Raw genomic sequence first — 93,473 nt, 5'->3', positions numbered from 1 at the left:
TCAGGCCGTCATCCGCTGGAACCCGCGGGCCGTCGAGGAAGCCGGCAAGTCCCCGATCTGCCCGGTCGTGGCGCTCGAGGCCACCGCCGACTCCCTCGGCGGCGTGAACGAGGACGGCGACGTCAAGGCCGGGGACGTTCTCTTCAGCTGGCAGTGAGCGTCCGCCCCATACGGGCGGGTCGGACATCCACCGCGGCGGCTGGGCCCGCCGCTCAATCGGAGACGGGTGAAATGGAGACAACGCTGCGAGGCGTCGGCGTGAGCCACGGGGTGGCGATCGGCGAGGTGCGGCACATGGGCACGGCGGTTCTCGAGCCGCCGGCCAAGCAGATCACCGCGGACGAGGCGGAGCGCGAACAGGGGCGCGCCCGCAAAGCCGTGGAGGCTGTATCCGCCGACCTGATCGCGCGCGGCCAGCTGGCCGGTGGCGAGGCTCAGCACGTGCTCGAGGCCCAGGCGATGATCGCCACGGACCCCGAGCTGATGGCGGACGTGGACCGGCGCATCGCTGTCGGCAGCACGGCGGAGCGCGGGGTGTACGACGCGTTCGCCTCGTACCGCGACCTGCTCGCGGGGGCCGGGGAGTACATGGCAGGCCGGGTGGCCGACCTGGACGACGTGCGGAACCGGATCGTGGCGCGGCTGCTCGGCGTGCCGATGCCGGGTGTGCCGGACAGTGACGAGCCGTACGTGCTGATCGCGCGGGACCTGGCTCCCGCCGACACCGCACTGCTCGACCCGGCGCTCGTCCTCGGCTTCGTGACCGAGGAAGGCGGCCCGACCAGCCACAGCGCGATCCTCGCGCGGGCGCTGGGCGTGCCGGCGATCGTGGCGCTGCCGGGTGCCGGTGAGATCGCCGAGGGCACGGTCATCGCCGTCGACGGCAGCACCGGTGACCTGTTCGTCGAGCCGACCGCCGAGAAGCGGGCCGAACTGGAGGCCGCGGCCGCCGAGCGCAAGGCCGCTCTCGCGGCCTCGTCCGGTCCGGGTGCGACCTCCGACGGTCACAAGGTGCCGCTGCTGGCCAACGTCGGCGGTCCGGCGGACGTGCCGGCGGCCGTGGAGGCCGGGGCCGAGGGTGTGGGCCTGTTCCGTACCGAGTTCCTGTTCCTGGACGACAGCAAGAGGGCGCCGTCCGAGGAGAAGCAGATCGAGTCGTACCGCAAGGTGCTCGAGGCCTTCCCCGAGGGTCGTGTCGTCGTACGCGTCCTGGACGCCGGTGCCGACAAGCCGCTGGAGTTCCTGACGCCGGCCGACGAGCCGAACCCGGCGCTGGGCGTGCGCGGTCTGCGGTCGCTGCTGGACCACCCGGACGTGCTGCGCACGCAGCTCACCGCGCTGGCCAAGGCGGCCGAGGGGCTGCCGGTCTACCTCGAGGTCATGGCCCCGATGGTGGCGGACCGGACCGACGCGAAGGCGTTCGCGGACGCGTGCCGCGAGGCCGGGCTGAAGGCGAAGTTCGGCGCGATGGTGGAGATCCCCTCCGCCGCGCTGCGGGCGCGCTCGATCCTTCAGGAGGTCGAGTTCCTGTCGCTGGGCACCAACGACCTGGCCCAGTACGCGTTCGCCGCCGACCGTCAGGTCGGTGCGGTGTCGCGGCTGCAGGACCCGTGGCAGCCGGCGCTGCTCGACCTGATCGCCATGTCGGCCGAGGCCGCCAGGGCGGAGGGCAAGAGCTGCGGCGTCTGTGGTGAGGCTGCTTCCGATCCGCTGCTGGCCTGTGTGCTGACCGGTCTGGGTGTCACCTCTCTGTCGATGGGTGCCGCTTCGATTCCCTACGTGCGGGCGACGCTCGCCAAGTACACGATGGCCCAGTGCGAGCGTGCCGCTGCCGCGGCGCGTGCGGCGGACAGCGCCGAGGAGGCCCGCGTGGCCGCTCAGGCGGTGCTGTCCGGCGAGTAGCCGGGCAGGGTGTTGTCGATCGAGGGGCCTTCGCCGGTGGCGGGGGCCCCTCGGTCGTCTGCGGATCGGCCTAGTGGTGCGGGGTGGGGCCGTCCACCTCGTAGCCCGGGCAGTATTCGACGCCGGACTCGGGGGCCACGGGGTCCCCGGTGTCGGCGTCGGTGCAGTAGGCGTTGAACACTGCCGCCGCGGAGAGCGGGACCAGGCGCCCGCGGTCGAGGCGCCAGCCGTGGACCCGGTCGCGGAAGCCCTCGGTGGTGCTGCGCAGCACCAGTCCCCCGGGGCCGCCGAGGGCGAGGCCGGCGGCGAGGACCGTCACGAAGTCGAGGCCTTCCCGGCCCTCGATGCGCGCAGGGCCGTCCGGGTTCTCGGTGACTTCGGCGTGCAGGACGGCGAGGAGCTGTTCGTCCTGGGTCGGGACGCTGCACACGAGGTGGTGCTGGCCGGGTCCGGCGCCGTCGACGAGGCGGGTGAGCGTCTCTGCGGCCCGGGTGAAGGAGGCCTGGCCGATGTCCTCGCCGCAGTCGGCGCAGTTTCCGACGCCGGCGAGCAGGGAGGTGGCGTACTCCCAGGTGGCCTGCCGGACGGCCTCGTCTACGAGGAGTGGGACGAGTTCGTCGATGGGCTGGCCGGTGTAGGGCAGTAAGGCGCCGGCGCCGGCCAGTTCCGCGGTGAAGCGGGTGCGGGCTGCGGCGGTGTCCGGGTCGATGCCGTGTTGCGTGCAGAACTCGGCGTACTCGTCGGGGTCGAAGAGGGCGACGGTGGTGTGGATGCCTTGGGCCGCGAGGGACCGGAGCAGGCTCTCGACGTGGCGGAGGTAGTCGCTGTAGTCGTCGTGGTGGTCGAAGGTGAAGCTGCGGTAGCCGCGCATGGCCGCGAAGTCCCCTGCGTCGGCCAGGAGGCCGACGGTGCTGGGGACTTCGCGGCGCAGCATGCGGCGCCGGGCGGTGCGGCCGGCCGTACGACCGGTGGTGGGACCGGTCGGGTCGCTGGTCGGGTCGCTGGTGGTGCGGCCGTTGTGGTGGCGCGTCCGTGGCATGGCTTCCCCCTGAGTGGCGCATTCAATTGCTCACTCACAGTAACTAGAGCCACTGACAGTGACCTCAGCTGCGGGTGCGGGTGCGGCCCAGCTCCTCGTAGAAGGGCAGGAGGTCGATCTGGTCGACCGAGCCGGGGTTGACCGCCTTCGCCATGGGCGTGCCCTGGAGGAGGCGCTTGACCGGGACCTCGATGCGCTTGCCCGTGAGGGTGTGCGGGATGCCCGGGACCTCGATGATCTCGTCGGGGACGTGGCGCGGGGAGAGCTCCGCGCGGATCGTCGCCTTGATGCGGCCGCGGAGGTCGTCGTCGAGAGTGGCGCCGGGTGCGAGATGGACGAACAGCGGCATCCAGTAGCCCCCGTCCGGCTCCTCCAGGCCGATCACGAGGGACTCCTTGATCTCAGGGAGCCGTTCGACGGCCTCGTAGATGTCGGCGGAGCCCATCCGGACGCCCTGCCGGTTGAGGGTGGAGTCGGAGCGGCCGTGGATGATCACCGAGCCGTGGTCGGTGATCGTGATCCAGTCCCCGTGGCGCCAGATGCCCGGGAACATCTCGAAGTAGCTGTCGCGGTAGCGGCCGCCGTCCGGGTCGTTCCAGAAGTGGATCGGCATGGAGGGCATGGGGTTGGTGACGACCAGCTCGCCGACCTCCCCGGTCAGCGGCTTGCCGGACGGGTCCCAGGACTGCAGGTCGGTGCCGAGGCAGGCGGCCTGGAGCTCGCCGATGTGGACGGGGAGGGTGGGGACGGCGCCGGCGAAGCAGCTGCAGACGTCGGTGCCGCCGCTGACGGAGGCGATCCAGAGGTCTTCCGCCACCTCGTCGTGGAGCCAGCGGAAGCCGTCGGGCGGCAGCGGCGAACCCGTGGTCGCCACGCACTTCACGGCGGAGAGGTCGAAGTCGCGCGCGGGGTGCACGTCCGCCTTGCGGCAGGCCATGACGTACGCGGCGGAGGTCCCGTACAGGGTGGCCTTGGTCCGCTCCGCGATCCGCCACTGGGCCCCGGTGTCGGGGTAGCCCGGGCTGCCGTCGTACAGGACGACCGTCGTACCGGTCAGCAGGCCGGAGACGAGGAAGTTCCACATCATCCAGCCGGTGGAGGTGTACCAGAAGAACCGGTCCTCGGGGCCGAGGTCGCAGTGCAGGCCGAGCTGCTTCAGGTGCTCCAGGAGGATGCCGCCCTGGGACTGCACGATCGCCTTGGGCAGGCCCGTCGTACCGGAGGAGTACAGCACCCAGAGCGGGTGGTCGAAGGGGACGGCCTCGAAGACCGGCTCGACGGCGGCGGAGGTCAGGTCCGACCAGGCGAGGGCGCCCTCGGGGGCCGCCGTACCGAGCAGCGGGATGTGGACGACCGCGCGCAGCGAGGGGAGCTCGGCGCGCAGTTCGGCGACGGTGTCGCGGCGGTCGTGCTCCTTGCCGCCGTAGCGGTAGCCGTCGACGGTGAACAGGACCACGGGCTCGACCTGCTGGAAGCGGTCGAGGACGCTGCGGGCGCCGAAGTCGGGGGCGCAGGAGGTCCACACGGCGCCGACGGCGGCGGTGGCCAGGAGCGCGGTGACGGCCTCGGGGATGTTGGGGAGGTAGCCGCTCACCCGGTCGCCGGGGCGTACGCCGAGGGCGCGCAGCTCTGCGGCGAGTGCGCCGACCTGGCGGCGGAGCTCGGCCCAGGTCACGGGGGTGGCTTCGTGGGTCTCGTCGACGTACAGCAGGGCGGCGTCGTCCGCGCGCGCCGGGTCCTCGGCGGCGCGCAGGGCGTGCTCGGCGTAGTTGAGCTCGGCACCGGTGAACCAGCGCGCGCCCGGCATGGAGCGGTCCGCGAGGACGGATTCGTACGGGGTGGTGAACCTGACCTCGAACCACTCGGCGACGGCCTGCCAGAAGGTGTCGAGCTCATCGACGGACCAGCTGTGCAGCGCGGGGTAGCCGCCGTCCGCGGGGGCGCCGAACCGCTCCGCGGCCCAGGCCTGGAACGCGGTGATGCGGGCCGCGGCGATGCGGTCCGGGCCCGGGGACCAGAGGGGTTCCGGCGGGGTGGCTGAGGTCATGGGTCGGCTCCCGGTCAAGTCTGCGGCTCGCGCGTGGTGTGCGTACGGTGCCATCGCGCGGTGGGTGTGCGCGCGGCGGCTCACAGGGACCATGCCATGCGATCTAGATCCGCACCAGAGGGGTCATGGACGAGTGAACGGAAGTTGAACGCAGCCCGCTCGCCCGGCGGCCGGTGGCAGGGTGAGCAGCATGAACGGTCGCGATCTGGTGCGTGCGGTGAAAGAGATCGGTACGGAGCGCGGACGGCGCGCGTGGCGCTCGGCCTGGCGCCACCGGCGCGCGGACGCGGTGGGGCTCCCGCGCCGGGGCGCGGAGCGGGCCCGCGTGCCGGGTCTGCTGACCGGTACGCAGCCGCGGCCGGGCGGCGGGGTGCTGAGGTTCGCCCGGTCGGAGCTGCTCGTACGGGTCACGGCGGGCGGCGCGGTGTTCTGGGGCTGGGACGGGGCCGGGCCGACGCCCTCGTACGCGCTGGTCGGCGGCGGCCCAGAGCCCGATCCGCGGGCCGTGCTGGAACCGGACACCGGTGGCGGCTGGCGGGTGGTGTCGGAGCGGGTGACGGTGGCGGTGTCACGACACGGGGCGGTCGAGGTGCGCACGCCGGGCGGGACGGTGCTGCGCCGGGAGCTGCCGCCGCGCTGGTGGGAGCCGGCGGAGCCGGTCGCCGGGGAGCCGGTCGAGTCGCGGTGGCTGCAGCGGGCCGAGGTGCCGGCGGACGCCCGGTTCTTCGGGCTGGGCGGACGGGCCGGCGGGCCGCGGCTGCGGGACGGGGTGTACCGGCTGTGGAACACGGACCCCAAGGGCGGCTTCGGGCCGGGAGACGATCCGCTGTACATCACGATGCCGGTGCAGATGGTGGTCGCGGACGCGGGGACCCACCTGGTGTTCCACGACAACTCCTGGGACGGCCGGGTGGCGCTGCGCGAGGGCGAGGAGGGTGCCGGCTCGGGGGCGGACCGGCCGGGGTCGAGCGAGCTGCGCATGGAGGGCGGGCCGCTCAGGTGCTGGGTGCTGGTGGGGACGCCGGCGCGGGTGCTGCAGGGCTGGTCGGGGCTGACGGGCGGGGCCGCCGTACCGCCCGAATGGGCGCTCGGGTACCAGCACGCGCGGTGGGGGTTCGGGAGCGCGCAGGAGGTGCGGCGGGTGGTGTCGGGCTACACCGCGCGCGGGCTCCCGCTGTCGGCCGTGCACCTGGACATCGACCACTACGACGAGCACCGTGTGTTCACGGTCGACAAGGAACGGTTCCCCGATCTGCCGGGGCTGGCGCGGGAGCTGGCGGAGCAGGGCGTACGGCTCGTCTCGATCGTCGACCCGGCGGTGAAGGCGGGCGACGCCGTCCACGCGTCGGGCCGCGCGGTGGGGGCGGGCGGGGCCTTCGTACGGGATGCGCAGGGGCGGGAGGTGCGGGGCGAGGTCTGGCCCGGTGAGTGCGCGTACCCGGACTTCACGGATCCGGCGGTGCGCTCGTGGTGGGGCGGGCTGTACGCGGAGCGGCTGGCGCAGGGCTTCTCCGGGGTGTGGCACGACATGAACGAACCGGTGTCCTTCGCGCCGTTCGGGGACATGACGCTGCCCCGTTCGGCGCGGCACGCGATGGACGGCGCGGGCGGGGACCACCGGGCCGCGCACAACGTGTACGCGCTCGGGATGGCGCGGGCGGGCTGGGAGGGGCTGGTGCGGCTGCGGCCCGACGAGCGGCCGTTCCTGTTCTCCCGGTCGGGGTGGGCGGGGATGCAGAGGTACGGGGGCACCTGGTCCGGGGACGTGGAGACCGGCTGGGAGGGGCTGCGGGCCTCGCTCGCGCTGGTGCTGGGGCTCGGCCTGTGCGGGGTGCCGTACTCGGGCCCGGACGTCGGCGGTTTCGGGGGCTCGCCCTCGCCGGAGCTGTATCTGCGGTGGCTCCAGCTGGGGTCGTACCTGCCGCTGTTCCGGACCCACTCGGCGATCTGGGCCGGGCGGCGCGAGCCGTGGGAGTTCGGGGCGGAGGTGGAGGAGCAGGCGCGGGCCGTACTGGCGGAGCGGGAGCGGCTGAGGCCGTACTTCCTGACGCTGGCCCAGCTGGCGCGGCGGACGGGGGCCCCGTACGTACGGCCGCTGTGGTGGGGGGCGCCGGAGGACCGGGCGCTGCGGGACTGCGAGGACGCCTTCCTGCTCGGCGACGCGCTGCTGGTGGCGCCGGTGCTGGAGTGCGGGGCGGACCGGCGGGCGGTCCGGCTGCCCCGGGGGCGGTGGTACGACACCGCGACCGGTGCGGCGTACGAGGGCCCCGGGCAGATCCTGCTGGACGCCCCGCCGGGCCGGATCCCGGTGCTGGCCCGGGCGGGGGCGGTACTGCCGGTCCGCCGGCCCGGTGAGGGCGGGGCGGCCCTGGAGGTCTGGGCTCCGGCGCGGGGGCGCACGGGTGGCGGGGTGGTGATCCGGGACCCGGGGCCGGGCTTCGGGCCGGGCGAGGTCGAGCGGTACACGGTGCGGTGGCTGGCGGACGCGGTGGTGGTGGAGAACGAGGCCGGGGAGCCCGTGGAGGGGGTGGAGGTACGGGGACTCGACCGCGAGGGGGCGACCGGGGCGGGATCCGGGACGGCTTCCGGGGCGGGTCCCGGCTCGGCATCCGGCTCGGCATCCGGCTCGGCTGCCGCATCAGGTTCCGGGGCCGCTTCCGGGGCGCATTCCAGCGCGGATGCAGGTCCCCTCTAGGCCGCCGGGGGATCCTGCCCTGTGCGGCGGCGGCCGACCTTGCTGCCGTCGGAGCCGTTCGTTCAGGGGGTTTGTGATGGTCTTGGCGAGCCCGGCCGACCCGACGAGGTCTGCGCGGGCCTACGCGCCCGAGCTGCCGGCGCTGCGCAGACCGCGCCGGTGGGACATCGCGCCGGGAGCAGAGGTCGTGGGCGCATGCCAGCTGCTCCTGGCGTGGGGGCTGGTCGTCGCCACGCAGGAGGCGTCCCCGGTCGGATCCCTGGTGATGCTCGGGGTCGGATCGGTCGCTGCGGTGGCGGTGGGATTCCTGCACGGGCTGCTGCTCGTCAAGCCGCTGGCGCTCCTCGGGCGCCTGACCGCCCGTCTGACGGCATGGCCTGAGCCGGTCGCGGTCCTGGTCCTGCTGGTACCGGTCTCGGGGCCGCCGGCGCTGCTGGCGCACGGGTGGCTGCGCGACCACGTCGCGTCGGCTCCCGGGTCCGGAGCGGTCTGGGCGTGCACGGTGGCGAGCGCGGTGCTCCCGATGGTCGCGGGGGCGTGCTTCCGGGCCCGGCCGGTGCCGTTGAAGGCGCTGTGGGGGCGGGGTCTGACGGTGACGGCGGCGGCCGTCTCGGTGGTGACGATGGCGGGCTTCGTGATGGACCTGGGGGTATGAGCGGCGGCCGCCCGGCCGGCATCCCGCCGGGCCCGGCCTGTACCCCCTGTACCCCTCGCCCGCCGTCAATCGCCGTAGCGTCCCGCGAACCACGCCGCCGCAGCCTGGGTGTGCAGCGGGAACGCCAGCTGCGTCGGGGTGCGCAGGACGTGCCAGCCCGTGGTCTCGTCCGTCGGGGCCGACGGTGGCAGGGATGCCGTCGGGCGCAGCGGCAGCAGGCCGAAGAGCAGCAGGTGGCCCGCGGGGGAGCTCATCGCGTCGGCCAGGACGACCTCCGAGGCCGGAGCGCGGATGCCCGTCTCCTCGCGCAGCTCGCGGACGACCGCGTCGCGCCAGTCCTCGCCGAAGTCCATGAAGCCGCCCGGCAGGGCGACGCCGCCGAGGGCCGGCTCGATGGTGCGGGTGATCACCACGAGACCGGTGCCCGCCTCGTCCTCGACCGGGAGCAGCGTGACGGCCACCGGGAGCGGGTTGCGGTACGTGACGGCGCCGCACGAGGCGCACGTACGGGGCCAGGCGGTCGTGTCGAACAGCGAACCGCAGGTGGAGCAGTGCGAGTCCCTCGGCTGTACCTGCATGCCGTGATGATATGCCAAGGGGTATGAGGATGACTGCAGTTGCGGGAGTCATGGGCTGTGCGGCGATGCTCGCCGGCGGCGGCACCGGGCACTGGGCGCCGCCCGGGTTCGTGGCGCTGGCCGAGGTCGATCCCACCATCGGCCAGGACATCAGGTACGCCACCGCGGACAATTTCACCGGCGCGGTCGTGGACGGGTACGAGGAGCCCGTCTGCCTGCTCGCCCGCCCCGCCGCCGAGGCGTTGCGCCGGGCCCAGCGGGAGCTGTTGCCGCGCGGGTACTCGCTGACGGTCTACGACTGCTACCGGCCGCAGCGCGCGGTGGACCGCTTCGTACGGTGGGCGGCGGATCCGCTGGACCAGTCCACGAAGGCGGAGTTCTATCCTGACGTCGACAAGGAGCGGCTGATTCCCGACGGGTACATCGCCGAGAAGTCCGGGCACAGCCGCGGGAGTACCGTCGATGTGACGCTGGTGCGGCTGCCGCTGCGGCGGCCCGTCGACATGGGGACCCCGTTCGACCGCTTCGATCCGCTCTCGCACACCGACAACCCCAGGATCACGGGCGCCGCCCGCGCCAACCGGAAGCTGCTGGGGCAGACGCTCGCCGCGCAGGGCTTCGTGAACCTGCCCGAGGAATGGTGGCATTTCACGTTCAAGCCCGAGGCCTTTCCCGATTCCTCCTTCGACTTCCCGGTCTCTGTCGCCTCGGTCCGGCCGTGAGTACCGTGCCCGCATGACTTTCCCTTCTCCCCCGGCTACCGCTGGGAGGTGCCCCCAGAGGAGTTCTGGCCCTACTACGTCGCCATGCACTCCCGCGCCGCCACCCGCTGGGTCCACCTCACCGGCACCCTGACCGGGCTCGCCCCCACCGCGTACGGCCTGGCGCGCGGCCGCAAGCGCCATCTCGCCGCGCTCCCCCTCATCGGGTACGGGACCGCCTGGCCCGCGCACTTCCTGATCGAGAAGAACAACCCGGCCACGTTCGGACATCCGGCGTGGTCGCTGCGCGGGGACGCGCAGATGATCCGGATGATGCTGGCCGGGCGGGACGCGGAGCCGGCCGAGATCGCGCAGAAGTGGCTTGCCGAGAACCCGTGCCAGGGCTGCCCGCCCGTGACAGACTCCTGACGATCCGTCAGATTGCTGTGACTGGCTAGGGAGGGGTTCCCTTGGGACGCGCACGCACCCCCGTCGTGAGCGGGTGGTTCACCGAGGACGGACCGGACGGCGGCGGCTTCCGGCTGCTCGGCACCCGGTGTTCCGCCTGTACCGCGGTGTTCTTCCCGCGCGAGGACGCGTACTGCCGCAATCCGCACTGCCCCGGCGGCGGCGAGCTCGCCGAGGTGCCGCTCTCCCCCCGCGGGCGGGTGTGGTCCTTCACCGACGGGCGGTACCGGCCGCCCGCGCCGTACGTCTCCGACCCGGACGCGCCCTGGGTGCCGTACACCCTGGTCGCGGTGGAGCTGGAGGCCGAGGGGATGGTCGTGCTCGGGCAGGCGGTTCCCGGGGTCACCGTCGCCGATCTGGCGGTCGGGATGGAGGTCGAGGTGGTCGGCGGCGTGCTGAACGAGGACGCGGACACCGGGACCGTGTGGACCACCTGGCAGTTCAGGCCGACGGGAGGCACCGCGTGAGCGCCGACATCGCCGTACTCGGGGCCGGGATGCACCCCTGGGGCAAGTGGGGCCGCAGCTTCGTCGAGTACGGGCGGGCCGCGGCCCGGACCGCGCTCGCCGACGCCGGGCTGGAGTGGGCCGACGTCCGGTCGATCGTCGGCGCCGACACCGTGCGCTCCGGCTATCCCGGCTATGTGGCCGGCGCTACCTTCGCGCAGGCCCTGGGCTGGCAGGGCGCGCGGGTGACCAGCGTGTACGCGGCCTGCGCCTCCGGGGCGCAGGCCATCGGGGCGGCGCGGGCGCAGATCCTGGCCGGGCTGGCCGACGTCGTCCTGGTGGTCGGCGCGGACGCGGCGCCCAAGGGGTTCTTCGCCCCGGCGGGCGGGGACCGGCCGGACGATCCGGACTGGCTGCGGTTCCGCGTGCTGGGCGCCACGAACCCGGCGTACTTCGCCCTGTACGCGCGCCGCCGGATGGCCGTGTACGGGGACACGCTCGAGGACTTCGCGCAGGTGAAGGTCAAGAACGCCGCGGCCGGCACCCTCAACCCGCACGCCCGCTACCGCAAGCCGGTCACGGCCGACGAGGTCGCGCAGTCGGCGGTCGTCGCCGATCCGCTGCGGCTGCTCGACATCTGCGCCACCTCGGACGGGGGCGCGGCGCTGGTCCTGAGCAGCATGGACTTCGCGCGCTCGCGCGGGGTCGCCGATCCGGTGCGGATCCGGGCGGTGTCGACGGTGACGCCTACGTATCCCCGTACCGTCCTCGACCTCCCGGACATCGCCACCGACTCGGTGACCGCCGTACGGCCGGCACCGGGCTCGTTCCGGGCATCGATCGCCCGTGCCGCGTACGAGGAGGCCGGGCTCGGGCCCGGGGACCTCTCGCTCGCCGAGGTGTACGACCTCTCCACCGCCCTGGAGCTGGAGTGGTACGAGGACATCGGCCTGTGCGCCGAGGGCGAGGGGGCCAAGCTCGTACGGGAGGGCGCGACGGCGCTCGGCGGGCGGGTGCCGGTGAACGCCAGCGGCGGGCTGGCCTCCTTCGGGGAGGCGGTGCCGGCGCAGGCGATCGCCCAGGTGTGCGAGCTCACCTGGCAGTTGCGCGGTACGGCCGGGGACCGGCAGGTGCCGGGGGCCCGGGCGGGGATCACCGCGAACCAGGGGCTGTTCGGGCACGGATCGGCCGTCGTCGCGGTGCGGTGAGGATGCCGGCGGAGGTGGCGCCGACGGCTACGCCGGGGTGACGGCGGCGGCCGGGCGCGGACCCTGAACAGGGGCTGTTGTCCGAACGCTTGACGGCCCCCGGCGGCAGGTTCACACTCGCTCCACAGTCCCGCGCCGCGTACGACGCCGCGACCGGGGCCCTCCGTCCCCCCATGAGAGCTGCGGCCCGTACCCCAGTCGGCGGGGGTGCGGGCCGCCTCCTGTGCGCCCGGCCCCCGGGGCCCGCAGACCGCTGCTCAGCTCCCGGCGGTCAGGCTCCGGCGCCGGGCCCGCGCCAGCGACATCGCGTGTTCCACGACCCCGACCAGCACGTCCTTCACGGACTCCCGGTCCCGGGCGTCGCACAGCAGCACCGGCACCTCGTGATCGAGGTCGAGCGCCTCCCGTACGGTCACCACCGGATGGCGATCGGCCCCGTCGAAGCAGTTGACGGCCACGACGAACGGGATCCCCCGCCGCTCGAAGTAGTCGACGGCGGCGAAGCAGTCGGCGAGGCGGCGGGTGTCGGCGAGGACCACGGCGCCGAGCGAGCCCTGGGCCAGTTCGTCCCACAGGAACCAGAAGCGGTCCTGTCCGGGCGTGCCGAACAGGTACAGGACGAGGTCCTCGCGCAGGGTGATGCGCCCGAAGTCCATCGCCACGGTGGTGGTGGACTTGCCCTCGACTCCCCCGGTGTCGTCGATGCCGACGCCCGGCTCGGACAGCAGTTCCTCCGTCCGCAGCGGTCTGATCTCGCTCACCGCACTGACCAGGGTGGTCTTGCCCACCCCGAAGCCGCCCGCGACCAGGATCTTCAGGGTCAGCGGCTCGACCGGCGACACGGCATGCATGGCACCGGTGCGGCTAGAGCGCCCGAAGGCCATCGATCACCTCACGCAGAATGGATTCATCGGGCAGTTCGGCCGGCGGTACCGGCCGGGTCACATGGACCAGTTCGTCGTCGACCAGGTCCCCGATCAGGACCCGTACGACCCCGACCGCGAGGTCGAGTTCGGCCGCGAGCTCGGCGACCGACTGCGGGCGCTCCCGGCACAGCCCGAGGATGTGGGCGTGTTCCGGGGACAGGGTCATGTCCCAGACCGGATCGTCGGCCGCCGGTTCGGCGACGACGAGCGCGATCAGGTCGAGCCGGTGCTGGCCGGCGTGGCTGGTCCGGCCGCGGGTCATGGCGTACGGGCGGACGACGGGGCCCGCTTCGTCGTCGAACCAGTGCGGGTGGGCGGGTTCCTGCGGTGCCCCGTTCGTGCCGGGGGCGCCCGCGGGGTGGTCCGGGCGGTGGTCCGGGCGGTGCCGGCCTGGATCGCTCATACGGTCCGCCTCACCCTCCGGATGGCTGCCCGGAGCGGGGAGCGGTCGCCAGGTGGTCGCCTACCCGCTTGACCATGAGGGTCATCTCGTACGCGACCTGCCCGACGTCGGAGTCGGCGTCGGAGAGCACGGCCAGGCAGCTGCCGTCACCGGCGGCCATGACGAAGAGGAAGGCCTCGTCCAGCTCGACGACGGTCTGGCGGACGCTGCCGGACTCGAAGTGCCGGCCGACGCCCTTGGCCAGGCTGTGGAAGCCGGAGGCCACGGCGGCCAGGTGCTCGCTGTCCTCGCGGGTCAGGTCCTTGGAGCTGCCGGTGGGCAGGCCGTCGCCGGAGAGGACCACCGCCTTGCGGATGCTGCCGACCCGGTCGACGAGCTCGTCGAGGAGCCAGTTGAGCGGACCGGAGCCGCGGCCCCGGGTGTCGTTGCCGGTCTGCGGTGCGGTCATCGGCCGTCCCCCTCGTTCTCGGATCCGGGACCGGTGGTGGCGGAAGTGCCTGTCCCGGTCCCGGACTGCTGCTGTGCCTGCTGCTTGCGGCCCGCCGTCCAGCCGCGCTGGAGTGCGGTCATGCGCGTACGTACGTCTTCCGCGTCGCGGTGGACCACGGGGTCCGCGGCGGCTTCGGCGGGTGCGGGGGCCGGGGTGTTCCTCAGCTGGGGCGCCAGGCTGGCCTGGCGGACGCGCTTGGGCAGCCCGCCGGGGCCCTTGGCGGGGGCGCCGCCGGGCTGGGCCGCACCGGGCGCAGCCGGGCCGGGGCGGGCGCCCGGATCCGGGTCCGGCGCGGGCTGCGGGACCGCGGACACCGGGCGGGGCTCGACGCGGCGGCCGTGCTCGGCGACCAGCGTCGGGGTGGGCCTGCGGCGCGGGAGCGGTACGGCGCCCGGGGACCGGGGCCCGTCCGGGCGGGCGCTGCGGATCGCCTCGGGGCGGTGGCTGTCGAGGCGGACCGGGCCGGTGGGGGCCTGCGGCTCCCGGTCGCGGTCCCGGCCGCCCTTCCGGTCGGTGTGCGGCCGGTCCGCCGGGCGGAGCCCCAGCAGGGCGCTGCGCGGGGTGCCGTTCGGCGGGGTCTCGTCGTCGAGCGTGGCCATGGCGGGGCGGCCGCCGACGCCGGTGAGCCCGGTGAGCCCGGTGGTGACCTCGTCCAAGGCGGCCGGGTCGTCGAGGCCGTCCAGCCCGAGCACGCCGAGCGGGGCCTCCAGTTCGACGGGGCCGCGCAGTTCGGGGGCCGGCAGCTGCCGGCCGGCCGGGGCGCGCTCCACGGCGACCGGGGCGGGCCGGGCGGGGCCCTGGCCGTTCGGCCGGCCTCCCTTGCCGTCGCCGAGGCGCAGGCCGGTGCCGTTGGTCTCGGGGGCTTCGGTGAGCAGGGCCGCCGGGAGGAACACCACGGCGGTGGTGCCGCCGTACGGGCTGGGCTGGAGGACGACCTTGACGCCGTGGCGCTGCGCGAGGCGGCTGACGACGAACAGGCCGAGGCGGTCGGTGTCGGAGAGCTCGAACTCGGGGGTCTCGGCGAGCCGGAGGTTCGCGTCGAGCAGTGCCTCGGGGTTCATGCCGAGGCCGCGGTCGTGGATCTCGAGGGTGAAGCCGTTGGCGACGCGCTCGCCGTGCACCTGGACGGCGGTGTGCGGCGGGGAGAACACGGTGGCGTTCTCGAGGAGTTCGGCGACGAGGTGGGTGACGTCGGCCACGGCGGGGCCTGCGATGCCGAGCCGCGGCAGCCTGCGTACCTCGATGCGCTCGTAGTCCTCGACCTCGGCGACGGCGGCCCGTACGACGTCCATGAGCTGGACGGGCTTGCGCCACTGGCGGGAGGGGGCGGCGCCGGAGAGGATCACGAGGCCCTCGGCGTGGCGGCGCATGCGGGTGGTCATGTGGTCGAGGCGGAAGAGGTCGGCGAGCTCCTCGGCGTCCTCGGTGCGCCGCTCCATGGTGTCGAGCAGGGTCAGCTGGCGGTGCAGCAGGACCTGGTTGCGGCGGGCCAGGTTGACGAATACTTCGGAAACACCGCGACGCAGCTCCGCCTGTTTGACGGCGGCCTCGACGGCGGCGCGCTGGAGGGTGTTGAGGGCCTGGCCGACCTGGCCGACCTCGTCCTTCTCGTACTCCAGGCGCGGGGCCTCGGTCTCGACGTCCACGTGTTCGCCGGCGGCGAGGCGGCGCATCACGGCGGGCAGCCGGACGCCGGAGACCTCGTGGGCCTCCTTGCGGAGCCGGGACAGGTCGCGGACGAGGTCGCGGCCGATGCGCACGGAGAGGACGACGGAGACGACGAGGGCGATGAAGCCGAGGACGCCGGCGATGGCCGCCTGGACCAGGACGTCCATGGCGACGGGTTCGACGCGCTTCTGGTAGCGGTCGCCGGCTGCCGTGCCCATGGTGGCGAGGTCGTCGAGGACCTTGTTCGCGGCCTCGTCCCACTGGGCGGCGGTGATGCGCGGGTTCTTGCCGGCGCCGCCGGAGAGGAACCGCTCCTCGGCGTCGCGCAGCGGCTTGGTCTCGGGGTTGCTCCAGTACTGCTCGAACAGCTCGCGGTCGTCGGCCGGGAGGATCGCGAGGTTGAACTCGTAGAGCAGGGTGCGGTTGGCGGCGAAGTCGGAGACGTGCCGGATGTCCGCGGCGCTGACGTTGCGGGCGGCGAGGGCGGCGGCGATGACGGCGTCCTCGCGGGAGAGCGTCTCGCGGGCGCGGGTGATGCCGACGAGGGCGCGGCCCTGCTTGTCCATCTCCACGTTCTCGAGAGCGTGGAGGTTCATGAGGAACTCGTAGCAGGGGTCGACGAGCCGGCTGTAGAGCTCCAGCGCCTGGCTGGGGTCGAGGGTGTTCTGGTCGACGGAGCGGCGCAGTGCGCCGATGCCGTGGAAAGCGTCGAGGATGGAGTCGAGGCGCTGGGCGGCCGCCGGGGCCAGCTCGTCGGCGACCTCGGGGTCCTTGGCGTTCCGGCCGATCCGGTCGACGATCTCGTCGGTGGCGGCGCGGCGCTTGGCGAGTTCGGCGGTCGCGGTGGAGGCGCGGGGGTCGCCGAGGACGACGAGGGTCTGGCGGCGTTCCTTCTGGATGACGCGGACGACGTCCTCGACGGGGTAGCCGACCTTGTCGATGACGTAGGCGACGTCGAGGAGCTGGACGGCCTGGCGGCCGGTGATCACGGTCGCGAAGCCCCAGAGGGCGGTGAGGGAGATGAGCGGCACAAGGAGCAACGCCACGATCTTCCGGCGGATGGACTTCCCGCGAAAGCGCATGGCCTCCCCAGCCTCCCCCAGCTCAACCCCGTTGTCGGGGGTCGGTGTTCCGTCATTTAAACGGCGTGAGCCTACTACTGCCGGGGAGCGGGTTCGAAGGCGTGTCCGGACATTTTCGGCCGGACGCCCGGGCGTAGATCACGAGTTGTCCGACACATCCGGTCAAGAGCGGCCCGTTATGTGGCAGATGACACTTGGTGGGGTGTGAGTTCCCGCAACCCGATGGATGGCTGGAATTCTTCGTTCCGGGATGGGCAGGTGCTGGGGAGGAGTCCGGGATACGGGAATCTCTCGGCGACGTCGAACGTCTACCTGTTCGAGGGGATTCGTCGGGGCGGGAGCGTGCGATGGGGATCTACGAGGACACCGGCGCGGCGGTGGGCGCGCCGGGGCGGTCGCTGTGGGAGGAAGAGCCGGCCCGGCGGCGCAGGATGCCGGACCCGGTGCGGGACTCGGCGGTGCGGGCGGTGCTGATCGTGGCCGTCACGCTGACCGAGGCGACGGTCACCTTCTTCCTCATGCTCACCGGCTCATGGCTGGCCCTGCCGATGGGGATCGGCGCGATAGCCGGGACGGTCGTGGCCACCTGGGGCGTGCTGGACGTGCTGATCACCCGGCAGATGTGGAACCAGCGGTACGGGGTGGTGTCGGAGCCGAGCAGCACGGCGCGGGACCGCCGGCGCGAGCGGCGCCGGGCCCGCCGGGAGGCGCGCGCCGAGGCGGCCGGCGGGACGGATCGAATACGTCTGCGGGGCGGCGCGGGCGCGGGCACCCGGCCGGCTGTGTGGCCGCCTCCGGGCGCGGACAGGCGCTACCAGGCGAGCTCGGGCCGGGGCTGACCCGTACGGGGGCTGCGGTCAGGAACCGACCGTGGAGCGGCGGAACATGCGGGTCGCCGTGATCTCGCCGTGAATGGTCTCCTCCTCCGCGAACTGCTGGGGCAGGCCCGGGCGCAGGTGCTCCTCGACGCTGATGTACTTCAGGCCCGCCCGCAGGTCCGCGTCGTTGCGAAGCCGGATGACCAGCGGGAACTCGGCGAGGGCCGTGGTGTCGAACAGGCCCGTCGTGTAGAGCAGCTGGACGCCGAGCGCGTCGGACACGGCCCGCTGGAGTTCCAGCAGGTACGTGGCGTTCGCGCGCCCGATCGGGTTGTCGAGGAACAGCGTGCCCGCGTGGCGGTGCTTGTCGCGGCCGCGGTCGTTGCTGCGCAGCGCCGCCATCGTGCAGTACAGGGCGATCGCGGCGGTCAGCAGCTGGCCGCCGGAGAAGACATCGCCCATCTGGCCGACCGGTACGCGCTCGGCGCGCAGCACCGCGTCCGGCTTGAGGATCTCGACCGAGATGCCCTTGGGCTCCAGGGCCGCCTGGACTCCGCGCAGCAGCAGCGACATGCCGTCGCGGCGGCCCTCGCCGAAGGACGCGCTGCTGTTCTTCTTCACGGCCGCGCGGGTCGCCTCGTCGATGACCTCGCCGAGGCGCTCCGTGAGGGTGGCCTGGTCCGGCTCCTCGAAGCGGATGCGCACGAACTCCTGGCCCGACCACTCCCCCAGCCCCTCGGGGAGCTGGGAGAGCCGCTGGGCGGAGCGCAGGGTGGCCAGGGCGGACTCCACCAGTCCGCGCAGCCGGTCGACGATGCTGTCGCGGTTGCGCTCGAGCTGGGCCAGCTCGTCGGTGAGGACGCGCAGCCGGGGTGCGAATGCCGCGGCCCAGGCCGCGGCGTGCTCGGGCAGGGCGGAGGCGGGCAGTTCGCGGATCTGCTGGCGCGCGGGGGTGCGTACCTGCTCGTAGCGGTTGGCGTTGGCGTGGCGGACCAGGATGTCGCTCGCCTCGCGGACCGCCGACTCGGCGGCCGAGAGATCGGCCGCGCAGCCGCGCAGGGAGCGGCGGGCCTCGGCGGCGGACTGCCGGGCCTCCTCCAGCGTGCCCGGGTGGGCCGCCGGCTCCTGCTCGTCGTCCTGGTGGGCGTGGTCGCGCAGCAGGTCCCGCAGCATCGCCGCGGTCTCGTCGAAGCCTCCGGCGCCGTCCTCGGCGGCGCGGTGGGCGCGCAGCAGGTCGGCGTGGGCGGCCCGGGCGGTCTCCACGGCCGCGGTGAGCGCGGCGAGCTGGGCGGTGGCGGTGCGCAGGAAGGCCTGGGCCTGTTCGACGTCGCCGGGGATCAGCTCCTCGGGCAGGTCGGTGTGCGCCTCGCCCTCGGTGGGGGCGTGCCGTTCGGCCTCGCCGCGCAGCCGGCCGAGCTGCTCGCTGGCGACCTGCGCGCGGGTCTCCAGCATCTGCACGAGGGACTCGGCGCGGGCTGCGGCCGCCTGGCGGGAGGGCCCGTCGGCGCCGTCGGTGCCCTCGAGGAGCTGGGCGGCGCGGGTGCGGACCTTGTTGGTGAGCCGGTCGAGCTCGGCGAGGGCGGCGCTCTCGGCGCTCTCGGCGCGGGCCTGCTCGGCGCGCAGGTCAGCGCCGACGCCGACCTTCTCGTACAGCTGGGAGGCGGCCCGGTAGGCCTCGCGGAGGTCGGGCAGCGGCGCCTTGGCCGCGCCGTCGTCCTCGGGCAGCGCCTCGGGGGCGCCGGCGATCTCGGCACGCTCGGCGCGCAGCGCGCGGGCGGTACGGCGGGCGTCGTCGGCGGCGCGCTGGGCTGCGCGGCGGTCCTCGTCGGCGGCGCGGGCCCGGTCCAGGCAGACCTCGGCGCGGGCCTCGGACTCGGCCGCCTCGTCGGCGAGTTCGCGGACCTTGGCCTGCCAGCCGGCGCGCTCGCGCAGGCGGAAGGCGAGCCCGGCGAGGGCGTCGGCGGCGCGGCGCGCCCGCTGGGCGGTCTCCTGGCGCTCGTCGCGGACGCGGGCGGCGTCGGCGGCGGCCTCGTCGGCTTCGGCGCGTACGGTACGGGCCTCCGCCAGCTCGGCGTCGGCCTCCTCGGCGAACGCACGGGCGGCCTCGGCCTGGTGCGCCAGCTCGGCGAGGCGGCCGGGCGGGCAGCCGGTACGCCAGGAGGCGAGGCGGGCCGCGAGCTCGCGGTCCCCGGCGAGGCGGGTGGCCAGGTCGCGGATCTCGGTGTCGCGGGCGGTGGCGCGGGTGCGCAGCGCCTGGCGCTCCTCGTCGGCGGCGTGCTCGTCGTGCATGGCCGGGTTCGGCGGTACGAGGAAGACCCCGGTGTCGCTCTCCGCCGCGGGCGGTACGGGCGCCAGCAGGGCGGCTGCCGTACCGACGGCGACGGTGGAGCGGGGCAGCAGGGCGGCGCCGGAGAGGACCTCGCGGGCCCGGGAGTGGGTGTCGGGGTCGGTGATGACGACGCCGTCGACGAGCTCGGGGCGGGCGGCGAGGACTGCGGCGTGGTCGGCGGGGTCCACGGACTGGGCAAGGTAGCGCCAGCCGGGCAGGGCCGGGATGCCGTGTTCGCCGAGGTACTCGACGGTGGCGAGGACGTCGGGGCCGGGCGGCAGCAGTCCGCCGTCGCCGAGCGCGCCGAGGATGCGGGCGTCGTCGGCGGCGGCGGTGCGCAGCTCGAACAACTGGCGCTCGGCCGAGGCGACTCCGCGGGTGAGCAGTTCGCGCAGGTCGTCGGCGTTCCGGTCGAGGTCGTCCACGGTCAGCCCGCCGGGGGCGTCGGTGCCCGCGCCTGCGGTCGGGGCCGGTTCGTCTCCGCCGGAGCCGTGCGCGGCGCCGGGGGTGCCCGTACGGGGGTGGGGGAGGAAGGTTTCGGGGACCGGCGGGAGGCCCAGGAGCTCCGCCAGGCGGGGGGAGGCGGCGAGGGAGGAGGCCGCCCGGTACTCGGCGTCGTGCGCGGCCTCGGCCGCGTCGGCGGCGTCCGCGGCCCGGGCCGCGGTGAGTTCGGCGCGGGACTCCGCGGCGGCCGCCTCGCGGGCGGCGTCGGCGGTGGTGCGGGCGGCGTCGCGGGACGCGTCCCAGGCGGCCACGGCGGTCTTCTCCGCGTCGGACGCGGCCAGGGCCGCCCGCGCCGGGTCCGCGTCGGGCGCCGAGTCGTCGAGCCAGCCGGCCCGGACGGCCTCGGCGGTCTCCTGCTGGACCTCGGCGAGCCGGGCCCGCAGGTGTTCGGCCTCGCTGCGGGCGCGCTGGGCTGCCGTGGCTGCGGCGGTGGCATCGCGGTGGGCGGCCTCGCCCGCCTCCTGGAGGCCGGCGGACCGCTCCTCCTCCTCGTTGGCGACCCGCTCCCCGTTCTCGGCGGCGGTGTGCAGGGCCCGTACGAGCGCGGCGGCGGCCGTGGCGCGCGCGGCCAGCGCCGGGGCGGCGTCGCGCTCGGCCTCCAGGATCGCGGCGGCGACCCGGGCGGAGCGGTCGGCGGCGGCGCGGTGGCGCAGCACGATCTCGGCGGCCTGCCACGCGGAGTGCAGGGTGCGGGCTTCGAGGAGCTCGCGGCGCTGGGCCGCGGCGGCCTTGTCCGCGACGGTCAGCGCCAGCGAGGCGTGCCGGTAGGCGAGTTCGGCGGAGACGGCGGCGCTGCGGGAGCGCGCGGACTCGGCGGAGGTGACCCCGTGGGCGGCGCCGGTGACCCGCTGGGCCAGGTCGGCCGCGCGGCCGCGCTCCTCGGCGGCGCGGGCGGACAGCCGCCGGGCGAGGGTCCGCGTACGGCGTTCCGCGCCCGCGTGGACGTCGCGGAGCCGGGAGCGGGTCTCGGCGGCCTCGACGATCTTGGTGAGCAGGTCCACCGAGCCGGCGGTGAAGTCCCGTTCGGCCATCAGCTCGGCGCGGCGGCCGAGCTTGTTGCCGAAGCCGTGGACGAGGTCGGCGAGGCCGTCGGTGTCGCGGGTGTCGGTGACGGCGCGCAGCAGGAGGTCGGTGAAGTCGGAGTCCTTCTTGACCGCGAAGAGGCCGGCGGCCTCGCCCTCGTCGGCGTTCATCTCGCGCTGGTAGCGGAAGAGTTCGGGGTCGAGGCCGAGTTCGGTGAGGTGCTCGTTCCAGCGGTCGTGGATCTCCTCGAAGTACACCTCGAGGTGCGGGTACGCCTTGCCGGCCTCGGTGAGGGCGTCGCGGAAGCCCTTCATCGTGCGCCGCCGGCCCTGGGCGCCGGAGGCGCCTTCGACGGGCGGCCGGACGGCGGTGGCCTCGGCGACGGGGAGGTTGTCCAGGCTCAGGCCGGGGCCCGGACGGAAGGAGTACCAGGCCTCGGCGAACTTGCGCGGGTCGTTGGAGACCTGGCGCCCGCGCCACTCGCTGACCTTGCCGACGACCACGCACTCGCCGGTCTGGGTGTGCTGCCACTCCAGGGCCACGTGCCCGCAGTCGTCGGCGAGCAGGAACTTGCGCAGGACGCCGGAGCTGGCGCCGCCGAGGGTGTTGCGGTGGCCGGGCAGCATCACCGAGAAGATCAGCTTGAGCAGGACGGACTTGCCGCCGCCGTTCTCCAGGAAGAGCACGCCGGCGGGCGTGGGGCGACGCGGCGGGCCGGTGGGCTCGTCCTCGAAGAACTCCGCCTGGGCGGGCGCCGGGTGGGGCACCGGCTCGCCGACTCCGCGCAGGTCGAGCACGGTGTCGGCGTAGCGCGCACCGGCGGGCCCGATGGAGTAGAGGCGGATCCGGGACAGCTCGTACATGGCGGCGGACTCTCGTTGTTTCTCGGTGTGTCTCGGTACGTAGGGCAGGTCGGGCGGCGGTGCTCGGCGGCGGGACTCAGGCGTGGAAGGGCAGGCCTGCGTCGGCGGCGAGCTCCAGGTCGTCGCCCTCGGGCGGCGGGAGGAGGCTGGCGGAGCCGTCGCTGACGGGGACCACGCCGAGTTCCAGGAGCTCGGCCATGGCCGCGCTGCCCGCCATGTCGCGGACCTGGAGCTGGTAGCGGGGGGTGGTGCGGTAGGTACCGCCGGCGTCGTCGCCGGTGCGCTGGAGGAACCCGGAGTCGGTGAGGAAGGCGGCGGCCTTGCCGACGATGCCGGTGGTGGAGCCGGCGAGGCGGCGCGCGTCCTTGGTGGCGCCGGTCGCACTGCGGCGGGCGTAGACGCGCCAGGCGGCTTCGAGGCCGGGGGCGTCGGTGGCCGGGTCGGTGTTCTCGCCGAGCTCCGCGGCGCGCTCCTCGAGGCAGCGGCAGGTCTGCCGGACGAACGCGTCGACGCCGTTGACGGTGACGCGGCCGATGTAGCCGTCGTCGGCGAGGTCCTCGGGGCGGGGGAAGGCGAGGGCGGCGACGGCGAGATGGGCGAGGCCGTGCAGGAAGCGGTCGGCGGAGTCGGCGGTGGTGCGGCGGGCGTAGTCGCCCATCCGGACGGCGAAGACGGAGTCCTCGCCGGCGGCGACGGCCATGCCGGCGCGCGGGGACACCTCCAGGACGACGAGGCCGAGGCCGGTGGCGACGGCGTCGGCGAGGCGGCCGAAGGCCGGCTCCTCGCGGTAGCGGCGCAGCAGTTCGGCGTACTCGGCGTCCCGGGCGGGAAGCAGCTTTGGCTGCAGCCCGAAGGCGACCAGCCGGGCCGCGTCCGCGGCGTCGGCGGGGGTGACGGACCCTGCGGGGGCGGGCGCGACGGGAGCCGACGGCGCGTCGGGCTCGCTCCACGCGGGGTTCTCGGCGTGGTGGTCGCTCACGGGTACTGCCTCTCGTGGTGTGCGGTGGTTTCGGCGGCGTGCGGGTTCTCTCCCCGGCCCCGCCCCTTCCCGCTGTGCTGGATCATGCGGCCCTGCCGCACGGCGGCGGGGGCGGGCCCCCGTGCCCCCGGGCGGTGGCCTGGCCGGGTGGTGGTCATGCCGCCTCCGTGCGGTCCGCCGTCATCGCGGCCGCGTCCAGGAGGGCCGTGCCGACGATCAGGTCGGCGCCGCCGAACTCGGGGTCGTCGAGCTCCGTGCCGTCGTCCACCGCGAAGAGCAGCCGCTCCTCGCCCTGGCGGTAGGCCGTGCCGACCGCCGGGCTCGCCGCGTGGACGGCCAGCAGGGCCACCAGGTACGGCAGGTCCGGGTCGCTGCGCCGGGCCTCGGCGAGCAGGCCCGACAGGCGGCGCGGGGCGTCGTGCGGCAGGTCCAGGAGCTCCATCGCGGCGGCGAGCTGCTCCTCGCTGAAGCGGCTGTCGTCCGGGGTCGCGATGAGGTCCGGCTCCGGCATCTCGGCGCCGAGGTGCTCGCGCTCCACCGGCGGCGTCAGCAGTATCTCGACGAGGTCGGCGACGCGCACGGAGACGGGCGTGCGCAGGCCCGCCCCCGCGGCGAAGAAGGCGTCGGTGACGCGCCCGGCCTGCGCGACCGGCAGCGGCAGGATCGGGGCGACGAGCTGCCCGTACAGGTCGATACCGGAACGCGGCGCCGGGGCCGCGAAGGCCTGCCGGTCCTGCTCGGCACGGAACAGCGGGCCCGCGTCCAGCAGCCGCGACTGGAGCTGGGTGTGGCGGCGGATGCAGTCCTTGACGATGTCGACGAGCTCGGCGGCGCGCCGCTTGTTCTCCGGCTCTTCTGCCTCGTCCCGCGCCCGGCGGATGTTCGTCAGGATCGCGTTCTCGTGCCGGTAGCGGTCGGCGACGTGGTCGAGGGCCTCCTCGATCATGTCGGGCACGGACTGGAGCCAGTCCACCGCCCGGACGTTGCGCCGGGTCGCGTCCAGCGTGCGGCGCAGGGTCTCGGCGTACTGGACCGTGCGGTACCGGGCCTGCTCGGCGGCGAGCTGGGCGTCGGCCAGCCTGCCCCGGCTGATCAGGACCTCGAGCTTCACCTCGGCGGCGATCTGCGCGCTGGTGACGTCCGTGTCGAGGGCGCCGACCAGCACGTTGACGGCCTCGTCCGTCGTACGGAGGTAGACCGCGCCGCCGTAGCCGGGTACCTCCTCGATCAGCTTGAAGTCGTAGTCCCGCCGGACGTACACCCCGTCCGGGCCGAACGTGCCGTAGATCGCACGGAAGCCCCGGTCGACGCTGCCCACGTTGATCAGGTTCTCGAGCACCCAGCGGGCCACCCGCTCGTGCTCGGCGGCCGGGCGGTGCGGTGCCTGCGCGGCGATGCGCGGCAGCAGCCGGGCCACTATCTGCTCGTGGTCGGCGCCGGTGTCGAAGTCCATGTTGAGCGTGACCAGGTCGATCGCGGCGAGCGCGACCTCCGCCATCGCGTAGATCCCGTACTCGCCGGCGAGATTGGCCTTGCGTACGTCGAGATCGTGCAGCGGGGCGGTGCAGGCGAGCGCGCGCAGCCGCCGGGCCAGGCCCTCGTCGGCAGCCGGGCCCGGCGCCGGGGACGGAAGGGTCTTCGCCGGGGCAGGGAGAGTCACGGACAAAGACTAGGCGCTGATACTGACAACATCCCAAACGGCATGGTTCGGCCGGATCGGTCCCGGGCGCCTGCAGGCCGCCGCCGGACGTGCCGCCGAACGCGCGGCCCAACCCGTCACCGCCGTGCGGGCGCTGTTCTACGCTCACCGCATGGCTGCCATGATCACACCTCTGATCGATCTCAACGCCGACCTCGGCGAGGGCTTCGGGCGCTGGACGCTGACCGACGACGAGGCGCTGCTGTCCGTCGTCACCAGTGCCAACGTGGCCTGCGGTTTCCACGCCGGGGACCCGTCCATCATGCGCCGGGTCTGCGAGCTGGCCGCGGAGCGGGGCGTACGGATCGGCGCGCAGGTCGCGTACCGCGATCTTGCGGGCTTCGGGCGGCGCTCCATGGACGTGCCCGCGGGCGAGCTGGCCGACGAGGTGGCGTACCAGATCGGGGCGCTGGAGGTCTTCGCGCGGGCAGCGGGCTCCCGGGTGTCGTATGTGAAACCGCACGGTGCGCTGTACAACCGCACGGTCCACGACGCCGACCAGGCGGGCGCCGTCGTCGCCGGGGTGCGGACGGCGGCCGGGGCCGACGACCTGCCGGTGCTCGGCCTGCCGGGCTCGCTGCTGCTGACCGCCGCCGAAGCGGCGGGCCTCACGGCCGTACCGGAGGCGTTCGCCGACCGGGCGTACACGCCGGCCGGGACGCTGGTGCCGCGCAGCGAGCCGGGGGCGGTGCTGCACGACCCGGACGCCGTGGTCGCCCGTGCGGTCGGGATGGCGACCGAGGGCGCGGTGACGGCCGCCGACGGCTCCTGGGTGGTGCTGGAGGCGCGCTCGCTGTGCCTGCACGGGGACACCCCGGGGGCGGCGCAGCTCGCCCTGCGCGTGCGCGAGGCGCTGGGCGCGGCGGGCGTCCGGGTGGAGGCCTTCGCGTGAGGCCGCTGGTGGTGGGCGGTGAGGCGCTGCTGATCGAGCTGGACTCGGCGGCGGAGGTGGCCGCGCTCCACGCGGAGCTGCTGCGGCAGCGGGACGCGGGCGAGCTGGGAGCCGTACGGGACGTCGTGCCGGCCGCGCGGACCGTGCTGCTGGACGGCGTGCGCGAGCCGCGCGCGCTGGCGGAGCGGATCGCGCGCTGGGAGGTGCCGCCGCTCGCGGAGACCGAGGGGCCGCTGGTCACCGTCCCGGTGCGGTACGACGGGCCGGACCTGGCGGAGGCGGCCCGGCTGTGGGGGGTCGGGGAGCGGGAGGTGGCGGGCATCGTCGGGGGGACGCTGTTCCGGGTGGCCTTCTGCGGGTTCGCCCCGGGCTTCGGGTACCTGACGGGGCTGCCGGAGCGCTACCACCTGCCGCGGCGGGCCACGCCCCGCACGGCCGTCCCGGCGGGCTCGCTGGCGCTGGCCGGCGAGTACGCGGGGGTGTACCCGCGCTCCTCCCCCGGCGGCTGGCAGCTGATCGGGACGACGGACGCGGTGCTGTGGGATCCGGAGCGGCAGCCGGCGGCGCTGTTCGCGCCGGGGGTACGGGTGCGGTTCGAGGAGGTGGCGGGGTGAGGGGTGCTGCGCTGGAGGTGCTCCGGGCGGGGGCGCTGACCACGGTCCAGGACCTGGGCCGGCCCGGACACGCGCACCTGGGCGTGCCCAGGTCGGGCGCGCTGGACACGGGGGCGCACGCGCTGGCCAACCGGCTGCTGGGCAACCCGCCGGAGGCGGCCGCGCTGGAGACCACCCTGGACGGGGTCGGCCTGCGGGCGCTGGCTCCCGTGACCGTGGCGGTCACGGGAGCTCCTTGTGCGGTACGGGTGTCCGGCCGGGCGGTGGCCTGGGGAGCGCCGGTGCGGCTCCGGGCCGGGGCGGAGCTCGAGGTGGGCCGGGCGGAGTCGGGGGTGCGCAGCTACGTCGCGGTGCGGGGAGGGTTCGCCGTACCGCCGGTCCTGGGCAGTCGCTCGACGGACCTGCTGTCGGGGCTGGGGCCGCCCGTCCTGTCGGCCGGGACATCGCTGCCGGTGGGCCCGGCCGGGCCGGATCCGGTCTGCGGGGCGGATGCGCTGGGGGCACCGGGGGCGCCGACCGAGCTGGTACTGCCGTTGCGGCTGGGGCCGCGGGCGGACTGGTTCGAGCCGGCTTCGATCGCGGCCCTGTGGCGCGCGGAGTTCCGGGTCTCGCCGGAGTCGAACCGCATCGGACTCCGCACCGAGGCCGGGGCCCGGCTGATCCGCAGCCGCGGCGGCGAACTCCCGAGCGAGGGCATGGTGCTGGGTGCCGTCCAGGTCCCCCCGGACGGCCTGCCGGTGGTGTTCCTGGCCGACCATCCGGTGACGGGCGGCTACCCGGTCGTAGGCGTGGTCCCCCCGGGCCCACCCCTGAACGCAGCGGCCCAGGCCAGACCGGGGGTCCCGGTGCGGTTCGTGCGGGGGTAGGGGGCGGGGGGGTGGGGGGTGGGGCGGGCCGGGGGCTTCGGGGGCGGGGTCTGCGCACCCGGCGCCGGGAGTGCCGGTCGGGACGTCGGCGGCGGGGCCCACGCACTCGGCGCCGGGAGTGCCGATCGGGACGTGCGGGCGGGGTCTGTGTGTCGGGGACGGAAGAGGTCGGTCGGGATGCCGGGGGCGGGGTCTGTCGACTCGGTGTCGGTGTGTGTCCGGGGGCGTCCCGTCAGTCCACTGTCCTTCCGTGTCGTGCCGGTCCCTCAAGGGCGCTCCTCCTTCGTCGTCGCGTCGCTACGCGATGGCCTACGGCCACCCTTGACCGACCGACCCGCCCCGGAAAGACAACAGACTGCCGGGAAGCCCCCGAAGGATGGCCGGGGGGTTCAGGGTTCCGATCAGCCCAGATCAGAGATGCCGCCCGGCGGCCCCTGTCCATCCGGACCCAGCCCACCAGGAGCACCGATCCGGGCCGGTGATGGGGCCGCGGGGAGGGGGAGGCCCCCTGAAGGGCCCAGATGAAGCCTTTCCGGTTCCGGGAAGGGTCAACCTGCACCAGACAGCGGCCAGATGCCCATGCCGGTAGGGGCGGGCCCGCGGACGCCCCAGATCGCTACGCGCTTCTCTCTGTTTGGCGTCCGACGGCCGTCTGGGGCCGGACATAGGCCGCCCAGACGCCCCCCATGGGCGGCCTTTCGGGCGTCTGCACGCCGTTTGGGGCGAAAAGAGGGCGAGAAGGAGCCTGATGCCGGATTTCTCAACCCCTCACTACGGCAGGCACCCATTCAGCTCCCAACTGGGCGCCAAAACGGGACAAACGACCCACAGTCGCATGCTTAGGCCAGCCTGCGCCGGTCGTGGGCGGCCTATGTCCAGCCACAGGCGGGCCGAGGACGCCAAGCAGGGAGGAGCGCGTAGCGATTCGATGCGTCCACCGCGCAACCGGCACCGCACCGTCATCTCATCGCTGTCGGGTGCCGGTTGACCCTGCCCGGGTCCGGAAAGGGCGCCCATGGGCCCTCGAGGGAGCCGTCCCCTCCCCGCGCGCCCATCACCGCCCCGGCTCGGTGGTCCTGGTGAACGGACTCCGGATGGACAGGGGCCGCCGGGCGGGATCTCTGATGGGCCCTCATCGGAACATGAACCCCCCGGCCATCCTTCGGGGGCTTCCCGGCAGTCTGTTGTCTTTCCGGGGCGGGCCGGTCGGTCAAGGGTGGCCGAAGGCCATCGCGAAGCGACGCGACGAAAGAGCGCCCTTGAGGGACCGGCACGACACGGAAGGACAGTGGACTGACGGGACGCCCCCGGACACACACCGACACCGAGTCCACAGACCCCGCCCCCCGGCCTCCCGATCCACTCTCCGACGCCGCGCACACGGAGCCCGGCCCGGAGGCTCCGGCTGGCCTCTCCGACGCCGCGCACACGGACCCGGAGCCTCCGGCTGACCTCTCGACGCCGCGCACACGGACCCCGCCCGGGAGCCTCCGGCCGACCTCTCCGTCCCCGAGCACACGGACCCCGCCCCCGAAGTTCCGATCCGCCCACCTCACGCCGAATGCCCGGACCCCGCCCCCCGAAGTCCCGACCGGCTCCCCCGGCGCCGCCTGCGCGGAGCCCCGGCGTCCCGAGTCCCGGCCGGCCTCCTGCACCGGATCGACGGACCCCAGCGGCCGCCGACCCACCCGACGCGGGGCGGCCGGGCCCGGGCCCCGCCGCCCCCGCCGACCCACCCGACGCGGGGGGCGGGAGCCGGGCCCGCCGACCCGCCCGCCGGCATCCTGGATCGGCCCTTCCGGCGCGGAGTGCGTGTCCCCCGCCCTACACCGCCGACTCCGGCGCGATCCTGCTGCGGACCGCCGACTGGACGTCCTCTTCCTCCGCCGGGTCCGATGCCAGTCTGCGGAGCCTCGGCGCCACGCGGGCGTCCGCCGTTTCCGCGTGGTGGGCCGCCACCTCGCGGGTGGTCTCCTCGCAGTCCCAGAGGCATTCCACGGCGAAGCCGGCCGCGAAGGACGGGTCCGTGCTGGCCAGGGCGCGCGCCGCGCGACCGCGCAGGTGGGACGAGGCCGTCTCGCGGTAGACGTGGCGCAGCACCGGTGCCGCGCAGCCGATGGAGAGCCGGCCTGCCCCGTCGACCAGGGCGAACAGAGGCTGGGCGTCCGGGCCGGAGCCGCGGACCGTGGAGCGGAGGGCGCCCAGGACGAGTCCGGTGTCCTCGGCTCCGCCCCGGGCGGCCAGGAGGGCGGCTGCGGCCGCGCCCAGCGCGTCGGGGCGGTGGACCCACTGCCGGGCCCGGTCTACGGCCGCGGGGCCGCACATGCGCTCGTAGGCGGCCACGGCGGGCTCGTCCCCGGCGGCTTCGATGAGGTCCAGTACGGCCGGGTTCTCCGGCTCGGCGAGGACCAGGTGGTGCAGGGCGGTGGCCCGGGCGGCCTCGCCTGCGGCGCCGGCGGCGGCAGCGAGGATCGTGGAGCGGTCCTCGGGTGCGGCGACGGCGGCGAGACAGCGGGCGGCAGGCACGTGCAGCGGGGTGCCGCGGTTCAGCCCGTCGGCGGCCCAGTCGAAGACGGCCTGCACGCCCCATCCGGGACGGGGCCCGTTCGGGGTGAGCTGGCGCTGCCAGCGGTCGAAGGAGCCCTGCCGGCGGGCTGCTCGCAGGCGGTCGCCGTACTCGGGTGACTCTTCCCACAGGCACCAGGGCCGGGGCTCGTACGCGTCGCGGACGGCGGCGGCCAGCCGCGCCTCGCCCTCGGCCGAGGCCGGGAATCTGGCGAGGACGGGCGTGGCGAGGCTGCGCAGCCCCTCGTCGTCGTCGCGCAGGGCGAGCTCGTCGAGGGCCCAGGCCCAGTTGGCGCCGGAGGCGGCGTAGCGGCGCAGCAGCATGAGCGCGTCGTCGCGGCCGTACGAGGCCAGGTGGCCCAGGACGGACAGGGCGAGGCCGGTCCGGTGGTCCGTGTCGTCGACGAGGTCGTCGGCGCTGAAGAGGTGGCTCTCGATCTCGCCGAGGGGGCCGTCGAGATCCAGGTACAGGCGGGCGTAGTACAGCGAGCGGTTCTCGACCTGCCAGTCCTGGCGCGGATCGCTGACCACGCACCGGTTGAGGGCTGCGAGGGCCTCGGTGCGCGGCGCCGCGAGGGCGTGCAGCGTGCCGTCGCCGCGGCCCCGCTGGAGGAGCCCGAGCAGGGTGCCGCTTGGCGCTATGACTGGTTCGAACATGGGAATGGCCTCAAATCAAGCTGGGGACGCAACCGGGAATCGGGATTCACAGGGCCGCGTAACAGCATGTGAGGACGTTCGCCGTCATGTTCCGCTCGATGTAGACCATTGCCTTCTCACTCTCGTCGGTGCTTCGCGACCGGGGCGGCCGGTCTGCGCAGGGGGTGGGCCCGGACACCCGTCGTGTCCTGCCCGCTCCTGCCCGTCCGCCGTGTTCGCAAATCGAATCCGACGCCATGATGACCCAGCCGGTTTGTGCGCCGCGACCACATTTACGGCCGCCGTGATCAACCCGTGAGGTAGCGGACCGGTCGGACCGTGCCAGGTCACGGGCAAAAACGGACTACTTGGCTCCGAAGAGTTCCAGCAGGTCCGTCTTGGCGAACATGCGGGCGGTGTCCACGGCGGAGGGGGTTCCGGCCGTCGGGTCGGCGCCTCCGGCGAGCAGGGCGCGGATGACGGCCTCCTCCCCCTTGAAGACGGCGCCGGCGAGCGGGGTCTGGCCGCGGTCGTTGGCGCGGTCGGCCTCGGCTCCGCGGGCCAGCAGGGCCGTGACGGTGGCGGCGTGCCCGTGGTACGCGGCCAGCATGACGAGGGTGTCGCCGCGGTCGTTGGTGAGGTTGGCCGGGACTCCGGCGTCGAGGTACGCGGTGAGCGTCTCGGTCTCGCCCTGGCGGGCGAGGTCGAAGATCTTGGTGGCCAGCTCGATGACGTCCTCGTCGGGAGCGCCCTGGGAGCCGCCCTCAGTGGGCTTGTGCTCGCTCATCTGTCGTACCGCCTTTCACTCGCTGTCGGCATGAGGTTCCCCAGGCCGGCGGGCAGGGGGGCGTACGGCGCTGCGGCCGTACGGGTGAATCGCCAGAGTAGCGCCCGGACCTGCACATACGGGGGTCGGACCGAGGCAAGGATCCCCGTTGGCGCTGGTTGGCGCCGGGCTGGTCCGGTTGGCCCTGCTTCGCGCCGGACGCGCCAGCCGGGCTGCGCCGGTCAAGTGAAAAAAGCCTGCATTCACCCGTATGCACCTTTTATCGCACTGATACTTCCTGTGAGCCTGGAACAACTGATGGTGACTGTCCCCACCCACCAGGAGAACCTCTCATGATCCTGTCCATCTCAGGCGTCGTCCTGCTCGGCATCATCGCCTTCCTCTTCTTCAAGAAGGACGGGATGAAGCTGTCCCACGCTTTCGTCTGTGCCCTGTTCGGCTTCTTCCTCGCCGGCTCCGCCATCGCGCCGAGCATCACGGCGAGCACCGCGAGCCTCGCCAGCCTGCTCGGCGGGATCAAGTTGTAGCGCCCCGACCGCACGCACCGTCCCGCACCACGACAACTCCAGGAGACGCCCGTGGCCCGGCGCCCACTCCCCCGCATCCTCAGCAGCGGCTCCACGTCGCTGTCCCGGGGCCGCGACCTTGCTCGCACGGCCGCCGACAGCGCCACGGACGTCCTCCATCCGCTCCTCGTCATCGGGCGCGGCCTGCGCATCCTGGCTTCGGCCGGGCGGCGCAAGTGGATGCAGACCCCCAAGGACAAGCGTGGTCCCGCGCTGTTCCTGGGAGCCGCCTGCGTCCTCGTGGTCGCGCTCGCACCGTACGGACCCCTCCTCGCCCTGATCACCCTGATGGGGGCGGCGGCCTGGCGGGGACGCGACCGGATCCCGGTGAAGACCGGGCCCAGCGAGGGCGAGACCGAACGGCTCGGGTCCCTCTACGAGGCCCTCGTGCCGTACTTCTCCACCCCCGAGGACCCGAGCCCGCTCTTCGCCCACGGCGGGGAGTGGGACAAGGCGTTCAGCGACTACGCCTTCGACGAAGCGGGCCGCATCACCCGGCTCCGGATCCGCTACCCCGCCTACTTCACCGACGGCGAGGCCGCCTCGCGGGCCAGGATCGAGGCCCTGCTGCACGCCAAGTCCGGGCGCGGCCGGGAGTACCTCTTCGACTGGGACGAGGAGGGCAACCAGCTCGACCTGACGGTGCTCACGGCGCTGCCGACGGGAATCGCCGCCCAGCCGTTCGTCACCTCGCCCGGCGAGACCGTGCTCGGCTTCACCGACGCCGGCAGTGTGCAGCGCACCCTTCCGGTCCTGGAGGACGACGAGTCGCGCGACGTGCCGCCGGTGATCTGGCGCACCGGCCCCCGCTCCACCGAGCCGCACCTGCTCGCCGTCGGCCAGCCCGGCAGCGGCACCTCGACCCTGCTGCGCTCGATCGCCCTGCAGGCCCTGCAGCACGGGGGCGAGGTACTGATCGTCGAGGGCGGCGGCAGCGGGGAGTTCTCCTGCCTGTCCGGGCGTACGGGCGTGCTGGCCGTGGAGTGCGGTCCGGCCGGGGCACTGGCCACCCTGGAGTGGGCGGCGCGCGAGACCGAGCGGCGGCTGATCGCCACGCACCGGGCCCGCGAGGCCGGCCGGCCCGCGCCCGAGGACACCCGGCGGCCGCTGTGGATCCTGCTGGACCGGCCCAGCGTGCTCGCGCACCTCGCGGTCGCCGACGGGGGCCCCGACCCCCTCGCCCAGCTCCAGGTGCCGCTGCGGCACGGGCGCACCGCGCACATCACGGTCGTGGTGGCCGAGCAGTTCGACCATCTGGAGCTGCTGAACGACGCGGTCTGGCAGCACACCCGGGCCCGGGTCGTACTCGGGCCCGCCGCGATCCAGCAGATCACCGACGTACTGGGGGTGCCGCCGCACACCACCCCGACGGCCCAGGTGCCGCCGGGGCGCGGGTACGCCCGGCTCGGTGCGGGTCCCGTGCACCGGTTGCAGGTGCCCGCCACGCCGGACCCGTACGACGACGCCGCGCATCCGGCGCAGCGGCAGGCGGTGCAGGAGCTGCTGCCCGGGCGGCAGCTGCCGGCCCCGGGCGGGCCGGGCCGCGTGACGCTGTCGAAGCCCCTGCACATCGTCCAGCCGCCGGCCCGGTCGCAGGACCCGTCGATCGACGCCGAGGAGATCGAGGAGGTTCCGGCGGAGACCCCACCGGCCCGCGGCCCCTGGCCGGTCGGCCCCTGAGCTGCTGAACCGCCGCCCCCGCGGTCCCCTGTGCCCTACGCCCTACGCGACGAACGTGCGCGGGGGTTCCGCGCCGCTGCCGCCTGCGCCCGTGCCGACCAGGCGGGCGGCCGCCGCGAGGCGGACCGCGGCCTCCTCGGCCACCGGGCCGCCGACGGTGAACGGCAGCCGGACATAGCCCTCGAAGGCCCCGTCGACGCCGAACCGCGGCCCCGAGGGGACCCGTACGCCGACCCGCTCCCCCACTTCGGCCAGCCGGGAGCCGGACAGCCCGCCCGCGCGGGCCCACAGGGTCAGCCCGCCCCGCGGCACCTCGAACTCCCAGTCGGGCAGCTCCCGGCGCACCGCGGCGACCAGCGCGTCCCGGTTCTCGCGGGCCTGGTCGCGGCGGATCTCCACGGCCTCCGCCCAGCCGCCGGTCCGCATCAGCCAGTTGACCGCGAGCTGCTCCAGCACCGGCGTGCCGAGGTCGGCGTACGCGCGCGCGGCGACCAGGCTCCGGATCACGTCGGGCGCCGCGCGGACCCAGCCGATCCGCATGCCGGCCCAGAAGGCCTTGCTGGCGGAGCCGACGGTGATCACGGTGGAGCCGGCCGGGTCGAAGGAGCAGACGGCGCGGGGCATCTCCAGCGCCGGGTCCAGCTGGAGCTCGGCCATGGTCTCGTCGACGACGAGCACGGTGCCGGCCGAGCGGGCCGCCTCCACCATGGCGCGGCGCTGCTCGTCCGAGGCCAGGGCGCCGGTGGGGTTGTGGAAGTCGGCGACGACGTAGGCGAGGCGGGGCGCGGCGTCGCGCAGTACCTGCCGCCACACGGTCATGTCCCAGCCGCCCAGGCCGTCGGCCATCGCGACGGGCACGAGCCGGACGCCGGCGGCGCGCATGAGCTGGAGGATGTTGGCGTAGGACGGGGATTCGACGGCGATCCGCTCCCCGCGGCCGGCGAAGAGGCTGCAGATGGCGTCGATGGCGCCCATCGCGCCGGTGGTGACCATGATCTGCTCGGGCATCGTGGGGATGCCCCGCTCGGTGTAGCGGTCGGCGAGCATCCGCCGCAGGGCGGGGAGCCCGGCGGGGTAGTCCCCGTGGGTGTGCGCGTACGGCGGGAGCTCTTCGAGGGCGCCCTGTACGGCCTTGGTGAGCCAGGGCTCGGGTGCCGGGAGCGCGGCGCAGCCGAGGTCGATCATCGAGCCGAGCGATTCGGGCGGCAGCGGTTCCAGCCCCCGGGCGGGCAGCGGGTTCCCGGCCGGGACGGAGGTCCAGCTGCCGGCGCCGCGCCGGGACTCCAGGAAGCCCTCCCCGCGCAGCGCCTCGTACGCGGCGGCGACAGTGGTGCGGGAGAGGGAGAGGGAGACGGCGAGCTCCCGTTCGGCGGGCAGCCGGGCGGCGACGGGGACGCGGCCTTCGAGGACGAGCAGCCGGATGCCGTCGGCGAGGGTCCGATACGCGGGCAGCTTCCGCGCCCCGGGGAGGCCGGGCCGCTCCTGCTGGGAGGTGATGAGACGGGCGAGCTGTGCGGCACCCACCGCCGAGGTCCACTCTGCCATGCTGTCCGGTCCACCTTCATCGAATTGGCCCCGCCCGCACTCGGGCGCGGCCCGTATTGGATTGCTTCCGCCCCCACAGCCTGTCACGCCGCGGTCCACCCGGACCAGGGGGCGGCGCGGCGTTCACCACGCAGCCATCCGGCCGCTCCCTCCCCACCGGTGACACCGTGCATACTGCGGCGGGTGACGCACGTACGCCTTCGCCATCCGTATCTGGACCACCCGGCTCCGATCCCCTTCGCGCACCGGGGAGGTGCCGCGGACGGATTGGAGAACACCGCTGCGGCCTTCCGGCGGGCCGCCGATGCGGGCTACCGGTACTTCGAGACCGATGTGCACGCCACGGCCGACGGGAAGCTCGTCGCCTTCCACGACTCCACGCTCGACCGGGTCACCGACGGGCAGGGCCGGATCGCCGAGCTGACCTGGAGCAAGGTCCGCGAGGCCCGGGTGGCGGGCTCCGAGCCGCTGCCGTTGTTCGAGGAGCTCCTCGAGGAGTTCCCCGACGCCCGCTGGAACATCGACATCAAGGCCGAGTCGGCCCTGCACCCGCTGGTCAATCTGATCGCCCGGGCGGGCGTGTGGGACCGGGTGTGCGTGGGCTCGTTCTCGGAGAGCCGGGTGGCCCGCGCCCAGAAGATCGCCGGGCCCCGGCTGGCGACCTCGTACGGGGTGCGCGGCGTACTCGGGCTGCGGCTGCGCTCGTTCGCGATCCCGGCGGCGCTGCGGGTCGGGGCGATTGCGGCTCAGGTTCCGGAGACGCAGGCGGGCATCCGCGTGGTCGACCGGCGGTTCGTGCGCACGGCGCACGAGCGGGGCCTCCAGGTGCACGTCTGGACCGTGAACGAACCGGAACGTATGGAGGCTCTCCTGGACCTGGGAGTCGATGGCATCATGACCGACCGGATCGACATCTTGCGCACGGTGCTGGACCGGCGCGGGGCCTGGGCCTGACAAGCCCGTACGGCCGCCGCTCGGCTCCGGTGGCCCGTGCGGTACGGGGACCAGCGAGGGGGCACCCATGAGTGCGCAGACCATGGACGAAACGGAACCGGGGGCCGAGGACGGCAGAGCCGGCGCGGCCGCGCGCAAGCGCGAGCAGCGGGGCTGGTACTTCTACGACTTCGCCGTCTCGGTGTACTCGGCGAGCGTTCTGACCGTGTTCCTCGGGCCCTACCTGACCTCGGTGGCCGAGGCCGCCGCGAAGGCCCAGGGGACCCCCGGGTTCGTGCACCCGTTGGGCATCCCGGTGCGGGTCGGGTCCTTCTTCGCCTACTCGGTCTCGGCGTCGGTGATCCTCGCCCTGCTGCTCATGCCGCTGGTGGGGGCCGTCGCCGACCGGACCGGCCGGAAGAAGCCACTGCTCGCCGTGGCGGCGTACACGGGCGCGGCGGCCACCGCCGGGATGTTCTTCCTGGGCGGCGAGCGCTACCTGCTGGGCGGGCTGCTGCTGATCGTGGCGAATGCCGCGCTCTCGGTCTCGATGGTGCTCTACAACGCCTACCTGCCACAGATCTCCACGCCGGACGAGCGGGACGCGGTGTCCTCGCGGGGCTGGGCCTTCGGCTACACGGCAGGCTCCGTGATGCTGGTGGTCAACCTGGTGCTCTACCTGGGCCACGACTCCTTCGGGCTCAGCGAGGGCGAAGCGGTACGGATCTGCCTGGCCTCGGCGGGCCTGTGGTGGGGGGCCTTCGCGATCGTCCCGCTGCGCCGGCTGCGGGACCGCGCCGTGGTGCGGGAGCCCGGCGCGGCGCCTGCCGTCAGTGGCTGGAAGCAGCTCGTCGCGACACTGAAGGACATGCGGCGCTATCCGCTGACGCTGTCGTTCCTGCTGGCGTACCTGATCTACAACGACGGCGTGCAGACGGTGATCTCGCAGGCCTCGATCTACGGCAAGCAGGAGCTGGAGCTCGAGCAGTCCACTCTGATCGTGGCGGTACTGCTGGTGCAGGTCCTGGCCGTGGCGGGCGCCCTGGGCATGGGCCGGCTGGCCGTGATGTACGGCGCGAAGCGGACGATCCTCGGTTCGCTGGCGGCGTGGGCGCTGACGCTGGCGGCGGGATACTTCCTGCCGGCCCGCACGCCGGTGTGGTTCTTCGCCCTCGCCTCGATGATCGGACTGGTGCTGGGCGGCAGCCAGGCACTGTCGCGCTCGCTGTTCTCGCACCTGGTGCCGGCGGGGAAGGAGGCCGAGTACTTCTCCGCGTACGAGATGAGCGACCGCGGGCTGAGCTGGATCGGACCGCTGGTGTTCGGCCTGACGTACCAGGTCACGGGCAGCTACCGGGACGCGATCATCTCGTTGGTGGTGTTCTTCGCACTGGGTTTCGTGCTGCTGGCACGGGTGCCGGTGCGGCGCGCGGTGGAGGCGGCGGGGAATCCTGTTCCCGAGCGGATCTGAGCGGATCCGCCCGGCGCTCCGGCAGCGGATCCGACCCGGATCTTCATACGAATTCCGAACGGATTTCGACGTTGAAGCGAAGGGCCGGTAGTGTACGCCTTTGGCCTGCCAGGCGGACCGTTACTGCGCGCTAAAGAAGTGAAGACGTTGGGTGACATCTGCTGCCAGATGTGACAAAACGGGCATTGGTGGGTACAACAAGGGGCGGCACGACGGGCGACGCATCACCCGGAGCGGGAATCTATACCGCCGACCGGACGTTGACCGGATGACGACGACAGCGACACCTGTCCTGTGGGCGACAAGCCCGGGAGGCACGATTCATGAGTGAGCGAGCTCTCCGCGGTACGCGGCTCGTGGTTACCAGCTACGAGACGGACCGCGGCATCGATCTGGCCCCGCGCCAGGCGGTGGAGTACGCATGCCAGAACGGACATCGATTTGAGATGCCGTTCTCGGTTGAGGCAGAGATTCCGCCGGAGTGGGAGTGCAAGGCGTGCGGCGCCATGGCACTCCTGGTTGACGGGGACGGGCCCGAAGAGAAGAAGGGCAAGCCTGCGCGAACGCACTGGGACATGCTCATGGAGCGGCGCACCCGCGAGGAACTGGAGGAAGTGCTGGCCGAGAGGCTGGCGGTCCTGCGTTCCGGCGCCATGAACATTGCCGTGCATCCGCGGGACAGCCGCAAGTCCGCCTGACAGCCGGACGCGGAATAACGAAACCGAGGGCCCCTGCCACGAACTGTGGCAGGGGCCCTCGGCTTGTCTGCTTGCCCCGTACGGGCCTCAGGGCGCCAGCGGCGGCCGGTACCCGGCGTCCGGGCCCGGCTTCTGCGGCTCGTCCTCGCGGATGACCTCGCCCTGGACGACCTTGCCGTCGGGGTAGTGGATGCGGGCCTGCTGGAAGGCGTCGCCGAAGCTCCCGGCCGGAGCCGTGGCCATCTTGCGCTCCAGGGAGCCGGCGACCCGGCGGCCGATCCACGCCCGGACGGGCGGGAGCAGGCAGAGCAGGCCGGCCACGTCTGAGATCAGGCCCGGCAGGATCAGGAGCAGGCCGGCCAGCATGGTGAGGCCGTTGCCGCTGCCCGGCTGCTGTTTCGTCGCCTGGGGCGGGGGCTGCTGCCCCTGCTGAGCCTGCTGGAAGGTGTTCGTCAGGTTCTTGAAGGCACGGCGCCCGGCCCGCTTGATGACCACGACGCCGAGCACGACTCCGCCCGCGAGCAGCGCGGCGACGGTCAGCCCGCCGGCCGCGCCGGCGACCAGGCTGAGCAGCCAGATCTCCAGGATCAGCCAGGCGGCGACCGCCAGAGGGAGGAACGTGCGGGCACGCGAGCGCCGCCGGGGGGCCGTCGGAAGGGGAACGCCGGTCGTCATGACATCCAGTGTGCCTGGGGCGGCGTAAAAGCGACCTCAGCCGGAGGTACCGGACATCCCCTAGGGGGGCGGGGACCCGTCAGGCGCGGTTCCCGCCCTTGTCCGAGCCACTGTCCGAGCCCTTGTCCGAGCCCTTGTCCGCACCCTTGGGCTTGTCCTGGCCGGTCAGCTTCGCCGCGTGGGCCTTGAGCCCCCACTGGGTGACCCGCCAGAGGGCCTCCACCACGATGTCCCTGCTCATCTTGCTGTCGCCGAACTCGCGCTCGACGAAGGTGATGGGCACCTCGACGACGCGGAAGCCCTGGCGCACGGCCCGGCGGGCGAGGTCGACCTGGAAGCAGTAGCCCGCGGAGGCCACCTCCTCCAGGCCCAGCCCCTCCAGGGTCTCGCGGCGGAAGGCGCGGTAGCCGCCCGTCACGTCGCGGATCGGGACGTCCAGCATCAGCCGGGAGTACGTCGAACCGCCGCGGGAGAGGAACTCACGGCTCTTGGGCCAGTTGACCACCCGGCCCCCCGGCACCCAGCGTGAGCCCAGGACCAGGTCGGCCCCGGCCAGCGCGGTGAGCAGCCGCGGCAGCTCCTCCGGCTGGTGGGAGCCGTCGGCGTCCATCTCGACGAGCACGCCGTAGTCGCGCTCCAGGCCCCAGGCGAAGCCCGCGAGGTAGGCGGCGCCGAGGCCCTCCTTGCCCCTGCGGTGCAGGACGTGCACGTGGTCGTCGCCGGCTGCCAGCTCGTCGGCGAGCTTGCCGGTGCCGTCGGGGCTGTTGTCGTCCGCGACGAGGATGTGCGCCTCGGGCACCGCCGCGCGCACGCGGGCGACGATCGGCCCGATGTTCTCCGCCTCGTTGAAGGTCGGAATGATCACCAAGGCCGTGCCGAGCGGTCCGTGGCCTCGCTGTCCGCCGTCGCTCACTGAGTCCGCCTTCGTGTTCTTGTACGTCCTGTCACAGAGGATGACTTTAGAACAGTGGTCGGGGCCCGCGGTCCTTCGGGCCGGTCAGGCTCCCGCTGGCTGCGGGTCGCCGTGACCGTTGTCTACTGGACCGCAGGGCCCCGACACGGGGCCACCCTCCCCCGAGCTCCTTCGGAGCAGGGGGGACCCCCATCCCGGCGAAACCTTCCCTCGCCCCCGAGGCGCGGGCGCGCTGAGCAGACGGATCCGCCCGGTACGGACGTCCGGTGGTGGACCCGGCCGAACTTATCCGGGTCCGAGCGCCCGTACCGAACCGAGGCCGACCGGATCACCCCTGTGGCCGTACGAATACCTCCCGCCCGCCGACGACCGTGGCGAGGCACACCGGCAGTTCGCCGCCGGGGGTCAGGTCGGGCAGTCCGGGGGTCCCTGAACGGGGGTCCGTGGACCAGCGGGCGACCCGGTCGTCGGGGGCCTGGACGACCAGTTCGGCGGTCTCCCAGAGCGCGTAGTCGGCGGGGGCGCCGGGCACCAGCACGCCCGCGCCGTCGCGGCCCAGGGCCCGCCAGCCGCCCCGGGTGTGGGCCGTGAAGGCGGCCCGTACGGAGATCCGGTGCTCGGGGGTGCGGTGGAAGGCGGCCGCCCGGACGGTGCCCCAGGGGTCGAACGGCGTGACGGGGGCGTCGGAGCCGAAGGCGAGGGGCACGCCGGCCTTGAGCAGGGCGGCGAAGGGGTTCAGGGTACGGGCGCGCTCGGCGCCGAGCCGGTCGGCGTACATGCCCTCCTCGCCGCCCCAGGCCGCGTCGAAGGCGGGCTGCACGGAAGCGGTGAGGCCGAGGTCCGCGAAGGCGGCGATGGTGGCGGGGGTCATCATCTCGGCGTGCTCGACGCGGTGCCGGGCGGCGCGGATGCGGGCGAGGCCGACCTTCTCGGCGGCGGCGCGCACGCCCTCGACGACGGCGGTCAGGGCGGCGTCGCCGATGGCGTGGAAACCGGCCTGGAGGCCCGCCTCGGTGCAGGCGGCGACGTGCTCGGCCACCTCGGCGGCGTCGAGGTAGCCGGTGCCGGTGTGGCCCGCATCGGTGTACGGCGCGTGCAGGCAGGCGGTGTGGGAGCCGAGGGCGCCGTCCACGAAGAGGTCGCCGGCGGCGCCGATGGCGCCGAGCGCCTTGGCCTGTTCGAGGTCCCGGTCCGCCCAGTACCCGAAGACGCGCGGTCCGGGCCGTTCGCGGGCGAGGTTGAGGAGGTCCGCGAAGTCCTCGGCGGAGGAGATGTCGGGGCCGCCGCACTCGTGGACGGAGCCGATGCCGAGGGAGGCGGCCCGGTCGAGGGCGGCCCGCTGGGCCTCGGCGCGCTGGGCGGGGGTGACGGCGGCGAGCGCGGCCCTGCGGACGACGTGGTGGTCGTCGCGGGTCAGCGGCTCGTCGCCGCGGACGGAGACGGCCGGTACGAGGTCCAGCAGGGCGGTGGTGACCACGGCGGAGTGCACGTCGATGCGGCTGAGGTAGAGCGGTCGGCCGGCGGCGGCCTCGTCGAGCTCCTCGCGGCGGGGCGCGCGGCGCTCGGGCCAGCGGGAGGCGTCCCAGCCGTGGCCGAGGAGCACCCGGTCGGCGGGGCGGCGTTCGGCGTACGCGCGGACGAGGCCGAGGGCGTCGGCGAGGGAGGCGGCGCCGGTGAGGTCGAGTCCGGTGAGGGCGAGGCCGGCGGAGGTGGTGTGGACGTGTGCGTCGGTGAAGGCGGGTGTGACGAGCGCCCCGCCGAGGTCGACGACCTCGTCGACGCCCTGTGCGAAGGCGTCGGCGGCGCCTTCGGAGCCGACCCAGGCGATGTGTCCCCGCTCGACGACCATCGCGGTGGCGAAGGGGTCGGCGGGGCTGTGTACTTCGCCCCCGCGGAGGAGGACGGTCCGTTCGGATGCGGGGGCGCCGGCGGCGTCGACGGAGCTGGCGGTGCGGTCAGTCATGCGCCTAGTTTCGCGGGTCCCCGGCCCCTCCTCGACCGCGCCCCGGCCGCGCGGAGGAGGCGGACCCGGGCAAAGGCATCACACGCGGGGCGGGCGGGCCTCGTACGGGGTGGAGAGGACCACCGTGGTGCGGGTCGAGACGTGGGCCAGGGCACGCAGGCGGCCGAGGAGGTCCTCCAGCTCCAGCGGGGTCGCGACCCGGACCTTCAGGATGTAGTTCTCGTCGCCCGCCACGCTGTGGCACGCCTCGATCTCCGGTACGCCGGCCAGCCGGTCCGCGATGTCGTCCGGCGCGCTCGGGTCGAAGGGCTTCACCGAGATGAAGGCCGTCAGGGGCAGGCCGACGGCCTCGGGATCGACGACGGCCGCGTATCCGCGGATCACCCCGCGCTGTTCCAGACGGCGTACTCGCTGATGGACCGCCGACGTGGACAGTCCCGTGGCCTTGCCCAGATCCGTGTAGCTCATCCGCCCGTCCCGCACGAGCAGATCCACGATCTGGCGGTCCAGCTCCTCCATTGCGCTCATAGCCGCTCAACCTAAGGCCCAAGGGCGCTCCAGGCACAGTGCTGTCCGCCTGCAAGTGGCACCTGCGGCGGGCATGTGACCAAGGCCACAAGGGTATGCAGGCGTACGCCGGGATGTTGTGGTTACTCGTGCCGCGCGGCGGGAAGTGCTTCGTGTGGCCGAGGCCGCAGAACCTGCCCGCCCGGCCCACCCAAGGGGGAGTACAACCATGCTGAACACCAAGCGCGCCGGTCGCACCGAACCGGAGCCCGTGGAATTGAACGAAACCGAGTACGCGGACGACGGGGAGTACCTCGGAGACGTCGACGGGTTCGAGATCCACCACGCGATCTGCCCCGACTGCGGCCAGCCGATCGCCCTCGTCGCTGACGAGGAGTACCTGCCGGAGCACGCGCTCTGCCTGACCCCGTGGAACCCCTTCGGGCTCACGGTCTGCGCGGGCACGGGCCGCCCGGCGTCCGAGGCGCTGCCGACCGTGGGCATGGGCCTCGAGGAGCCCCAGGAGCTCGAGGTCGTGCTGCTGGACCTGCCGCAGGGTCTGGACTGGCGGACGCAGCCCTTCTCGCACGTCGGCGGCCCCGGTTCGCGTCCCGTGCGGATGCCGGCGCCGACGCTGCTGCCGCAGATGCGGCAGCACGCGCAGGCGGCCTGAGGACTTTCCCGGCCGGATCCACCGGATCGGGATCTGCCGGGCATCCCGGGTGTGCCGGATCGGCCGGGTGTGCCGGATCGGCCGGACCTACCAGTACGTGCCCTGCACCATCGCCGCGAGGCTGGCGTGGTGCAGGATCAGGCCGTCCGGATCCGCCGGGACCTCGACCTCCCCGAAGTGCGCCTGCCGGTAGGCGATCCGCAGCATCACGATCCCGTGCCGCAGGGCGGCGTACAGCGTGTGGAACTCCATGTCCCGCGGGGTGTGCCCGGTGAGTTCGGCGTACCGGCGCTCCAGGTCGGCGCGGCGCAGGAAGTCCGGCAGGCCGCTCTGGCCGAAGCCGACGGTCAGGTCCTGGAAGAAGCGGTGCAGGTAGACGGTCCAGCCGAGGTCGACCTCGCGCGGGGCGTACGCGGCCATCTCCCAGTCCAGGACGGCCACCGGCCGGAACCCGTCGGCCTCGTAGACGACGTTGCCGATGCGGGCGTCGCCCCAGTTGAGGACGGCGGGGCCCTCGTCCGCGGGCCAGAGCTCCTCCAGCCGGCCGAAGGCCCGCTCCAGCAGCGGGGACGGCGCGAGTCCGTCGACCACCCAGGCGTAGTAGGCGCGTTGGGCGTCGACGTGGCGGCGCAGCGGGCTGCCCGTGCCCTCGGGGAGGAGGAACTCGGCCTCCTTGGCGGGGAACTGGTCGTGCAGCCGGGCCAGCAGCGAGATGCTCGCCTCCTGGAGTACGGCGCGTTCGGAATCGCTCGCGGCGTGCAGCCAGTTTCCCTCGTACGTGTAGGGCATGACGTCGGGCGGGACCCGGCCCTCGGCGCGGGCCATGACGAAGAAGGGCGCTCCGAGCGGCCCGGGGTCCTGCTCCAGCCACAGCACGCGGGGGACGGGCAGGTCGGTGTGGGCGGCGACCAGGCTCATCACGCGGTGCTGGCGGGGCATGTCGTACGTGGGGAACACGGTGTAGGCGGCCGGGTCGGCGGCGAGGCGCAGGGCGCAGGCGCGGACCGGGGTGTCGGGGTGCTCTATGTCGAAGAGCAGGGTCTCGCTGGACATGCCGTTGGATCCGGGGACGGATACGCCTGTGATCTTCGCGCCGGGGAGCTCGGCGTCGAGCCAGGCGGCGAGGCGCCGGCCGAGTTCCTCGGGTTCGCGGGTGGAGGTGCGCGGGCGTGGTGCCGGTGCTGCCATGACTTCCCCTCTCTTCTGCTGGCTCTGGTACGGGCGCTGCTACGGGGCCACTGAGCTGTAGTCGGTGAAGCCGCTCGGGTCGTGACGGCCGAAGCTGCCGTGCTCGAAGATGCCGAAGCCGGTCCGGCCGTCGAGGGTGAAGCGGGCGGAGTGGTCGGTGACGCCGAAGGCGGCCATGGGGTGGGCGGCGGGGTCGGAGAGGTCGTAGACGCGGCGGTCGGTCCAGCCGCGGCCCTGCCAGGTGCCGTGCTGCCAGTCGGCGGCGGGCGGGTAGCCGGCGCCGACGGCGAGCGGGGAGGAGCCCAGGATCTCGACGCCGAGTTCGAGGGGTTTGCGGGCCGGGTCGGCGAGGTGGACGACGGCGCTCTCGGGGTGGCGGGTGCCGGGGCGGTAGCGGATCTCGGTCTGGGGCCAGCCGAGCTGCACGTCGTGGCGGCCGCTGCCCTCGGGGAAGACCTGGACGGCCTCGTTCAGCGTGCGGTGCCCGTCGGCGTCCTCCTGGGCGATGACCATGACGAAGCGGTCCTCGAAGCGGACCGGGATCCAGAGCCAGTGGAAGCCCTCGGGCCGGTACTCCTCGGCAGCCCGGCCGCCGTCCTCGCCGGGTATCGGGCGCACGCCCCAGCTGCGGTCGCGGGTGCCGGTCCACTCGGCGGCGGTGAGGGTGTGCTCCTCGCCCTTGGCGCGGATGGTGCCGGTGACGTGCCCGGCCTGGACGAAGCGGCGGCCTTCGAGCATGAGGCGGTCGCCGCGCCGCTGGACATGGTGGGGTTCCCAGACGGCGGGGAATTCGGCGGTCCAGGTGATGTCGTAGGAGAGCCCTGCGGGGTCGGCGGGGTCGGCGTCGCACTGGAGGGTGATCCGCTTCAGGGGTTCGTCGACGATGATCCGCAGCGGGCCGACGGAGAGGTTCATGCGGTCGTCGGTGAGGGCGTCGGAGGCGCGGACGGCGAGGAGTTCGTCGCCGGTGCGCAGGGTGGCGTAGGCGTCGATGACCCCGGCGTTGGGGTACACGCCGAGGCCGAGGATGAGGACGGCCCGGCCGGCGTGGTCGAAGACGTGGAAGATGCAGCGGTCGTAGGCGTTCCGGTCACCGCTGACGAGGTGCTTCATCGACAACGGGGCCTGGTGGACGGGGTATTCGTCGAGGGGTACGGGTCGGTCCGCGGGCATGGCAAACCTCCTGGGCGGGGCGGTGGCGCGGGGCGCGGGGCCGCGGGGAGCGGCATCGGCTCGAGCAGATATGACGGTACGTCAGAAACTGGGCCCGGGGCCAGACTTCTGTCACTCCCTGACATCCCGGCACGTCTGGCCACTTCGGGGAGGGTGCGGCGGGGACACCTCGAACGGATACCCGCAGGGCAGGGGCGGTTACCCGTGGCTCGGGTGGCGCGTTGGCGCTGTATGACCACGCTCGAAGCCCCTGGGGCAAGAACGGGACGGCGGCGGCGGCCGACGCCGTCCGGCTACGAAGAATCGGTTCCGCAGCGGCAGCCCGATCCGCCGATCTACGGTGCGCTGCTGGCCCGTTGGGCCGACGACGGCCGCACCCTGCCGGGCCGGCGCGATCCGGAATGGTCCCGCGTCGTCTCCTCCCCGATCTGGCCGAGCGGCCAGCTCTTCGGCGACGGCGGCTGAACCGGCGCGCCGTGCAGCCGGTTCGTCGACTTTCGTGTCGCGGTGGGCGATTACGTCACGGGGTGTCCGGGGCCTGGCGGGACTTGAGCCGGGCCCGATAGGCGCGGGAGCGGCAGGGCGCCGAGCAGTAGCGGGGCGGTCGGCCCTGCCGCTGGGCGGCGACGACCGGGAGCGGGCGGTCGCAGCCGGGGCAGCGCGGCGGGCTCCCGGCCCCGGCTCGGGTCCCGGCTGCGGTTCCGGCCCCGGCTCCGACTTCGGTCCCGGCACCGGTCCCCGCACCGGTTCCGGTCCCGGCACCGGTTCCGCTCTTGGCCCCGGGCTCCTGAAGGTTCGGCCCTGGGGCCGGTGCGGCGGCAGCCGGGGCTTCCCGGACGGGGGCTTCCTGCGCGGGCACCGCCGGGGCGGCGACCGGGTGGCCGGTCAGGCCGTTTCGTTCCGCGATCACGCCCGCCTGGAAGCGGCTGTGCGCCCCGAGGCCGTCCAGGAGCTCGGAGACGTGGCGGCGGCAGGTCCGCAGGGAGACTCCCAGCCGCCGGGCGATGGACTCGTCCTTGAGCCCCTTGGCGAGCAGTACCAGGATGCTCCGTTTCATGGCCTCCGATACGCCGTGGGCCGCCTGCGGGCCGGTCGCGAAGGGCGTGGCATTCGCCCAGTCCCGCTGGAAGACGTCCAGCAGATAACCGATCAGGTCGGGCTCGCGGATGACCAGCGCGCCACCGGACCGGGCGGGCAGCAGGGCGAGCTGGCCGTCGACCAGGATCATCTGCGGGAGCACCTCGGGCAGCGTGCGGATCTCCGCACCGGCACCGATGAGCTGTTCGGCGTGCACCCGGGTCGCCTGGTCGAAGCGGGTGGCGTGCTGGTAGAGGCTGTGCATCCGGACCCCGCGGGCGAGCAGGGCCAGGTCCCGGGGCAGCGCCTCGCGCAGCGCGGCCGGCGGGAAGGAGCCGCCGTGCTTGGAGACCAGGACCTCACTGCGGCAGGTGTCGATGACCTCGGTGAGCAGCGCGCGGACCGCGAACTGGTCCGGGAGGTGGTCGATGGTCCCCTCGGGGAAGGTGTCCCGGCGGGCCTGGAGGTAGACGGGAACGAGGGCGCTGAAGCCGTCGCGCTGGCGCTGGAGTTGTTCCCGCTGCTCCCGTAAGGCCGCCTCGTGGACCCGTAATTCGGTCTCCTTCTCGGCGAGGACCTGCGCGCCGGCCGACTGTGGGCTCACAGCCCGCCAGCCCGCGCCGGCGTCCCCTTCTCCCCCGTTGTCTCCGGGCAACGGCTGGAACAGGTACACCTCGGCGAGTTGCTCGATCGCCCCTCTGCAGGCCTGCTCGCTCAGGCCGGTCTCCGCCGCGGCGCGTGGCAGCGTCTCGGGTGTGAGCCGGCCGTGGACGAGGGCCCACCGGTACAGCAGCGTCGCCGGTTCATCGAGTCGGGGTACGCCTGTTCCTGCATCCGCGCCCATTTCCACCGCTTGCCTCCTAAACGTGCATGGCACCCACATGATCCCTTCCAGGCCTGCCGGGTGCCAGCGGGCCCTGGCAGAGTCGTCCTCGTAACCGGCGTAACCGGCGGAACCAGCGAAACCGGCGAAACCGGCGTCTGATTCCGTGTCCCCATGCCCTTGCCTGACAGAGGAGTTGCCGTGATCGTCAAAACCCTGCGACTGACCGCGGGACTGGCCGTCGTGGCCTGCCTGTGGGGCGGCGCCGCCGTCTCCGGCCACGGCACCGACACGGCCGGCGGCCCGGCCGGCTCCGGCACCCGGGTCACCGCGGGCTCCGCACTCACCGGCGCAGCCGACGACGGACGCGGCAACGGACACGGAGGCGGCGGACACCACGGCGACAAGCCCTGCCCCGTGACCACGGCGTGGGGCAGCTCCGTGTGCCCCGGCAAGCCGCTGAACTGAACCATCCGGGAGACCGGGTGCGGGGGCGGCGGACACCATCCGCCGCCGGTTGGGCGGATGTGGGCCCGACCCAGTCTCCTTCTCTTCTTCTCCCCCTGCTTCCTCCTCGATGAGCCCGGCGCCGCCGCGGCGTGATGAGGCATGCCCGAAAGGAATCCCCATGAGATCAGGCACCGCAGCCACGACCCGGCGCCGCTCGCTCGCCGTCGCCCTCTGCGCGGGCACGGCCTTGCTGCTCGGCGTCGGCGGCGCCGCGACCGCCCAGGCGGCCACGGCCGGTTACCGGGAGCCGGGCGGGACGTACCCGTCCTTCTCGCAGTGCATCCAGGCCGGCTCGCTGAGCGTCGCGCTCGGCCTGTACAGCCGCTACGAGTGCAACCCCACCTGGAACAACCAGTACCAGCTGTTCTACGTCGACTGATCCGCCCCTCCGCCCCCCACTCACGACTCGAAGGGATACACACCCATGCAGCTGACCCGTTCCCGGGCCCGGTGGGCCACCGCGCTCTCCGCCGTCGCCGCGCTGGCGGCGGGTGCCACCGCGCTCGCCCCCGCAGCCCAGGCCGCGCCGGTCGCCGGCCCGTCGCCCGTCGCAGCGTCCTCGGCCCGCAGTACGGACGTCGTTTTCAGCAACAGCACCAGCCAGCAGCTGACCCGGGTCAGCTCCTCCCTGCCGCACGGGTGCTGGAACAACGACGCCTTGCCGCCGGACTACATCGCCAAGGGCATCACCACCTCCTGGGGCAGCCGCTCGTGCGGCATGCTCACCGGGACGGAGGGCTACACCACCTACCGGGTCACGGCGACCGGGCAGGAGATCAAGATCCACTGGAACAACCCGTACGCCGGCTCGAACAGTTACAGCTGTGAGGCGCCGACCGGCTACGCCTGTTCCCGGACCGGTGGGGGCGGCGACAACGCCACCGTCAACTTCACGCTGACCGGCGGACCCGCGGCGTTCTCGGCCCGGGCCGCCTCGACGGAGATGACGGCCCAGGCCGCCCGCAGCACCGTCGTCCGCGTGATCAACAACAGCGGCACGCTGCTCGCCAGGACCGGGGCCGGGCTGTCCCACGGCATCTGGACCGGCAACAACCTTCCGCCGTCGCTGATCAACCCCGGCGCCAACGCCTCCTGGGAGAGCGAGTCGGAGGGCGTCATGACCGGAACCGAGGGCTACGCGAACTACACGATGGCGGGCGGCGGCACGGTCGCCATCCGCTGGGACAACCCCTTCTCCGGCAGCAACAAGTACCAGTGCCAGGTCCCCGCGCCGCACCGCTGCACCACCTCGGGCGGAGGCGGCGACAACGCGTCTGTCACCTTCTCGGTGAACTGATGCCGGCATCCGTTCCGGCCGCAACCGACGCCCGCCCTCTCGTACGAAGGAATCCGATGCGCAAGACCCTTCCCGCGGCTCTCCTCGGCCTCGCCCTGCTCGGCGCGGCAGCTCCCGCCTCCCAGGCCGCCACCGAAGCACCGTCCGCCCTGCCCGCCGCCCAGCCCGCGTCGATCCGGCAGTTTCAGCTCGGCTGGGACCTGAGCGGCAACCAGCGCGACGCGGCTGCCGAGTACACCCGCTTCATCCGCTCGCTCCACGAGAGGGCCGGCACCATCCTGCGGGGCCACGGCGACAACACCGTGTGGCAGACCAACGCCGGCAACGAGGTCATCGAGGTCATCGTCGCGCTGCCCGAGGGCCGCCGGCTCAGCCTCTACCTGACCACGCAGAACCTGTACCTGCGCGGTTTCGCGACCGCCGGCGGCGGCGGTCCCGTCTTCCAGTTCACCGACCCGGAATACAACCTCGGTCAAATACTCGGCCGCAACGCGGTCAATCTCGGCTACAGCGGAAGCTACGGCAGCAGCAACGGCAATCGGGGCCTGGAGGTGGGCGACGCCAACAACAGGCAGTTGCAGATCAGCCTGGTCGGCCTCCAGGGCCACTTCCAGACGCTGTGGCGGCACGCGGCCAACGGCGACCAGGACCGGGACGCCGTGCGGCGCGCCCTGGTCCACGCGATCGCCGCGGTCGGCGAGGGGACCCGATTCCGCAATATCGAGAGGACCGTGCGCAGCGGGATCGCCTCGTCCTCGTCCATCACCTCTCAGGAGGCCCAGGAAGAGAACCAGTGGGGACCCGGCTCCACGTACATGCTCAATGAAACGGCCCATCCGGGCGCGGGCGGCTCGTTCAACCTCGGCGGTGCCACCCGCCGCGGTTTCAGCGAGATGTCCGATTACATCTCGATGGTCAAGCGACCCGGGTGACGACGTGACGCGGGGCTGCGCCGGCCCGGAGCCGGCGCAGCCGTCGCCGTCAGCGCGACTCGGGTCCTGCCAGGTGGCGGGCGATGACCATGCGCTGGATCTGGTTCGTGCCCTCGACGATCTGGAGGACCTTCGCCTCGCGCATCAGCCGCTCCACCGGGAAGTCCGCGGTGTAGCCGTAGCCGCCGAGGACCTGGACCGCGTCCGTGGTAACGGCCATGGCTGCGTCCGTGCAGAACAGCTTGGCCATCGCCGCCTGGCGGGAGAACGGCTTGCCCGCGTCGCGCAGTCGCGCCGCCGCCAGGTACAGCGCCCGACCGGCCTCGATCTTGGTCGCCATGTCGGCGAGCATGAAGCGCAGGCCCTGGAAGTCCGCGATGGGGTGCCCGAACTGCTTGCGGTCCAGGGCGTACGCCAGGGCCTCGTCCAGGGCGGCCTGCGCGACGCCGATGGCGCAGGCGGCGATGCCCAGACGGCCCGCGTCCAGCGCGGCCAGCGCGATGGTGAAGCCCTGGCCCTCCTCGCCGATGCGGCGCGTGTCCGGGACGCGGACCCCGTCGAAGTGCAGCTGGGCGGTGGGCGAGCCCTTCATGCCCATCTTCTTCTCGGGGACCGCGGCCGTCAGGCCCTCCGCGTCGCCCGGCACCAGGAAGGCGGTGATGCCCTTGGGGCCCTCGCCGCCGGTGCGCGCGAGGACGGTGTAGAAGTCGGCGACCCCGCCGTGGGTGATCCAGGCCTTGGTGCCGGTGATGATCCAGTCTTCGCCGTCGCGTACGGCCTTGGTGGTCAGCGAGGCGGCATCGGAGCCCGAGGCGGGCTCGGACAGGCAGTACGCGCCGAGCAGGCCGCCGCCGAGCATGGCCGGCAGGTGGGCCTTCTGCTGCTCCTCGGAGCCGTATCCGGCCAGGCCGTGGCAGGACAGCGAGTGCACGCTGACGCCGAGCCCGACGGTCAGGCGGGCCGCTGCGAGTTCCTCCAGGACCTGGAGGTAGACCTCGTACGGCTGCTCGCCGCCGCCGTACTCGCCTGCGTACGGGAGACCGAGCAGGCCGGCTTCCGACAGCAGGGTGAAGATCGCACGCGGGAACTGCCCGGCGTCCTCCTCGTCGGCGGCCACGGGACGGATCTCCCGCTGGGCGATCTCTCGCACGAGCGCGAGGAGGTCCCGGGACTCCTCGGTGGGCAGCTGTCGGTCCACCGGCTGCGGGGCGCGGTCAGTCATGGCGGCGCTCTCCTCCCTCGTCGGGCACGGCGGCGACGCGTGAGGTGTGGGACGCGCCGCCGGGTCTCGGTGCTCTCACAGCCGATACTGCCCTCCCGGATCACGGAAGGGGCAGTTCAGTGGCTGCGGCGGCTTGAGTATGCCCGATCAGGAGCGTCCCGTCACCGGGGCAAGATCATCGGCTTTCTCGAACGCCTCTTCGGGAAGGGGTGGCGGGGGACACTCCGGGACGAACTCCCCGATCACCGTCAGCGTCGCGCGCAGCTGGCGCACGAGCAGGGCGCCGAGCCGGGCCCGGTCGGGCTGCCGCGACGCGGCCTCGGCGTCGGCGTCGGGTTCCGCGTCCGGTTCCGCGTCGGCCTCGGCGCCGGGGTCCACCTCGGCATTCGCACCCGCACCCGCATCGGAGGTGACAGCGTTGTCGGAGGCTTCCGCAGGGGCGGCCAGGCCGCCGATCCACTCCAGGGTGGTCCCCTCGACCGCGGACAGCCAGCCCACGAGCGCGAGCCGGGCGATCGGCGGGATGGTGCGGCGCCCGTACGCGCCTTCGGCGATGGTGGCCACCAGCTCCTCGCGGACCGTGTCGCGGATCGCGAGCACCTCGGCGTCGGAGCCGACTCCCCCGGTGACGATGGTCCGGTAGGCCGCCTGGTGGTGTTCGGCGTAGTACAGATAGCCGTCGATGGTGCGGCGCACCCGCTCGGCGTTGGGCAGGTCCGGCTCCCCGGCGGCGCGGGCGACGAGTTCGGCGACCGAGTCCTCGACGATGGCGAGGTAGTAGCCGCGCTTGCTCTTGAAGTAGTAGTAGATCAACCCCTTGGCGACGCCCGCCTGTTTGGCGATGTCGTCCATGGAGAGCACGTCGTACGAGGTATCGGCGAACAACTTGCGTCCGGTTGCTATGAGTTCGGCCCTGCGGACCTGCGAACGCCCGGTCGCACCACGCTGTTGACTATTATTCAAATTCGGCCCTAGCCTCGAACTGCCACAGGATGCCCGCAGTATGGCAGACCTGCCTCATGCACTTCCCTGCGCACCGGACGACGTGCGGGAGGCACTTCCATGAGCACGAACAGGGGCACGAGCAGGGGCAAGATCAGGGGCACGGACCCGGCCACGGACAAGGCCACGGACCACGGCACGACCGGCAGACGCGAAGGCCGGGTCGACTGGGGGAAGCCGGCCGCCGTCGCGCTTCCCGCGGTGGTCGCGGTCGGGGCGATGGCCGTGGTCGTGGCGCAGGGCGCGCTCGCCGCGTCGTTCGCCGTCTCGGGGACCGGCTTCCAGGTCTCCTCCTCCAAGTTGAGCAGCAAGGGCCTGGCCTCGTACGTACAGACGGACCGCTCCGTCGACGGCAAGGGCCATCCGGTCGCGCTGCTGGGCATCGGGGAGGCCACCCTCACCGACATCTGCCAGTCCGCCGAGGTGGACACCCCGGTGGGCAAGGTGGTCTTCAAGCTCACCGCCGGCGGCCCGGCCGGGGAGGTCACGGCCGGCAACCTGGTCATCGACGGCGAGGACCTCGACGGCGACGCCACCTTCGCCACCGCGCAGATCGGCCGGGACGCCTCGACCCTCGACCGGGTGGACGGGGTCAAGGGGGAGCCCGGGAAGTTCGGCCTGCAGGCCGGGAACATCGAGGTCGTCGGCGTGAAATCGCACGCCTGGTCCGCGACCGGCGGGAACTTCCGTCTCAAGGGCATGCGGGTGAGCGTCGGCCTGGACGGCAAGAAGTGCTTCTGAGCCCTCGGCCGCGGCTGCCACTGGCCCGGCAGCGGCGCCGGCTTCGCGCCTGGCGCCGGACCCGGCCGTTCTGGGGCGGGCTGCTGGTGCTCCTGGGCGGGGCCGAGCTGGTGCTGGTCCCGCTCTCCCCGCTGACCGTGCTGGTGAGCCTGGGTCTCGGCGGGATCGCGGCGGTCGGGATCGGCGTCGCGCTGATCGTGGCGGGCCTGTTCCTGTGGTTCCTGCCGCAGGCCCGGGCGTATGTCTCGGTGCACGCCCTGCTGCTGTCGGCGCTGTCCTTCGTGGCGACCAACCTGGGCGGGTTCCTCGTCGGCATGCTGCTCGGGATCGCCGGGAGCGCGCTGGCCTTCGGGTGGACGCCGCTGCCCGACAAGGCGGCGGGCGAGGAGGGTTCGTACGAGGAGCCCCCGTACGCACAGAGGCCGCGCGGCACCGGTCCGCGCACCCTGGCCGCCGTACTGCCGGTGCTGCTGGCGGCCGCGTTGGTGACGGGAGCCCCGCCGGCCAGGGCGGCGGCCTCGCCCCAGGGGCCGCCGACGGTCACCCGGACTCCCCCGACGGTCACCACCTCGCTCTTCGCCCCGCAGGGCTTCGCCTTCGCGGGCGTCACCGAGGTCGCGACCGCCGACGGGCCGCTGAAGGTGCTCGTGCTGAGGATGCACGTCGCATCACTCACCGACTACCGGCTGCGCACCCGCGACGGCCGCGAGGAGTACGGGCTGGCCGCCACGTCCCTGGACCTGCGGGGCAATGTGACCTTGTACCTGACGAAGTTCAGCGGCTGCACGAAGGGCTGCTGTGCGTCACGTTCAGCCCGGACGGGCTGCCCGCTCCCCCGGTGATCCCGCCGTTCGTCTTCATGACCCGGGTCAGCGCGGAGCAGGCGCTGGTCACCTCGGACGTGATCGTCACCGACGGGCTGCGGCTGGACGCCTCGCGACCAGAGGGCCTCGGGTCACTACGGAGCCTCGGGTCACCAGGGAGCCTCGGGTCGGAGCCAGCCGACCTGGGTGACGAACATGGCGACGACGACCACCAGCGTCCAGCCGAGCACGTGCTCCAGCCACTTGGAGTGATCCTTGGGGCCGCCGGTGCGGACGAGGTTCCGGGCGCGGGAGGCGAGGGCGGAGCTGTATGCGGTCATGCCGTCCAATGTGACAGCGTTTGCGGCTTTCGCGGTAGAGACGCTCGCCATTCGTGGCGCGCATCACGTCCCCGCACGCCACCGGGCCCCGGCCGGCTTGCGGTCGGGGCCCGGCGCGTACGGAGGTCAGCCGGAGGCGGTGCGGTTGCGGCCCGCCATGCCCGCCATGGCAAGGGCGAGGCACAGGGCGACGCCGCCGGTGATCACGTTGCTGACCACGCTGCGGGTCGTGCTGACATCGCCGGCGATGACCCACGGGGCCACGATCGTCCAGGCTCCGATGGCGACTGCCGTCCACGCCATCGCGTGGGTGCGTTCATAAGCGGAGCCGAGTCCGCTCATGCACAGGCAGTACGCCAGGCCGGCGATCACGTTGTTGATCGCCAGCGAGCTGAGGCCGCTGAAGCCGGCGATCCACGGCGAGGCCGCCAGGTAGAGGCCCGTGACGAGGGCGAGTGCCTCCACGGCCTGCGCGGTGGGGGTACTGGTGACCCGCTCGAACCTCGAGCGCATCTCGGCGAGGTCGGGGTGGTGTTCGATGCTGTGGGTGGTCATGGCGGGCCGCCTCCTGTAGAAGCCTTTATGTGCCCTTTACGACCTTATGTTGCGCTTATCTGCGCCCCGGGTCAACGGGCAGTTCCGACACTCGGATCACAGCACTCCCACCGCCCGCAGGGCCGCGATCTGGGCGAGGCTCGGGCGGGCCGGGGCGTACAGGTAGCAGATGCCTCCGGAGCCGGTGACGGTCTTGCCGGCGGCGTTGTGGCGCTTGGTCCGCAGCCACGCGTTCTCCCACTCGCGCCGCTGGTAGACCCGCCGGACGGCCGTGTTGTCGCGAGAGTTCGGGTCGTTGGCGATCACGTCCCCGGCCGCGGTGAAGCCGATGACGGTCATCAGGTGGCCGGCGGTGCCGTAGCCCGCGCCCGTGAGCTCCTCGGTGCGGAAGGACTGCGAGGTGATCGCCGGGATGCCCGAGCGGACCAGGGCCTCCAGGTCCGCGAGGGAGCGCAGCCGGGTGACGACCCCCGCGAGCCCGCTGTAGGTGGCGGCGTACGCGGCGTTGAAGGACCAGTTGCCGCACCCCTTGTAGGCGCTGTCGTAGGTGGAGCGGGCCGCGTGGCAGACCTGCGGGTCGGCGTAGCGGGAATCGACCCAGGCCAGGTCCTCGGCCGCGGGCTTGCGGCCCCAGTACTCGACGACCATCTGGGAGGAGGTGGGGCTGCACCAGGCCTCACCACCGTTGTCGTACTGGGGGTACTGGCCGGTATGGGTCTCCTGCGAGTAGCGCGGGACCTTCAGCTCGTGGGCCGTGCCCGAGGGGGCGGAGGCGGGGACGGTGAACCGGTCCGGGACGTCGGAGACCATGGCCCCGGCCAGCCACACCGTCGGGCCCTGGGCGGTGCCCGGCTTGCGATGGAGGGTCAGGCGCAGCTGCCAGTCCGTGATCCGTACGCCGTTCGCCCGCGCGGGGGCGTCGACGGCCAGGGTGTCGGTCCACACGGTGGAGGTGCCGTCGGTCTGGCCGTCCACGGAGGTGCGCCGGATGTCGCCGTCGCCGGAGGCCCAGCGGCCCAGTACGTACCAGGGGGTGGTGGCGCCGGTGCCGTAGGTGGCGCGCAGTTCGACCTGGATCCAGGTGCCGGCCGGGGTGTGGGCGTTCCAGGACGCGATGGTCTCGGTGCCGGGCACGGCGGAGCGGTGCACGGGGGAGGTCCAGGCTGCGTACTCCCAGGTGCTCTTCTTCCCGGTGTGCGGGTCGGTGTACTCGGTGCGGCCGGCCGGGGCCGCGATCACCAGGCCGGGGCGGTCGCCGGCGAGGGCGGCGGTGCCCAGGTGCGTGCCGGCCAGCCAGTGCGCGTACGCGTACCAGAACCGGTTGTCGACCGTCCCGCCGGCGGCTTCAGCGGGCGCCGCTTCGGCCGGCCCACCGTCGGCGGCTCCCGTCCCGGCCTGCGGGCCGCCGCCTCCGTGCGCTCCGGCCGCCGAAGCCCTGCCGACGGGGACGGCCGCTGCGGTGGCCGCGGCGAGGGCTAGGGCCAGCAGGGCCCTGCGTGGTGTGGGTGCGGTCATCGGCGTGGCCCCCAGGGGTCGGTGCGGTGGATCGGCTCCTCCACCCTTCCAGTTCCCGCCCACCCGGCGGCGAAGCCGGGCCCCGTGTCGGGGGTGACGCGGGGCGCCGGGCCGGGGCCCGGGCCGGGGGGCTGCCGGGCCCGGCGGGGGTTGCCCGCTCCCCGGGGCCATACGCTGGCCGGGTGGAGCCTCAGCAGTCACTTCAGTCACTCGCGCGCGAACTCGCCGCCCTGCCGCCCTCCCTCGGCCCGGTCCGGCTGATCGGGATCGACGGGCACGCCGGGTCCGGGAAGAGCACGTTCGCCGGGCGGCTCGCCGAGGCGCTGGGCGGGGTTCCGGTGCTGCACCTGGACGACGTGGCCACCCACGAGGAGCTGTTCGGCTGGCCGGAGCGGCTGCGCGCGCAGGTGCTGGAGCCGCTGGCCGCCGGGCGGGCGGCCCGCTGGGCCCCGTACGACTGGGTGGAGCGCCGGTTCGGCCCGGAGCAGGTGCTGGAGCCGGTGCCGGTGCTGCTCATCGAGGGCGTCGGCGCGGGGCGGCGGGCGCTGCGCCCGCATCTGGCGCGGCTGCTGTGGATGGAGACACCGCGCGCGCAGTCCTGGGGGCGCGGGCGAAATCGGGACGGGCGTGAACTTTCCGACTTCTGGGACGGATGGGAGCGCGCGGAGCGCGCGCACTTCTCGGACGATCCTTCGCGCCCCTTCGCCGACACTTTGGTACGCCAGAGCGGTACGGGATACGAGTGGACTTCCGGGACGGATGCGACGGCCGGAAGGGCCGCTTCCGTCACCGAAGGTGACGGACTCCCCCGGGCCTGAGCCGCTCCGGAAAACCGCTTGCGCGGGCCTGGACCGACTTGCTTGACCTGGGCCCCGCACCGGCCTTACGTTCTGAATGCGCGGTCTTTCCAGGCCGCAGCGGACGCGAAGCCCCCGATTGTTCCCCCGTGATCGGGGGCTTCGTTCCGCCCCCGCCCGGCTCGGAGCCGGCGCCGCAGGGGCCCGACCTCCCCGAAACCTTCACCCTGAGTCACCTTGCGCGCCCCCGGAGCCCGGCCGACCGGTGCCCGCCGCACCCTACGTATGGTGCGTAGCCGCAGGTACGATGCATCCCTGATTTCATCGGCGCAGTGGACAACTCGCGGGCGCGACGCGGGGGTTGCTGTGCACCACGGGGGCAGGCTTGTGGGGGATGTGATGGATTTCGGCACGCCGGGCACGCACGCCCCGGCCGAACTCGCCTGGCTGCGCGGGGTGGACGCCTGCACGATGGGCGCCTATCCGCAGGCCGAGGAGGAGTTCCGGGCGGCCGTACGACTGGATCCCTCGATGGCCGACGCATGGCTGGGCCTGCACGCGCTCCGGGTGGACACCACGAACGCCTTATTGCGCATGTACGCCCACCGCGACCGCTTCGGCGAACAGCGGGCCCGCCACCGGCGGACGCTGAACTCCTGGTACTGGCTCGGCTGGTGGGTGCAGCCCGTCCTGGAGAGCCGGCGCGACCTCCTGCTGGCCCACGCCTCGCACTGGCTGGACGGCCGGCACGTCCCCGAACTGGACCAGGCACTGGCCGCGCTGCCGCCGGTGGACACCGATGCGCAGGTGCGTTTCCTGCACGCCTGCCGGTCCTACCTGGTCAAGGACTGGGAGCAGCTGGTGCGGCACACCGAGCCGCTGGTGGACGATCCGCTGCTGGGGATCGAGGCCGGCCTGTTCGGCGGGATGGCCCGGGTCCGCCTCGAGATGTACGGGCAGGCCGAGCCGATGCTGTCGGCGGCGCTGATGCGCTGCCGCAGCGAGCAGCCGCAGCGCAAGGAGCTGCGGTACTGGCTGGCGCGGGCGCACGAGGGGACCGGGCGCAGCGCGGCGGCGCTGCCGCTGTACCGGGCGGTCCACCGGGTGGACCCGGCGTTCATGGACACGGCGGCCCGGCTGACGGCGATCGAGGACAGCGACTACGTCGACGGGGCCGACGGATACGCCGGGTACGCCGCGTCCGGCTACGAGGGGTACGCCGGGCACGATCTCTCGCCGGTCGGCGGGGATTTCGCGGCGGTGGCCCTCGGCGGCGGCCCCGTCCAGGACATCGCGGCGGACGGGCAGGTGGAGCCGGACCCGCTGATCGCGCCGGAGCCGGATCCGCGGTTCGGGGCTCCGGGTACGGGCACGGGCCGGGCCGAGGGCGCACGCCGCAAGGTGGCGGTTCCGCCGCAGACCGCGCCCGGGGGGCTGCCGGCCGGGCCGGCCGATCCGGCGCTGCTCGCCCAAGCGCTCGCGGAGCTGGAGCGGATGGTGGGCCTGGAGCCGGTGAAGCGGCAGGTGAAGGCGCTCTCCGCGCAGCTGCACATGGCCCGGCTGCGGGCCGGGCAGGGCCTGCCGGTGCAGCCCCCGAAGCGGCACTTCGTGTTCTCCGGACCCTCGGGCACGGGCAAGACGACCGTGGCGAGGATCCTGGGCCGGGTCTTCTACGCGCTGGGGCTGCTGGGCGGGGACCATCTGGTGGAGGCCCAACGGGCGGACCTGGTCGGCGAGTTCCTCGGGCAGACCGCCGTGAAGGCGAACGAGCTGATCGACTCCGCCATCGGCGGGGTGCTGTTCGTGGACGAGGCGTACAGCCTCTCCAACACCGGCTACAGCAAGGGCGACGCGTACGGGGACGAGGCGCTGCAGGTGCTGTTGAAGCGGGCCGAGGACAACCGGGACCACCTGGTGGTGATCCTGGCCGGCTATCCGGCGGGGATGGACCGGCTGCTGGCCGCCAATCCGGGGCTGTCCTCGCGGTTCACCACCCGGGTGGACTTCCCCAGCTACCGGCCGCTGGAACTGACCGCGATCGGCGGGGTGCTGGCGGACGCGAACGGGGACTGCTGGGACGAGGAGGCCCTCGAGGAGCTGCGCAGCATCAGCGGGCACGTGGTGGAGCAGGGCTGGATCGACGAGCTGGGCAACGGCCGGTTCCTGCGCACCCTGTACGAAAAGAGCTGCGCGTACCGGGATCTACGGCTGGCGGGGTTCCCGGGCGAGCCCTCCCGGGACGACCTGTCGACGCTGCGGCTGCCCGATCTGATGCAGGCGTACGGGGAGGTCCTGTCGGGCCGGGGCCCGCAGGACCGCGACCGCCCGGAGCCGCCGCCGCTCTAGGCCCCGTCGGGGGTGCCGGGGCCGGAGCCCCGGCACCCCCACGGCTCAGACGCCGGCGGGGCTGGTGGCGATGGGGCCGGGCCGGCGGGCCGGGATGCGGTGCGCGGGGTCGCGTACCTCGCCCACGAGCATCTCCAGTACGTCCTCCAGGGCGACCAGGCCGAGCACCCGCCCGGCCGGATCGGCGACCTGGGCCAGATGGGTGGCGTCCCGGCGCATGACGCTGAGCGCGTCGTCCAGCGGGAGGGTGGCGGACAGCGTGGGCATACGGCGCCAGACCCGCTGGGGCACGGCCCGCTCCCGGTCCTCGAGGTCCAGCACGTCCTTGACGTGCAGGTAGCCCATGAAGGCGCCGTTCTCGGAGCGGACGGGGAAGCGGGAGTACCCGGTGCGGACCGTCAGCTGCTCGATCTGCCGCGGGGTCGCCGAGGGGCCGACCGTGACGAGCCGCTCCCGGGAGAGCAGGACGTCGGTGACCGGGCGGCTGCCCAGTTCCAGGGCGTCCTCCAGGCGCTCCTGCTCGCCCGGCTCCAGGAGCCCGGCCTGCCGGGAGTCCTCGACGAGCCGGCCGAGCTGGGCGCTGGTGTAGACGGCCTCGACCTCGTCCTTGGGCTCCACCTTGAAGAGGCGGAGCACCAGGTGCGCGCAGGAGCCCAGCGCGCTGGTGACGGGGCCGCACAGCCGGGCGAAGGCCACCAGGCCCGGGCTGAACCAGAGGGCGGTCTTCTCGGGCGCGGCCATGGCGAGGTTCTTGGGCACCATCTCGCCGATCACCAGGTGCAGGAAGACGACGGCGGCGAGCGCCACCGCGTAGCCGAGCGGGTGGATCATGCCCTGCGGGATGTGCGCCGCGTGGAAGAGCGGCTCCAGCAGGCGGGCCATCGTCGGCTCGGCGACCGCACCGAGGGTCAGGGAGCAGACGGTGATGCCGAACTGGGCCGCCGCCATCATCCGCGGCAGGTTCTCCAGGCCGTACAGCACCTGGCGGGCCCGCTTGGACTCCTTGGCCAGCGGCTCGATCTGGCTGCGCCGTACGGAGACGAGCGCGAACTCGGCGCCGACGAAGAAACCATTGGCCAGGACCAGGAGCAGGGCGAAGAGCAGTTGGAGGGCGTTCATCGGCCGGCGCCTTCCAGCTGGGCCGGCTGCGGCGACCGCGCGTCCGGGGAGGCCTGCCGGCCGGGCCCGGTGCGTACGGAGTCGTCCGCGTCGATCCGGACGGTGGCGCGGGCAGCCTCGGGTCCGGTCCCGTGGGCGGCGGGGACGGTACCCAGCCGGACCAGCCGGACGCGTTCGGCGCGGTTGCGGCCGACCTGGCGGACGGACAGCCTCCAGCCGGGCAGTTCGGCGCGGTCCCCGGGGGCGGGGATCCGGCCGAGCAGGTCGGCGACGAGACCGGCGACGGTCTCATACGGGCCTTCGGGGACCTCCAGGCCTATCCGGCGCAGGGTCTGCACGCGGCAGCTGCCGTCGGCCTCCCAGGAGGGGCGGCCGTCCTCGGCGGGAACGGCGGCCAGTTCGGGGCCTTCGTCCTCGGCGAGGTCGTGCTCGTCGCGGACCTCGCCGACGAGCTCCTCCACGATGTCCTCCAGGGTGACGACCCCGGCGGTGCCGCCGTACTCGTCGACGACCACGGCCATCGGCTGCTCGCTGCGCAGCCGCTCCAGCAGCGGCTGCACCGGCAGCGAGCCGGGCACCAGCAGCGGGGCGACGCAGATCCGGCTCACGGTGGTGCGGGCGCGCTCGGACTCGGGCACGGCGAGGGCGTCCTTGAGGTGGACGACACCGGTGACCTCGTCGATGCGCTCCCGGTAGACCGGGAACCGGGACAGCCCGGTGGCGCGGGTCAGGTTGAGCACGTCGGCCGCGGTGGCCGTGTGCTGGAGGGCGCTGACCTTCACCCGGGGGGTCATGACGTGCTGGGCCGTGAGCTCGCCCAGCGAGAGGGTCCGTACGAAGAGGTCGGCGGTGTCCTGTTCCAGGGCGCCGGCCTGGGCCGAATGGCGGACCAGGGAGACCAGCTCGCCGGGGGTGCGGGCGGAGGCCATCTCCTCGGCCGGTTCCACGCCGAGCGCCCGCACGAGGCGGTTGGCGACGGCGTTGAGGCCGGCGATGACCGGCCGGAAGGCGCGCGAGAAGACCTGCTGCGGGCCGGCGACGAACCGGGCCACCTGCAGCGGCCGGGAGACCGCCCAGTTCTTCGGGACGAGCTCGCCGACGACCATCTGGACGGCGGAGGCGAGCAGCATGCCTATGAAGACGGCGACGCCGGAGACGGCTCCCGCGGGCAGGCCGGTGGCCGCGAGCGGCCCGGTCAGCAGTCCGGCGAGGGCCGGTTCGGCGAGCATGCCGACCACGAGGGAGGTGATGGTGATGCCGAGCTGGGTGCCGGAGAGCTGGAAGGACAGCTCCCGCAGGGCCTCGACCACCGTGCGGGCACGGCGGTCGCCGTCGGCTGCGGCGCGTTCGGCCTCGGGCCGTTCCACGGTGACGAGGCCGAACTCGGCCGCCACGAAGAAGCCGTTGGCGAGGATCAGGGCGAATGCCGCCACGAGCAGGAGTAGCGGGATGGTCATGCCGCCGCCTCCGTGGGGAGGGCGGCGCGGGTACTACCGGACGATCCGTCCATTGCTGGAGGGAGTCACTCCTCAAGTCGCAGGTGCCCCCGGACCTCGGGGTCCCGGGGCCGGTGGGAGGGCGCACAGGTGCGCCCCGCCACCAGGGTAGTCACTGAGATCGCCGCCGCAATGGGACGCAGCGGTCGGCTGCGGCTCCGGTGCTTCGTACGGGAGGCGCTCAAGGCCCGTTCAGGGGCCGTTCGATGGATGTTCGACATCCGTTCCAGGTCCGCGCGACGGCGGCTCAGTGTTCGTGCGGCCCGGTTCCCCGGGCCTCGGCGAGCGCGCGCAGGGCGCGGGCGTCGCCGATCGCCTGCTGCTTGGCCACTCCTGGCTGGATGCCGAGGGCGGGCAGGCTCGTGCCGTCGCTGAGGTCCAGGAACACCCACGGGTCGCCCGGGCGGAGGTTCACGCGCAGGATCTGCGCCCACTCCAGGCGGCGGGTGCTGGTCAGGTTGACGACGGTGACGCCCGCCTCGTCCGCGACCACCTTGGGGCGGCTGAGCAGGACGAGCACGGAGGTCAGCAGGACGGCGGTGAAGATGAAGCTCATCCGCTCCCCCGGCCCGAGGTTCTCGAGCAGGAGGGCGATCGCCGTGATGGTGGCGAACATGGCGAGCCCGACGCCCAGCAGGACGGCCCGGGTGCGGGTCGGCCGGAAGGTGACCGGCAGGGCGGGCAGTGCGGGCTGGGCGGCGGACTCGGCCATGATGCTGGTGATGCCTTCTGCAGGGGGCGTACGGATCGGAAGGACGTACGGGTCAGAGGCGGCAGGCGTGGATCGAGGTGGTGAGGATCGCACGCGCACCGAGCTCGTACAGGTCGTCCATGATCCGCTGCGCCTCCTTGGCCGGGACCATCGCACGGACGGCGACCCATCCCTCGTTGTGCAGCGGGGAGATGGTCGGCGACTCCAGGCCCGGGGTGAGGGCGACGGCGCGCTCGAGGTGCTCGGCGCGGCAGTCGTAGTCCATCATCACGTAGCTGCGGGCCACCAGGACGCCCTGGAGGCGGCGCAGGAACTGCTGGGCCTGCGCGTTGTCGGCGTCGGCGCCGTTGCCGCGGATGACCACGGCCTCGGAGGTGAGGATCGGCTCGCCGATGACCTCGAGGCCGGCGTTGCGCAGGCTGGTGCCGGTCTCGACGACGTCCGCGATGACCTGGGCGACGCCGAGCTGGATGGCGGTCTCGACCGCGCCGTCGAGATGCACGACGGAGGCGTCGATGCCCTGCTCGGCGAGGTGCTTGGCGACGATTCCCTCGTACGAGGTCGCGATCGTCATCCCGGTGAAGTCCTCGGGGCCCTTCGCGGTGCCGGGCTTGGTGGCGTAGCGGAAGGTGGAGCGGCCGAAGTTCAGCGGGAGGATCTCCTCGGCGCTGGCGCCGGAGTCGAGCAGCAGGTCACGGCCGGTGATGCCGATGTCGAGCTTGCCCGAGGCGACGTAGATCGCGATGTCCTTGGGGCGCAGGTAGAAGAACTCCACACCGTTCTCGGGGTCGAGGACCACGAGCTCCTTGGACTCCTTGCGCTGGCGGTAGCCGGCCTCATGGAGCATCGCCGACGCCGCTCCGGAGAGTGAACCCTTGTTGGGGACGGCGATGCGCAGCATGGGGCTTCCTTCAGTGCGTGGAGTGCGAACGGTGTGGGTGAGCGGCGGGCGGGGGACCCGCGGGACGGGCTCCGGCCTAGAGGTGCGCGTAGACGTCGTCGAGGGAGATCCCGCGCGCGACCATCATCACCTGGACGTGGTACAGCAGCTGGGAGATCTCCTCGGCGGCGGCTTCCTTGCCCTCGTGCTCGGCGGCCATCCAGACCTCGGCGGCCTCCTCGACGATCTTCTTGCCGATGGCATGGACGCCCTTGCCGACGAGCTCGGCGGTCCGGGAGGTGCTGGGGTCGCCGTTGGCGGCCTTGAGCTGAAGCTCGGTGAAGAGCTCTTCGAAACTCTTGGAGGGTGTGTTCGCCATGATGGTCCTCAGAATACGGGGTCCCCCGCCGCCACTCAGCGCCAGGGTTCGCTGACGGACCGCAGGGTCGCAGCAGTCGAGACGGCGGCGATGACCGCTTCGTGTCCCTTGTCCTCGTTCGACCCCTCGAGCCCGGCGCGGTCCAGCGCCTGCTCGTCGTTGTCGCACGTCAGAACGCCGAAGCCGATGGGGACTCCGGTGTCGATCGACACCTGTACCAGGCCTTGGGTGACGCCCTGGCAGACGTAGTCGAAGTGCGGGGTGCCGCCGCGGATGACGACTCCGAGGGCGACGATGGCATCGTAACCGCGACCGGCGAGTACCTTCGCCACGACCGGGAGCTCGAAGCTGCCGGGGACGCGGAGCACGGTGGGCTCGTCGATGCCCAGCTCGTGCAGGGCGCGCAGGGCGCCGTCGACGAGGCCGTCCATGACCTTCTCGTGCCACTGGGCCGCGATGACGGCGACCCGGAGGTCTCCGCAGTTCCTGACACTCAGTTCGGGTGCGCCCTTGCCGCTCACAGCTGTGCTCCTCGGTTCTTCGTGGTTCGTGGTTCGTGGTGTGTGCTGGTGGTGGTTCGTACGTGCTTACTGGTTGCCGCAGGTGGAGGTGGTCACGGCCCGGTCCAGCCAGGGCAGGTCGTGGCCCATGCGGTCCCGCTTCGTGCGCAGGTACCGCAGATTGTGCTCCCCGGTCTCCGTGGGCATGGCCACCCGGTCGTTGACCGCGATGCCGTGCCGTACGAGGGCGGCGGACTTGTCGGGGTTGTTGGTCAGCAGCCGGACGCTCTGGACGCCGAGGTCGGCGAGGATCTGCGCGCCGGCGGCGTAGTCGCGGGCGTCGGCGGGCAGGCCGAGTTCCAGGTTGGCGTCCAGGGTGTCGCGGCCGCGCTCCTGGAGCTCGTACGCGCGCAGCTTGGACACCAGTCCGATGCCGCGGCCCTCGTGGCCGCGCAGGTAGACGACCACGCCGCGGCCCGCCTCCTTGATGCGGGCCATGGAGGCGTGCAGCTGGGGGCCGCAGTCGCAGCGCAGCGAGTGGAAGATGTCGCCGGTCAGGCACTCGGAGTGGACCCGGACCACGACGTCCTCGCCGTCGCCGATCTCGCCGTGGACGAGGGCGACGTGCTCGACGCCGTCGACGGTGGAGCGGTAGCCGTACGCCGTGAAGTCGCCGTGGGCGGTCGGCAGGGTGACCTCGGCCTCGCGGCGCACGGTCGGCTCGGCGGAGCGGCGGTAGGCGATCAGGTCCTCGATGGAGATGATCGTCAGGCCGTGCTTGCGGGCGAACGGGATCAGCTCGGGCAGGCGCAGCATGACGCCGTCCTCGCCGGCGATCTCCACGATCGCGCCGACGGGGCGCAGGCCCGCGAGGCGGGCGAGGTCGACGGCGGCCTCGGTGTGGCCGTTGCGGACCAGGACGCCGCCGGGCTTGGCGCGCAGCGGGAAGACGTGGCCGGGGCGCACGAAGTCGGAGGGCCCGGACACGCCGTCGGCGAGCATCCGCAGGGTGGTGGAGCGGTCGGCGGCCGAGATGCCGGTGGTGACGCCGTGGGCGGCACTGGCGTCGACCGAGACGGTGAAGGCGGTCTTCATCGACTCGGTGTTGTTCTGGACCATCTGGGGCAGCTCGAGCCGCTCCAGCTCGGGGCCTTCCATGGGGGCGCAGATCAGGCCGCGGCACTCGCTCATCATGAAGGCGACGATCTCGGGGGTGGCCTTCTCGGCGGCGATGACGAGGTCGCCCTCGTTCTCGCGGTCCTCGTCGTCGACGACGACGACCGGGCGGCCGGCCGCGATGTCGCGGATGGCCTGCTCGACGGGGTCGAGCCGGAAGACGGCTTCGAGGACGGCGTCGATGTCGGGCACGGGCTTGAGGGAGGTCATGCCGTTGCTCCTTCCAGGGCCGGGGCGGGGGTGGTGCGCGAACGCTGGTACCAGTCGTGGGCGCCCCAGAGGACGAGCGCGAAGTAGACGACGTAGACGAGGCCGGAGAAGGCCAGTCCGTTGGTGAAGGCGAGCGGGACGCCGACCAGGTCGACGAGGAGCCAGGCGAACCAGAACTCGACCAGGCCGCGGGCCTGGGCGACCATCGCGACGATTGTGCCGACGAAGATGTAGGCGTCGGCCCACGGGCTCCAGGAGAGGTCCGGGAAGAGCGTGAACAGGCCGCCGACGGCGAGGGTGCCGAGGGCCGCCCCGGCGAGGAGCAGTCCGCGCTCGGTCCAGGTCGCGGTGCGCACGGCGAGGGTGCCGTCCTGGGCCTGCTTCCTGCCGAGCTGCCAGGCGCGCCAGCCCCATGCGGCCACGCCGATGACGAGGAGCTGCTTGCCGACGCCGCCGGCGAGGTGGGCGGAGGCATAGGCGGCGATGAGGATCAGGCCGGACAGGAGCTGGGCGGGCCAGGTCCATAGGGAGCGGCGCCAGCCGAGGGCGAGGGCCGCCAGGCCCATCAGGTTGCCGATCATGTCGGACCAGATGACCTTCTGGCCGAAGACCGTGAAGGCCTCCGCGTTGAGCCAGGTCAGGGCGCTCACCGGTCGGCCTCCTCGTCTTCGCCGGAGGTCGCGGTCAGGGGGTTCACACCGGCGGCCAGCAGGCGTTCGACGTACTTCGCCAGGACGTCGACCTCGAGGTTGACCGGGTCGCCGGGCTGCTTGATGCCGAGCGTGGTCAGCGCGAGGGTGGTGGGGATGAGGCTGATGGTGAAGTAGTCGGCGGCGGCTTCGACCACGGTGAGGCTGACGCCGTCGACCGTGATGGAGCCCTTCTCGACGACGTACCGGGACAGGTGCGCGGGGAGCGCGACCTTGACGATCTCCCAGTGCTCGGAGGGCGTCCGGGAGAGGATCTCGCCGGTGCCGTCCACGTGCCCCTGGACCAGGTGTCCGCCGAGCCGTCCGCCGAGGGCCATCGGGCGCTCCAGGTTGACCCGGGAGCCCTTCTGGAGGGCGCCGAGGCTGGAGCGGTTCAGGGTCTCCTGCATGACGTCGGCGGTGAACTCGCCGTCGGCGGTCTCCACGACGGTCAGGCAGACGCCGTTGACGGCGATGGAGTCGCCGTGCTTGGCGCCGTCGGTGACGACGGGGCCGCGCAGGCGGAAGCGGGACGCCTCGGCGAGCTGCTCGACGGCGGTGACCTCGCCCAGTTCTTCGACGATTCCGGTGAACACTCAGTGCTCCTTGGGGGCGGTGGTGGGGGCGGCTTCGGGTACTGCGGTGATGCGGAGATCGGTGCCGACGCGGACGGCCTCGGTGATGTCGAGGCGTACCGCGTGGGCGATGTTCGTGATGCCGGCGTCGGCGAGGGCGGCGGGGCCGGAGCCGAGGAGGGCCGGGGCGAGGTAGCCGATGACGCGGTCGACGGCTCCGGCCTCCAGGAAGGCTCCGGCCAGGGTGGGGCCGCCTTCGAGGAGGACGGAGCGCACGCCGCGGGTGTACAGCCGGGCGAGCAGGTCGTGGACGGCGATGCGGCCGCCGTGCAGGGGCAGCCGGAGCAGCTCGACGCCCGGCAGGTGCCGGGTGTCGGCGTTCTCGCCGGTGACGAGCAGCGTGGGTGCGGCGTCGTCGAGGATGCGGGCGGTCGCCGGCAGGCCGGCGCGGGTGTCGAGGGCGACGCGCAGCGGCTGGGTGGCTCCCGCGATGCCGCGTACGGCCAGGTGCGGGTCGTCCTCGCGCAGGGTGCCGCCGCCCACGAGCACGGCGTCGGCCTCGGCGCGCAACCGGTGGACGTCGGCGCGGGACTCCGGGCCGGTGATCCAGCGGCTGCTTCCGTCCGCGGCGGCGCTGCGGCCGTCGAGGGTGGCCGCGTACTTCCAGGTCACGTGCGGGCGGCCGAAGCGTACGGACGTGAGCCAGGCGGCGTTGCCGGCCGCGGCCTCGGCCTCCAGGAGTCCGCCCTCGGCCTTGATCCCGGCGGCGCGCAGGGTGTCGGAACCGCCGCTGGCCTGCGGGTTCGGGTCTGCGACGGCGTAGAGCACGCGGGTGACGCCGGCCTCGACGAGCGCCTGGGCGCAGGGCCCCGTACGACCGGTGTGGTTGCAGGGTTCGAGGGTGACGTAGGCGGTACCGCCGCGGGCTGCTGCGCCTGCCGCGTGCAGGGCGTGGACCTCGGCGTGCGGGCCGCCGGCCCGCTCGTGCCAGCCCTCGCCGACGACGGTGCCCGCGGCGTCCGTGATGACGCAGCCGACGACCGGGTTGGGGCTGGTGGAGCCGAGGCCGCGGGCGGCGAGCTCGATGGCGCGGCGCATGGCCTGCGCGTCGGCATCGGCAGCGCCGACGACGTCGTGCGGTGCGTTCTCGGCGTGGTTCGCCACCGGGTCCTCCTGCCTCGATCGGGCACGGACTCCGGGGCCTGTCGGGATACGACAGATGAAGCGGTTCAGCACACACGGGGACGCCGAGGCCGAAAAAACGGTCCGCCCGGAGTATCCGCAGGGGATACGCCGATGAACCGCCGACGGCGGCGTACCGGTGACTGGCCCGCCGCGCACTGCCTCCCATCCGGACTTTCACCGTCGGTCCAGGAATTTCACCTGATCAACCGGCCGCTGGCTGCGGACGGGTCGCGGACTATACCGCCGGTTCGGAATTACACCGACCCCGGAGTGCGCTGCTTACTGGTACTGCTGCCAGTTTGCCACGGGTGATCCGAGGCCATGCGAGCGAGGGGCTGTGGCCTGGGTCACAGAGAGGGTGTTCCGCGGGAGTCTGTCAAGTACGCCTGCGATTGGTACAGACCTATTGACGAGGTGGTCTAGTCCTCTTAACGTTCCCTTCACCCTCCCCGGGAGACAGCCCGTCAGATGTGCGCACGTCACGGGCCAACACGCACCACTTTTCCGCCTGTTGTGCCCTTTCGTGTCCTGCCGTCCCTCCCCTCCCCAGGAGGCACCATGCCGTCCCCCACACGTACGAGAGCGATGCTCCTGGCATCCGGCGCCGCAATCGCCGGACTGCTGCTACCGGCACTGTCGACGACCTTCTCGCACGCCGCCTGGGGGTCCCCCCAGACGGAGTCCGGGGGAGAGGGCTGTCGCCCGGACGGGCTATACAAGACGGCCGGTGCCGACGTCCCGTACTGCTCGGTCTACGACTCCGAAGGCCGCGAGAAGATGGGCGCCGACCACCAGCGTCGCGTCATCGGCTATTTCACGGGGTGGCGTACCGGCAAGGACGGCACCCCCGCCTACCTCGCCAACAACGTCCCGTGGTCCAAGGTCACCCATCTGAATTACGCCTTCGCCCATGTGGGCGCCGACAACAAGATCTCGGTCGGCGCGGACAACGCGAACAACGCCGCCACCGGGATGACCTGGCCGGGTGTCGCGGGTGCCGAGATGGACCCGGCCCTGCCGTACAAGGGCCACTTCAACCTGCTGAACAAATTCAAGAAGCAGTACCCGAACGTGAAGACGCTGATCTCGGTCGGCGGCTGGGCCGAGACCGGCGGCTACTTCGGCGACGACGGCAACCGCGTCGCCTCCGGCGGCTTCTACTCGATGGCCACCAACGCCGACGGCTCGGTCAACCAGGCCGGCATCGACACGTTCGCGGACTCCTCGGTCGAGTTCGTCCGGAAGTACGGGTTCAACGGCGTCGACATCGACTACGAGTACCCGACCACCATGAAGGACGCGGGCAACCCGCTGGACTGGCAGCTCTCCAACGCCCGCCGGGCCGGGCTCGTCCAGGGCTACGCCGCGCTGATGAAGTCGCTGCGCGAGAAGCTCGACCGCGCGGGCGCCGCCGACGGCAAGCACTACCTGCTCTCCGTCGCCGCCCCCTCCTCCGGCTACCTGCTGCGGGGCATGGAGACGTTCCAGATGCAGAAGTACCTGGACTACGTCAACATCATGTCCTACGACCTGCACGGCGCCTGGAACGAGTACGTCGGCCCGAACGCCTCGCTCTTCGACGACGGCAAGGACGGCGAACTGGCCGCCGCCGGCGTCTACTCCACGTCCCAGTACGGCGGCATCGGCTACCTGAACTCCGACTGGGCCTACCACTACTTCCGCGGCTCGATGCCGGCGGGCCGCATCAACATGGGCCTGCCGTACTACACCCGCGGCTTCAAGAACGTGCAGGGCGGCACGGACGGCCTGTGGGGCAAGGCTCCGGCGACCACCTGCCCGGCCGGCGCGGGTCTGACCAAGTGCGGTGACGGCGCGGTCGGCATCGACAACCTGTGGCACGACCTGGACACCAACGGGGCCGAGTCCCCGGCGGGCTCCAACCCGATGTGGCACGCCAAGAACCTGGAGAAGGGGGTCGTCGGCGACTACGCCACCAAGTACGGCTTCCCGGCGAACACCACGCTGACCGGCACCTACGCCCGCAAGTACGACTCCACCCTGGTGGCGCCGTGGCTGTGGAACGCCCAGAAGAAGGTCTTCCTGTCGACGGAGGACGAGCAGTCCGTCGCGGCCAAGGCCGACTACGTGGTGAACAAGGGCATCGGCGGCACGATGGTCTGGGAGCTGGCGGGCGACTACGGCTACAACTCCGCCAAGGGCCAGTACGAGATGGGCGACACGCTCACCTCCCTGATGTACGACAAGTTCAAGGCGGCCGCGCCGTACGGCGCGAAGACGGCGGGCAGCGCGCTGCCGGCCCAGGCCGTGGACATCAAGACGGAGTTCACCGAGTTCAAGCTGGGCGACTCCAACTACCCGATCACCCCCAAGCTGAAGATCACCAACAACACGAAGACCACGCTGCCCGGCGGCACCGAGTTCCAGTTCGACTACGGGACCTCGGCCCCGGCCAACGCCTCGGACCAGTCCGGCTTCGGCACCAAGGTGATCAGCACCGGCCACAGCGGCAGCAACGTCGGCGGCCTGAAAGGCGACTTCCAGCGGGTCTCGCTGAAGCTCCCGGCGTGGCAGACGCTGGCTCCCGGCGCCTCGGTGGACCTCGCGTTCAACTACTACCTGCCGGTGTCCACGCCCTCCAACTGGACGGTGAACATCTCCGGCACCACCTACTCCCTCGCCGGCGACCTGGCACGCGGCACGACGGTGACGGAGCCGGGCACCACCCAGCCGCCGACCACCCCGCCCACCACCCCGCCGACCACTCCCCCGACGACGCCGCCGACCACGCCCCCGACCACGCCGCCGGGCGGGACCTGCACGAACCCGGCGTACGTCGCGGGCACGGTCTACAACGGCGGGACCGTCGTCTCACACAAGGGCCACAACTGGAAGGCGCAGTGGTGGACCCAGAACGAGGAGCCCGGCACCACCGGTGAGTGGGGCGTCTGGAAGGACCAGGGCGCCTGCTGACCCCGCGTCGGTGCCCGTAGGTGAACGAACGTGAGGACCCGGTGGCCCGGCGGCCACCGGGTCCTCGCACGTGCCGCCGCGGCCTCCTCGTAGGCTGCTGCGGTGATCACACAGGACGCCGCGCCCGGCGCGGACTTCGAGGACCACCGGCCCCGGATGTTCGCCGTCGCCTACCGCATGCTCGGCTCCGCCGCCGAGGCCGAGGACACCGTCCAGGACGCCTGGCTGCGCTGGAGCTCCGCCGACCGCGGGGACATCGAGCACCCCGGGGCCTGGCTCGCCAAGGTCGTCACCCGCCTGTGCCTGACCCGCCTCACCTCGGCGCGGGTCCGGCGCGAGGAGTACGTCGGCCCCTGGCTCCCGGAGCCGGTCCTCACCGGGGGCGGGGTGCTCGGCCCGCTGGAGTCGGCGGAGCAGCGGGACAGCGTCTCCATGGCCCTGCTGTTGCTGCTGGAGCAGCTGACGCCGGTGGAGCGGGCGGTGTACGTGCTGCGCGAGGCGTTCGCGTACGGCCACCGGGAGATCGCGGGGCTCCTGGACCTGACCGAGGCCAACTGCCGGCAGCTCTACCGGCGGGCCGCGGGCCGGGTGGCCGCGGGCCGGGTGGCCGCGGGCCGTGCGGCCGGGCCGCGCCCCCGTTTCCGGCCGGATCCGGCGCAGTGGCAGAGCCTGGTGGAGGCCTTCCTGACCGCGGCGCACGACGGCGACCTGGCCCGGCTCGAGGGCATGCTGACCGCCGACGTGCAGTACGTGGCGGACGGCGGCGGGATCGTGGGCGCCGCCCGGCGGCCGATCCTGGGTCCGGACAAGGTGGCGCGCTTCCTGGTGGGCGCGCTGCGCAAGTACGCGGCCGGCCTGCCGGTCTCGTTCGCGGAGGTCAACGGGGAGCCCGCGCTGATCGTGGGCGGGACGGTCCTGCAGGTGGAGATCGAGGACGGGCTGGTCCGCGGGCTGCGGAGCGTGGTGAATCCGGAGAAGCTGGAATTTCTTCAGCGGCAGCTGTCACATTCCTGAGGGCTGTCCGGTCTCGGCTGGTGAACGCACCCTTCAGGGAAGGAAACGGACACCATGAGCACGATCCTCGTCACCGGAGGCACCGGAAACCTCGGCGCGCTGGTCGTCACCCGGCTGCGGGCGGCGGGCCACGACGTACGGGGCCTGAGCCGGCGCGCGAAGGACTACCCGGTCGATCTGCGGGACGGCAGCGGGCTGGACGCGGCGATGGCGGGCGCGGAGGTGGTCGTGCACTGCGCGAGCACCCCGCGGGGCGGCGACGACGTGGCCGCCGGGCACCTGATCGAGGCGGCCCGGCGGGCCGGGACGGTCACGAACATCGTCTACATCTCGATCGTCGGGGTGGATGTGGTCCCGTTCGGCTACTACAAGGTGAAGTACAAGGTCGAGCGGATGCTGGAGGCGTCAGGGCTGGGCGTGACGATCCTGCGGACCACGCAGTTCCACGACCTGGTGGCGATGGCGGTGGACGCGCTGGCGAAGGTGCCCCTGGTGCCGCTGCCGCTGCCGAAGGGGGTCAGGGTGCAGCCGGTCGCCGTGGAGGAGGTCGCCGACCGGATGGCGGAACTCGCCGTCCCCGGCCCGGCGGGCCGGGTCACGGACATGGGCGGTCCGGAGATCCACACGCTGCTGGAGCTGGGCCGGTCGTACCTGGCGGCGACGGGGCGGCGGCGCAAGATGTTCCCGCTGCCCCTGGCGGGGAAGGCGTACGCGGCCTTCTGCCGCGGCGGCAACCTGACCCCGTCCCACGCAGTCGGCAAGGGCACCTTCGCCGAGTTCCTGGCGGCCCGGGCCGCCAGGGCCGCGGAGGCCAGGGGCTGAGCCGGGGCCGGGGCCGGCGGCAGGGCGGGGATCGCGGCCGCCATGTGGAGTCATCGGTGCGCTTGTCCGGACCCCGTGGGGAACAATGCGATAGATATCGTCACAAATGACCCACGGCATGATCCACGGTGAGGGGCGATGATCGTTTCGGTGGTGTCCATGCCGGAGGGCGTCGCGCGGCGCACCCCGGTGTCGGAGGCCCGTGAGCGTCTCGCGGCAGCCCGTTTCCTGTTCGTGGACGCGGAGCTGCCCGAGGAGGACACCCCCGGCGAACAGCCGGTCGCCCACCTGCTCGGCCTGGAGGCCCAGGACCTGGAGTGGCTCGGCCGGGAGAGGGAGTCCACCCGCGCCGAGTTCCTCGGCGACAGGGCCGCGTTCGTCGTCCCCGCGGTCGAGGCGGGTCAGGTCATCCACCTGCACGTCGTGGCCACCGAGCGGTATCTGGTCACGGTGCACCGGGGACCCGCGGGGGTGGTGGAGAGCCTCATTTCCCGCTTCCCCCACGAACGGCCCCCCGACTCCGTGGCCACGCTGTTCCTGCTGCTGGGCGAGGCCCTGGAGACGTATCGGCACGCTGCCGTCCAGGCCCTCCTGGAGGTGGAGGACCTGGAGGACGAGATGTTCCGGCAGCGGGAGCCCGAGCAGCTCTACCGCCTGGCGCGGCTGCGCCGGACCGCGGCCCTCCTGCACCACACGCTCCTCCCCTACCACCAGGCGGCGGACGAGACCATCACGCGCAGGGTGCTGAACCCCAATTTCCCGCAGGAGCGCCAGCGGCTCGCCCGTGAGTACCAGCGCACCTCGAGGCTGGTGCTCACGGAGATCGAGGCGCTCCAGGAAGCCGCCCGGCGGGGCTTCGCCACCTACTCCTCGCTGGTGTCCGGCGAGCAGAACGGCGTGATCAACCGTCTGGCGATCGTGTCGACGATCTTTCTGCCGCTGAGCTTCCTCACGGGGTTCTTCGGCATGAACTTCGCTTACCTGACGGACGAGTTGGAGAGCGGGGCCGTCTTCTGGCTGCTCGCCGTGGGCCTGCAGGTGGCCTTCCTGGTCGTCGCGCTCTACGTGCTGCACCGCACCCGCATCTGGCGGAGGCTGCACGACGACGAAAAGATCGACGACGAGTAGGCCGTCGGTCCGGTGCGGCTCAGGGGGCGAAGAGTTCGGACTGTGCGGCTTCGCGGGCCGCCAAACGGGCGCCCGCGAGGACGGCCGGGTCGCCGAGGGCGGTGGCACGGACCTCCATCGGCACCGGCGTCAGCGTGGCCAGCCGGCGGCCGACCGCGGCCGCCAGGCCGGCGCCGCCCGCGTGGCCGAGTTCGCCCGCCAGGACCAGGCACCCCGGGTCCAGGACCGCCGCGACGGCCGCCGCGCCCAGGGCGAGCCGCTGCGCCAGGGCCTCGAGGAAGGCCTCGCCCGCGGCGCCCGCCACCGCCTCCTGCACCGGCCCGGCCCAGCCGTGCTCCGCCGCGAGCGTGGCCACAGCCCCCCGGCCGACCAGCGCGTGGAACCCGCCCTCGCAGTCCGTGGCGGAGGGCAGCGGGCCCGGGCCCGGCACAGGCAGGAAGCCGATCTCCCCCGCCCCGCCCGACGCGCCCCGCCGCAGCCGGCCGTCCAGGACCACCGCCGCGCCGACGCCCGCACCGAGCCACAGCAGCACGAAGGAGTCCAGGTCCTGCGCGGCGCCGACCCGCTGTTCGGCGAGGGCCGCGAGGTTGGTCTCGTTCTCCACGACCACCGTGGCCGGCAGCCGCCGCCGGAGGGCCGCCACCAGGTCCTGGTGCCAGGACGGCAGGCCCACGGTGCTGCGCAGCACCCCGTCCGACGGGGCCACCAGGCCCGGGGCTCCGACCACCACGGTGTGCAGCCGGTCCGCGCCGGCCTCCCGCGCGAGCGCCTCGAGCAGGTCCACGGCCTCGTCGACCGCGTCCACCGGGAGCGCGGCCTGGGCGAGCGGGCGGCCGAGCAGGTCCGCCACCACCGCGGTCGCGCTGTCCGTCCGTACGTCCAGGGCCGCCAGGTACGCGCGGCGGGCGACGATCCCGTACACCCGGGCATTGGGGCCGCGGCGCTGTTCGCCCGACTCCCCGACGACCTCGATCAGCCCGGCCCCGGTCAGCCGCTCGACGAGATCGGCGACCGAGGGGCGGGAGAGGCCGGTCATCGTCTTGAGCTGAGTGGCGGTCAGCGGCCCTTCCTCCTGGAGGAGTCGCAGGGCGAGACGGTCGTTGATGGCCCGGGCCGTGCTCGGCGACGCGGGCGACGGAGCGGCGGGGGCCAGGGCTTCGGCAGGAGTCACGGCGCCCATCCTAGGTAGCTCCACCCAACTAACTATCAGGCAGGTTCCCTGATAGTTTAATGCCATGACAGGGGAACCAGACCTCGGCCCGGCGCGCCTGCGCCGTGCCCGCTTCGCCATCGCCGCCGTCTTCTGCGCCCACGGGGCCGTCACCGGCTCCTTCGCCACCCGCATCCCCTGGATCCAGGACCATGCACAGCTCAGCGCGGGCACCCTGGGCCTCGCCCTGGCCTTCCCCGCCCTGGGCGCGGCGCTCGCGATGCCGCTGGCCGGCCGGATCAACCACCACTTCGGGGCCCGCGCCGCGCTGCGCGGGTTGCTGGCGCTGTGGACCCTGTCCCTGATCCTGCCGAGCCTCGCGCCGAACCTGCCCACGCTGTGCTGCGCCCTCTTCGTCTACGGCGCCACCTCCGGGATGTCGGACGTGGCGATGAACGCGCTGGGCGTGGAGACCGAGAACCGGCTCGGCCGCTCGATCATGTCCTCGCTGCACGGCATGTGGAGCGTGGGCGCGCTGCTCGGCTCGGCGGCGGGCACGGTCGCCGCCCACGCCGGGGCGGACGCCCGGCTGCACCACCTCGTCGCCGCACTCGCCCTGACCGCGGCCGGGCTGGTCGCCGCAGGAGGGGTGCTGGATCTGCGCAGCGCCGCGGATGCCCAGGCGCCGCCGCACTTCGCGCTGCCCCCGCGGTCGGCGCTGCTGATCGGCGCGATCGGGTTCTGCGCGGTCTTCGCGGAGGGCGCGAGCCTGGACTGGTCCGCGGTCTACCTGCGGGACGTCCTGGACACGGACGCCGGTCTCGCGGCCGCCTCCACCACCGCGTTCGCGCTCACCATGGCCGTCGCCCGGCTCGCCGGGGACCGGGTGGTGGACCGGTTCGGGCCGGTGCGCACGGTCCGGGCGGGCGGGGTACTGGCCACCGCGGGCGGGCTGCTCGTGGTGACGGTCCGCCACTCGGGCGCGGCCCTGGCGGGCTTCGCCCTGATCGGACTCGGCATCGCAGTGGTGGTCCCGCTGGCGTTCGCGGCGGCCGCGCGCAGCGGGCCGGCTCCGGCGCAGGCCATCGCGGGCGTCGCGACGATCACGTACACCTCGGGGCTGATCGCGCCGTCGGCGATCGGCGCGGTGGCGGACGCGACCTCGCTCGTGGTGTCCTTCGGGCTGGTCACCCTGCTCGCGTTCGCGCTGGTCGTGGGGGCCGCCGTACTGCGGCGGAAGCCGTTGGCCGCGGACTCCGCATCCGCAGACCGGGACGAACCAGCAGGTATCCGGCCGTAATATTGCGCAGGCGCTGCTCTGCGGCCCGGATGCTTGATCGATCGGTTCGACGGAAGTGGTGGAACATGGGCCTCGGCGTGCGCTGGACCCTGCACGGAGACGGGCGGACCCCCGCCCCCGGCGCGGTGGTGCGGCCGGACGAGCGGCTGTCGTGGCCGCGTACCGCCGGGCTCGGGGCCCAGCACGTCGTGGCGATGTTCGGGGCGAGCTTCGTCGCTCCGGTCCTGATGGGCCTGGATCCGAACCTGGCCATCATGATGTCGGGTGTCGCGACGGCGATCTTCCTGCTCGCCACGCGCGGGCGGGTCCCCTCGTACCTGGGCTGCTCGCTCTCCTTCGTCGGTGTCGCGGCGGCGATCCGGGCGGGCGGCGGGGACAGTGCGGTCGTCACGGGCTCCGTGTTCGTGGTCGGCGCGGCGCTGTTCCTGGCCGGGCTCGCCGTGCGGCACTTCGGGGCGCGGATCATCCACGCGGCGATGCCGCCGGTGGTGACGGGCGCGGTGGTGATGCTGATCGGCTTCAACCTGGCGCCGGTGACGGCCTCGACGTACTGGCCGCAGGACCAGTGGACGGCGCTGCTGACCATGCTGTTCACGGGGCTGGCCGTGGTCTGCCTGCGCGGTTTCTGGTCCCGGATCGCGATCTTCCTCGGGCTGCTCTTCGGCTACGGCATCTCCTGGGTCTTCGACCTGCTCTTCGGCAAGATCCACTCGACGGTGGGCGGGGCCGAGGCCGTCGACCACTGGCGGCTCGACCTCTCCGGGGTCGGCAAGGCCGACTGGATCGGGCTGCCGTCCTTCCACGCGCCGCAGTTCGAGTGGTGGGCGATCCTGATCGCGCTGCCGGTGGTGATCGCCCTGATCGCGGAGAACACCGGGCACATCAAGGCGGTCGGCGAGATGACCGGCGATCCGCTCGACGACGAGCTCGGCACCGCGATCGCCGCCGACGGCGCCGCGTCCATGCTGTCCACCGGGGTCGGCGGCCCGCCGAACACCACGTACTCCGAGAACATCGGCGTCATGGCGGCCACCCGCGTCTACTCGACGGCGGCCTACTGGGCGGCGGCGGGCTTCGCGCTGCTCTTCGGCCTGTGCCCGAAGTTCGGGGCGGTCGTGGCCGCCATCCCCGGCGGGGTGCTGGGCGGCATCACCGTGATCCTGTACGGGATGATCGGCCTGCTCGGCGCCCAGATCTGGATCAACGGCGGGGTGGACCTGCGCAATCCGCTGAACCTGGTGCCGGCCGCGGCGGGCATCATCATCGGCATCGGCGGGGTGAAGCTGCAGCTGACGGACAGCTTCGAGCTGGGCGGCATCGCGCTCGGCACGATCGTGGTGATCACCGGGTACCACACGCTGCGGTACTTCGCGCCCGCGCACCTGAAGACGCAGGAGCCGCTGCTCGACTCGGGCACCTCGGCGTACGACGCGGGCGATGCGGGCGACGCGGGCGAGGGCGGTGCGGGCGGGGATCCGGCCGCGCGGGACACGCGTTCCTGAGCCGGGTTCGCCCGAACCGGGGAAGCACACGGCCAAGTTCCCCGGATCCGCGCCGCCGGCTGGGAACCTGCCTCCCATGGAAGCGGTGCTCGCGCGGATGCGCGCCCTGGACGAGCGGCTCCCCGCGCAGGACGGTGTCGCCGTCTTCAACCGGGTGTACCTGACGGTGACGGAGACGCTGCACGCGCGCATCTCCCACGGCGAGTTCCCGGCGCCGCGGCGGGCGGAGGCGCTCAGCGTGCGGTTCGCGGAGCGGTACCTGACGGCGGTGGAGGCCGACCGGGCCCCGGCGTGCTGGCGGCCGCTGCTACAGTACCGCCGCCACCCCGGGATCCGCCCGCTGCAGCACGCGCTGGCCGGGATCAACGCGCACATCGGGCACGACCTCGCGCTGGCGGTGGTGGCCACCTGCCGGGCGCTGGACTGCGAACCGCGGGCCCTGGAGGCGGACTTCGACCGCGTCGGCGACACCCTGGTCTCCCTGGAGGAGCACATCCGGGAGGACCTGATGCCGGGCCCGGACGTGCTGGAGGTCGCCGACCCGCTGACGCACCTGCTCGGTTCGTGGAGCCTGGACCGGGCCCGGGGCGCTGCCTGGTCGGCGGCCCGCCTGTTGTGGACCCTGCGCCGCTCCCCCGATCTGGCGGAGGAGTTCACGGACTCGCTGGACGCAGGCGTCGGCCTGGTCGGCCGCTGCCTCCTCACCCCGACGTCCTGAAGCCCCGACGTCCTGAAGCCCCGGCGCCCTGAGCACGCGTACGCCGCACTGCGCTGCGCAGTGCGGCGGGCATGAAAACGGGCCGCCGCCGCGCTGTGTGCGCGGGGGCGGCCCGTGGTCACGGGGCCGGAGGGGCCGGGTGGGTCAGTCCTCCGGGAGTTCGACCGGGGCGATCTCGTCGTAGACGTCGCCCGGGCCGGGGTTGGTGGTGTCCGTGGAGCCGCCGAGGTGGTGCATGACGCCCCAGACCGCGTTCAGCGCCGTCTGGACCGCGCCCTCGGCCCAGCCCGCCGTCCAGGAGATGTCGTCGCCCGCGAGGAAGATGCCGCGCTTGTCCTCGGGGAGGCGGTCCTGCATGAAGTGGGTGAACAGGCGCCGCTGGTAGCGGTAGTGGCCCGGCAGGTTGGCCTTGAACGCGCCCATGAAGTAGGGCTCGTTCTCCCACGACACGGTCACCGGGTTGCCGATGATGTGGCGGCGGATGTCGACCTTGGGGTAGATCTCGCCGAGGGACTTCAGCATGACCTCCATCCGCTCGTTCGCGGACAGCGGCAGCCACTTCAGGCTGTCGTCGCACCAGGTGTACGAGAGGCAGATGACGGCCGGCTGGTCCGGGCCGTTGTCCAAGAGGTACGTACCGCGGGTCATGCGGTCCGTGAGGGTCATCGACATGACGTCGCGGCCGGTCGGGTTCCCTGCGTCGTCGACGGCCTTGTCCAGCCAGAACGGCCGGTCCACCGGGATGAAGAGCTTCGAGCTCTCCATGTAGTGGGTGCGCTCGATCGCCGTCCAGTGGTCGATCGGGAAGAGCGTGTCGTCGCACGCGATCTTCGACAGCAGCATCCAGGACTGGGCCGTGAAGATCGCGGCGCGGTACGTACGGATGTCGCCGTCGGCGTCGGTCACCGTGATGCGGTTGCCGGCCGTGCGGTGCAGGCGGGTCACCGCCGGGCGCGGGGTGCCCTCGTGCAGGGAGGACAGCGAGGTGCCCTGGGCCCAGTGGACGATCTTCTCGGGCTCGCGCTCCCACAGGCGCACCGGCAGCTGCTGCGAGCCGCCAACGATGCCGCGGTGGTGGTCGTCCGCCTCGGTGTAGACGACGCGGAGGATCTCCAGGATGGAGTTCGGGAAGTCGGTGTCCCAGCCGCCCGTGCCGAAGCCGACCTGGCCGAAGATCTCGCGCTTGCGGAAGGACTTGAAGGCCTCGGACTTGCAGAGGAAGCCGTAGAAGGTCTCGTCGTCGAGCTTCTCGACGAGCTTGGCCCAGATCTCGCGGATGCGCGGGACGTCCCGCTCGCGCATCGCGGTGTTCATGTCGGAGAAGTCGGCGCCCTCGTCGAGGCAGGCGTTCCACGCGGCGGACACGTCGCGGTAGATCTGCGGGAGGTCGGCGATCGTCTCGGCGTAGTGGGTCTCGCCCTTGAGGTCCACGACCGTCGAGGGGGTGGCCTCGGCGAGCGGGTTCGGGAAGGGCTCGGTGACCAGGCCGACGAGGTCGATGTAGTGCTGGAGCGCGGTGGAGGACGGCGGGAAGCGCATGGCGCCCATCTCCGCGGTCAGACCCTCCGTGCCGGCGCCCTCGAAGCCGACGGTGCGCAGCCGGCCGCCGATCTGGTCGGCCTCGTAGACGACGGGCTTGAGGCCCATCTTCATCAGCTCGTACGCGGAGATGATGCCGGACAGGCCGCCGCCGATGACCGCGACCTCGGTGCCGTGCTCCGTCGCCGGTATCTGGCCCAGGCCCGCCGGGTGGGCCAGGAAGTCGTCGTACGCGTACGGGAAGTCCGGGCCGAACATGGTGATCGGCGGCTGTCCGTCGCTGTGCGGGACGGCGGTGGTGGGCACCGTGGACGTCATGGGGTACGGCTCCTTGCGGGGGTGGGGCAGGGGGGAGGGCGCTGGGGGGACTCAGACGAGGGAGGCGTAGAGCCCGGGGCGGCGGTCGCGCAGGTACGGGTTGTTCTCGCGCGAGGCGGCCAGCAGCTCGGGGTCGGCCTCGCCGATCACCAGCTCCTCGCCGCGGCCGGCCCGGGTCCGGGTGACCCCGTCGGGGCTCGCCAGGCAGCTGAGTCCGACGAACTCGAACTCGCCTTCCGGACCGGTCCGGTTGACGTACGCGATGTACATCTGGTTCTCGAAGGCCCTTACGGGCACCAGCTGTTCGGCGACGAACTGGAACGGGTGCATCTGCGCGGTCGGCACCAGGAGGAGGTCGGTGCCGGCCAGTGCGTGGGACCGGACGTTCTCCGGGAACTCCACGTCGTAGCAGATCATGATGCCGATGCGGAGGCCGTTCAGCTCCGCCTGGACGACGGGGGTGTCGCCGGGCGTGAAGGCGTCCTGCTCGAAGCAGCCGAACAGGTGGGTCTTGCGGTAGTTCGCCAGCCGGACCCCGTCCGGGCCGACGAGCTGGGCCGCGTTGTACACGGTGTCGCCCTCGCGCTCCGGGTAGCCGTACAGGACGGCGACCCCGTGGCGGCGGGCGATCTCGCCGATGGCGCGGGCCGACATGCCGTCGGCGGCCTCGGCGAGGGCGGCGACCTCCTGGACCTCCAGCGCGTAGCCGGTCAGGAACATCTCCGAGGTCACGAGGAGTCCGGCACCCGCCTGTGCGGCGCGCTCCACGGCCTCGTCGAGCGCCTTGAGGTTCTCGGCGGTGTCGCCGAGCCGTCCGGAGCTCTGGAGGAGGGCGGTGCGCAGCGGGGGCATGGGCGTACCTCTGTGGCAGGAGGGGTGGGGGTCCTATTGAAGGTACGTTCACCCGTTCGACGCCGACAAGCCATGACCGTTGCGCTCCGCGCATCGATTCGTTGCGTGTTTTGCGGCGGGGGCGGAGATTCGTTGCGCGGGCCCGTGCAGGGCCGCCGGTGGCCGCTGCCAGGCAGCCGGGGCATAAACCCGCCCACGGTGGACGCTGACCCTCATGACCGTCGTCACCAGGAGTCTCGTGGTGGTGCGCGGGGCCGTCAAGCACGTGGTGGACGGGCCCTGCGGCCGCTGCCGAGGGAAGGAGTCCGCCACCCCATGTCGCCCGACACCGACACGGCCACACCCGTCCATGTACTCGACAATCCGGTCTGGGCCGCGCTGACCGGCCCGAGCCGTGCCTTCGCCGAGACCGGGCCCGCCGGCCTCGCGGCCCGGTACGTCGCGGAGGCCTCGCCGTTCGCCGCGCTCGCGGACCCGGACGACCCGCGGGCCTGGGCCGATCTGGCCGCGCTGGCCGGGCCAGGGGCCCCGGTCTGGGTCACCGGGCTGCCGATCCCGCCCGCGGGATGGACGACGGCGGCCTCGATACCGGGCGTGCAGCTGGACGGCGGGGCGGTACGGGCCGAGGCCGCGCCCGAAGCGGTCCTGCTGGGGCCTGCCGACGTACCGGAGATGCGGGAGCTGGTCGACCTCACGAAGCCGGGGCCGTTCCTGTCGCGCACCGTCGAGCTGGGCACGTACCTCGGGATCCGGCACGAGGGCCGGCTCGTCGCGATGGCGGGGGAACGGATGCGGCCGCCGGGCTGGTCGGAGATCAGCGCGGTGTGTACGCACCCGGACCACCGGGGCAAGGGGCTCGCGGGCCGGCTGATCCGGGCGGTGGCCGCCGGGATCCGGGAGCGCGGCGAGCGTCCGTTCCTGCACGCGGCGGCGGACAACACCGGGGCGATCGCGCTCTACGAGTCGATGGGGTTCACGCTGCGGCGGCGGCCGCTCTTCATCGGGCTGCGGACCCCGGACGCCGGGGTCTGACGGAGGGCGGCGCCGTACGGCCGGGACGAAGCGGCAGGTTTCACGGGGCGCGGAGCGGTCACACGCGAGGACATGCCGAGGACAGCGAAAGGAACTGCCATGACCGACGTCTCCCGCCTTCCCGGCGCCGCGCACCATCACTGGCAGTGGCAGCTACGGGCCGCCTGCCGGGATCTGGGCACCGGCCGGTTCTTCCACCCGGCGGGTGAGCGGGGCGAGGAGCGGGAGGACCGCGACGAGGCCGCGAAGCGGGTCTGTGCGGTCTGCCCGGTCCGCGCCGCGTGCCTGGAGCACGCGCTGACGACCCGCGAGCCGTTCGGGGTGTGGGGCGGGCTGACCGAAGAGGAACGCCGGGCCCTGTGGGGCCCGGCGCACACCGCCGAGGCCGGCACGACGGTGTAGGCCGTGCGCCCCGGTCGGGCCTTAGGCCGGGGCTCCCGAGGTGAAGCGGCGCAGCAGCGGGGAGAGGACGAGCACCGACTTGGTGCGCTCCACGAAGGGCTCGCCCGCGATGCGCTCGAGCACCCGCTCGAAGTGCCTCATGTCTGAGGCGAAGATCTGGACGAGGGCGTCCGCGTCGCCGGTGACGGTCGACGCGGACACCACCTCGGGGTACCGCTCCAACCCCCGCCGGATGTCGTCCGGCGAGGTGTTGTGGCGACAGTAGATCTCGATGAAGCCCTCGGTCTCCCAGCCCATCGCGGCGGGGTCGACGCGGACGGTGAAGCCGGTGATGGCTCCCTCGGCCCGCAGCCGGTCCACGCGTCGCTTCACGGCGGGGGCCGAGAGCCCGACCTCGGAGCCGATGTCCGCGTAGGAGCGGCGGGCATCCTCGGCGAGGGCGTGCACGATGCGTTCGTCGAGATCGTTCAGTCGCACTGCGGGTGGATCACTTTTCTGGTGTGGCCACTTCTGCCGTGGCCAGTCGGGAGCGGCGGATGCCGTACAGGAAGTAGACCACGAGGCCGACGGCCATCCAGCCACCGAAAGCGACCCACGTGGCGACCGGCAGGCTGTACATCATCCAGCCGCAGGCGAGGAAGCCGAGGATCGGCGTGACCGGGAAGAGCGCCACCTTGAAGGTGCGCGGCATGTCGGGCTTGGTGCGGCGCAGGATCACGACCGCGACGTTGACGAGGGCGAAGGCGAAGAGGGTGCCGATGCTGGTCGCGTCGGCCAGGTCGCCCAGGGGGACGAACGCCGCGAGCGCGCCGCAGAAGAGGGACACGATCACCACGTTGGCGCGGGGGGCGCCGGTCTTCTCGTCGACTTTGGCGAAGATCTTGGGAACGAGGCCGTCGCGGGACATCGCGAAGAGGATGCGGGTCTGGCCGTAGAGGACGGCGAAGACGACGGAGGCGATGGCGACCACGGCGCCGGCGGCAAGGACGACACCCCAGAAGCTGTGGCCGGTGACGTCGGTCATGATCTGGGCGAGCGCGGCCTCGGTGCCCTCGAAGTCCTGCCACGGCATGGCGCCGACGGCGACGAAGGCGACGAGGACGTAGAGGACGGTGACGATGCCGAGCGACAGCATGATCGCGCGGGGCAGGTCCTTCTTCGGGTTCTTGGCTTCCTCACCGGCGGTGGAGGCGGCGTCGAAGCCGATGTACGAGAAGAACAGCGTGGAGGCGGCAGCGCTGATGCCGGTGATGCCGAGCGGGGCCAGCGGGGCGTAGTTGCCGGACTTGATGCCCATGACGCCGATGCCGATGAACAGCACCAGCGTGACGATCTTCACGCCGACCATGATCGTGTTGATCCGGGCGCTCTCCTTGGCGCCGCGGAGCAGGAAGACCATGGCGAGCAGGACGACGACCAGGGACGGCAGGTTGATGAAGCCGCCGTCGCCCAGCGGGGCGGCGGAGAGCTTCTCGGGGAGGGTGACGCCTATGGTCCCGTCGAGGAGCTCGTTGAGGTACTGGCCCCAGCCGACGGCGACGGCCGAGACGGAGACGGCGTACTCCAGGACCAGGCACCAGCCGCAGATCCAGGCGATGAACTCGCCCATGGTGGCGTAGGAGTACGAGTACGAGGAGCCGGAGACCGGCACCGATCCGGCCAGCTCCGCGTAGGAGAGGGCCGAGAAGAGCGCGGTCAGGCCCGCGAGGATGAAGGAGATCGTCACGGCCGGGCCGGCCTTGGGCGCTGCCGCGCCGAGAACGACGAAGATGCCGGTGCCCAGGGTGGCGCCGATGCTGATCATGGTCAGCTGCCACATGGTGAGCGAGCGGCGCAGGTTGCCGCCCTCGCCCTGGCCGCCCTCGGCGACCATCTGCTCGACCGGCTTGCGGCGCAGCAGAGGGTTCACAGGCTTGCGGGGCTCGGTGGCGAGCGGTGGCGCCTGGCCGGTTTCGAGCACGAGGGGACTCCTTAGACACTGCGGATGGGGACTGAGGCATCGACCGCAGCGGTCCGGAGCAGGACACAGACATGAGCCTGGGCATGGGGAGGACCGCCGAGCAGGCGGTCCACGCCACTCCACGTACAGCGAGTGAGCCTACGAGCTGATTGATACCGCCCGTAATGCACCATCCTTGCACATTGCCGCACGATCGTTGCGCGGATCTGTCCTGGATGGTCCTTTGTTGCGCACGGATGATCGATCGGTGCGCGCGGCACCCTCACCTCCATTATTGACACCTCGTCAGATCTACCGGAGCATGCCGCCGGGTCAGGCCTGATCACGCGGGTGCGCTCCGTCGCGGTGAACCGGGCCCGTGCGGGGTACGGGTGAACGCGGTGGCACCGGGGCTGCGGACCCCTCCGACCCCGGCACCCACCGACGAGCGGAGGCGCGCAGTGAACGCCGAGAGCACCGCCACGCACTGGCTGGACCCGGGGCCGTTCCTGCGCGGAGTCGCCTGGCTGGACAAGGGGCGCCCGGTACGGGCCGACCCGGCGGACAGCATGCGGCTGCCCTGGGACACCGGCGAGCGGGCCACCCTGCCGATAGGGGTGCGTCTGGAGTTCACGGCGCAGGCGGCGCACGCGGTGGAGATCCGCTACCGGGCGACCGTCCCCGGCCCCACCGACGCGCTGCGCGACCTCGCGCACGGCTTCGCCCTGTGGGACCGCCACGGGGTGGTCCGGGAGGTGTGGACCGAACCGGCCGTGGAGGCCGTCGTACGCGTCGAACTCCCGGGCGGGCCCGGCCCGTTCACCCTGCACCCGCCCGAGGGACAGTCCCCGCTGATCCTCGGGCTGCGCGGGGTCGGCGGCTCCGTGGCCCCGGCGCCGCCCGCACCGCGCTGGGTGGTGCACGGCGACTCGATCACCGAGGGCTGGTGGTCCACCCGGCCCGCCCACGGCTGGCCCGCGGTCGCCGGCCGGGCGCTGGGCTGGGACACCGTCAACCTCGGGTACGCGGGCGCCGCCCGCGGGGAACTCGCCACCGCCGAGCAGCTCGCCGGCCTCCCCGCCGATGTCCTCACCCTCGCCTTCGGCACCAACTGCTGGTCCCGCGTGCCCTTTTCGGCTCCACTGCTGTACGAGACCACCCGCGCGTTCCTCGAGCTGGTCCGCCAGGGGCACCCGCGGACCCCGCTGCTGCTGGTCTCCCCCGTGCTGCGGCCCGACGCCGAACGCACCCCGAACCGGCTCGGCGCCACCCTGGGCGCCCTGCGCGATGCGATGGAGCGGGCCGCCCTCGAACGGATCGCCGCCGGGGACGACCGCCTCGCCCTGCTGCCGGGTCGTGACCTGCTCGGTCCGGAGCACCTGGCGGACGGGCTGCACCCCAATGACACCGGACACCAGGTTCTTGGCCTCGCTGTGGTCACGGCTCTGCGGCGGGCCGGGTTCGATGCCGGGTGAGTGAAACAGCCCACAGGAATCCGTTTGAACAGATCGACCCCGACAGGGCGTGTCCTTCGCAGAGTTGCCGACGCACCGGAGACGGGCGGCGGACACGGAGACACCAGGGAGAGATCAAGATGGGCATCAAGCGCGGAACCACCCTCGCCGCCGTGGCAGTTGTCGTCGCCCTCACGGCGACCGCCTGCGGCGGAGACGACACCAAGGCCGGCGACGCGAAGCCGGCCGGGGCCGCGTCCCAGGCTCCCGCCTCCGGAGCCGGCGACTACGGCTCCGACTACGGCGCGGGATCCGCCGCGGGCGCGGCAGACGCCGCCGGCGCCGGTACCAAGGCCGCAGGCCAGCTGGCGATCGCGCAGAACGAGCAGCTCGGCGCGGTCCTCAACGACAGCGCCGGCTTCACCCTGTACCGCTTCGACAAGGACACCGCCAAGCCGCCGAAGTCCAACTGCGAGGGGGACTGCGCGAAGACCTGGCCGGTGGTCGCGGCCGGCGACGCCACCGCCGCCGCGGGCATGGACCCGTCGGTGCTCGGTGAGGTCGTCCGCGCCGACGGCAGCAAGCAGCTGACCGTGGGCGGCTGGCCGGTGTACCGCTACAGCAAGGACACCAAGGCGGGCGAGACCAACGGGCAGGGCGTCGGCGGGACCTGGTTCGCGCTCGCCCCCGACGGCAAGAAGGCCGCGAAGGCGGCCGCCGCCCCGGCCGCCCCGGCCGCCCCGGCCGCCCCGGCCGCCCCGGCCGGCGCGGGCCAGGCCTCCGGCGCGCTGACCGTGGCCAAGGACCCCAAGCTCGGCGAGCACATCGTCGACGGCAACGGCATGACGGTCTACCGCTTCAAGAAGGACACCGCCTGGCCGATGGCCTCCAACTGCACCGGCGACTGCGTGGCCAAGTGGCCGGTGGTGCCCCCGGTGGACAAGGCCAACGCCAAGGGCATCGTGGAGAAGGGCTACTCCATCCTGGACCGCCCCGACGGCATGAAGCAGCAGGCGATCGACTGCTGGCCCGTCTACACCTTCACGGGTGACAAGAAGGCCGGAGACATCAACGGCCAGGGCGTCGGCGGCACCTGGTACGCGGTCTCCCCCGACGGCAAGCTGATCACCACCTCCTGATCCCCTCCTGATCCCCTCCTCCTCCCCCTCTCGAACCGCGCGGCCCCCTGCCCCCTCCCCCCGGCAGGCGGGCCGCGCACCGTTCCGCCCCGGCGCACTCGTCCATAGACTCCACCGCATGCTGCGCGTACTGGCCGTCGACGACGAGAAACCGCTCCTCGAGGAACTGCTCTACCTGCTGCGCTCCGACCCCCGGGTGCTGAGCGCCGAAGGCGCCTCGGACGCCACCGAGGCCCTGCGGCGGATCACCCGGGCCCTGGAGACCGGCCCCGACGGGCCCGACGGCATCGACGTGGTCTTCCTCGACATCCACATGGCGGGGCTGACCGGCCTCGACATCGCCCGGCTGCTGGCCGGGTTCGCACAGCCGCCGCTGATCGTGTTCGTCACCGCCCACGAGGGGTTCGCCGTACAGGCCTTCGACCTCAAGGCCGTGGACTACGTGCTCAAGCCCGTCCGCCCGGAGCGGCTCGCCGAGGCCGTCCGGCGGGCCTGCGCCCAGCTCGGCCGGGCCGCCGCGCAACCGCCCGAACCCGCGGAACCGGCCGGTCCGGTCGTCCCGGTGCAGCGCCGCCCCGCCCCCGAGGTCACCGTCGCCGACCGCACCGCGGACCAGATCGCCGTGGAACTGGGCGGCGTCACCCGGTTCGTGGCGATCGCCGACATCGCGTACGTCGAGGCCCAGGGCGACTACGCCCGGCTGCACACCGACGAGGGCAGCCACCTGGTCCGCATCCCGCTCTCCACGCTGGAGGAGCGCTGGGCGGCCCGCGGGTTCGTCCGCATCCACCGCCGCCACCTGGTGGCGCTCGGCCGGATCGACGAGCTCCGCCTCGACGCCGGCACCACCAGCGTCCGCGTCGGATCGGCCGAGCTCCAGGTCAGCCGCCGCCACGCCCGGCAGCTGCGGGACCTGCTGATGCGCCAGGCGACCGGATAGCCGCACAGCCACTCGGCCGACCGCCCGGCGCGCCGACCGTCCGGCGTGCCGGGGCGCCGTTCGTCGCACCGCAAGGGGCGTACGGCGCCCCGCGGCTGCCGTCGGTCGCAGGGCGGGCTCCGGCGCCCGCAGCCGACCCGGCCCGCACCTATCGTGGAGCCGCCGGTCCGGAAGGAACAGGCCGGAACGAGCAGGGGGTGCGGATGGCCGAGATCCAGGCGCTGCTCGACGCGCTGGCCGTACTGCCCCGCACCCCGCCCGCCGGCCCCGCCGAGGCCGAGGTGCTGCTCGCCCGGCTGCGCAGCGCCGCCGCGCGCTGGGCCGACGTACTGTACGAGGCCAACGAGGGGGTCCGGCAGCAGCTGCCGCCCCGCGCGGAGGCGGCCCTGACCCTCGCCTTCCGGCGCGCCGAGGACTCGTACGTGGAGCTGGAGATCGCCCTGCGCGACTGCGCGGAGCATCGCGACCCCGCACACTGAACGCCCCTTTTCGGCCGGTGGGAACGGTCCCGATCGGCCGGGATCACGCCTGTTGCCCGGTCCGCGGGCGTGCGTAGACTCCGGTACCCCCTGCTCCCCGTGCCGAAGGACCGACCGGTGAACCAGACGTACGCGCTGACCGCGGTCACCGTCGTCGTCCTGGTCACGGTGCTGGTCGGCGCGCTGGGCCTGCGAATATCACGGACCACCTCCGACTTCTACGTCGCCTCGCGGACGGTGGGGCCCCGGCTCAACGCGGCCGCGATCAGCGGGGAGTACCTCTCCGCGGCCTCCTTCCTCGGGGTGGCCGGGCTGGTGCTGCTCCAAGGGCCCGAGATGCTCTGGTACCCGGTCGGCTACACCGCCGGATACCTGGTGCTGCTCGCGCTGGTGGCGGCCCCACTGCGGCGCTCGGGGGCGTACACGCTGCCCGACTTCGCCGAGGCCCGGCTGGAGTCGCAGGCGGTGCGCCGCGTCGCGGTGCTGTTCGTGGTCGGGGTGGGCTGGCTGTACCTGCTGCCGCAGCTGCAGGGCGCCGGGCTGACCCTGGAGATCCTGACCGGGGCCCCGCACTGGGTGGGCGGGGTGGTCGTCGCCTTCGTGGTGACCGCGGCCGTCGGGGCCGGCGGGATGCGGAGCATCACCTTCGTGCAGGCCTTCCAATACTGGCTCAAGCTCACCGCGCTGCTGGTGCCCGCCTTCTTCCTGCTCGCCGCCTGGGCCGGGGACGGCGCGCCCCGGGCCTCGTTCGACGCCCCGGCGGTCTTCCGCGAGCACACCGCCGTCACGCTCGCCGAGGACGTCCGGCTGTCCCTGGACGCGCCGCTGGCGCTGAAGGTCACCGGGCAGGTGGACGGGCGGACGTACGCGGCGGCCCCGCTGACACTGGAGCCCGGGGAGCATTCCGTACGGGCCCGCGCGCGGCTGGAGTTCGCCCCGGACACCCGGGTCCCGCAGACCCGGGCGACGTCCGGGCCGGACGCCTCCCGCTGGTCCGAGCCGCTGGACGGGGACCGGCCGGCGCTGGGCCTGTACGCGACGTACGGGCTGGTGCTGGCCACCTTTCTCGGCACCATGGGCCTGCCCCACGTCGCCGTGCGCTTCTACACGAGCCCCAACGGCCGCGACGCGCGGCGCACCACCCTGGTGGTGCTCGGGCTGCTCGGCTGCTTCTACCTGCTGCCGCCGGTGTACGGGGTGCTCGGCCGCACGTACGCCCCGGAGCTCGCCCTCACCGGGGACGCGGACGCGGCGGTGCTGGTGCTGCCGGAGCGGATGCTGGGCGGGGTGCTCGGCGACCTGCTGGGGGCGCTGCTGGCCGGAGGCGCGTTCGCCGCGTTCCTGTCGACGGCTTCGGGGCTGACCATGGCGGTGGCCGGGGTGCTGCACCAGGACGTGCTGCCGACGCGCGGGGTGCGGACGTTCCGGATCGCGGTGCTGGTGGCAATGCTGGTGCCGCTGGCCGGGAGCATGGCGCTGACCGACGTGCCGGTGGCGGACGCGGTGGGGCTGGCCTTCGCGGTGTCGGCCTCGTCGTTCTGCCCGCTGCTGGTGCTGGGCATCTGGTGGCGCGGGCTGACCCCGCCGGGTGCGGTGGCGGGGCTGGTCACGGGCGGCGGGGCGGCGCTGGGCGCGGTGCTGGCGACGCGGGCGGGGCTGCCCCCGGCGGGCTGGGTGCACACGCTGCTGGCGTGGCCGGCGGCGTGGTCGGTACCGCTGGGGTTCCTCACGATGGTGCTCGTGTCGCTGGCCACCCGGTCACGCGTCCCGGCGGGGACGGCGGCGACCCTGGCCCGGCTGCACCTGCCGGAGAGCGTGACCGGGGCCGGGGCGGGATCCGCGAACGGCGCCCGCGCGGGCGGTGCTCCATGACCGGAGCGGTGCTCGCGGTCATGGCCGCGGCGGGCGCGGCCCTGCTGCTGGGCCTGGGGTGGGCCGCCGGCCGGTGGCACGCCCGGCGCGGCGAACGGGCGACCGGCCTGGACCTCGGGACCCCGGTGGAGCGGGCCACCTTCCACACCCTGCACACCGCCTCGCTCGCCGCTCCCCCGCTGCGCGCCGGGCTCACCGAGGACGCCGCCCGCAAGGCCGCCAAACGGCTGCGCTCCCTGCTGGGCACCGAAGCCCTGTGCCTGACCGACCGGGATTCGGTACTGGCCTGGGACGGCCCGGGCGCCGACCACCACCAGCGGCGGGCGATGGCCCGGGTCACCGTGATGCTGAACTCGGGGCGCAGCCAGAGCGTGCGGACCGAGTGCACCCGCCCCGACTGCCCGCTGAAGTGGGCGGTGGTGGCCCCGCTCACCGGCGAGGACGGGATGCTCGGCGCGCTCGTCGCCTACGGTTCGCGCGAGTCGGCGGTGCTGGTGCGGGCCGCGACGGAGGTCGCGCGCTGGGTCTCCGTCCAGCTGGAGCTCTCCGAGCTGGACCGCTCGCGGACCCGGCTGATGGAGGCGGAGATCAAGGCGCTGCGGGCGCAGATCTCCCCGCACTTCATCTTCAACTCCCTCGCCGCGATCGCCTCGTTCGTGCGCACCGATCCGGAGCGCGCCCGGGACCTGCTGCTGGAGTTCGCCGACTTCACGCGCTACTCCTTCCGGCGGCACGGCGAGTTCACCACCCTCGCCGAGGAGCTGCGCTCCATCGAGCAGTACCTGGCCCTGGCCGGGGCCCGGTTCGGGGACCGGCTGAAGGTGACCCTCCAGGTGGCGCCCGAGGTGCTGCCGGTGGCGCTGCCGTTCCTGTGCCTGCAGCCGCTGGTGGAGAACGCCGTCAAGCACGGGCTGGAGGACTCCACCGAGGAGTGCCTGATCACGATCGCCGCCCGGGACGCGGGCGCGGAGGCCGTGATCACCATCGAGGACAACGGGGTCGGGATGGATCCGGCCCTGCTGCGCCGGATCCTGGCCGGGGAGCGGAGCGGTTCCTCGTCGGGCATCGGGCTGACGAACGTGGACGAGCGGATCCGGCAGGTGTACGGGGACGCGTACGGCCCGGTGATCGAGACGGGGGTCGGCGCGGGCATGAAGATCACCCTGCGGATCCCCAAGTACCGTGCAGGCGTGCATAGTTCAGCGCCGGGTGAGCAGCTCCCCCGCTACTGATCGCCCCGTCGGCATGCCATCCTGGCAGAGGCGCGGACCGGCCGGCGGGGGTACCCCGGCGGCAGCCGGGAGACGTCCGGGGAGGATCGCCGACGTGCGGGTCGGGCGTGAACGACAGCGTGAAGAGTTACGGGACTGGGTGCGCGGCGGTGCCCGGGGCAGCGGGGGGCACCTGATCGTGGAGGGCGAGCCCGGCTCGGGCCGGACCGCCCTGGTGCGCGAGGCGCTGGCCGAGGCGGCCGCACTGGGCGGCCGGGTGCGCTACGGGGCCGCCGACGCCTTCACGGCGGAGCTGCCGCTGCGGGCCGCGCTGGACTGCCTGCACCCCGAGGGGCCCGGCCGGGCGGCCGTGGTCGCGCTGCTCCGGGAGGCCCGGGAGGCGGCGCAGCCCGGCGGGGCGCTGCTGGCGGCCATGGACCTGCTGGTGTGCGGGGTCGAGGAGTGGTGCGCGCCCGGGCGCCCGCTGCTGCTGGTGCTGGACGACCTGCACTGGGCGGACCCGGCCAGCCTGCTGCTGTGGCAGCGCCTGGCCCGCGCGGTGGACCGGCTGCCGCTGCTGCTGGCGGCGACCCGAAGACCGCTGCCCCGGCGGCCCGAGGTGGAGCAGCTCTGCGCCGAGCTGGGCGCCGCCCCGCGCGGGCGCACCGTCCGGCTGGAGCCGCTGACCGGGGCGGAATCGGCCGAGCTGCTCCGCGGAATGCTGGGGGCGGCGCCCGGGCCGCGGCTGCGGGAGGCCGCCGGACAGGCGGGCGGCAATCCCCGGCTGCTGCGGGACCTGACCACGCAGTGGTCCCGGTTCATCGAGATCACCGGCGTGGCCGGGGACGACGGCGGGGCCGACGCCGCGGAGGCCGCCGCGCTCGCCGAACTGACCGTGCCCGAGCAGGAGTTGCCGGAGCCGCCCGCCTCCCTCCCGCGGGGGATCGGCTATCTCTCCCGCCCCGCGTACACCGCCCTGCGGCATGCAGCGCTGCTCGGCCCGGCCTTCACCCCGCGCGAGCTGGCCCTCGTCCAGGCCAGACCCGCCCGGGAGGTGCTGGCCGAGCTGGAGGAGCCGCTCCTGGCCGGGCTGCTGGAGGACACCGGCGAGCGGCTGCGCTTCCGGCAGCCGGCGCTGCGCCGGGCCCTGTACGCCGAGCTCCCCCGGGCCGCCCGGGCCGCCCTGCACCAGGACGCGGCCCGGGCCCTGGCCGAGGCCGGGCACGATCCGGAGCGGACCGCCGAACAGCTGCTGGCCGGCGGGGCGTTGGACCGCTGGGCGGTGCACTGGCTGGCCGACTCGGCGCAGTCCTTGATCGCGGCGGCGCCCGGAGCGGCCGCCGAACTGCTGGAGCGGGCCGTCGCGCAGGCCGACTGCGGGGACCGGGACGCCCTGGAGGGGAGCCTCGCGGACGCCGCCCTGATGCTGCGCCGACCCGAGTCGGTGGAGCTCCTGACCACCCTGCACGGGCGGGCCACGGATCCCGGGCACCGGGCGGCGCTGGCCTTCAAGCTGGTGTCGGCGCTGATGATCCAGGGGGACATGGCCCGTTCGCTGGCCGTCACCGAGGACGCGCTGGCGGAGCAGGTCCCCTCCTCCACGCTCCGGCTGCGGCTGGAGGCCTGCCGGGTACTGGCCCTGGCCGATCTGCACTGCCCGGCCAAGGCCCACACGCTGGCCGCGGCGGTGGTGGCGGAGGCGGCCCGGCTGGGCGATCCGCTGTGCGGGGCGGAGGCCCACCATGCGATGGCCTTCGCGCTGTTCCACCTGGGCCGCGGCCGGGAGTCGCTGCGGCACGTCGCCGAGGGGATCGCCTGCGCCCGGCGCAGCCCCGAGGCCAACGACATGCGGCTGCTGCTCCTCGCCAACCAGGCCGAGGCCCACCTGCGGTTCGACGAGCCGGAGACCGTCGCGGCGGCGCTGCAGGAGGCACGGGAGCTGGCGCTCTCCACCCGCTCG

General features: G+C 73.3%; 81 protein-coding genes, 2 pseudogenes and 1 riboswitch (2 of these 84 running past the window's edge). Of the genes and pseudogenes, 43 read left to right on the top strand and 40 right to left on the bottom strand.

Features of this window, described 5'->3' with window-relative positions; translation table 11 throughout:
• Positions 1 to 157, top strand: partial view of a PTS sugar transporter subunit IIA gene (locus tag OHT74_RS31550; protein WP_328622032.1) — the 3' end only. It extends 293 nt beyond the left edge of the window; the window shows 157 of its 450 coding nt (coding positions 294-450); its start codon lies off the left edge, out of view; it ends in the stop codon at positions 155 to 157.
• Positions 158 to 231: 74 nt separating this feature from the next.
• Positions 232 to 1,902, top strand: coding sequence for a phosphoenolpyruvate--protein phosphotransferase (gene ptsP, locus OHT74_RS31545; RefSeq protein ID WP_266669103.1), 1,671 nt, complete (start codon positions 232 to 234; stop codon positions 1,900 to 1,902).
• 70 nt (positions 1,903 to 1,972) lie between these two features.
• Here ptsP and OHT74_RS31540 read toward each other — a convergent pair whose 3' ends face one another.
• Both OHT74_RS31540 and OHT74_RS31535 read right to left on the bottom strand, forming a co-directional pair.
• Positions 1,973 to 2,941: a hypothetical protein gene (locus OHT74_RS31540; protein WP_443047600.1), complete on the bottom strand. Its 969-nt coding sequence runs from the start codon at positions 2,939 to 2,941 to the stop codon at positions 1,973 to 1,975.
• Positions 2,942 to 3,005: 64 nt separating this feature from the next.
• On the bottom strand, positions 3,006 to 4,988 hold the full coding sequence (locus OHT74_RS31535; RefSeq protein ID WP_328622031.1) for an acetoacetate--CoA ligase: 1,983 nt from the start codon (positions 4,986 to 4,988) through the stop codon (positions 3,006 to 3,008).
• 190 nt (positions 4,989 to 5,178) lie between these two features.
• On the opposite strand from OHT74_RS31535, the gene OHT74_RS31530 reads away from it, so the two are divergent.
• Both OHT74_RS31530 and OHT74_RS31525 read left to right on the top strand, forming a co-directional pair.
• Positions 5,179 to 7,683: a glycoside hydrolase family 31 protein gene (locus tag OHT74_RS31530; RefSeq protein ID WP_328622030.1), complete on the top strand. Its 2,505-nt coding sequence runs from the start codon at positions 5,179 to 5,181 to the stop codon at positions 7,681 to 7,683.
• 76 nt (positions 7,684 to 7,759) lie between these two features.
• Positions 7,760 to 8,338 (top strand): hypothetical protein, encoded by a 579-nt coding sequence (locus OHT74_RS31525; RefSeq protein ID WP_328622029.1) that lies wholly within the window; start codon positions 7,760 to 7,762, stop codon positions 8,336 to 8,338.
• A gap of 65 nt (positions 8,339 to 8,403) precedes the next feature.
• On the opposite strand, the gene OHT74_RS31520 is transcribed toward OHT74_RS31525, so the two are convergent.
• Positions 8,404 to 8,916 (bottom strand): NUDIX domain-containing protein, encoded by a 513-nt coding sequence (locus OHT74_RS31520; protein ID WP_328622028.1) that lies wholly within the window; start codon positions 8,914 to 8,916, stop codon positions 8,404 to 8,406.
• A 29-nt stretch (positions 8,917 to 8,945) separates the two neighbouring features.
• Between OHT74_RS31520 and OHT74_RS31515 the strand changes: the two genes are divergently transcribed.
• From OHT74_RS31515 to OHT74_RS31500, 4 genes are read left to right on the top strand one after another with little or no spacing between them, the layout of a single operon-like run.
• Complete coding sequence (locus OHT74_RS31515; protein WP_443047599.1) at positions 8,946 to 9,638, top strand: M15 family metallopeptidase; 693 nt, start codon at positions 8,946 to 8,948, stop codon at positions 9,636 to 9,638.
• Positions 9,639 to 9,686: 48 nt separating this feature from the next.
• Positions 9,687 to 10,046 carry a DUF962 domain-containing protein gene (locus tag OHT74_RS31510; protein WP_328622027.1) on the top strand — a complete coding sequence of 120 codons (360 nt, stop codon included), beginning with the start codon at positions 9,687 to 9,689 and terminating at the stop codon, positions 10,044 to 10,046.
• A 41-nt stretch (positions 10,047 to 10,087) separates the two neighbouring features.
• Positions 10,088 to 10,552 (top strand): Zn-ribbon domain-containing OB-fold protein, encoded by a 465-nt coding sequence (locus tag OHT74_RS31505; RefSeq protein ID WP_266669092.1) that lies wholly within the window; start codon positions 10,088 to 10,090, stop codon positions 10,550 to 10,552.
• Positions 10,549 to 11,739, top strand: coding sequence for a lipid-transfer protein (locus OHT74_RS31500; protein WP_266669090.1), 1,191 nt, complete (start codon positions 10,549 to 10,551; stop codon positions 11,737 to 11,739). Before OHT74_RS31505 ends, OHT74_RS31500 begins: the two co-directional genes overlap by 4 nt.
• Before the next feature lie 257 nt (positions 11,740 to 11,996).
• Here the strand turns inward: OHT74_RS31500 and OHT74_RS31495 are convergent, their stop codons facing one another.
• Genes OHT74_RS31495 through OHT74_RS31480 form a run of 4 tightly spaced genes read right to left on the bottom strand, consistent with a single transcriptional unit; the run spans position 11,997 to position 16,308 of the window.
• Entirely contained in the window at positions 11,997 to 12,623 is a 627-nt protein-coding gene (locus OHT74_RS31495) for a GTP-binding protein (RefSeq protein ID WP_389593545.1), read from the bottom strand.
• A complete protein-coding gene (locus OHT74_RS31490; RefSeq protein ID WP_266669086.1) occupies positions 12,604 to 13,068 on the bottom strand; it encodes a DUF742 domain-containing protein in 465 nt (154 codons plus the stop codon). Before OHT74_RS31490 ends, OHT74_RS31495 begins: the two co-directional genes overlap by 20 nt.
• Before the next feature lie 10 nt (positions 13,069 to 13,078).
• Positions 13,079 to 13,516: a roadblock/LC7 domain-containing protein gene (locus tag OHT74_RS31485; RefSeq protein WP_266669084.1), complete on the bottom strand. Its 438-nt coding sequence runs from the start codon at positions 13,514 to 13,516 to the stop codon at positions 13,079 to 13,081.
• On the bottom strand, positions 13,513 to 16,308 hold the full coding sequence (locus OHT74_RS31480; protein ID WP_328622026.1) for a sensor histidine kinase: 2,796 nt from the start codon (positions 16,306 to 16,308) through the stop codon (positions 13,513 to 13,515). Before OHT74_RS31480 ends, OHT74_RS31485 begins: the two co-directional genes overlap by 4 nt.
• Before the next feature lie 347 nt (positions 16,309 to 16,655).
• On the opposite strand from OHT74_RS31480, the gene OHT74_RS31475 reads away from it, so the two are divergent.
• Positions 16,656 to 17,147: a hypothetical protein gene (locus tag OHT74_RS31475; RefSeq protein WP_267000655.1), complete on the top strand. Its 492-nt coding sequence runs from the start codon at positions 16,656 to 16,658 to the stop codon at positions 17,145 to 17,147.
• 18 nt (positions 17,148 to 17,165) lie between these two features.
• On the opposite strand, the gene OHT74_RS31470 is transcribed toward OHT74_RS31475, so the two are convergent.
• The 3 genes from OHT74_RS31470 to OHT74_RS31460 all read right to left on the bottom strand — a co-directional run bounded on the left by OHT74_RS31470 (position 17,166) and on the right by OHT74_RS31460 (position 24,484).
• Positions 17,166 to 21,845 (bottom strand): hypothetical protein, encoded by a 4,680-nt coding sequence (locus OHT74_RS31470; protein WP_328622025.1) that lies wholly within the window; start codon positions 21,843 to 21,845, stop codon positions 17,166 to 17,168.
• 76 nt (positions 21,846 to 21,921) lie between these two features.
• Complete coding sequence (locus OHT74_RS31465) at positions 21,922 to 22,824, bottom strand: hypothetical protein (RefSeq protein ID WP_328622024.1); 903 nt, start codon at positions 22,822 to 22,824, stop codon at positions 21,922 to 21,924.
• A 154-nt stretch (positions 22,825 to 22,978) separates the two neighbouring features.
• The gene (locus OHT74_RS31460) at positions 22,979 to 24,484 is read right to left on the bottom strand and encodes a hypothetical protein (RefSeq protein ID WP_266669076.1); all 1,506 of its coding nucleotides are present in this window, start codon (positions 24,482 to 24,484) and stop codon (positions 22,979 to 22,981) included.
• A gap of 172 nt (positions 24,485 to 24,656) precedes the next feature.
• On the opposite strand from OHT74_RS31460, the gene OHT74_RS31455 reads away from it, so the two are divergent.
• The 3 genes from OHT74_RS31455 to OHT74_RS31445 are packed head-to-tail and all read left to right on the top strand — an operon-like array spanning position 24,657 to position 26,895.
• Positions 24,657 to 25,415 (top strand): LamB/YcsF family protein, encoded by a 759-nt coding sequence (locus OHT74_RS31455; RefSeq protein WP_267003090.1) that lies wholly within the window; start codon positions 24,657 to 24,659, stop codon positions 25,413 to 25,415.
• Positions 25,412 to 26,029, top strand: a complete 618-nt coding sequence (locus OHT74_RS31450; RefSeq protein WP_328622023.1) for a 5-oxoprolinase subunit B family protein — start codon at positions 25,412 to 25,414, stop codon at positions 26,027 to 26,029. The genes OHT74_RS31455 and OHT74_RS31450 overlap by 4 nt, the downstream gene beginning before the upstream one ends.
• Complete coding sequence (locus tag OHT74_RS31445; RefSeq protein ID WP_328622022.1) at positions 26,026 to 26,895, top strand: biotin-dependent carboxyltransferase family protein; 870 nt, start codon at positions 26,026 to 26,028, stop codon at positions 26,893 to 26,895. Before OHT74_RS31450 ends, OHT74_RS31445 begins: the two co-directional genes overlap by 4 nt.
• 1,824 nt (positions 26,896 to 28,719) lie before the next feature.
• Here OHT74_RS31445 and OHT74_RS31440 read toward each other — a convergent pair.
• Entirely contained in the window at positions 28,720 to 30,117 is a 1,398-nt protein-coding gene (locus OHT74_RS31440; protein ID WP_266669070.1) for a HEAT repeat domain-containing protein, read from the bottom strand.
• 343 nt (positions 30,118 to 30,460) lie between these two features.
• On the bottom strand, positions 30,461 to 30,883 hold the full coding sequence (locus OHT74_RS31435; RefSeq protein WP_266669068.1) for an ankyrin repeat domain-containing protein: 423 nt from the start codon (positions 30,881 to 30,883) through the stop codon (positions 30,461 to 30,463).
• A gap of 332 nt (positions 30,884 to 31,215) precedes the next feature.
• On the opposite strand from OHT74_RS31435, the gene OHT74_RS31430 reads away from it, so the two are divergent.
• Both OHT74_RS31430 and OHT74_RS31425 read left to right on the top strand, forming a co-directional pair.
• On the top strand, positions 31,216 to 31,410 hold the full coding sequence (locus OHT74_RS31430) for a hypothetical protein (RefSeq protein WP_030162614.1): 195 nt from the start codon (positions 31,216 to 31,218) through the stop codon (positions 31,408 to 31,410).
• A gap of 51 nt (positions 31,411 to 31,461) precedes the next feature.
• On the top strand, positions 31,462 to 33,129 hold the full coding sequence (locus OHT74_RS31425) for a hypothetical protein (RefSeq protein WP_328622021.1): 1,668 nt from the start codon (positions 31,462 to 31,464) through the stop codon (positions 33,127 to 33,129).
• Between the two features lie 42 nt (positions 33,130 to 33,171).
• Here OHT74_RS31425 and OHT74_RS31420 read toward each other — a convergent pair whose 3' ends face one another.
• Positions 33,172 to 34,674, bottom strand: a complete 1,503-nt coding sequence (locus OHT74_RS31420; protein WP_266669064.1) for an SCO1417 family MocR-like transcription factor — start codon at positions 34,672 to 34,674, stop codon at positions 33,172 to 33,174.
• A gap of 183 nt (positions 34,675 to 34,857) precedes the next feature.
• On the opposite strand from OHT74_RS31420, the gene OHT74_RS31415 reads away from it, so the two are divergent.
• The 3 genes from OHT74_RS31415 (at position 34,858) to OHT74_RS31405 (ending at position 37,776) form a co-directional block, all read left to right on the top strand.
• Entirely contained in the window at positions 34,858 to 35,628 is a 771-nt protein-coding gene (locus tag OHT74_RS31415; RefSeq protein ID WP_266669063.1) for a glycerophosphodiester phosphodiesterase family protein, read from the top strand.
• A 67-nt stretch (positions 35,629 to 35,695) separates the two neighbouring features.
• A complete protein-coding gene (locus tag OHT74_RS31410) occupies positions 35,696 to 37,078 on the top strand; it encodes an MFS transporter (RefSeq protein ID WP_266669061.1) in 1,383 nt (460 codons plus the stop codon).
• Positions 37,079 to 37,401: 323 nt separating this feature from the next.
• Positions 37,402 to 37,776 carry an RNA polymerase-binding protein RbpA gene (locus tag OHT74_RS31405; protein WP_007262928.1) on the top strand — a complete coding sequence of 125 codons (375 nt, stop codon included), beginning with the start codon at positions 37,402 to 37,404 and terminating at the stop codon, positions 37,774 to 37,776.
• Positions 37,777 to 37,863: 87 nt separating this feature from the next.
• Here the strand turns inward: OHT74_RS31405 and fxsA are convergent, their stop codons facing one another.
• From fxsA to OHT74_RS31385, 4 genes are all read right to left on the bottom strand, one after another.
• A complete protein-coding gene (gene fxsA / locus OHT74_RS31400) occupies positions 37,864 to 38,451 on the bottom strand; it encodes an FxsA family membrane protein (protein ID WP_328622020.1) in 588 nt (195 codons plus the stop codon).
• Between the two features lie 79 nt (positions 38,452 to 38,530).
• A complete protein-coding gene (locus tag OHT74_RS31395; RefSeq protein ID WP_328622019.1) occupies positions 38,531 to 39,364 on the bottom strand; it encodes a polyprenol monophosphomannose synthase in 834 nt (277 codons plus the stop codon).
• A gap of 328 nt (positions 39,365 to 39,692) precedes the next feature.
• Positions 39,693 to 41,327 (bottom strand): amidohydrolase, encoded by a 1,635-nt coding sequence (locus tag OHT74_RS31390; protein WP_328622018.1) that lies wholly within the window; start codon positions 41,325 to 41,327, stop codon positions 39,693 to 39,695.
• Positions 41,328 to 41,405: 78 nt separating this feature from the next.
• The gene (locus OHT74_RS31385; RefSeq protein ID WP_030011705.1) at positions 41,406 to 41,846 is read right to left on the bottom strand and encodes an Lrp/AsnC family transcriptional regulator; all 441 of its coding nucleotides are present in this window, start codon (positions 41,844 to 41,846) and stop codon (positions 41,406 to 41,408) included.
• Positions 41,847 to 42,063: 217 nt separating this feature from the next.
• Here OHT74_RS31385 and OHT74_RS31380 point away from each other — a divergent pair, with 217 nt between their 5' ends.
• Positions 42,064 to 42,507, top strand: coding sequence for a hypothetical protein (locus OHT74_RS31380; protein ID WP_266669053.1), 444 nt, complete (start codon positions 42,064 to 42,066; stop codon positions 42,505 to 42,507).
• Between the two features lie 87 nt (positions 42,508 to 42,594).
• Here the strand turns inward: OHT74_RS31380 and OHT74_RS31375 are convergent, their stop codons facing one another.
• Together OHT74_RS31375 and OHT74_RS31370 are read right to left on the bottom strand one after the other, a co-directional pair.
• A complete protein-coding gene (locus OHT74_RS31375; protein WP_328622017.1) occupies positions 42,595 to 43,695 on the bottom strand; it encodes a phosphotransferase family protein in 1,101 nt (366 codons plus the stop codon).
• A gap of 39 nt (positions 43,696 to 43,734) precedes the next feature.
• Positions 43,735 to 44,868 (bottom strand): hypothetical protein, encoded by a 1,134-nt coding sequence (locus OHT74_RS31370; protein WP_328622016.1) that lies wholly within the window; start codon positions 44,866 to 44,868, stop codon positions 43,735 to 43,737.
• A 231-nt stretch (positions 44,869 to 45,099) separates the two neighbouring features.
• Here OHT74_RS31370 and OHT74_RS31365 point away from each other — a divergent pair, with 231 nt between their 5' ends.
• Positions 45,100 to 45,333 (top strand): hypothetical protein, encoded by a 234-nt coding sequence (locus tag OHT74_RS31365; RefSeq protein WP_328622015.1) that lies wholly within the window; start codon positions 45,100 to 45,102, stop codon positions 45,331 to 45,333.
• A gap of 55 nt (positions 45,334 to 45,388) precedes the next feature.
• Here the strand turns inward: OHT74_RS31365 and OHT74_RS31360 are convergent, their stop codons facing one another.
• Complete coding sequence (locus OHT74_RS31360; RefSeq protein WP_328622014.1) at positions 45,389 to 46,789, bottom strand: helix-turn-helix transcriptional regulator; 1,401 nt, start codon at positions 46,787 to 46,789, stop codon at positions 45,389 to 45,391.
• Between the two features lie 180 nt (positions 46,790 to 46,969).
• Between OHT74_RS31360 and OHT74_RS31355 the strand changes: the two genes are divergently transcribed.
• The 4 genes from OHT74_RS31355 to OHT74_RS31340 all read left to right on the top strand — a co-directional run bounded on the left by OHT74_RS31355 (position 46,970) and on the right by OHT74_RS31340 (position 49,507).
• The gene (locus tag OHT74_RS31355; protein ID WP_266669043.1) at positions 46,970 to 47,236 is read left to right on the top strand and encodes a hypothetical protein; all 267 of its coding nucleotides are present in this window, start codon (positions 46,970 to 46,972) and stop codon (positions 47,234 to 47,236) included.
• Between the two features lie 160 nt (positions 47,237 to 47,396).
• Complete coding sequence (locus OHT74_RS31350) at positions 47,397 to 47,657, top strand: hypothetical protein (protein ID WP_266669041.1); 261 nt, start codon at positions 47,397 to 47,399, stop codon at positions 47,655 to 47,657.
• Positions 47,658 to 47,702: 45 nt separating this feature from the next.
• Positions 47,703 to 48,575 (top strand): Crystal protein ET79, encoded by an 873-nt coding sequence (locus tag OHT74_RS31345; RefSeq protein WP_266669039.1) that lies wholly within the window; start codon positions 47,703 to 47,705, stop codon positions 48,573 to 48,575.
• 56 nt (positions 48,576 to 48,631) lie between these two features.
• Positions 48,632 to 49,507 carry a ribosome-inactivating family protein gene (locus OHT74_RS31340; RefSeq protein ID WP_328622013.1) on the top strand — a complete coding sequence of 292 codons (876 nt, stop codon included), beginning with the start codon at positions 48,632 to 48,634 and terminating at the stop codon, positions 49,505 to 49,507.
• A gap of 49 nt (positions 49,508 to 49,556) precedes the next feature.
• Here the strand turns inward: OHT74_RS31340 and OHT74_RS31335 are convergent, their stop codons facing one another.
• Both OHT74_RS31335 and OHT74_RS31330 read right to left on the bottom strand, forming a co-directional pair.
• Positions 49,557 to 50,729, bottom strand: coding sequence for an acyl-CoA dehydrogenase family protein (locus tag OHT74_RS31335; RefSeq protein WP_266669035.1), 1,173 nt, complete (start codon positions 50,727 to 50,729; stop codon positions 49,557 to 49,559).
• Between the two features lie 429 nt (positions 50,730 to 51,158).
• A pseudogene (locus OHT74_RS31330) lies at positions 51,159 to 51,692 on the bottom strand (TetR/AcrR family transcriptional regulator); the annotation flags it as partial.
• Between the two features lie 99 nt (positions 51,693 to 51,791).
• Here OHT74_RS31330 and OHT74_RS31325 point away from each other — a divergent pair.
• Both OHT74_RS31325 and OHT74_RS31320 read left to right on the top strand, forming a co-directional pair.
• The gene (locus tag OHT74_RS31325) at positions 51,792 to 52,472 is read left to right on the top strand and encodes a DUF6230 family protein (protein WP_328622012.1); all 681 of its coding nucleotides are present in this window, start codon (positions 51,792 to 51,794) and stop codon (positions 52,470 to 52,472) included.
• Positions 52,463 to 53,314, top strand: a complete 852-nt coding sequence (locus tag OHT74_RS31320; RefSeq protein ID WP_328622011.1) for a DUF6114 domain-containing protein — start codon at positions 52,463 to 52,465, stop codon at positions 53,312 to 53,314. Before OHT74_RS31325 ends, OHT74_RS31320 begins: the two co-directional genes overlap by 10 nt.
• Before the next feature lie 131 nt (positions 53,315 to 53,445).
• On the opposite strand, the gene OHT74_RS31315 is transcribed toward OHT74_RS31320, so the two are convergent.
• The 3 genes from OHT74_RS31315 to OHT74_RS31305 all read right to left on the bottom strand — a co-directional run bounded on the left by OHT74_RS31315 (position 53,446) and on the right by OHT74_RS31305 (position 55,686).
• On the bottom strand, positions 53,446 to 53,616 hold the full coding sequence (locus tag OHT74_RS31315) for an SCO1431 family membrane protein (RefSeq protein WP_328622010.1): 171 nt from the start codon (positions 53,614 to 53,616) through the stop codon (positions 53,446 to 53,448).
• 126 nt (positions 53,617 to 53,742) lie between these two features.
• A complete protein-coding gene (locus OHT74_RS31310) occupies positions 53,743 to 54,171 on the bottom strand; it encodes an SPW repeat protein (protein ID WP_266669029.1) in 429 nt (142 codons plus the stop codon).
• 96 nt (positions 54,172 to 54,267) lie between these two features.
• Positions 54,268 to 55,686 (bottom strand): peptidase C39 family protein, encoded by a 1,419-nt coding sequence (locus OHT74_RS31305; RefSeq protein ID WP_328622009.1) that lies wholly within the window; start codon positions 55,684 to 55,686, stop codon positions 54,268 to 54,270.
• 182 nt (positions 55,687 to 55,868) lie between these two features.
• Here OHT74_RS31305 and OHT74_RS31300 point away from each other — a divergent pair, with 182 nt between their 5' ends.
• Positions 55,869 to 56,504, top strand: coding sequence for a uridine kinase family protein (locus OHT74_RS31300; protein ID WP_328622008.1), 636 nt, complete (start codon positions 55,869 to 55,871; stop codon positions 56,502 to 56,504).
• A 378-nt stretch (positions 56,505 to 56,882) separates the two neighbouring features.
• Entirely contained in the window at positions 56,883 to 58,829 is a 1,947-nt protein-coding gene (locus OHT74_RS31295) for an AAA family ATPase (protein ID WP_266669023.1), read from the top strand.
• A gap of 45 nt (positions 58,830 to 58,874) precedes the next feature.
• Here the strand turns inward: OHT74_RS31295 and OHT74_RS31290 are convergent, their stop codons facing one another.
• From OHT74_RS31290 to ribD, 10 genes are all read right to left on the bottom strand, one after another.
• Positions 58,875 to 59,948: a hemolysin family protein gene (locus OHT74_RS31290; protein ID WP_266669022.1), complete on the bottom strand. Its 1,074-nt coding sequence runs from the start codon at positions 59,946 to 59,948 to the stop codon at positions 58,875 to 58,877.
• Positions 59,945 to 61,405, bottom strand: a complete 1,461-nt coding sequence (locus OHT74_RS31285) for a hemolysin family protein (protein WP_328622007.1) — start codon at positions 61,403 to 61,405, stop codon at positions 59,945 to 59,947. Before OHT74_RS31285 ends, OHT74_RS31290 begins: the two co-directional genes overlap by 4 nt.
• A 286-nt stretch (positions 61,406 to 61,691) precedes the next feature.
• Entirely contained in the window at positions 61,692 to 62,156 is a 465-nt protein-coding gene (locus OHT74_RS31280; RefSeq protein WP_266669018.1) for a PH domain-containing protein, read from the bottom strand.
• Positions 62,157 to 62,208: 52 nt separating this feature from the next.
• Positions 62,209 to 63,057 (bottom strand): ATP phosphoribosyltransferase, encoded by an 849-nt coding sequence (hisG, locus tag OHT74_RS31275; RefSeq protein WP_266669016.1) that lies wholly within the window; start codon positions 63,055 to 63,057, stop codon positions 62,209 to 62,211.
• Between the two features lie 76 nt (positions 63,058 to 63,133).
• Positions 63,134 to 63,415: a phosphoribosyl-ATP diphosphatase gene (locus OHT74_RS31270; RefSeq protein ID WP_266631220.1), complete on the bottom strand. Its 282-nt coding sequence runs from the start codon at positions 63,413 to 63,415 to the stop codon at positions 63,134 to 63,136.
• A 35-nt stretch (positions 63,416 to 63,450) separates the two neighbouring features.
• Positions 63,451 to 63,936, bottom strand: coding sequence for a 6,7-dimethyl-8-ribityllumazine synthase (gene ribH, locus OHT74_RS31265; RefSeq protein WP_328622006.1), 486 nt, complete (start codon positions 63,934 to 63,936; stop codon positions 63,451 to 63,453).
• 66 nt (positions 63,937 to 64,002) lie between these two features.
• Entirely contained in the window at positions 64,003 to 65,301 is a 1,299-nt protein-coding gene (locus OHT74_RS31260) for a bifunctional 3,4-dihydroxy-2-butanone-4-phosphate synthase/GTP cyclohydrolase II (RefSeq protein ID WP_266669012.1), read from the bottom strand.
• On the bottom strand, positions 65,298 to 65,951 hold the full coding sequence (locus tag OHT74_RS31255) for a nicotinamide mononucleotide transporter family protein (RefSeq protein ID WP_328622005.1): 654 nt from the start codon (positions 65,949 to 65,951) through the stop codon (positions 65,298 to 65,300). The genes OHT74_RS31260 and OHT74_RS31255 overlap by 4 nt, the downstream gene beginning before the upstream one ends.
• Positions 65,948 to 66,586 (bottom strand): riboflavin synthase, encoded by a 639-nt coding sequence (locus OHT74_RS31250; protein WP_328622004.1) that lies wholly within the window; start codon positions 66,584 to 66,586, stop codon positions 65,948 to 65,950. The genes OHT74_RS31255 and OHT74_RS31250 overlap by 4 nt, the downstream gene beginning before the upstream one ends.
• Entirely contained in the window at positions 66,587 to 67,663 is a 1,077-nt protein-coding gene (gene ribD, locus OHT74_RS31245) for a bifunctional diaminohydroxyphosphoribosylaminopyrimidine deaminase/5-amino-6-(5-phosphoribosylamino)uracil reductase RibD (protein WP_328623429.1), read from the bottom strand.
• A gap of 235 nt (positions 67,664 to 67,898) precedes the next feature.
• A riboswitch (FMN riboswitch) is annotated at positions 67,899 to 68,028 on the bottom strand.
• Positions 68,029 to 68,308: 280 nt separating this feature from the next.
• Here ribD and OHT74_RS31240 point away from each other — a divergent pair.
• The 4 genes from OHT74_RS31240 to OHT74_RS31225 all read left to right on the top strand — a co-directional run bounded on the left by OHT74_RS31240 (position 68,309) and on the right by OHT74_RS31225 (position 73,666).
• Positions 68,309 to 70,702 carry a chitinase C-terminal domain-containing protein gene (locus tag OHT74_RS31240; protein WP_328622003.1) on the top strand — a complete coding sequence of 798 codons (2,394 nt, stop codon included), beginning with the start codon at positions 68,309 to 68,311 and terminating at the stop codon, positions 70,700 to 70,702.
• A gap of 102 nt (positions 70,703 to 70,804) precedes the next feature.
• Positions 70,805 to 71,716, top strand: a complete 912-nt coding sequence (sigJ, locus tag OHT74_RS31235; RefSeq protein WP_328622002.1) for an RNA polymerase sigma factor SigJ — start codon at positions 70,805 to 70,807, stop codon at positions 71,714 to 71,716.
• Positions 71,717 to 71,770: 54 nt separating this feature from the next.
• The gene (locus tag OHT74_RS31230) at positions 71,771 to 72,538 is read left to right on the top strand and encodes an SDR family oxidoreductase (protein WP_328622001.1); all 768 of its coding nucleotides are present in this window, start codon (positions 71,771 to 71,773) and stop codon (positions 72,536 to 72,538) included.
• Between the two features lie 138 nt (positions 72,539 to 72,676).
• Complete coding sequence (locus OHT74_RS31225; RefSeq protein ID WP_328622000.1) at positions 72,677 to 73,666, top strand: magnesium transporter CorA family protein; 990 nt, start codon at positions 72,677 to 72,679, stop codon at positions 73,664 to 73,666.
• A gap of 19 nt (positions 73,667 to 73,685) precedes the next feature.
• Here the strand turns inward: OHT74_RS31225 and OHT74_RS31220 are convergent, their stop codons facing one another.
• Positions 73,686 to 74,846: an ROK family transcriptional regulator gene (locus tag OHT74_RS31220; protein WP_267000585.1), complete on the bottom strand. Its 1,161-nt coding sequence runs from the start codon at positions 74,844 to 74,846 to the stop codon at positions 73,686 to 73,688.
• 55 nt (positions 74,847 to 74,901) lie between these two features.
• On the opposite strand from OHT74_RS31220, the gene OHT74_RS31215 reads away from it, so the two are divergent.
• The 3 genes from OHT74_RS31215 to OHT74_RS31205 all read left to right on the top strand — a co-directional run bounded on the left by OHT74_RS31215 (position 74,902) and on the right by OHT74_RS31205 (position 78,336).
• Positions 74,902 to 76,116, top strand: coding sequence for an MFS transporter (locus OHT74_RS31215; RefSeq protein WP_328621999.1), 1,215 nt, complete (start codon positions 74,902 to 74,904; stop codon positions 76,114 to 76,116).
• Between the two features lie 65 nt (positions 76,117 to 76,181).
• The gene (locus OHT74_RS31210; RefSeq protein ID WP_328621998.1) at positions 76,182 to 77,618 is read left to right on the top strand and encodes a uracil-xanthine permease family protein; all 1,437 of its coding nucleotides are present in this window, start codon (positions 76,182 to 76,184) and stop codon (positions 77,616 to 77,618) included.
• A 76-nt stretch (positions 77,619 to 77,694) separates the two neighbouring features.
• On the top strand, positions 77,695 to 78,336 hold the full coding sequence (locus tag OHT74_RS31205; RefSeq protein ID WP_328621997.1) for a DUF5995 family protein: 642 nt from the start codon (positions 77,695 to 77,697) through the stop codon (positions 78,334 to 78,336).
• A 144-nt stretch (positions 78,337 to 78,480) separates the two neighbouring features.
• On the opposite strand, the gene OHT74_RS31200 is transcribed toward OHT74_RS31205, so the two are convergent.
• A complete protein-coding gene (locus OHT74_RS31200; protein ID WP_328621996.1) occupies positions 78,481 to 80,193 on the bottom strand; it encodes a flavin monoamine oxidase family protein in 1,713 nt (570 codons plus the stop codon).
• A 51-nt stretch (positions 80,194 to 80,244) separates the two neighbouring features.
• Complete coding sequence (locus OHT74_RS31195; RefSeq protein ID WP_266668990.1) at positions 80,245 to 81,045, bottom strand: carbon-nitrogen hydrolase family protein; 801 nt, start codon at positions 81,043 to 81,045, stop codon at positions 80,245 to 80,247.
• A 315-nt stretch (positions 81,046 to 81,360) separates the two neighbouring features.
• Between OHT74_RS31195 and OHT74_RS31190 the strand changes: the two genes are divergently transcribed.
• Positions 81,361 to 82,077 carry a GNAT family N-acetyltransferase gene (locus OHT74_RS31190; protein WP_267000573.1) on the top strand — a complete coding sequence of 239 codons (717 nt, stop codon included), beginning with the start codon at positions 81,361 to 81,363 and terminating at the stop codon, positions 82,075 to 82,077.
• Positions 82,078 to 82,176: 99 nt separating this feature from the next.
• Positions 82,177 to 82,479, top strand: a complete 303-nt coding sequence (locus OHT74_RS31185) for a WhiB family transcriptional regulator (RefSeq protein ID WP_266668986.1) — start codon at positions 82,177 to 82,179, stop codon at positions 82,477 to 82,479.
• Positions 82,480 to 82,500: 21 nt separating this feature from the next.
• On the opposite strand, the gene OHT74_RS31180 is transcribed toward OHT74_RS31185, so the two are convergent.
• Both OHT74_RS31180 and OHT74_RS31175 read right to left on the bottom strand, forming a co-directional pair.
• Positions 82,501 to 82,956, bottom strand: coding sequence for an Lrp/AsnC family transcriptional regulator (locus OHT74_RS31180; RefSeq protein ID WP_030027017.1), 456 nt, complete (start codon positions 82,954 to 82,956; stop codon positions 82,501 to 82,503).
• 10 nt (positions 82,957 to 82,966) lie between these two features.
• Positions 82,967 to 84,439: an amino acid transporter gene (locus OHT74_RS31175; protein ID WP_328621995.1), complete on the bottom strand. Its 1,473-nt coding sequence runs from the start codon at positions 84,437 to 84,439 to the stop codon at positions 82,967 to 82,969.
• Between the two features lie 440 nt (positions 84,440 to 84,879).
• On the opposite strand from OHT74_RS31175, the gene OHT74_RS31170 reads away from it, so the two are divergent.
• The 7 genes and pseudogenes from OHT74_RS31170 to OHT74_RS31140 all read left to right on the top strand — a co-directional run.
• Complete coding sequence (locus tag OHT74_RS31170; protein ID WP_266668982.1) at positions 84,880 to 85,893, top strand: GDSL-type esterase/lipase family protein; 1,014 nt, start codon at positions 84,880 to 84,882, stop codon at positions 85,891 to 85,893.
• Positions 85,894 to 86,012: 119 nt separating this feature from the next.
• Positions 86,013 to 87,011, top strand: coding sequence for an SCO0930 family lipoprotein (locus OHT74_RS31165; protein WP_328621994.1), 999 nt, complete (start codon positions 86,013 to 86,015; stop codon positions 87,009 to 87,011).
• A gap of 118 nt (positions 87,012 to 87,129) precedes the next feature.
• Entirely contained in the window at positions 87,130 to 87,951 is an 822-nt protein-coding gene (locus OHT74_RS31160) for a LytR/AlgR family response regulator transcription factor (protein WP_328621993.1), read from the top strand.
• Between the two features lie 203 nt (positions 87,952 to 88,154).
• Positions 88,155 to 88,430: a hypothetical protein gene (locus tag OHT74_RS31155; RefSeq protein ID WP_267000561.1), complete on the top strand. Its 276-nt coding sequence runs from the start codon at positions 88,155 to 88,157 to the stop codon at positions 88,428 to 88,430.
• Positions 88,431 to 88,547: 117 nt separating this feature from the next.
• Positions 88,548 to 90,302, top strand: a complete 1,755-nt coding sequence (locus tag OHT74_RS31150; protein ID WP_266668976.1) for a sodium/solute symporter — start codon at positions 88,548 to 88,550, stop codon at positions 90,300 to 90,302.
• Complete coding sequence (locus OHT74_RS31145) at positions 90,299 to 91,534, top strand: histidine kinase (RefSeq protein ID WP_328621992.1); 1,236 nt, start codon at positions 90,299 to 90,301, stop codon at positions 91,532 to 91,534. The genes OHT74_RS31150 and OHT74_RS31145 overlap by 4 nt, the downstream gene beginning before the upstream one ends.
• Before the next feature lie 13 nt (positions 91,535 to 91,547).
• A pseudogene (locus OHT74_RS31140) lies at positions 91,548 to 93,473 on the top strand (AAA family ATPase); its annotated part runs 942 nt beyond the window's last position; the annotation flags it as partial.

The organism is Streptomyces sp. NBC_00354, assembly GCF_036106915.1.
Taxonomy (GTDB): Bacteria; Actinomycetota; Actinomycetes; order Streptomycetales; family Streptomycetaceae; genus Streptomyces.
This window is presented reverse-complemented; position numbering and strand designations above follow the sequence as displayed.

Bases quoted from the DNA above. Each gene is read 5' to 3' on its own strand.
- OHT74_RS31195 (WP_266668990.1), bottom strand. From the start codon at position 81,045: ATGCCCCCGCTGCGCACCGCCCTCCTCCAGAGCTCCGGACGGCTCGGC.
- OHT74_RS31165 (WP_328621994.1), top strand. From the start codon at position 86,013: ATGGGCATCAAGCGCGGAACCACCCTCGCCGCCGTGGCAGTTGTCGTC.
- OHT74_RS31210 (WP_328621998.1), top strand. From the start codon at position 76,182: ATGGGCCTCGGCGTGCGCTGGACCCTGCACGGAGACGGGCGGACCCCC.
- OHT74_RS31200 (WP_328621996.1), bottom strand. From the start codon at position 80,193: ATGACGTCCACGGTGCCCACCACCGCCGTCCCGCACAGCGACGGACAG.
- OHT74_RS31435 (WP_266669068.1), bottom strand. From the start codon at position 30,883: ATGAGCGAGCACAAGCCCACTGAGGGCGGCTCCCAGGGCGCTCCCGAC.
- OHT74_RS31225 (WP_328622000.1), top strand. From the start codon at position 72,677: ATGATCGTTTCGGTGGTGTCCATGCCGGAGGGCGTCGCGCGGCGCACC.
- OHT74_RS31145 (WP_328621992.1), top strand. From the start codon at position 90,299: ATGACCGGAGCGGTGCTCGCGGTCATGGCCGCGGCGGGCGCGGCCCTG.
- OHT74_RS31280 (WP_266669018.1), bottom strand. From the start codon at position 62,156: ATGGCCGAGTCCGCCGCCCAGCCCGCACTGCCCGCCCTGCCGGTCACC.
- OHT74_RS31160 (WP_328621993.1), top strand. From the start codon at position 87,130: ATGCTGCGCGTACTGGCCGTCGACGACGAGAAACCGCTCCTCGAGGAA.
- fxsA (WP_328622020.1), bottom strand. From the start codon at position 38,451: ATGACGACCGGCGTTCCCCTTCCGACGGCCCCCCGGCGGCGCTCGCGT.
- hisG (WP_266669016.1), bottom strand. From the start codon at position 63,057: ATGCTGCGCATCGCCGTCCCCAACAAGGGTTCACTCTCCGGAGCGGCG.
- OHT74_RS31335 (WP_266669035.1), bottom strand. From the start codon at position 50,729: ATGACTGACCGCGCCCCGCAGCCGGTGGACCGACAGCTGCCCACCGAG.
- OHT74_RS31535 (WP_328622031.1), bottom strand. From the start codon at position 4,988: ATGACCTCAGCCACCCCGCCGGAACCCCTCTGGTCCCCGGGCCCGGAC.
- OHT74_RS31190 (WP_267000573.1), top strand. From the start codon at position 81,361: ATGTCGCCCGACACCGACACGGCCACACCCGTCCATGTACTCGACAAT.
- OHT74_RS31270 (WP_266631220.1), bottom strand. From the start codon at position 63,415: ATGGCGAACACACCCTCCAAGAGTTTCGAAGAGCTCTTCACCGAGCTT.
- OHT74_RS31370 (WP_328622016.1), bottom strand. From the start codon at position 44,868: ATGCCCGCGGACCGACCCGTACCCCTCGACGAATACCCCGTCCACCAG.
- OHT74_RS31430 (WP_030162614.1), top strand. From the start codon at position 31,216: ATGATCCTGTCCATCTCAGGCGTCGTCCTGCTCGGCATCATCGCCTTC.
- OHT74_RS31380 (WP_266669053.1), top strand. From the start codon at position 42,064: ATGCTGAACACCAAGCGCGCCGGTCGCACCGAACCGGAGCCCGTGGAA.
- OHT74_RS31530 (WP_328622030.1), top strand. From the start codon at position 5,179: ATGAACGGTCGCGATCTGGTGCGTGCGGTGAAAGAGATCGGTACGGAG.
- OHT74_RS31350 (WP_266669041.1), top strand. From the start codon at position 47,397: ATGAGATCAGGCACCGCAGCCACGACCCGGCGCCGCTCGCTCGCCGTC.
- OHT74_RS31340 (WP_328622013.1), top strand. From the start codon at position 48,632: ATGCGCAAGACCCTTCCCGCGGCTCTCCTCGGCCTCGCCCTGCTCGGC.
- OHT74_RS31480 (WP_328622026.1), bottom strand. From the start codon at position 16,308: ATGCGCTTTCGCGGGAAGTCCATCCGCCGGAAGATCGTGGCGTTGCTC.
- OHT74_RS31390 (WP_328622018.1), bottom strand. From the start codon at position 41,327: ATGACTGACCGCACCGCCAGCTCCGTCGACGCCGCCGGCGCCCCCGCA.
- OHT74_RS31155 (WP_267000561.1), top strand. From the start codon at position 88,155: ATGGCCGAGATCCAGGCGCTGCTCGACGCGCTGGCCGTACTGCCCCGC.
- OHT74_RS31310 (WP_266669029.1), bottom strand. From the start codon at position 54,171: ATGACCACCCACAGCATCGAACACCACCCCGACCTCGCCGAGATGCGC.
- OHT74_RS31230 (WP_328622001.1), top strand. From the start codon at position 71,771: ATGAGCACGATCCTCGTCACCGGAGGCACCGGAAACCTCGGCGCGCTG.
- OHT74_RS31525 (WP_328622029.1), top strand. From the start codon at position 7,760: ATGGTCTTGGCGAGCCCGGCCGACCCGACGAGGTCTGCGCGGGCCTAC.
- OHT74_RS31220 (WP_267000585.1), bottom strand. From the start codon at position 74,846: ATGGGCGCCGTGACTCCTGCCGAAGCCCTGGCCCCCGCCGCTCCGTCG.
- OHT74_RS31185 (WP_266668986.1), top strand. From the start codon at position 82,177: ATGACCGACGTCTCCCGCCTTCCCGGCGCCGCGCACCATCACTGGCAG.
- OHT74_RS31285 (WP_328622007.1), bottom strand. From the start codon at position 61,405: ATGACCATCCCGCTACTCCTGCTCGTGGCGGCATTCGCCCTGATCCTC.
- OHT74_RS31325 (WP_328622012.1), top strand. From the start codon at position 51,792: ATGAGCACGAACAGGGGCACGAGCAGGGGCAAGATCAGGGGCACGGAC.
- OHT74_RS31365 (WP_328622015.1), top strand. From the start codon at position 45,100: ATGACCACGCTCGAAGCCCCTGGGGCAAGAACGGGACGGCGGCGGCGG.
- OHT74_RS31240 (WP_328622003.1), top strand. From the start codon at position 68,309: ATGCCGTCCCCCACACGTACGAGAGCGATGCTCCTGGCATCCGGCGCC.
- ptsP (WP_266669103.1), top strand. From the start codon at position 232: ATGGAGACAACGCTGCGAGGCGTCGGCGTGAGCCACGGGGTGGCGATC.
- OHT74_RS31495 (WP_389593545.1), bottom strand. From the start codon at position 12,623: ATGGCCTTCGGGCGCTCTAGCCGCACCGGTGCCATGCATGCCGTGTCG.
- OHT74_RS31345 (WP_266669039.1), top strand. From the start codon at position 47,703: ATGCAGCTGACCCGTTCCCGGGCCCGGTGGGCCACCGCGCTCTCCGCC.
- OHT74_RS31440 (WP_266669070.1), bottom strand. From the start codon at position 30,117: ATGTTCGAACCAGTCATAGCGCCAAGCGGCACCCTGCTCGGGCTCCTC.
- OHT74_RS31490 (WP_266669086.1), bottom strand. From the start codon at position 13,068: ATGAGCGATCCAGGCCGGCACCGCCCGGACCACCGCCCGGACCACCCC.
- OHT74_RS31475 (WP_267000655.1), top strand. From the start codon at position 16,656: ATGGGGATCTACGAGGACACCGGCGCGGCGGTGGGCGCGCCGGGGCGG.
- OHT74_RS31540 (WP_443047600.1), bottom strand. From the start codon at position 2,941: ATGCCACGGACGCGCCACCACAACGGCCGCACCACCAGCGACCCGACC.
- OHT74_RS31520 (WP_328622028.1), bottom strand. From the start codon at position 8,916: ATGCAGGTACAGCCGAGGGACTCGCACTGCTCCACCTGCGGTTCGCTG.
- OHT74_RS31305 (WP_328622009.1), bottom strand. From the start codon at position 55,686: ATGACCGCACCCACACCACGCAGGGCCCTGCTGGCCCTAGCCCTCGCC.
- OHT74_RS31410 (WP_266669061.1), top strand. From the start codon at position 35,696: ATGAGTGCGCAGACCATGGACGAAACGGAACCGGGGGCCGAGGACGGC.
- ribD (WP_328623429.1), bottom strand. From the start codon at position 67,663: ATGCGCCGCGCCATCGAGCTCGCCGCCCGCGGCCTCGGCTCCACCAGC.
- OHT74_RS31405 (WP_007262928.1), top strand. From the start codon at position 37,402: ATGAGTGAGCGAGCTCTCCGCGGTACGCGGCTCGTGGTTACCAGCTAC.
- OHT74_RS31205 (WP_328621997.1), top strand. From the start codon at position 77,695: ATGGAAGCGGTGCTCGCGCGGATGCGCGCCCTGGACGAGCGGCTCCCC.
- OHT74_RS31485 (WP_266669084.1), bottom strand. From the start codon at position 13,516: ATGACCGCACCGCAGACCGGCAACGACACCCGGGGCCGCGGCTCCGGT.
- OHT74_RS31470 (WP_328622025.1), bottom strand. From the start codon at position 21,845: ATGTACGAGCTGTCCCGGATCCGCCTCTACTCCATCGGGCCCGCCGGT.
- OHT74_RS31315 (WP_328622010.1), bottom strand. From the start codon at position 53,616: ATGACCGCATACAGCTCCGCCCTCGCCTCCCGCGCCCGGAACCTCGTC.
- OHT74_RS31420 (WP_266669064.1), bottom strand. From the start codon at position 34,674: ATGGCAGAGTGGACCTCGGCGGTGGGTGCCGCACAGCTCGCCCGTCTC.
- OHT74_RS31290 (WP_266669022.1), bottom strand. From the start codon at position 59,948: ATGAACGCCCTCCAACTGCTCTTCGCCCTGCTCCTGGTCCTGGCCAAT.
- OHT74_RS31375 (WP_328622017.1), bottom strand. From the start codon at position 43,695: ATGGCAGCACCGGCACCACGCCCGCGCACCTCCACCCGCGAACCCGAG.
- OHT74_RS31215 (WP_328621999.1), top strand. From the start codon at position 74,902: ATGACAGGGGAACCAGACCTCGGCCCGGCGCGCCTGCGCCGTGCCCGC.
- OHT74_RS31260 (WP_266669012.1), bottom strand. From the start codon at position 65,301: ATGACCTCCCTCAAGCCCGTGCCCGACATCGACGCCGTCCTCGAAGCC.
- OHT74_RS31360 (WP_328622014.1), bottom strand. From the start codon at position 46,789: ATGGGCGCGGATGCAGGAACAGGCGTACCCCGACTCGATGAACCGGCG.
- OHT74_RS31295 (WP_266669023.1), top strand. From the start codon at position 56,883: ATGGATTTCGGCACGCCGGGCACGCACGCCCCGGCCGAACTCGCCTGG.
- OHT74_RS31515 (WP_443047599.1), top strand. From the start codon at position 8,946: ATGACTGCAGTTGCGGGAGTCATGGGCTGTGCGGCGATGCTCGCCGGC.
- OHT74_RS31385 (WP_030011705.1), bottom strand. From the start codon at position 41,846: ATGGAGGAGCTGGACCGCCAGATCGTGGATCTGCTCGTGCGGGACGGG.